Source organism: Amycolatopsis sp. 3B14 (assembly GCF_050958625.1).
In the GTDB taxonomy this organism is placed as follows: domain Bacteria; phylum Actinomycetota; class Actinomycetes; order Mycobacteriales; family Pseudonocardiaceae; genus Amycolatopsis_E; species Amycolatopsis_E thermoflava.
Map to the genome: position 1 here is coordinate 109477 of NZ_JBHZEN010000021.1, position 112042 is coordinate 221518.

Genomic DNA, 112042 nt, shown 5'->3' on the forward strand with positions numbered 1-112042 from the left:
CCACCGACATCGCGAACAACCTGGTCACCGGCTTCCCGAGCCCGAAGCTGAGGGACGCCGTCGAGACCGTGACCCGCGCCGACGGGCTGATCGTGGTGACGCCGATCTTCAACGCCTCCTACAGCGGCCTGTTCAAGTCGTTCTTCGACGTGATCGAGGCCGGCTCGCTGCAGGGCAAGCCGGTTCTCATCGCCGCGACCGCGGGCACCGCGCGGCACTCGCTCGCGCTGGAGTTCGCGCTGCGGCCGCTGTTCGCCTACCTGCGCGCCGACGTCATGCCGACCGCCGTGTTCGCCGCGTCCGAGGACTGGGGCGCCTCCGACGGGCCGGACGGCGACCTGACCGCGCGCATCGAGCGCGCCGCCGGTGAGCTGGCCGCCGCGGTGAGCGGGCGGCCCGCCGCGCCTGCCGTGGCCGAGGAGGACGAGTTCGTCCCCTTCGACCAGCAGCTGGCGCGCCTGGGCATCACGTCATCGCGTTGACGCCGGTCAGGTCCCGCCCGATGATCAGCTTCTGCACCTGGCTGGTGCCTTCGTAGAGGGTGAGCACGCGGGCGTCGCGGACGTACTTGCCGACCGGGTACTCGTCGATGAACCCGTACCCGCCGAACACCTGCAGGCAGTTGTTCGTCACGCGCACCGCGGTCTCGCTCGCGTGGTACTTCGCGGCCGAGGCGTCCGTGGCGTACTCCTTCGGCTTCATCCCGGCGTCGGCCATGCGGGCGACCTGGTGGGTGAGCAGCCGCGAGGCCTGCACGTCCACCGCGGCGTCCGCGAGCAGCTCCTGGACCAGCTGGAACGAGGCGATCGGCTTGCCGAACTGCTCCCGCTCGGTGGCGTAGCGGGTGGCGGCGTCCAGGGCGGCCTGCGCCACGCCGACCGCGCCCGCGGCCACCGAGATCCGGCCGCGGGACAGCGTGCCGAGCGCGATGCCGAGGCCCTTGTCGACCTCGCCCAGCCGCGCCGAATCGGGCACGCGCACGTTGTCGAAGGTCAGCTCGGCGGTCGCCTGGCCGCGCAGGCCGAGCTTGCCCTTGATCTCCGTCGCCGTGAAGCCGGGGGAGTCGGTGGGCACCAGGAACGCGGTGATGCCGCGGTCGCTGGTGCGCGCGAAGGTCAGCGCGACCTTCGCCCACGTGCCGTTGGTGATGAACATCTTGCTGCCGTTGATCACCCAGTCGCCGCCGTCGCGCTTGGCGCGGGTGCTCAGCGACCCGGCGTCGGAGCCGGTGCCAGGTTCGGTGAGGCCGAAGCAGCCCAGCGCCTCACCGCTGATCAGCCGCGGCAGCCACTCCTGCTTCTGCTCGTCGGTGCCGTGCGCGGCGATCGTCTTCGACACCAGGCCGAGCGACACCGACACGATCCCGCGCACCGCGGAGTCGCCGCGGCCCAGCTCCTCGGTGACCAGGACGTAGGACAGCATGTCGGCGTCCACTCCGCCGTACCGCTCGTCCAGCGTCAGGCCGAGGAACCCCAGCTCACCGAGCCGCCGCACCACGGACTGGTCGACGTGCTCGGCGCGGTCCCACTCCCGGGCGTTGGGCGCGATCTCGGCGTCCACGAACTCCGCCGCCATCCGGCGGAAGTCGCGCTGGGTCTCGGTGAGACCGAAATCCCGTGCCAGCATTGGCTTTCTCCTCCTCAGACGTCTTCGGGCGCGGTGCCCGCGGCGGTCAGCGGCAGGCCGAGCTGCGCGCGTTCGGCCAGCCACCGCGTCGGGCGGTAGCGCGGGTCGCCGGTGGCCTCGTGCAGCGCGCGCTGCAGCGTGAGCAGCCGGGCCGGGCCGACCTCGTCGCCCCAGGCCAGCGGGCCGCGCGGGTAGCCGAGCCCGAGCCGCACGCCCAGGTCGATGTCGGCGGGCGCGGCGATGCCCTGCTCGGCGATCGAGGCGGCGACCGAGACGATCGACGACACCAGCCGCTGCGCCACACCGCCTTCGACGTCCCGCACCACCGAGACCGCCTTGTCGCCGCGGGCCAGCACCGCGCGCGCGTCGCGGGCCGCGGCCGGGTCGGCGGCCGGGGTGATCGCCAGGACGCGGCGCGCGGTCCGGATCGACAGCGGGTCGACGCCGAAGGTCCGCTCCGGCGGCAGTCCCTGCGCGGCGATCGCGGTCGCCACCGTGGTGCCCCACGTGGTGACGAGCGCGACCGCGTCGCCGGTGAGCGTGTCGGCGACCTTCGCGCCGGCTTCGGTCAGCGCGGCGCGCAGCTCGTCGTCGTCCGTCCACACCGGACGATCCGCGTCGCCGGTGACGGGCTTCTCGGCGGGCTTTTCCGCGCCCTCGGTGTAGTCGAACCAGCCCTGCTTGGTCTTGCGGCCGTGCAGGCCCGCGGCGACCCGGTTCGGGGTCAGGAAGGACGCGCGCAGGCGGTCGGAGTAGCGGAACCCGGCCCAGATCGACTCGATCACGGTCGCCGTGACGTCCAGCCCGGTGAGGTCCATCAGCTCGAACGGGCCCATCTTCAGGCCCAGCACGTCACGTGCGATCCGGTCCAGCTCGGCAGGCTCGGCGGCCTGGCGCTCCAGCAGCGCGAGCGCCTCGGTGACGAGCCCGCGGCCGGCGTGGTTGATCAGGAAGCCCGGCGTGTCGGAGACGACGACCGCGCTGTGGCCGGTCTCCCGGACCAGCGCGGACACCGTCTCGACGACGTCCGGCCTGGTGCGGGCGCCGGGGATCACCTCGACGATCTTCATCAGCGGCGCCGGGTTGAAGAAGTGCAGCCCGACCAGGCGGGACGGGTCGGACAGCCGCGCCGCGATCTGCGTGACCGGCAGCGACGAGGTGTTCGTCGCGAACACCGTCGTGGCCGGCAGCGCCTGCTCCAGTTCGGTGAACAACGCGGCCTTGGTGTCCAGGTCCTCGCGGATCGCCTCGATCACCAGGTCCGCCTCGCCCGGCTGGGCGGGGGAGTCCAGCGGCACCAGGCGCGCGCCGATCGCGGCGGCCTCCTCGGCGGTGCTGCGGCCCTTCGCCACGGCCCGGTCGAGCATGCCGCGGATGAACTCCACGGCGTCGCCGACCGACTCCGGCCGGGCGTCGGCCAGCTCCACGGTGTGCCCGGCGGTCGCGGCCCACTGGGCGATCCCGCGGCCCATCACCCCGGTCCCGACGATCCTGATGCGCACGGTCCTCTCCTTCATCGCAGATACACCCGCTCCGGGTCGACATCTTCGCGCAGCAACCGTAGTTCGGCCTCGCTCGGCGGTTCGATCACCGTCAGGTCGCCGCCCACCTCCAGCGGCCAGCCGGTGCACTCGCGCGCCTGGTCCACGGTGACGCCCGGGTGCAGCGCGACCAGCTTCAGCTCCTCGCCGGGGCCGCTGCGCGCGAGGATGCCGAGTTCGGTGATCACCCTGGTGACGCCGAGCCCGGCCGGCCGCACACCGTCGGCGAGGGCGCGGTCGGGGCCGGGCGAGGTGCAGAAGTCCAGCTCGTCCACAAAGGACCGGGGGTCGTGGCGGCGCATCACCACGAACACCTCGCGCGAGTTCGCCATGACCTCCATCGCGCCGCCGGAACCGGGCAGCCGCACCTTCGGGGAGTGCCAGTCGCCGATCACCGAGGAGTTCAGGTTGCCCCAGCGGTCGATCTGCGCGGCGCCGAGGAACCCGACGTCGATGTGCCCGCCCTGCAGCACGTAGCCGAACAACGCGGGCATCGACAGCACCGCCTCGGCGCCGGTGATCAGCACCGCGTCGGCGATCGTCTCCGGCAGGTGCGACGGGTGCGCCCCGCACACGCCCGACTCGTAGACGATCTCCAGGTCCGGCGCGACGGTCAGGTGGGCCAGCGACGCGGCCAGCGTGGGCAGGCCGATCCCGGCGAACACCGTGCGCTTGCCGGCCAGTTCGCGGGAAGCGACGACGGACAGGACTTCGCTTGCTGTTGTCATGTCAGAGCCTCCGCCCGTAGTTCACCGGTTCGCTCATCGCCTCGCCGACCGCGAGGCCGGCCCAGAACTCCTCGCCCAGCTTGGCGACGTACTCGGCGTGGTCGGCCGTGCCGTGCACCCACTCCGCCATCCACGCGGCCAGTTTCTCCTTGTCCCTGCTGATGCCCGACCACGCGCGGTAGAAGGCGTTGTCGCGGTCGTAGTAGCCCTGCGCGAACGACGGGTGCGCCCCGCGCGGGACCTCGACCACCGCGTCGACGGCGTGCGCGGGCACCACCGTGCGGTTCGGGTCGGAGCGGACCACCTCGTCGGCCACGATCTCCTCTACCACGACGATCGCCTTGTCCGCGGCGAATACCGCCTCGGCCTGGACGCCGGTCAGGCCCCAGATCTGGGTGTTGCCCGCCCGGTCGGCGCGCTGGGCGTGGATGATCGTGACGTCCGGGTTGACCGGCGGGACGACGTAAATCTGCTCGTCGCCGTAGGGGGAGGCGACCTTGCGGATGGCCGGGTTGACGCCTGGCAGGTCGGAGCCCGCGTAGGAGCGCAGCGGGTAGAACGGCAGGCGCTGCGCCCCGGCGAGGTATCGGCAGATCAGGCCGTAGTGGCTGTACTCCTCGAACTCCAGCGGCTCGGGGTCGGCGTGCTCGATCCGGCGGCGCAGCTCGCCCAGCGACCCGGCGGAGGAGTTGCCGACGAACGACGACACCAGCTTGCGCACGCACCCGCCGGCGAGCATCTGGTCGACGACGATGTCCGCGGTCATCCGGACGACGGTGAGGTCGCGGCGGCCCTGGCGGATGATCTCGTGCCCGGCCGCGGTGGGGATGAGGTGCGTGAACCCCTCCAGCGCGACGGTGTCCCCGTCGTGCACGTAAGCCGCGACGGCGTCGCGCAGGCTCATCGTCTTGTCCGGACCCGGGCGGGGCATCGTCGCGCTCCTGTGCTGCTCGTGGATGGGGCGGTCTTCACCGTGCCACCGAGATTGATTAGTGTCCAATACCGAATCAGAGTCAGATCAAGACGGAGCTGGTAATAATGGAGCTGCGTTACCTCACGTCCTTCCTGGCCGTGGCTGAGGAGCTGCACTTCGGGCGCGCCGCCAAGCGGCTGCAGATGGCGCAGCCGCCGCTGTCGCAGCAGATCCGGCAGCTGGAGAAGGAGCTGGGGGTCCAGCTGTTCGAGCGCAACACCCGCTCGGTGCGGCTGACCAGCGCGGGGGAGTCGTTCCTCGGGCCGGTCCGGCGGGTGATGGAGGACCTGGACATCGCGACGAAGGCGGCGCGAGCGGCGGGCCGGGGCGAGTACGGGCGCGTGACCGTGGGGTTCGCGGGCGCGTCCAGCCACGAGAGCCTGCCGCTGCTGACCCGCGCCGTGCGGGCCGCGCATCCGGGGCTGGAGCTGGTGATGCGCGGCCAGACGTACGCGAACGTGGCACTGGCGCGCGTCGCGGACGGCTCGCTGGACCTGGGGTTCGTGCGGCTGCCGATCACCCAGCCCGGCGTCGAGGCGCGGGTGATCGACGAGGAGGAGATGATCTGCGCGCTGCCGTCGGACCACCCCCTGGCGCGGTTGGATTCCGTTCCGGTCGAGGCGCTGGCGGAGGAGGCGTTCGTCAGCTTCCCGGCCAACGCGGGGTCCAGCGTGCGGGACGCGACGGTGCGGGTGTGCGTGTCGGCCGGGTTCAACCCGCGCGTGGTGCAGGAGGCGCCGGACTCGTACACGATCCTCGCGCTGGTGGCCGCCGGGGTCGGGGTGACGTTGACGGTGTCGTCGTGTCAGCACATCCAGCAGACGGGGCTGGCGTACCGGCCGCTGGCGGGGGAGCCGGTGCGGTTGCAGGCCGCGCTGGCCTGGCGGCCGGACAACCCGTCGGCGGCGTTGCGGACGGTGCTGGCGATCGCGGAGCAGGCCTTGCCTACGCCTGCTTAGCGGTTCTGGCGGATCGGGTGTTCCTCGAACCGGCGCCTTCCCAGCCGGTGTGCAGGCGTCGGAACTGGTGCGGCAGGGCGGTGTTGTGCTCGACCAGCCGGCGGTGGACGCCCAGGCCGGCGAGGCGGGGCGAGCCATCGATCGCGGCCCGGCGCCAGTCGGCCGGCCCTGCCGCGTTCAGCTTGGCGAGCAGCAGCTCGGGCAACTGCTGCCACCCGCGGCCTCGGTCTCCCACGGCAGCGCCCCGTGTGCGGGGGCTCAGCGCTTTGCCCGCGTGCCGTGAGGTGACAGGCCGAGCAGGGGAAGCCATACGGTGTCCACGATCTCGACGATCGCCTCGTCCGGAACCGCGCCCATGCGCATCAGCATGTCGTGGCGCAGCAGGTCGAAGGGCAGGTTCACCAGGCGTGCGGACCGCGGCTCGTCCGCGAGCTCGCCGCGTTCGACGGCGCGCTCGACGAGCGCCGCGAAGGGGGGCGTCTGGTCCGCGGGGCGGAGGCGGCCGCGCAGGTCGTCGAACGTGGTTCCGGTCTCGCGGAAGTAGTCCGCCAGCTGGATGCGCAGGAGCACCACCGCGCGGGACCGCTCGGCGTTGATCGTGCGCAGGAGTGCGAGGGCGTCCTGGCGCAGGCTGCCGGTGTCGGGAGGGACGTCGAGTGGGCGCCAGTGCCGGGCGAGTGTGGCGACGAGGAGATCCTCGCGCTGCGGCCAGCGGCGGTAGAGCACCGGCTTGCTGGTGCCCGCGCGCGTCGCGACGACCTCGTAGGTGAAGCCGTGGTAGCCCTGCTCGACCAGGACCTCCCAGGCGGCATCGGTGATCGCGTTCTCCAGGGTGGCACCCCTGCGTCGCGTGGAAATGCCGTCCGTCCGCTGCCGCTCACCCATCACTGCCCCATGTCCTCAGCCATTCGGTTAGATCCGCTTGCGTATCTTAACCCGCGGACGTAGTCTCGGAGCCATAAGATACTAAGCCGTTTCTAAACGGGGGGAGACCCGCATGTCCACGATCAACGCCGCCCTGGTGGAGTCCTTCGCCGAGCCGCCGCACTTCCGCTCCGTCCCGGCCCCCGAGGCTGGCCCCGGGCAGGAGGTGGTGGACGTCCTCGCCGTCGGCGTGCACCCCGCCACCCGTGGCATCGCCGCCGGCAAGCACTACACGAGTCCCCAGACGCTGCCCGCCCTGGCGGGTGCGGACGCCGTCATCCGCAGGATGGACGGCAGCCTCGGCTACGTCATGCTCATGGGCGCCGGCACCCTGGCCGAGCGCATCGTCGTCGATCCCGCCACCGTCATCCCGGTCCCGGACGGCGCCGACCCCGCACTCGTGGCCGCCACCATGAACCCGGCGCTGTCTTCATGGACCGCGCTGCGCACCCGCGTGCCGTTCCAGGCCGGGCAGTCGGTCCTGGTGCACGGCGCGACCGGCAACGCCGGCTCGATGGCCGTCAAGGTCGCCAAGCACCTCGGCGCGGGGCGGGTGATCGCCGCCGGACGCAACCGCGCCCGCCTCGACGAACTCCTGGACCAGGGCGCGGACGCCGTTGTCCAGCTCGTCCCCGACGAGGACGCCACCGCGGCCGCGTTCGCCGAGGCGGCCGCCGAGGTCGACGTGGTCCTGGACTACGTGTGGGGGCAGCCCACCGAACTCGCCATGCGTGCCGTCCTCGGAGCGCGGACCCAGCACACCCGCCTGCTCGACTGGGTGCAGATCGGCGGCATGGGCGGAGACGCGATCACCCTGTCCGGGCACCTCATGCGCTCCAACGCGGTCCGGATCCTGGGCAGCGGCTTCGGCGCCGTGGACATGCAGGTCATGCAGCGGGAGTTCACCGAGCTCGTGGCCGCGATCGCGGCAGGCGGCATGGCCGTGCGCCCGCATCCGTTCCCGCTCGACCAGGTCGAGGCGGCTTGGGCCCACCAGGACGCACCCGGCGAGCGCACCGTCATCCTCCTGCGCGATTGAGACGACCGCCGTCTTACCGGCCCCGCGATTCGGTATTGGACTCTTCTAGGTCCCGTTTGGCACGGTGTCCGAGCAACACGGGATCTCAAGGGAGAGAAAATCACCATGAGCACGGCCACGGCGGCCAGACGAGCGGGCATCGGGTCGTTCATCGGCTCGACCATCGAATGGTTCGACTTCTACATCTACGGCACCGCGTCGGCGCTGGTCTTCGACGAGGTCTTCTTCCCGGAGCTGGACGGGGCGCTCGGCACGCTGGTGGCCTTTGCGACGTTCTGGGTCGGCTTCCTCGCGCGCCCGCTGGGCGGGATCATCTTCGGCCACTACGGCGACCGCCTCGGCCGCAAGAAGACGCTCGTCATCACGCTGCTGATGATGGGCATCTCGACCACGCTGATCGGCGTCCTGCCCTCCTACGCGCAGATCGGCGTCGCCGCGCCGTTGCTCCTCATCGCGATCCGCATGGTGCAGGGCATCGGCCTCGGCGGGGAGTGGGGCGGCTCCGTCCTCATCGCCTCCGAGCACGCGCCCAAGGGCAAGTCGATCCTCTACGGCGCGTTCGCCCAGCAGGGCTCGCCCGTCGGCAACACGCTGAGCACCGTCTGCTTCCTGGCGATCAGCCAGCTGCCCGACGACGCGTTCACCTCGTGGGGCTGGCGCCTGCCGTTCCTGTTCTCCGCGCTGCTGGTGATCGTCGGCCTGTTCATCCGGCTGCGGGTCGCCGAATCGCCGGCCATGGCGAACCTCATCGAGAAGAAGGCGGTCGCCAAGCTGCCGTTCACCGAGGTGCTCCGCACGCAGCCGCTGCTGATCGTCCTCGGCATCGGCGCCTGCACCATCGGCCTGTCGGCCACCTACTTCAAGTCGACGTTCGCCTTGTCCTGGGCGACTTCGGACCTCAGCTTCGACAAGAGCTCGTTCCTCACGATCATCCTGGTCGCCAACATCACGCAGATCCCGGTGCAGCCCTGGGGCGCGGTGATCGCGACCAAGATGCGCAGCTGGTCCCGCGCGGTGATCGTGATGCTGGTGCCGGAGATCCTGCTGATGCCGCTGATGTTCCTGTTCATCGGCACCGAGAACTACGCGCTCGCGATGGTCGGCACCGCGGTCGCCACCGTGCCGCACTGCCTGTACTACGCGGCGCTGGCCGGGATGCTCGCCAGCCGCTTCCCCGCGAACGTGCGCTACACCGGCATCTCCCTGTGCTACCAGCTGTGCGGCACCCTGCTCGGCGGCACCACGCCGATCGTAGGCCAGTTCCTGCTGAACCAGACCGGATCGATCGTCGCGGTGATCGTGTACGCGGTGTTCCAGGTGGTACTGACGCTGGGCTGCATGCTCGCGTTGCTGCGCAAGCCGAACTACGACGAGCGCGCCGGCGAGGAATCCGGCGCGCAGGCCGTCGCGGCCTGAAGGGAGTGACTTCGATGCCGGTGGTGGCGAACGGGATCCCGGAGATCCTGGCGCTCGCGGGACGCGACCTGGGCCGCTCGTCGTGGCGGGAGGTGACGCAGGAGCTGATCGACACCTACGCCGAGGTGTCCGGGGACCACCAGTGGATCCACACCGACCCCGTCCGCGCGGCGGAGGGCCCGTTCGGCCGCACGATCGCCCACGGCTACATGACGCTGAGCTGGGGCATCCCGATGGTCGCCGAGCTGCTCCAGGTCACCGGCGTCGGCATGGCCCTGAACTACGGGGTCAACAAGGTCCGCTTCCCGGCGCCCGTCCCGGTCGGCAGCCGGGTGCGCCTGCACGCCGAGATCGCCGCGGTCGAGGAGGTCGGCCGCGGCGGGGTGCAGGTGACGCGGAACTTCACCTTCGAGATCGAGGGCTCGGCGAAACCGGCCTGCGTGGCGGAATCCCTGACCCGCTACTACCCGTAAGACATATCGCGGGCGTATCGGAAAGCGCAGACGCCGTGGCAACAGCCTCCCGCCTTCAGTGGAGGTATGAACCACACCCTGCCACTGCCCGCGCCCGCCCGCCGCGTCCGCCGGATCGTGCTCGTCGGCCTCGCGATCGCCGGGGTGGTGATCGCCGCGCCCGGGGTGCGGCGGCTGTTCGTGGCCGCCGCGCCGCCGGTCACCGCGCTGGGGGTGGCCGACGGCGTCGTCCCGGACGGCGCTCCGGTCTCGGTGTGGGACGACGAGGTCCCGGCGGTGGGCAAGCTCGACGCGGACCTCCTCGACGCCCTGTGGCGCGCGGCGAAGGCCGCCGAAGCGGACGGCGTCCCGCTCCGCGTCAACAGCGGCTGGCGCTCGCCCGAGTACCAGGAGGAGTTGCTACGGCGCGCGGTCGACCGGCACGGCTCGCTCGAGAAGGCCGCCCGCTGGGTCGCGACCCCCGAAACGTCACCGCACGTGGCGGGCGAAGCCGTCGACATCGGCCCGACCCGCGCCGCGGCGTGGCTGTCCGCGCACGGCGCCGCGTACGGGCTGTGCCAGATCTACCGCAACGAGCCCTGGCACTACGAACTCCGCCCGGACGCGGTCCGCCGCGGCTGCCCGCCGATGTACCCGGACCCGTCGGAGGACCCGCGGATGCGGCGGTGACCCGCTCCGGATATGCGGGCGATATGCCGCGCTGCCTAGGCTGCCGATATGCGCGTGCTGATCGTGGAGGATGAGCCCTACCTGGCCGAAGCAGTGCGGGACGGCCTGCGGCTGGAAGCGATCGCCGCCGACATCGCCGGTGACGGGGACACGGCGCTGGAGCTGCTCAGCGTCAACTCCTACGACCTCGCGGTCCTCGACCGCGACATCCCCGGCCCCTCCGGCGACGAGATCGCGCGGCACATCATCGCCTCCGGCAGTGGCACCCCGATCCTCATGCTCACCGCCGCCGACCGGATCGACGACAAGGTCTCCGGGTTCGAGCTCGGCGCCGACGACTACCTCACCAAACCGTTCGAGCTGCGGGAACTGGTCCTGCGGCTGCGGGCGCTCGACCGCAGGCGCGCGCACGCCCGGCCGCCCGTCCGCGAGATCGCGGGCCTGCGGGTGGACCCGTTCCGCCGGGAGGTCTACCGCGACGGCCGCTACGTCGCGCTCACCCGCAAGCAGTTCGCCGTGCTCGAAGTCCTCGTCGCCGCCGAAGGCGGGGTGGTGAGCGCCGAGGAGCTGCTGGAGCGGGCCTGGGACGAGAACGCCAACCCGTTCACCAACGCCGTCCGCATCACCGTGTCCGCCCTGCGCAAACGGCTTGGTGAGCCGTGGCTCATCGCCACCGTGCCCGGTGTCGGGTACCGGATCGACACCGGCGAAGACCGTGGATAGGCGTCGCGGGCCGAGCCTGCGGCTGAGGCTCACCCTCAGCTACGCCGGGTTCCTCCTGCTCGCCGGCGCGCTGCTGATGACCTTGCTCTGGTTGCTGCTCGCACGCTCGTTCCCCGACCGGGCGCCCGGCCCGCCCGGGCTGCCCACGCGCCGTCCCGGCCTGCTCGCCGTCGGCGGGCCCGCCGCGGCCACCGCGGTGGCGTTCCTGCTGTTCTTCGGCCTGCTCGGCGGATGGGTCCTCGCCGGGCGGATGCTGGCGCCGCTGACCCGGATCACCGAGTCGGCGCGGCGGGCGTCCGACGGCTCGCTGTCCCACCGCATCCGCATGAACGGCCCGGAGGACGAGTTCCGCGAGCTCGCCGACGTGCTCGACACGATGCTCGAACGGCTCGAATCCCAGGTCGCCGAGCAGCAGCGGTTCGCCGCGAACGCCTCGCACGAGCTGCGCACCCCGCTGGCGATCTCGCAGACGCTGCTCGACGTCGCCCGCAAGGACCCGACGTGGGACCGGGACGAGCTCATCGAACGCCTGCATGTGGTCAACACGCGGGCGATCGACCTGACCGAGGCGCTCCTGCTGCTCAGCCGCAGCGACCGGCGCAGCTTCACCCGCGAGCCCGTCGACCTGTCCCTCGTCGCCGAACAAGCCGCGGAAACGCTGCTGCCCCTCGCCGAACGACGCGGGATCAAGCTCGACGTCGCGGGCGAGGCCGCGCGGGTCACCGGGTCCGCCGAGCTCGTCCTGCGGATGGTGACGAACCTCGTCCAGAACGCGATCGTGCACAACCTCCCCGCCGGCGGCACCGTGACCGTCCACACCGGACCGGACGGCGACGCGAGCGTGGTGCGGGTGGAGAACACCGGCCCGCCGCTGCCGCCGGAACTGGTGCCGACCCTGACCGAACCCTTCCACCGCGGCACGAAACGCACCCGCACCGGCGAGCACGCGGGGGTCGGCCTCGGGCTCGCCATCGTGGCGAGCATCGTCCGCGCCCACGACGGGACGCTCGAACTCGCTGCCCGGCCGGAAGGCGGTCTCGTGGCGGTGGTCCGGTTGCCCGCCCCGCGCGCCCCCTGACCGTTCAGGCGGGATCGCGGGCCAGCGGGCAGGTCATGCAGTGCCCGCCGCCGCGTCCGCGGCCCAGCTCGGCGCCCCGGATGGTGAGGACCTCGATCCCGGCCTCGCGCAGCAGCCGGTTCGTCGTCGTGTTGCGGTCGTAGGTGAACACCACGCCCGGCTCCACCGCGACGGCGTTGTTGCCGCTGTCCCACTGCTGCCGTTCCGACTCGTACACGTCGCCGCCCGTTTCGATCACCCTCAGGTCGGACCCCACCGCCTCGGCGACCACGTCGAGGAACGACCGCTTGCCCTCGTCGGCCACCTCGACGCCGGGCGCCCGGTCGGACGGGCGCAGCGAGAACGGGTGGATCCGGTCCACGATCCGCGGGTAGACGGTGACGACGTCGCGGTCGGCGAAGGTGAACACGGTGTCCAGGTGCATCGCGGCGCGGAGTTTCGGCATGCCCGCGACGATGACGTGCTCGGCGGCCCCTGCGGCGAAGAGCGCGGCGGCGACCTGGGTGATCGCCTGCCGCGAGGTGCGCTCGCTCATTCCGATGAGGACGGTGCCGCCGCCGACGGGCATGACGTCGCCGCCCTCGAAGGTGGACCGGCCCCAGTCCCGCTCCGGATCGCCCCACCACACGGTGGAGGACGCGAAGTCCGGGTGGTGGGTGTAGATCGCTTTCATGATCAGCGTTTCGTCGTGCCGGGCAGGCCAGTACAGCGGGTTCAGCGTGACGCCGCCGTAGATCCAGCACGTGGTGTCGCGCGTGTAGAGGGTGTTGGGCAGCGGCGGCAGCAGGTATTCCCGCGCGTCCGGCGAGTACTCCGCCAGCAGGCGGTACCCGGGCGCGAGCTCCGGCGGCAGCTCCGCCGTGGCCAGGCCGCCGACGAGGTGCTCGGCCAGATCGCCGGGAGACAGCGTCTCCAGGAACTCGCGGGCCGGGCCGACGAGGCCGGGGCCGACGATCTCGGGCACGATCGTGCGGTCCAGGATCCAGTCGCGGGCGCCGGGCGCCGCCATGGTTTCGGCGAGCAGGTCGTGCAGCTCGAGCACCCGGACGTCGCGGCGGCGCAGCTCGTCCACGAACGCGGCGTGGTCCTGCTGTGCCTTCTCGACCCACAGGACGTCGTCGAAGAGGAGGTCGTCGCTGTTGGTCGGGGTGAGTCTGCGGTGCGCCAGGCCGGGCCGGCACACGAGGACCTCGCGTAGCCTGCCCACCTCCGAGAACACACCGCGGCCGGGACGGTCGTCGTCGGTTGTCATGTCGCTCCCTCCGGTCAGATCGTGATGGCTCCGGTCGCCAGCGCGACGACACCGGCGGCGGCGCCGAGCAGCGAAACCGCGAAGATGCCGAGCTCCACGGGCGTGAACACGCGCCGCCCCTGCTCGCGGCGGGCCATCGCGAACAACACCGTCGCGGGCGCGTAGACGATGAACGCGATGAGCAGGAACTTCAGGCCGGCCGCGTAGATGAGGAACGCGGTGTAGACGGTGGCGACGACCGCGACGGCGAGTTCGCGGCCGCGGCCGGTGGGCCGGTCGGCATAGCCCTCCCGCGTGACGCCCAGCTTGACCGCGTAGCCCGCGGCGAGCAGGAACGGCACGAGTGACAGCGCGCTGGTCAGGTCGAGGGCGAACGCGAAGGCGTCCTCGGAGAACACCGTGATCAGCAGGACGACCTGGATGAGCAGCGTGGTCATGAGCAGGGCCGGACCGGGCACGTCCGCGGCGCTGCTGCGGCCGAGGAACCGGGGCATGTCGCGGTCGCGTGCGGCGACGAACAGCACCTCGGCCGCCATCAGCGTCCACGCCAGGTAGGCGCCGAGCACGGACACGATCAGCCCGATGGAGACGAACGTGGCTCCCCACGGCCCCACCGCGGCCTCCAGCACCCCGGCCATCGACGGCTGCCGTAGCTCGGCGATCTCGCTCAACGGCAGGATGCCGTACGACACGATGGTCACCGAGGCGAAGATCGCCAGCACGCTCAGGAAACCCAGGATCGTGGCGCGGCCGACGTCCTGCCGCCGCCGTGCGTGCCGCGAGTAGACGCTCGCGCCCTCGACGCCGAGGAACACGAACACGGTGACGAGCATGGTGCCGCGCACCTGCTCGAACAGCGAACCGACGCCCGGCCCGCCGCGGAAGTTGTCCGCGAACACGCCGGGTTTGAGCAGCACCAGCGCGATCACCACGAACACCAGGATCGGCACCAGCTTGGCCACGGTGACGATCCGGTTGATGGCGGTCGCCTCGCGCACGCCGCGCCGGATCAGCAGGTAGAACGCCCACAGGCAGACGGAGGAGAGCGCGAACGCGATCAACGTGTCGCCCTCGCCGAGCGCGGGCCAGATCTTGCCGACCGTCGACATGATCAGCACCCAGTAGGTCACGTTGCCGACGCACGCGCTGGCCCAGTAGCCGAACGCGGAGAAGAACCCGAGGTACTCGCCGAACCCGGCCTTGGCGTAGGCGTAGACCCCGGCGTCCAGCCCGGGTTTGCGGACCGCCAGGTTCTGGAAGACGAAGGCCAGCGTCAGCATCCCGGCGCCGGCGATCAGCCACGCCACGAGCGCGCCGCTCACGCCGGTCTCGGCGGCGAACCGGCGCGGCAGGGAGAACACGCCCGCGCCGACCATCGAGCCGACGACCATCGCCATCATCGTGGCGATGCCGAACTTCGCGGTCTCGGTCCGTGTCGTTTCGGCCGTGCTCATCTCGTGCTCGCCTCCCGGTCTAGCTGCTGAACGCAGGGCGGTCGGTCAGGGTCAGGGGTGTTCGGACGTCCTGGCCCCCGGCGTGGTGGAACGTGACGGTGACCGTGTCGCCGGGGTCGCGGCGGCGCAGCTGCCCGAGGAACTCCTCCGGCGTGCGGACGGCCGTGCCGTCCAGCGCCGTGACCACGTCGCCGGGCTGGAGACCGGCGGTCGCGGCGGGGCCGCCGTCGGCGATCGCGGCGACGATCACCCCGTCCGCCCTCGGCAGTCGCAGCTGGGCGGCGATCTGCGGGGTGAGCTGGGCGGGTTCGAGCCCGGCGAAGGCGTGCCGCGCCCGGCCGGTGCTCATCAGCTGCTCGGTGACGTCGACGGCGGTCGCGGCGGGGATGGCGAAGCCGAGGGACACGGCGCCGGCCTGGGGCGGGATGTAGGCCTCGCTGATCCCGACGACCTCGCCGGCGGCGTTGAACACGGCGCCGCCGCTGCTGCCCGGGCTGATCGGGGCGTCGGTCTGGATCAGGTCGACGAGCGCCTGCGTTTCGGCGGCGCTGCCCGGGATCTCGCGGTGCAGCCCGGACACCACGCCCGCGGTGACGCTGTTCTCGAAGCCGAGCGGGCTGCCGATGACGACGACCAGCTCACCGACGGCCGGGAGCTGGGGCTGGAACCGCGCGGGCGGCAGGCCGGTGCGGGCGACCTGCACCAGGGCCAGGTCGGTGACGACGTCGACGGCGCGGATCGTCCCGGGCACCCGCTGCCCGTCGGCGAAGGCGACCTGCACCGCCCCCGCGCCGCGCACCACGTGCTCGTTGGTGAGGATGAGACCGTCGGCGCCGTAGACGACGCCGCTGCCGTTGCCGCCCGCGGTCAGGATCTTCACGACGCTGGCCTGGGTGAGCGCCGCGACGGAAGTGACGGCTCCCGTCGCGGGCGGCGCCCCCGTGGTGGGCGGCGCCGCCGGCTGGGCGGCCCCGGTGCACGAGGTCAGGGCGACCACCGCCGCGACGATGATCCACGCCTTGCCCCTGACGGCGGTGATGGTCACGGGGGCGGATGTTAGGGATCTCCGGCAGTTTCGAACCTCACCTGAAACGGATGAGGCTGCGCGGATCCCGGGACGGCCGAACTCGGACACGCGGCGGAGGATCCTGGACGTCGCGGTCGAGGTGATTGGGCACAGTGTCTTGGACGCGCACAACGCCTGGCAGATCCTCGAGTACGGCGAGCGCACAACACCTGGCGACGGGCCGGACGTTCGTCACCGCCCCCGCACTCGCACGGCGGCGTCGCCCAGTCGTGCGCGACCTCGCCCAGACGTGGTCCGGACCGTCGATCACGTTTGTGCTGACCGGAGCTGCCGGTGGGAGCTGGGAGGTTGGTGCGGGTGAACCGGTCGCGGTCGTGCGGACCGAGGCCCCTGATCACCTGTGGCATCTCTCGGGTCGCGCCGATGCTCGACATTGATGGCGACGTGAGGGTCGCCAACGCGGTGCCGGCCGCGCGGGTGGTGCTTTTCCGACCCCGCCGTTGACCGCGAACAAACTTCACGTTATGGTCGATCTCACGTGGTCTAGACCAAAGTCATCCGGGTTCACCGCAAGGAGCCGACATGACCATCAGACGACGCATCGCGACCATCGCCGCCGGGGCGGCTCTCGCTCCCGTCGCCCTCGTGGCCCTCCCGGGCACCGCCAGCGCCCACGGCTACGTCGACTCGCCGCCCAGCAGGCAGGCCCAGTGCGCGCAGGGGATCGTGCCCTGCGGCGACATCAAGTACGAACCGCAGAGCGTGGAAGGCCCGAAGGGGCTGCGCAGCTGCAGCGGCGGCAACACCCGCTTCGCCGAGCTCGACGACGACAGCAAGGGCTGGCGCGCCACCCCGGTCGGCAGCACGGTGACCTTCACCTGGCGGCTCACCGCCCAGCACCGCACCAGCACCTGGGAGTACTACATCGGCGACACCCGCGTCGGGTTCGTCGACGACGGCGGCGCACAGCCCGCGGCGACCGTCTCGCACCCGGTCGACCTCAGCGGCTTCACCGGGCGGCAGAAACTCCTGGCGGTGTGGAACATCGCCGACACCGCCAACGCCTTCTACGCCTGCGTGGACCTGCAGATCGGCTGATCGCCAGGTCTGTCCACCCTGGACGGTTGCCGTGCAGCCGCCCGGGGTGGATCATGGCGCGGGTGAACCGCTGGAACCCCGACACCGTCGCGCCGCCCGCCGGGCGCTACAGCCACCTCGCGTCCGTGCCCGAGGGGCACGAGATCGTCTACCTCGCCGGGCAGCTCGGCGTCCGGCCGGACGGCACCCTCGCGGGGCCGGACGCGCGGGCGCAGGGCGAACAGATCTTCGCCAACCTCGAAGCGCTGCTGTCCGCCGCCGGTGGCGGTCCGGAACACCTCGTGAAGCTGCTGACGCTCGTCGCCGGGGTGGAGCACCTCGACGGCTACCGCGCGGCTCAGGCCGAAGCGTTCAAGCTCTGGTTCCCCGGCGACGACTTCCCGGCGCAGTCGCTGGCCGTGGTCGCGGCACTGGCCGCGCCGCAGTACGTCGTCGAGGTCGAGGCGATCGCCGCGATCCCGCGGACGAGCTGACCCTCAGCCCAGGTCGTGCGCGATCGCCGTCGCCGCCGCCGACAGCGCGCCGACCCACGTGGGCAGCAGGTCGTGGTCGAACCGGGCCGACGGCAGGGCCACCGACAACGCGGCGACGGGCTCGGCCCCGCCGGGCCACGGGATCGCCACCCCGACCGCGGTCAGACCGGTCTCCGTCAGCTGGTCGTTGACCGCGAAGCCGCGCCGCCGCACCAGGCCCAGCTCACGCCGCAGGCGGACCAGGTCCACGTCGGTCCCGGCGTACCGGCGCGTCAGCTCGGCCGGCGGCAGTGCGGCCAGCAACGCCTTGCCTCCGGACACCTGGTGCGCCGGCAGGGCCCGCCCGGCGCGGTCACCCACCCGCAGGATCTGGTCGCACTCCACCGACGCCACGAACCGCGTCTCCGTGCCCGCCAGGACCTGCAGGTTCACCGTTTCCCCCACCCGCGCCACCAGCGCACGCAGGTGGGGCATCGCCGCCTGGCGCAGCAACGCCACCGGCGCGCCGGCCGGATCCGCGGGCCGCAGCACCGGCCCGGCCTGGTAGCGGCGGTCCGGACCCTGCTCGGCGAAGTCCCGGTACACCAGCATCTGCAGCAGCCGGTGCGCCGTCGAGCGGGACACCCCCAGCCGTGCGGCCGCTTCGGACACCCCCATCGGCCCCTCCTGCTGCAGCACCGTGGCCAGGTGGAGCGCGTGGTCGACCGAGTCGATCGCGTACGGCGGCTTGTTCTTCACAGCAGAATTCTAGATCCCTGCTGGCAGAACATCGCCTAGCGTCCTCCTCGACCCGCCGTCCCGAGGAAGGAGTGGCCAGGCGATGACCGCCAACCAGCCCGATCCGTCCCCCGAGCTCGACGAGCTGTACCGGGGGTTCGCGGAGGAACTGCTCGTTCCACTGTGGACCGAGATCGGCGACCTGATGCCGATGAGCCCGTCCCCGGCGATGCGCCCGCACGCCTGGCGCTGGAAGACCCTGCTGCCGTTGGCGGAGAAGGCCGGCGAGCTGGTGCCGGTCGGCCGCGGTGGGGAGCGGCGCGCCATCGCGCTGGCCAACCCGGGCCTCGGCGGCGCGCCGTACGCGACGCCGACGCTGTGGGCCGCGATCCAGTACCTCGGCCCCGGTGAGAACGCGCCCGAGCACCGGCACACGCAGAACGCGTTCCGGTTCGTCGTCGAGGGCGAAGGCGTCTGGACCGTCGTGAACGGCGACCCGGTGGCCATGCGCCGCGGCGACTTCCTGCTCACCCCGGGCTGGCACTTCCACGGCCACCACAACACCTCCAGCGAGCCGATGGCCTGGATCGACGGCCTGGACATCCCGTTCGTGCACTACACCGGCTCGGCGTTCTTCGAGTTCGGCCCCGAGCAGGTGTCCAGCACCGACACCCCGGAGCGCTCCCGCGCCGAGCGGCTGTGGGCCCACCCCGGCCTGCGCCCGGTGTCGCAGACCGCGCCTGCGGTGAACTCGCCGATCGCCGCCTACCGCTGGGAGCACACCGACGCCGCGCTGACCGACCAGCTGGCACTGGAGGACGAGGGCCACCCGGGCGTGGTCGAGCCCGGTCACGCCGCGGTCCGCTTCACCAACCCGACCACCGGCGGCGACGTCATGCCGACCATCCGCGCCGAGTTCCACCGGCTGCGCGCCGGCGCCGAGACCGCGCCGCGGCAGGAGGTCGGCTCGGCCGTGTGGCAGGTCTTCGAGGGCTCCGGCACGGTCCGCGTCGCCGATCAGGAGTGGACCGTCGACCACGGCGACCTGTTCGTCGTGCCGTCCTGGGCCGAGGTGACCCTCGCCGCCGACACGCAGCTGGACCTGTTCCGCTTCAGCGACACCCCGATCTTCGAGCGGCTGCACGCCGACCGCGTGCGGGTGGGAGGGCGGCGGTGAAGCTCGCGACCCTGCGCACGGCCGAAGGCACCCGCGCCATCCGCGTCGAAGGTGAGCGCTACGCCGAGCTCGGCGCGCCCGACGTCGGCGCTTTCCTGGCCCAGGAGGACTGGCGCGCTCAGGCCGGGGCGGTCACGCCGGAGCGCCCGCTCGCCGGCGCCGACCTCGCCCCGGTCGTCCCGCGGCCGGGCAAGATCCTGTGCGTCGGCCTGAACTACCGCAACCACATCCTGGAGATGGGCCGCGAACTGCCGCGGTACCCGACGCTGTTCGCCAAGTACCCGGAGGCGCTCGTCGGCCCGGCCGACCCGATCGCGCTGCCGCCCGAGTCGGACGCGGTCGACTGGGAGGCCGAGCTGGCGCTCGTCGTCGGCGCCACCGTGCGCCGCGCGAGCGAGACGGAGGCGGCCGCGGCGATCGCCGGGTTCAGCGTCCTCAACGACGTCACCACCCGCGACTGGCAGTACCGGTCGCCGATGTGGTTGCAGGGCAAGACGTTCGAGGGCACCACGCCGTTCGGCCCGTACCTGGTGACCCCGGACGAGCTGCCCGGCGGCGCCACACCCGCGCTGGAGCTGAGCTGCGAGGTCGACGGCGAGCAGGTCCAGAAGGCGAACACCGGCGACCTGGTGTTCGACCCGGTCCAGCTGGTCCGCTACGCCTCGACGATCCTGACGCTGCGGCCCGGCGACGTCATCGCCACCGGCACCCCCGGCGGCGTCGGCCACGCGCGGAAACCACCGCGGTACCTGTCCCACGGCGCCCGGCTGGTCACCGAGATCAGCGGTCTGGGCAGGCTGGAGAACGTGGCCCGCGATGAGTGACTGGATGGACGACGGCACCCGGCTCGTCCTCCGGGCGATCGACGAGCTGCCCGACGACGCGTTCGACGCGCCGACGCTGCTGCCCGGCTGGACCCGCCGCCACCTCGTGGCCCACCTGCACTACAACGCCGAAGCGCTGCGGCGACTGCTGAGCTGGGCCCGCACCGGGGTCGAGTCGCGGATGTACGAAAGCGCCGAGCACCGCGCCGCGGAGATCGAGGCGGGCGCGAAGCTGCCCGTGCCCGAACTGCGGCGGCTGGTGCACGACTCGGCCGACGCGCTGGCCGCCGACGTGGCGGCGCTGCCCGCGGACGCCTGGGCCAACGAGGTGGTCACCGCGCAGGGCCGGACCGTGCCCGCCACCGAGATCGTCTGGATGCGCACCCGCGAGGTCGCCGTGCACGCCGTCGACCTCGACTGCGGCGCCGGGTTCGAGGACCTGCCGGCCGACCTGGTCGAGGCGCTGATCACCGACGCGCTGCGGCGGCGGACCGCGCAGGGCCACGGCCCCGCCCTCGCGCGCTGGCTTACCGGACGCGCCGACCAGGCCCCCGAACTCGGCCCCTGGCTGTAGGAGGAAGACATGACCGACACCGATGTGGTGGTGGTCGGCGGCGGGATCGGCGGGCTCGCCAACGCCCTCGCCCTCGCCGCGACCGGGCAGCGGGTCCGCGTGCTGGAGCGGGCCCCCGCGTTCGCCGAGGTGGGCGCGGGACTGCAGCTGGCCCCCAACGCGACCCGGATCCTGCGTGAGTGGGGCCTGCTGGACGAGGTGGTCGCGCGCGGGGTGCTGCCGCGGCGGCTGGTGCTCAAGGACGCGCTCGACGGCGCCGAGCTGACCTCGCTCGACCTCGGGCGGGGGTTCGTCGAGCGCTACGGCGCGCCGTACGTGGTGATCCACCGCAGCGACCTGCTGACGATCCTGCACGACGCCTGCCGGGATGCCGGGGTCGAGTTGCTGGCCGACCACCAGGCCGACGACGTCGAGGTGCGGCCCGACGGCGTGCGGGTGCGGGCGGGGGAACGGGAGTTCGCGGCCGGTGCCGCGCTGGCCGCCGACGGGCTGTGGTCGTCGCTGCGGTCGCGGCTGTCCGACGACCAGCCGGTGTGCTCCGGTTACGTCGCCTACCGCGGCACCCGCCCGGTGTCCGAGGTGACCGGGCTCGACGACGACGTGCTCACCGACGTGGTCGTCCACTTCGGACCGAAGTGCCACCTGGTGCAATACCCGTTGCGGGGTGGGGAGTTGCTCAACACGGTCGCGGTGTTCGCCTCGCCCGCGTACGAGCGCGGCGAGGGCGAGTGGGGCGGCCCGGACGAGCTGGACGCGGCGTTCGACGACACCTGCGACGCGGTGCGGCGCGGTCTGGCGTGGCTGTGGCGCGACCGGCGGTGGCCGATGTACGACCGGCTGCCGGTGCCGCGCTGGGTCGACGGACGGCTGGCGCTGACCGGCGACGCGGCGCACCCGATGCTGCAGTACCTCGCGCAGGGGGCGTGCCAGGCGCTGGAGGACGCGCACAGCCTTGCCGGCGAGGTCGCCAAGCAGCAGGCCGCCGCCGCGCTGGACTGGCCGGCCGCGCTCGCGTCGTACGAGCAGGCCCGCACGGCGCGGACCGCGCGCGTGCAGTCCAGCGCCCGGGTCTGGGGCGAGCTCTGGCACTGCGACGGCCTGGCCCGGCTGCTGCGCAACCAGTACCTGACCGAACGCCGCCTGGACGACTACCGCTGGACCGACTGGCTCTACCAGCCGTGAGGCGGTGACGGGGCACCTCGCCGGGCGGGGTGCCCCGCCGGGGCGGTTGCGCCCGCACGGCCCCTGGGGGACGCTGGTCCCCTGGGAGGAGCGACGATGGGGACGACCTACCTGCACGCGGTGGCTTCGCTGGACGGCTACATCGCCGACGAGAACGACGACGTCGGACCGCTCCACGACTGGTACTTCAACGGCGACCACCCGCTCGTCGGCGAGGACCACCCCGACATCCACGGTTCGCCGTTCCGGGTCTCGGCGGCCTCCGCCGAGTACGTGCGCGGCATGTGGTCGCGCCAGAAGGTCCTGGTCGTCGGGCGGCACCAGTTCGACCTGACCAACGGCTGGGAGGGCCATCCGCCCGCGAGCGAGCACGTCGTGGTCGTGTCGCACCGGCCGCGGCCCGCGGGCTGGCACCCGGAGGCGCCCTATCACTTCGCCGGCTCGGTGGAGGAGGGGATCGCGCGAGCGCAGGAGCTGGCCGGCGACGGCGAAATCGGGGTGGGCGCGGGTGACGTCGGCGGGCAGGCGCTGGCGCTCGGGCTCATCGACCATGTGGCGATCGACGTCGTGCCGGTCGTCTTCGGCCGGGGGAAGCCGTACTTCGGCGCGCTGGCCGACGGCAACCTGATGCTGGGCGACCCCGACGTGGTCATCCAGGGCGACGGCGTGCTGCACCTGCGCCTCCCGGTGCGCCGCCGCGGCTAGCCCGCCGTTGGTCGTCTTCTACAAGGGCGAGTGACCAGGCTCTCACGATCCGCGTGGTCCCGCGTGCGCGCGAGCGGTGGGCATAGTCCCGGGTCAGAGCGGTCCTTTGGAGGGTTCCGACAAAAAACCACCGTCGGCACGGTGCGGGTGCGACGATCACACTACCGGTGGGTACGCGCGATGCTGGACCAGCAGCCAGGGGAGGCCGCGCAGTCCAACCACCACAACTTGTGAGGCTCGATTCGGTGTTCAGTCGTGTCGCGATCGTCAACCGGGGAGAAGCCGCGATGCGGCTCATCCACGCCGTCGGTGAGCTCAACGCGGAGGGCGGGCCGCGCATCGAGACGGTGGCCCTCTACACCGACGTGGACCGCAACGCCACCTTCGTGCGGGAAGCCGACATCGCCTACAACCTGGGCCCCGCGGCGAACCGCCCCTACCTCGACCTCGCCGTGCTGGAACGCGCGCTGACCGAGACGAAGGCCGACGCCGCCTGGGTCGGCTGGGGCTTCGTCGCCGAGGACCCGGCCTTCGCCGAGCTGTGCGAAAAGCTCGGGGTCACCTTCATCGGCCCGAACCCGGAGGCCATGCGCAAACTGGGGGACAAGATCGGCGCCAAGCTGATCGCCGAAGAGGTGGGCGTGCCCGTCGCGCCGTGGAGCCGCGGGCCGGTCGAGGACCTCGACGCCGCGCTGCGCTCCGCCGAGCAGATCGGCTACCCCCTCATGCTCAAGGCCACCGCGGGCGGCGGTGGGCGCGGCATCCGGGTCGTCAACGACGCGGACGAGCTGCGGGACGCCTACGAGCGCACCAGCCAGGAGGCCGCGCGCGCCTTCGGCAGCGGTGTCGTGTTCCTGGAGCGCCTGGTCACCGGCGCCCGGCACGTCGAGGTCCAGGTCATCGCCGACGGCCAGGGCACCGCGTGGGCACTGGGCGTGCGGGACTGCTCCGTGCAGCGCCGCAACCAGAAGATCATCGAGGAGTCCGCCTCGCCGGTGCTCGCGCCGGAGCAGGTGGCCGAGCTGAAGGCCTCCGCCGAGCGGCTCGCCGTCGCGGTCGGCTACCGCGGCGCCGCCACCGTGGAGTTCCTCTACCACCCCGGCGAGAAGCTGTTCGCCTTCCTGGAGGTGAACACCCGCCTGCAGGTCGAGCACCCGATCACGGAGGCCACGACCGGGATGGACCTGGTCAAGGCCCAGCTGCACGTCGCCTCCGGCGGCAAGCTGGAGGGCGCCCCGCCCGCCGAGCTGGGCCACGCCATCGAAGCCCGGCTCAACGCCGAGGACCCCGACCGCGACTTCGCGCCCGCCCCCGGCCGCATCGCGCTGCTCGACCTCCCGGCAGGCCCGGGCATCCGCGTCGACACCGGCGTCAGCGAGGGCGACACGATCCCCGCCGACTTCGACTCGATGATCGCCAAGATCATCGCCTACGGTCGCGACCGCGACGAGGCGCTGTCCCGCCTGCGCCGCGCCATGCGCGAGACCACCGTGCTCATCGAGGGCGGCACCACCAACAAGAGCTTCGTCCTGGACCTGCTGGGCCAGCCCGAGGTGATCGACGCGAGTGCCGACACCGGCTGGATCGACCGGGTCCGCGCGCAGGGCCGCCTGGTCTCGCACGCGCACTCCGGCATCGCGCTGGCCACTGCCGCGATCGAGGCCTACCAGGACGAGAAGCAGGTCGAGCTGCAGCGCCTGCTGTCCACCGCGCACGGTGGGCGCCCGCAGGTGCAGCACGAGGTCGGCCGCCCGATCGACCTGAAGCTGCGCGGCGCGAGCTACCGCCTCACCGTCGCCCAGACCGGGCCGGGCCGCTACCGGATCGGCTTCGTGACTGGCGACGACGTGGAGACCGTCGACGCCGAGCTGGAACGCTACGACTCCCACACCGGCCAGATCCACGTCAACGGCCACCGCTTCCGGCTGGTGACCGGCACGCACGGGCCGATCCACCTGGTCGAGGTCGACGGCGTGACCCACCGGATCAGCCGCGACGAGGGCGGTGTCGTCCGCTCGCCCGCCCCGGCGCTGGTGGTCGCGACGCCGCTCGCCGTCGGCGACGAGGTCGAGGCCGGCGCCCCCGTGCTGGTGCTCGAGTCCATGAAGATGGAGACCGTCCTGCGCGCGCCGTTCCGGGCGCTGCTCAAGGAGTCCCTGGTCTCCGTCGGCAGCCAGGTGGAGACCGGCGCCGCGCTGCTGCGGCTGGAACCGCTCGCCGACGACGACGCCGACGCGGCCCCGGAGACCGCCGGGGTGGACCTGGACCTGCCGTCCGAGCCGGACGGGCTGTCCGCGGCGCACCGCGTCGAGCGCGGCCTGGCCGACCTGCGCAGCATGCTGCTCGGGTTCGACGTCGACCCGCGCGACGGCGGCCGCACCCTGGCAGGGTACCTGGCCGCGCGCGCCGAGCTGCCGCAGCGGCCGCTGGAGGCGGAGACCGCGCTGCTGGAGGTCTTCGCCGACCTGTCGGAGCTGTCCCGCAACAAGCCGGAAGGCGAGGAGACCAAGGCCGAGACGCGGGTGCACAGCCCGCGCGAGCACTTCCACACCTACCTGCAGAGCCTCGACGCGGAGCGAGCGGGGCTGTCCGAGACCTTCCAGGGCCGCCTGACCCGCGTGCTGGGCCACTACGGCGTCGACGGGCTGGACCGCACGCCCGAGCTGGAGGAGGCGGTCTTCCGCATCTTCCTCGCCCAGCAGCGCGCGGCCTCCGACGTCGCCGTGATCACCGCGCTGCTGCAGCAGTGGCTCACCGAGGCCCCGCCGCACAACGGGCTCCGGCAGACCGTCGGCCAGGCGCTGGAGCACCTGATCCGCGCCACCCAGCTGCGGTTCCCGGTGGTCGGCGACCTCGCCCGCAGCCTGGTGTTCCGCTGGTTCGCCCAGCCGCTGCTGCGCCGCACCCGCGCCGAGGTCTACACCAAGGTGCGCCGCCACCTCAGCTACCTCGACGCGAACCCGGAGGCGCCGGACCGCGAGCAGCGCATCGCCGAGATGGTCGCCAGCCCCGAACCGCTGGTGCGGCTGCTCGGCCAGCGCATCGGACGGCCCGGCCTCGACCCCGGCCCGCTGCTGGAGGTGCTCAGCCGCCGCTACTACCGCGAGCACGGCCTGGAGGGCGTGGAGACCGGCACGGCGGGCGGGCACGCGTTCGTCACCGCCGGGTACGACCTGGACGGCCAGCGGCAGCGGCTCATCGCGACCGTCGCCGACTTCGACGGCCTGGCCGACGCGGTGCACAGGGTCGCCGAGGTCGCCGCGAAGACCGAGCCCGGCGCGCTGGTCGCCGACATCTACCTGACCTGGACCGGCCAGCCGGCCGAGGCCGACCTGATGGCCGCCGAGCTGCGCGAGGTGCTGTCCCGCGTCGCGCTGCCGAACAACCTGCGCCGCCTGACCACCACGGTCGCCGGGCGCAGCGGATCGGCGATGCACCACCACTTCACGTTCCGGCCGTCGTCGGCGGGCCTGGCCGAGGAGCGGCTGATCCGCGGCCTGCACCCGCTGATCGGGCAGCGGCTGCAGCTGCGGCGCCTGCAGAACTTCGACCTCACCCGGCTGCCGTCGGCCGACGAGGACGTCTACCTGGTGCGCTGCGTCGCGCCGAAGAACCCGTCCGACGAACGCCTGGTGGCGATGGCGCAGGTCCGCGACCTGACCCCGCTGCGCGACGACGAGGGCCGCATCCTCGCCCTGCCCGCGGTCGAGGGCGCGCTCGGCGCGTGCCTGGACGCGATCCGCAAGGTGCAGGCCCAGCGCCCGGCGAAGAAGCGGCTCGACACCAACCGGATCTTCCTCTACGTGTGGCCGCCCAGTGACCTCACCGCCGACGACCTGAACACGGTCGCGCAGCGGGTGGTGCCGACCACCGCGGGCGCCGGTGTCGAGGAGGTGCTGTTCCTCGGCCGCCAGCGCGACAAGGAGACCGGCGAGCTGCGGCCGATCGCGGTGCGGGTGACCTACGACGTCGCCACCGGTGTCCGGCTGACCATCACCGACCCGCCGACCGAGCTGATCCAGCCGCTGGACGACTACGGCCAGAAGGTGCTGCGCGCGCGGCGCCGCGGCACGGTCTACCCGTATGAGCTGACCGGCATGCTCGCCGGCGAGGGCGGCTCGTTCACCGAGTACGACCTCGACGACGCCGGGGCGCTGGTGCCGGTCGAGCGTGAGCGGGGCCTGAACAAGGCCGGGATCGTCGCGGGGGTGGCGACCACGCCGACCGAGCGGTACCCGGAAGGCGTGACCCGCGTGGTGCTGCTCGGCGACCCGACGAAGGCGCTGGGCGCACTGTCCGAACCGGAGTGTGCACGCGTGATCGCGGCGCTGGACCTCGCGGAGCGGCTGCGAGTCCCGGTCGAGTGGTACGCGTTGTCGGCAGGCGCGCGGATCGCGATGGACTCGGGCACCGAGAACATGGACTGGATCGCCGCGGCCCTGCGCCGCATCGTCCAGTTCACCCAGGACGGCGGCGAGATCAACATCGTGGTCGCCGGCATCAACGTGGGTGCGCAGCCGTACTGGAACGCCGAAGCCACGATGCTCATGCACACCAAGGGCATCCTGGTGATGACGCCGGATTCGGCGATGGTGCTGACGGGCAAGCAGTCGCTGGACTTCTCCGGTGGCGTGTCCGCCGAGGACAACTTCGGCATCGGCGGCTACGACCGCGTGATGGGGCCGAACGGTCAGGCGCAGTACTGGGCGCCGAACCTGGGCGCCGCGCACGGCGTGCTGATGACCCACTACGACCACACGTACGTGCTGCCGGGCGAGACCGGCCCGCGCCGGGCGACGACGACCGACCCGGTCGACCGGGACGTTTGCGACTACCCGCACGCCATCGTCGGGTCCGACTTCACCACGGTGGGCCAGATCTTCTCGCGGGAGACCAACCCGGACCGCAAGAAGCCGTTCGACATCCGCACCGTGATGCGCGCGCTGGCCGACCAGGACCACGCGATCCTGGAACGCTGGGCCGGCATGGCGGACGCGGAGACCGCGGTCGTGCAGGACGTGCACCTCGGCGGGATCCCGGTGTGTCTGCTGGGCATCGAGTCGCGGTCGGTGCCGCGGCGCGGTTTCCCGCCCACCGACGGCCCGGACACCTACACCGCGGGCACGTTGTTCCCGCGCTCGTCGAAGAAGGCGGCGCGCGCGATCAACGCGGCGAGCGGCAATCGGCCCCTGGTGGTGCTGGCGAACCTGTCCGGTTTCGACGGTTCCCCGGAGTCGATGCGCAAGCTCCAGCTGGAGTACGGCGCGGAGATCGGGCGGGCGATCGTGAACTTCCGCGGGCCTATCGTGTTCTGTGTCATCTCGCGCTACCACGGCGGGGCGTTCGTGGTGTTCTCGAAGACGCTGAACCCGAACATGACGGTGCTCGCCGTGGACGGCTCGTACGCGTCCGTGCTGGGCGGCGCCCCCGCGGCGGCCGTGGTGTTCGCGCAGGAGGTCAACTCCCGCACGGCGAACGACCCGCGGGTGTCGGAGCTGGAGGCGCGGATCGCGGCGGCGGACAGCGCTTCGCGGGCCGCGCTGGTGACGCAGCTGGCGGACGTGCGGGCGTCCGTGCGGGCCGAGAAGCTGGGCGAGGTGGCTGCCGAGTTCGACGGGGTGCACTCGATCCAGCGGGCGCAACGGGTCGGCTCGGTGGACGCGATCATCCGCCCGGAGGAGCTGCGGCCGCAGATCATCGCCGCGGTGGAGCGGGGTTTGGCGCGCGCTTGATCCCCTGGGGCGCCCGGCGTTGGCCGGGCGCCCCTTCGGCTTCGGCGTTGGCCGGGCGCCTTGCCGGGCGCCCCTTCGGCTTCGGCGTTGGCCGGGCGCCTTGCCGGGCGCTTCGACGCGCAGTCCCCGGCCGCGATCATGTCCTGGTTGGGAAATTCCGTCGCGGGCGGCTTCCGTGGGGTTGTGCCGCACGAGCGGTATGAGCCGCTGGTGCGGCGTCAGGTTCCCGCGTGGCGGTTGCGGGCCACGGCTCGCAGCACCCGCCTTGCGGCGCGTTCCGGGGAGCCGTTCCCGGCCGCGATCATGTCCTGGTTGGGAAATTCCGTCGCGGGCGGCTTCCGTGGGGTTGTGCCGCACCGGCGGTATGGGCCGCTGGTGCGGCGTCAGGTTCCCGCGTGGCGGTTGCGGGCCATGGCCTGCAGCACCCGCCTTGCGGCGCGTTCCGGGGAGTCGTCCCCGGCCGCGATCATGTCCTGGTTGGGAAATTCCGTCGCGGGCGGCTTCCGTGGGGTTGTGCCGCGCCGGCGGTACGGGCCGCTGGTGCGGCGTCAGGTTCCCGCGTGGCGGTTGCGGGCCACGGCCTGCAGCACCCGCCTTGCCGCGCGTTCCGGGGAGCCGTCCCCGGCCACGATCACGTTCAGGCCGGGGTATTCGCGTCGCAGGCGGGCGGCTTCCGCGGGGTCGTGCAGCACCAGCTGCCCGCCCTCGCCACGGTCGGCCATCCGCGCCGCGAACTCCCGCGCCGTGCCCCGGCTGTCCACCACCACGTCCGGCACGTCCGGCCCGTCGCCGCGCACCTCGGCCCCGGCCCTCGCGAACGCCGCGGCCGCCGCCCGCGCGAACCGGCTCTCCCCGGTGACCACCACCAGGTACCCGTCGAACCGGGCCCCCCGCGCCCGCCGCAGCCCCCGGCTCTCCGGCGCGCCTTCGACGGAATCCACCAGCCCGGCCCCGACGGCCCGCGCCCGCCGCCGCCCCCGCCTTTCCGGCGCCCCCTCGACGGAATCCACCGGCCCGGCCTCGACGGTCCGCGCCTGCCGAAGCGCCACGCTCTCCGACGCCCTCTCCACGGAATCCACGAGCTCGGTCGCGGCCGCCCGCGCCCGCCTTTCCGGCGTGAAATCGACCAGCCCGGCCGCTCGCGCCCGCCTTCCCGTCGTCCCCACCGCGGAATCCACCATCCCTGCCGCCCGCGCCCGCCGCAGTCCCCGGCTCTCCGGCGCACCCTCGGCGAAATCCACCAGCTCGGCCGTGCAGCGGGCGATCACGTCCGGCCGCTCGCGCGGGATCCAGTGCCCGCCCGGCAACCGCCGCACCCACAGCCGCGGCGCCCACCGCGCCACGTCCGTCTGCAGTGCGGGCGTCACGTACGGGTCGTCCAGCGGCGCGAGCACCTGCACCGGCACCTCCGCGGGCCGCGGCCGCGGACGGGACAGCCGGGCGCCGATGTTCGCCCGGTACAGCTCCAGCCCGTGCACGGCGTCCGCCACCGCCGGGCTGCCCGCCGCACTGCCCGACAGCCGCCGCAGCACCCGGCGGCCCACCCCGGACCGCCAGCCCAGCTCGGGAACCAGCGGGATCTGGAAGAACACGATGTAGGTCGAGTGCACCAGCTGCCGCAGCGCCGGCCCCCACCCCGACGGCCGCCGCAACCGGGTGCGGAACCAGTGCCCGGCGTGGTCGAGCGAGGGCCCGGAGATCGAGGTGAACGACGCGATCCGCCCGCGCAGCAGGTCCCCGGTCACCGCGTGCCAGCTCTGGATCGACCCCCAGTCGTGCGCGACGAGGTGCGCCGGCCGGTTCGGGCTGACCTCGTCGAGCACGGCGGCCAGGTCCTCGGCTAGCCGGTCGAGCGCGTAACCGTCGCGCCGCGCGGGCCGATCCGACTCGCCCGCGCCACGGACGTCGTAGGTGACCACGTGGAACCGGTCCGCGAGCCGGGCCGCCACACCGTCCCAAACGGACCGGTCGTCGGGGTAGCCGTGCACGCACACCACGGTCGGCGCGGCCGGATCACCGGCTTCCGCGACCGCGATCCGCGTGCCGTCCCGGGACACCACTCGCCGGACCACGCCGCCTCCTCGCTGAAGCTATTACCCGAAGTAACAGTTACTGCGATGAGCATCGGCGGCGGGGCGATCCTTGTCAAGCGCCGCGGCCTGGTCCAGTCCACACGCGTGAGTGACGCACCAAGGGTGGATGCCCTGCGGGGCAACGGAATTCGCGGCGTCCGCCGTGACGGATCGGTTTCGCGGGGCCGACCAGCGAGAGTTCGCCTGTCGCGTCGCCACGCCGTGATCGCAACGTGTCCTGCGTCACATCTGCGTGCCGGATTTGCCCCAGCCGTCCCGGGCACCCGGTCCGCGGAGCCGCTCAGGTTCCGGCCCGGAATCCGTTGATACGAAGGGAATTCAGAACCATGAACGTTCGTCGCTTCGCGATCGCCAGTCTGCTGGCCATCCCGCTGTCGTTCGGTGCCGCGGGCATCGCGTCGGCTGACAGCTACGGCGACTCCGCCGCGTCCGCCGGCCCGGACGGCGCCGCGATCTCCAGCACCGGCTCGGTCGCGGGCCACGACTACGGCTACGACGACGACGGCTACGGTCACGGCTACGCCGGCTACTACGACGCCAACCTGTCGGCAGGCCCGGAGGGGGCGGGCGGCGACTACACCGTCTCCGGAACCAACGGCCACACCTCCTTCTACGGTGAGGGCTGCCAGTGGGCGGGCCCGGAGGGCGCGCACTCCAGTGACACCTGGTCGGTCGCGGGTCACCACCACCACGACCACGACTGGGACGACGACGGGGACGAGGGCGACGACGACTGACGTCACCCGCTCCGCCTCTCTCCCTGACGGTGACCCCCGGTGACGCCGGGGGTCATCGTTTCCCGTCGTCCGGGGTCAGGTCGTGGCGCACGGCGAGGATCGCCAGGTGCACGCGGCTGGGGCTGCCGGTCTTGTCCATCAGGTTCGCCACGTGCGTCTTGACCGTCGTGACGCCGACGTGCATCCGCGCCGCGATGTCCGCATTGGACAGTCCCATCCCGACCAGTCCGAGCACCTCCCGCTCGCGCGGCGTCAACGGCAGATCCGGCCGCTCCGCCCTGGACCGCACCGCCTGCCCGACCAGCCGCCGCAGGACGTCGTCGCTGAACGGGCTGCCGCCCGCGGCCGCCCGGCGGATCCCGTCGAGCAGCTCGGCGGGCGTGGCGTCCTTGGCCAGGAACCCGCACGCGCCCGCCGCCAGCGCCGGGTACAGGTGCTCGTCGTCGTCGAAGGTCGTCAGCACGACGATCCGCGTCGCGGGCCGCTCGCCGAGGATCGTCTTCGTCGCGGTGATGCCGTCCGTGCCGGGCATCCGCAGGTCCATCAGCACCACGTCGGGCTTGACCCGGCCGGCCAGCCGGATCGCCTCACCGCCGTGCGGCGCCTCGCCGACGACCTCGATGTCCGACGTGGACTCGCACAGCATGCGCAGGCCGGCGCGGACGAGCTGCTGGTCGTCGACGAGCAGGGTGCGGATCACGGGACCTCCGAATCGACCGGGGCGGACGTCTCCGCCGGGATCAGCGCACGCACCCGCCAGCCGTCGCCGTGCGGGCCGGCCTCGAGGGTGCCGCCGACCAGGTCGACGCGTTCCCGCAGGCCCACCAGTCCGTAGCCCGGTTCACCGCCGCCGCCCCGCGCGCCACCCGTGTCGGTGACCTCGACCAGCACCTGCCCGCCGCCGGCGTCCACCCGGACGTGCGCCCGCGCGCCGGGGCCGGCGTGCTTGGCGACGTTCGTCAGGCTCTCCTGCACCAGCCGCAGCACCGCCAGGCCGCGCAGCGAATCGAGCGCCGCGATCGCCGGGTCGACGTGGCAGTCGATCGCCAGCCCGGCCTGCCTGCTGCGCCCGATCACCGACTCCACCGCGGCGGGCAGCGACGCGGTCTCGATGAGCACGCCGTGGTCGCGCACGCTCGCCGGGTCGCGCAGCGCGGACACCAGCTCCCGCAGGTCGGCGAGGGTCCGGGTGGCCGAGGCGTGGACGTCGTCGAGCACCTCGCCGACACGCGGATCCAGGTCCGGCACCACGGCCCGCGCCACGCCGACCCGCAGCGCCATCGACGCGACGTGGTGGGCCACCAGGTCGTGCAGCTCGCGGGCGATCTCGGTGCGCTCGGTCAGGCGGGCGCCACGCGCGGCGAGTTCCCGGCGCGCCTCGGCCTCCTCGGCCCGCGCGCTCGCCTGCGCCACCGCCCGCACCCCGGCCCGCAGGTAGGCGCCGAGCAGCAGCGGGCCGCCCACGACGGTGAGGACCCGGTAGCCGACGGCGAGCACGCCGGTCAGCATGTGGTCGTAGGTGCCGAGCACGAAGTACACCGCGGTGAGCACGGCGGCGCCGAGCAGGGCGGTGCGCATCGGGCGGCGGATGGCCAGCTCGAACACCGCGACGCCGGCCAGCACCTTCACCGCCACCGGGGTGGCGTCGGCCCACTGGTGCGCGGCCAGGATGAGCAGGGACTCCACGCCCGCGACCGCCAGCGGCCACACCCCGCCCGCGAGGAACACCCCGGCCGCGGCGAACACGACCACCCAATCCGCCGGCGTCGGCTCCGGCCGCTGCACCAGCAGCAGATAGCCAGGGCCGATCACGAGCGGCAGCAGACGCGCGGGCCCGAACCGGTCGCCGACCGCCCGCCCAACCCACCCCAGGAGCACAGAACCGACACTAACGGGCGGGCGCGCCGGGCGGTTCCTCCCTGGGAAGGAGGTCCGGCTGGTTCTCGGGGGTTGTTGCGCTGGGGTCGGTGTGCGGTAGTGGATGTCCGGTGGTCGGACCGCGCGGTTCCGCCAGGGAGGGAGGTTCCGCTGGTTCCGGGTGGCTCTTTAGCCGAGGCTGCGTCTCGTCCTCCTCCTCCAGGACGAGCCCCCATCCGCCGCGCGGCCGCCGCGACCGGCGCGCGGGACGAGGCCGCGGCCCGTGCGCGCCCGCAGCCTGGAGAGGTGACCGACGAAACCGTCCTCGTGACCGGCGGCACCGGCTACCTCGCCGGCTGGTGCATCGACCTCCTCCTCGCCCGCGGCTACCACGTGCGGGCCACCGTCCGCGACCGCTCCCGCCGCCCGGTGGTGGCCGCCCAGCTGCCGGCGGGACACCCCACCGCGCGCCTCACCGTCGTCGAGGCCGATCTCGGCTCCGACGCGGGCTGGGCGGAGGCCGCGGCGGGCTGCGACTTCGTCCTGCACGTCGCGTCGCCGTTCCCGGCCGTGCCGCCGCGGGATCCCGCCGCCCTGGTCGGCCCCGCCCGGGACGGCACGCTCCGCGTCCTCGCCGCCGCCCGGGCCGCGGGCGCGCGGCGGATCGTGGTGACCTCGTCGTCGTCCGCGGCCGCCTACCCGGCCGGCCCCCGGCCCGACCCGATCACCGAGGACCACTGGACCGACCCCGGCCACCCGCCGGCCCGCGCCTACGTCCGGTCCAAGACCCTCGCCGAGCGCGCCGCCTGGGCGTACGCCCGCGAGCACGGGATGACGGACCGGCTGACCGTGATCGCGCCCGGCACCCTGCTGGGACCCGTGCGCGGCCGCCCGTCCTACTCGCTGTCGGTGGTCGAGCGGCTCGTGACCGGCCGGATGCCCGGGCTGCCGCGCCTCGGTTTCCCGTTCACCGACGTGCGGGACGTCGCCGCACTGCACGTCGCCGCGATGCTCAGCCCGGAGGCGGCGGGGGAGCGGTTCCTCGCCGCCGGGCCGTTCCACTGGATCGAGGACATCGCGGCCATCCTGCGCGGGCAGCCCGGCGCGCGCGTGCCGTCCCGGCGGCTGCCCGGCCCGCTCGTCCGCGCCGCCGCCCTGTTCGACCCTGCGCTGCGCCAGGTCGTGCCCGAGCTCGGCGAGGAGTTCCGCTTCGCCACCGGCAAGGCGCGCGACGTGCTGGGCTGGAACCCCCGGCCGCTCGCGGACACCGTGCTCGACTGCGCCCGCTCATTCGTCAGGGCCCGCTCGTTCGTCAGGGCCCGCTCGCGAGTCACGGCTTGAGCAGGCCGCGGCGCGGCAGTTTGTGCCACGGCAACCGCGCCCCGGCCAGCGCCGTGCTCAACGACTGCAGCACCACCAGGTACATCAGCTGCCGGTAGACGAACTGCTGCAACGGCAGCGCGAGCAGCGGCCGCAGCGGCTCCCGGTCCAGCCGGAACGCCACCACCGCCGGGATCGCCTGCAGCGCCAGGAACGCCAGCCACGCCCCGAGCACCAGCCACCGCTCGCCGGTGAACAGCCCGAAGACGGCGGCGACGTCGACGAGCGGCGCGACGATCGGCAGCAGCACCTGGAACAGCAACAGGTACGGCAGCCCGCGCCGCCCCAGCCGTCCCGCGCTGCCGCGCTCGGCGACCGCGTGCCGGTGCTTCCACACCGACTGCAGCGTCCCGTAGCACCAGCGGTACCGCTGCTTCCACAGCTCCGCCAGCGTCGCCGGGGCCTCGGTCAGCGCCCGCGCCTCCTCCTCGTACACCACGCGCCAGCCGCCGCGCTCCAGCGCCATCGTCAGGTCCGTGTCCTCGGCGAGCGTGTCCGTGGGCACCCCGCCGACGCGCAGCACCGCCGACCGCCGGAACGCGCCCACCGCGCCCGGCACCGTGGGCATGCACTCGAGCACGTCGTAGAGCCGCCGGTCCAGGTTGAAGCCGCACACGTACTCGATGTGCTGCCACCTCCCGAGCAGCCGGCCGCGGTTGCCGACCTTGGCGTTGCCGGACACCGCCGCCACGGCCGGGTCGGCGAAGTTGCGCACGAGCGCGGGCACCGAACCCGGCTCCAGCACGGTGTCGCCGTCCATCAGCACGACCAGTTCGGTGCGCGCGGCGGCGAGGCCGGTGTTCAGCGCGGCCGCCTTGCCCGCGTTGGCCTGCCGGATCAGGCGCACGCTCGGGCGGCGGCGGGCGATCCGCTCCACCAGTGCGTCGGTGCCGTCGGTGGATCCGTCGTCGACCACGATCACCTGCACGCGCGGGCCCGCGGCGAGCGCCGAGCGGACCGCCCACTCGATGCCTTCGCGCTCGTTGTAGGCGGGGATGATCACGGTCACCGGCTGGTCCGGCGCCTCCCGCGGGCGGCGCCGCCGCACGTGCAGGCTCGTCGTCACGCCGAGCAGAACCGTGCGCAGCAGCGCCAGCACGGTCGCCACCACCGTCAGCACGAACAGCGCCCCGGCCGTGAACTCCGCGGCGCCCACGGCGAACACGAGCAGCCAGCCGCCCACCCGCGCGCGGACCGGCGCCGTCGCCTGGGTTCCGGCCAGCCCGACGGACTCGCTGACCGTGCCGAACGTCCAGCCGCGCGACCGCAGCTCCGGGATCAGCCGGTCGAGGGCCTCGACGGTCTGCGCGCGGTCCCCGCCGCCGTCGTGCATCAGGACCACCGCGCCGGCGTTCCCGGCCGGGGTCGCGTTCGCGACGATCGCGTCCGCGCCCGGGCGGCGCCAGTCCTGGGAGTCCACATCGGACAACACCACCAGCTTGCCGTCCGCGCCCAGCCGCTGCGCCGCGGCCCAGTCCCGGTCGTCCAGGCTGTCCGGAGTGGACGAATAGGGCGGCCGCACCAGCGCCGGGATGACACCCGCGGTGCCGGCGAGGACGAGGTCCGTCGTGCGGATCTCCAGATCGGCCCGGAAGCCGCTCGCCGTGCTCAGGTCGGTGTGGCTCGCCGTGTGGTTGCCGATTTCGTGGCCGCGGGCCAGGATCTCGCGGACCAGGTCCGGGTATTGCGCGGCGCGCGCGCCGGTCACGAAGAACGTCGCCTTCGCGCCGTTGCGGTCCAGCGCGTCGAGGATCCGCGGCGTCCACACCGGATCCGGCCCGTCGTCGAAGGTCAGGGCGATGGCGTGGTCCCGCGCCCGCGCGGTTACCGGGGAAGCCGACCGCGGGTCGATCACCGCGCCGCCCCCGCGCACCTGCGCGGGCACGGTCGTCGCGGGACCCGGCGGCGACGTGTCCTCGCCGCCGTCCGCGCCGGTGACGACGGCGTCGAGTGCGAGCAGGCCTGCGACGACCGCGAGGATCGCCGACAGCAGCAGCCAGTGGGCCTTCGGCGGGCTCGGCCGCCGGTGCCGGGTCACCGGCCGGGTTCCGGCTCGCCGTCCTGCCCGCGCCCGGGTGGATCGGGGCGGGCGCGCGAGTTGCGCGGTTCGCCGGGAGACGACGGTGGTTGTGGTGCGGCCGTGGTGGTCACGGCCGGGGCCTGTGGCACCGGTGCGGTCGTGCCCTGGTCCGTGCCCTCCGTCTGGGTCTGGGCCTGGGACGACGGGTCGGTGCCGCGCGGTGCGGTGGTGTCGTCGGCCACCGACGGGCCGCCCTGCGGCGGCGGTGCCGGGGACGCGGACGGCGCGGCGGGCACCGGCAGGAGCACGGAGGCGGGGATCGGCGCACCCAGCAGCGAAGCCATCAACAGCACGGCGTAACCGCTGACCAGAGCGCACGCCGCAATGCTCACGCGGCGCACGATGCGGCGTCTTCGCCCGGACGGATCGACGAAAACGGGTTTCTCCCGCGGAATTTCGACAGTGTCGTCGCTAATTGTCTTCATCACCAGGGCATCGCGTCGGGGGGACCGGTCGGGGGCCTTCACCCTAAACACATCCGGTGCGCCGACCAAGCGCCGCCCCGTGGTGAATGTTCCGCGATTCCCGGCCGTACCGGGAAAAGATCAACCGCCTGCCATCGCGCCCATCACGAGGAACGGTTCGGCGCCCGCGACCACCGGCGCGGGCAGCGGGGCGTCCGGTTCCTCGTGGGACAGGTCCTCCTCGCAGGCGAAGAACCGGACGAACGCCCGCCGTTTGCCGGTGCCGTGCTCGCGGATCGTGCCGCGCAGCATCGGATAGCGTTCCTCCAGCGCGTCCAGCAGGGCACGCTGGGTGACGGCGCCGTCGAGCTCCAGTTCGACCTCGCCGTCGATGTGGGCGATGGTGCGCAGGTGCGCGGGCAGGTGGACGCGGATCATGGCAGCGTCTGGACCTCCACCGACAGGACCGCGGGCAGGTCGCGCACGATCGGCGCCCAGGTGTCCCCGGAATCGGCCGACGCGTAGACCTGGCCGCCGGTCGTGCCGAAGTAGACGCCGCACGACTCCAGCGAATCCACCGCCATCGCGTCGCGCAGCACGTTGACGTAGCAGTTCTCCTGCGGCAGCCCGGCCGTCAGCGGCTCCCACTCGTGGCCGCCTCCGCGGCTGCGGTACACGCGCAGCCGCCCGTCCGGCGGGAAGTGGTGCTCGTCGCTCTTGATCGGGACCACGTAGACGGTGTCCGGCTCGTGGGCGTGCACGTCGATGACGAACCCGAAGTCGGTCGGCAGGTTCCCGCTGATCTCGTACCAGTTGTCGCCGCCGTCGTCGCTGCGCATCACGTCCCAGTGCTTCTGCATGAACAGCACGTCCGGGCGCTGCGGGTGGCGCGCGATGTGGTGCACGCAGTGGCCCACCTCGGCGTCCGGGTCCGGGATCTGGCCGGACTTCAGGCCGTGGTTGATGGCCTGCCAGGTCTTGCCGCCGTCCTCGGTGCGGAACGCGCCTGCCGCGGAGATGGCGATGATCAGGCGGTTCGCGTCGCGCGGGTCCTGGATGATCGTGTGCAGGCACATCCCGCCCGCGCCGGGCTGCCACTTCGGGCCGGAGCCGTGCCCGCGCAGGCCGGGCAGCTCCTGCCAGGTCGCGCCCGCGTCGTTGGAGCGGAACAGCGCCGCGTCCTCGACCCCGGCGTAGATCAGGTCCGGATCGGTCAACGACGGCTCGAGGTGCCACACGCGGGCGAACTCCCACGGGTGCGGTGTGCCGTCGTACCACTGGTGGGTGCCGGGCACACCCTCGTAGGCGAACTCGTTGCCCACCGGGTGCCACGTCTTCCCGCCGTCGTCCGAACGCTGGATCAGCTGGCCGAACCAGCTGGTCGACTGGGCGGCGAAGATCCGGTCCGGATCGGCGGGGGAGCCCTTGAGGTGGTAGATCTCCCAGCCCGGGAAGTGCGGGCCGGTGAGCTCCCAGTCGGCGCGCCGTTCGTCGGACGTCAGGACGAAGGCCCCCTTGCGTGTGCCGACCAGCACGCGAACCCCGCTCATCGCCGCTCCTTCCTGTGTCAGGTGGTTAAGACCGTAAGGAGCACGGGTGCCGCGCGTCTTCTCCAATCTTGCGCGGTTCGCCCCGCGGGGCCACGGGTACCCGCCCGGGAAACGGAAGGAGGACGTCGTGCCGGAGACGCTGTCGGACACCGAAATCGCCCGGGCGCTGGGCGGGCTGGCGGGGTGGCGCGGGGACGCCGGCCACCTGTCGCGCACCGTGCGCGTGCCGGAGCAGGCGCACGGCGCGCTGATCGGCCGCGTGCAGCGGGACGCGGCGGAACTGAGCGACCACGCGCAGTTCGAACGCCGCCGCGGCGAGCTGACGTTCACCGTCACCACGGGCTTCCCCGGCCGGGTCACCGAGCCGGACCTGTGGCTGGCGTCCCGCATCGAAGCGGTGCTGGCGGAGCTGACCTGACCCCGCGAGTCCCGCTCACGCTCGCGAGTCCCACGTTCGCGGGCGCGAGTTCCGCGTTCGCGGGCGCGAGTCCCGCGTTTCGCCAACTCCCCGTCGTGAGGGGCGAACTCCGCGTCGGGAGCGGCGAACATGGCGCTGGGAGTGGCAAACACCCCGCCGGGGGCGGCCAAACTCGCCGCCCGAGGTAGCCAACTCGCCGCCCGGAGTGGCCAACACGGCGCCCGACGCAGCCAAAACCGGGGCCGCCGTGTGTTTGCCCGTCAGGGCGGCGTGTGTGCCGGATCGGGCGCCGTGGTGGCCGCCGGCCCAGATCCCGCGCCGGTTCAGATCCAGCGCGGGCCCAGATCCAGCGCGGGCCCAGATTCCGCGCGGGTTCAGATCTTGCGCCAGCTGTTGTCACCGAGGCCGGAGGCTCCCTGGGGGCCCATGAGGAGCATCCCGCCGTCCACCACGTACGACGAGCCGGTCACGTAGCCGGCCGCGGGCGTGGTCAGGAACGCCACCACGGCGGCGACCTCCTCCGCGTGCCCGGTCCGGCCCAGCGGCACGCCGGGGCGCTCCTGGTCGCGCGGGTTCACGTCGGTCTGGCCGGTCATCGGCGTGGAGATCTCGCCGGGCGCCACCGAGTTGACCGTGATGCCGTGCTCGGCCAACTCCAGCGCCAGCACCTTGGTGAGCATGCCCATCCCGGCCTTCGCCGCGCAGTAGGGCGCCGCGCCGACCTTCGGCGCGTGCTCGTGCACGCTGGTGATGTTGACGATCCGCCCGCCGCCACCGGCGTCGATCATGTGCCGCGCCGCCCGCTGCGCGCACAGGAACGCGCCGTCCAGGTCGACGCTCAGCACGTGCCGCCAGGTGTCGAAGTCCATGTCCATGACCCGTTGGCCGGTGCCCGTGCCGGCGCAGTTGACCAGCACGTCGACCCCGCCGAGCGCCTCGGCGAGCTCGTCGATCGCGGCCGCCGCCGTGGGCAGGTCGCCCAGGTCGAGCTGCCGCACCTCGGCGCGCGCGCCGGCTTCGCGCACCTGCGCCGCGGTCGCGTTGGCGCCCTCCTCGTCCCGATGCCACGTGATGCCGACGTCCACGCCGCCACCACCGAGCGCGACGGCGATCGCGCGCCCGATGCCGGAGTCGGAACCGGTCACGATCGCGGTCCGCGGCCGTCCGCCCTGCTCCGTGGGCAGGGGAGCTGTGTTCGTCATACCTCCCAGCTACCCCGGCGCCGCGGCGGCTAACCCACCGGCCCCTCGACCAGGGTGGCGGTCGCGCTGCGCTGCTGCCCGGACTGGTCCAGCCAGGTCACCGCGACCTGGTCGCCGGGGTGCAGCGTGTCCATCACCGCGGTCAGGTCGGTGGCCGAGCCGACCGTGCGCCCGTCCAGTGCGACGATGACGTCGCCGGCGACCAGTCCCGCGTCGTCGGCCGGTCCGCCGGGGACCACCTGCTGCACCAGTGCACCCGAGCCGCCCGCGTCACTCACCGACACGCCGACGAACGCCGACGGTCCGATGTGGACAGTGTCGGAGCCCTGGCCCGCCTCGATCTTCCGGGCCAGGTTCAGTGCGTCGTCGATCGGGATGGCGAACCCGCTCACCCCGGCGGCGCGCTCGTTCTGCCCGAACTGGTAACCGGTCGAGGCCGCGGTGTTCATCCCGATCACCCGGCCCTCGGCGTCGGCCAGCGCGCCGCCGGAATCGCCGGACTGGATGTTCGCGTCCACCTGGATGAGCCCGGTCAGCTGCTCGGAACTGCCCGTGGACTCGTCCGTCGCGGTGATGGACTGGTTCAGCGCGGTGACCTTCCCCGGCGAGACGCTGGGTTCGCCGCCGTCGCCGCCCGCGTTGCCGAGCCCCACCACCGGATCGCCCACGGACACCTCCGACGAGTCGCCCGTGGTGACGGTGCCCAGCCCGGAGGCGTTCTGCACCTGCAGCAGCGCCACGTCCCGCGACCGGCTGTACCCGAGGACCTCGGCGCGGTAGGTGCGGCCGGTGTCCACGTCGGTCACCTTGATGCTGGTCGCCCCCGCGACGACGTGGTTGTTCGTCAGGACCTTGCCGTCCTCGGTGAGCACCATGCCGGTGCCCGCGGCCTGCTGCCCGGAGTACCCGAGCGTCGAGTACACGTCGACCAGGCCGGGCTCGACCTTCTCCGCGACCTCGGCCACGTCGAGCGTCGAGTTGCCGGTCTGCTCGTTGCGCAGGCTCCGCTCCAGCGGCGACGAGGTGCTGCCCGGCGACAGCGACCCGCGGCCCAGGTCCCACGCGACGAAACCCAGCACGACCAGCACCACCAGGCCCAGCGCGGCGAGCGCCGTGCCCAGCCCGCGCTTCCGGCGTGGCGGCGGCGGGGGTGGCGGCGCCCAGGGGTCGTACTGCGGTGGGTAATAGCTCATGAGTGCCCCTCCTCCGCCCTCCAGTGAACCCCGCTTCTCTGAGAATCGCCTGCCGCTCGGCCGTGAAACCCCTGAGAACCGGTCGCGTTTGCCAAGTTGACCTAGGGGTACACCAGGCCTGATGCGGAGGAGGACGGCTTTCGCGGGCCTCGCGCTCGCGGTCACGCTCACCGCCTGTTCCGGCAGCTCAGCAGCGAGCTACGAGGACAGTGCGGTCGTCAGCGCGCAGGAGGGCCTCTCCGCCGTCGGCACCCTGCACCAGGTCATCCGCGCCCACACCGAGGGCCGCCTGTTCCCCACGTTCGCCACCGCGGCGACCGACGACGTGCTCGCCACCGCCACCAAGGCGCTCGACGAGCTGGACAGCCGGCCGCCCACCAGCCCGGAGACCCAGCAGCTCTACGACGAGCTGCACCCGCACCTGCAGGACGCGGTCGCGCGCGTCACCGAGGCCCGGGAGGCGCTGGACTCGGGCGACACCGGCCGGATCGCCGCGGCGGACACCCAGCTGGTGCGGGTCGGCGACGAGCTGACCGCGTTCGTGGCGGGCCACCAGTGAAGAAGCTCATCGCCGTCACACTGGGCATCCTCACCGCCATCGGGGGGTTCGTCGACATCGGCGACCTGGTCGCCAACGCCCAGTCCGGCGCCCGCTTCGGCATGCGGCAGGCGTGGGTCGTGGTCGTCGGCGTCGTCGGCATCTGCGTGTTCGCCGAGATGGCGGGCCGCGTCGCCGCGGTCAGCGGCCGCCCGGTGTTCGACCTGGTGCGCGAGCGCCTCGGGCCGCGCATCGCGATGACCAACCTCGTCGGGTCCTACCTGGTCACGTTGCTGACCCTGACCGCGGAGATCGGCGGCATCGCGCTCACCATCCAGCTCGCCAGCGGCCTGCCGCACGTCTTGTGGGTGCCGCTGGCCGGGTTCGCCGTGTGGATCGTGCTGTGGCGCGTGAAGTTCCAGGTGATGGAACAGGTGTTCGGCGTGCTCGGGCTGGCGCTGGTGGTGTTCGTGGTCGCCCTGATCGCGCTCGACCCGCCGTGGGGCACCTTCGCCGAGCAGCTCACGCACGCGGGCCCGCCGCAGGGGGAGAACTGGGGCACCTGGGGCTACCTCGCCGTGTCGCTGTTCGCCTCCGCCCTCACCCCGTACGAGGTGTTCTTCTTCTCCTCCGGCGGGGTCGAGGAGAAGTGGACGACGAAGGACCTGGCGACCGAGCGCAGCAACACCTTCGTCGGCTTCCCCCTCGGCGGGCTGCTCGGACTGGCGATCATGGGCTGCGCCGCGACGGTGTTCTTCCCCGCCGGCATCCAGGTCGACCAGCTCAGCCAGACCGCCCTGCCGGTCGCGCTGGCACTGGGCAAGCTGGGCCTGGTCGTGGTGATGATCGGGTTCTTCGCGGCCACGTTCGGCGCCGCGCTGGAGACCGGGCTGTCCACCGGGTACTCGATCGCGCAGTACTTCGGCTGGCAGTGGGGCAAGCTGGTGAAACCCCGTGAGGCGGCGCGCTTCCACACCGTGGTGCTGGTCAGCGTCCTGCTGGGCACGGCGGCCCTGCTGACGACGATCGACCCGGTGCAGATCACCGAGCTGTCGCTGCTGTTCAGCGCGGTGGTGCTGCCGCTGACCTACCTGCCGATCCTGGTCGTCGCCAACGACCGGGACTACCTCGGCGACCACGCGAACGGGCGGGTGCAGAACTTCCTCGGCGTGACGTTCCTGATCATCGTCGTCGTCGCCGCGGTCGCGGCCGTCCCGCTCATGATCATCACCGGGATGGGGCAGACATGACCCACGGCCGCCCGGACCCGCTGCGGGTCGAATTCCACCTGCTGGACCGCCAGATCGTCGACGTCGACGGGCACCCGGTCGGCAAGGTCGACGACGTCGAACTGGCCCGCGACGCGGACGGCACCTACCACGTCGTCGCGTTGCTGGTCGGGCAGCACGCGCTGGGGCAGCGGATCGGCGGCCTGCTCGGGAAGGTGCTGTGCCGGCTGGCCACGCGACTGGGCGGCGGGCGGCCCGAGCCGCTGCGGATCACCTACGACCACGTGAAGCAGGTGAGCAGCGAGGTGACGCTGTCGCTGCGCGCGGAGGTGCTGGAGGTGCCGTCGCTGGAGAAGTGGTTGCGGGACAAGCTGATCGCGCGGATCCCGGGGAGCGGCCATGCCGGGGGATGAGGTGCGGGCGAGCGACCTGCTGGGACGCCGGGTGTACGACGCGCGCGGCCGTCCGCTGGGGAAGGTGACCGACCTGATCACGCGGCCGGACGAGCTCGGCCGGGAACGGACCGTCGCGGTGCTGGTGACCCCTCGCCGGCGGGGGCGGTTGCTGGGGTACGAGCGGACCAGCCAGCGCGGGCCGATGCTGCTGGCGTGGCTGGCGAAGGTGCTGCACCGGGGGACGCGGGAGGTGCCCTGGGCGGAGGTGCGCTGGGAACGCTAGGCCGGAGGGGCGGTGGTTCCCGCCGGCGGGGCGGAAGGGGAGCGGCCGGGGTGGTGGTTCGCGCATCCAGTGCGGCCGTGGGGCGTCGTCGGTGCCGCCGCCCACGGGCCGCTGGCCCGGCCGGCGGGCGCGCCGGCGCGGTGTCCGTACCGAGACCGAACCCGGACAACCTCCACCCCGCCGGGCACGTCTCTTCAGGCACCAGCGCTGGGAACCCCATCCCCTCCCGGCAGGAGGTCACCGATGACCCTCACCCCACGGCGGCTGTTCGCGGTCTGCGCCGCCGCCTTGCTCGCGCTCTCCGGCGCCGTCGTCGCGGCGGCGCCGGCCGGTGCGCAAGCGGGTGTCGCCACCATGACGAACATCCGCACCGGCCTCAACACCGGCTTCGACCGGATCGTGCTGGACATGACGGGCCCCGCGCCCCAGGCGTCCTACCAGTGGGTCGACGAGCTGATCGCCGACGGCTCCGGCGACGTCGTGTGGCTCACCGGCGAGTACTTCGTCGCCGTCACCACCACACCGGCCCGCGCCCACGACGACAACGGCAACCGCACCTACCCGGGGCCCGACAAGTTCCGCACCCGCAACCTCCGCAACGTCATGGCCGTCGCGGTGACCGGGGACTTCGAAGGCTACGTGTCGATCGGTCTCGGCACCCGGTACAAGTCATGGGTGCGGGTGTTCACGCTCACCGCACCGACCCGCGTCGTCATCGACGTGGGCCACTGAAACGAGCGCCGGGCGGCCGCGGACGGCCGCCCGGTCACACCGAAGCCAGGTACTCCTCCGTCTTGGCGGGGTCCAGCAGCCAGTGCTGGAAGTCCGTGGGGTTGTTGAAGCCGTTCACGAACCGCTTCGCCACGGCCGGGTTCGTCTGCGCCGCGCCGAGGATCTGCTGCACGTGCGGCGGTGGCGGCTGCAGCATCGCGTTGGTGAACATCGTGACCCACTGGGCGTGCTCCCAGTACCGGTCGAACGCCCCCTGCATCCACTCCCGGTCGAACGGCCGGTCCCCGTTCTCCAGGATGCTGCCCAGGTACGACTCGGCGCACTTGGCCGCGTTGTTCGCGCCCTGACCGGTGATCGGGTCGTTCGCCACCACCACGTCCGCCATGCCGAGCACGAACCCGCCGGAGGGCAGCTCGCCCACCGGGCGCCGCACGACCGGCGGGTACCCGCCGACCAGCACCGCCTTGCCGTCGGTCAGCTCGGCGTTCTTCGCCCGCTCGTACTCCCACGGGATGTACTGCCGGAACAGCTCCAGGTGCCGCCGCAACTGCTCCTCCGCCGGCGGCCGGTCGGCGAACGCGTCGAACGGCCCGCCCGGGATGCCGGACACGTAGAAGATGTCGCACGGCCCGGACAACGTGTAGCCCGGGATGTTGATCAGCTCGCCGACGCCCGGGATGATGTTCATCCACACGTCGGTGGTGCCCGGCCGCTCCGGACGCGACTCCTGACCGTGCACATAGGACACCGACAGCCGGCGCTGCGGCTTCGTGTAAGGGGATCGCGACGGGTCGCGGTCGAACAGCTGCACCAGCTCGCCCTTGCCCGCCGCGACGATCACCAGCTCGTAGAGCCGCGCCAGGCCGTTCAGGTCGGCCGTCGTGACCCCGTGGATCACGACGTTGCCGCCGCGCTCCTCGAACAACTCCAGCCACGCCGCCATCTTCACCCGCTGATCGATGGACTGCGCCGGCCCGCCGTCCCACGAGGCGATCCAGTTCAGCGCGCGCTGCCCGTCCGGCCCGGCCATCGAAAACCCTTGCCCCGCGACGCGGGGAGCGACGTCGTCCCACAGGTTCAGCCCGTGCTTGCGCTCGATGGCGAGCGCGTCGGCGAACATGCACTGGGTCGAGGTGACCCACCCGGCGCGGATCTCGTCCGGCGTGCGCGCGGACATCACGGTCACGTCGTAGCCGTGCTCCTGCAGGCTCAGCGCGAGCTGCAGGCCCGACTGGCCCGAACCGACGATCAGGATCTTACGCATGGGCGCGGATCCGGCCCCCCTCCGAGACTTCGGCCAGTGACAGCGTGTAGGACACCAGTTCCTGCAGGGTCTCCAGCACCGACGCCTTGTCCCGGGCGTCGCAGGTGACCAGCGGGACGTCCGGGTTGAGCGCGAGCGCCTCCCGCACCTCGTCGACGTCGTGCGCGAGTTCCCCGTCGAACCGGTTGATCGCCACGATGAACGGCAGGTCCGAGTCGTTCTCGAAGTAGTTGATCGCGGCGAACGACTGGTCCAGGCGGCGCGTGTCGACCAGCACGATCGCGCCGAGTGCGCCACGTGAGAGGTCGTCCCACAGGAACCAGAACCGCGCCTGCCCGGGCGTGCCGAACAGGTACAGCATCAGGTCGTCGTACAGCGAGATCCGGCCGAAGTCCATCGCGACGGTCGTGGTGGTCTTGGCGCCGTCCGGCGGCAGGTCGTCGACACCTTCGCCGGCCTCGGTCATCCACGCCTCGGTGTTCAGCGGCGGCACCTCGGACACGGACCCGACCAGCGTCGTCTTGCCCACCCCGAACCCGCCCGCGATCACGATCTTCGCCGAGATCGTCAGCAGGCCCGGATCAGACGGGGAGCTGCTTGAGTCCATTGAGGATCCTCTCGAGCATGTTCCGGTCGTGGGAGTAGGCGTGGGCGGTCGGGTGGATGAACACCGCCCCCTGCGCGGCCAGGTCGCTGACCAGCACGCGGACCACCCCGAGCGGGATGGTCAGCAGCGAGGACAGCTCGGCGATCGAGACCTGGGAGCGGGCCCGTTCGTAAAGGGCCCGCGACTCCGGCATGAGCTTCTCCGCCAGGGCCGGGTCGTACTGGGGCACCGAGATGAGCGTTTCGACCAGCAGCTGGTGCCGTGCCCTGGTGCGGCCGCCGGTCAGGGTGTACGGCCGGATCCGCTTGCTGCGCGGCTTGACCGCCCGCTCGTCCGGCCCGGTGTCCTGGGACATCGCGAATCACATCCTGTCGGGAGTGCTCAGGCCTGGGGCCGGCGGCCGGTGAGCACGCGGCGCAGGTCCGCGCGCATCTCGGGGGTCAGCGCGTGGCCGGCGCTGGAGACGAACTGCGTCATCTCGTAGGCGACGACCTTCATGTCGCAGTCGGAGGTGGTCAGCACCGCCAGCCCGGCGTGCGCGTCGATGCCCATGAACAGGAAGTACCCGTGGGTGAGCCGGATGATGATCTGCTCGCAGGTGCCCTTGTGGAACAGCGCCGCGCTGTTGCGGGCCAGGCTGAGCAGTCCGCTCGCGATCGCGGCGAGCTGCTCGCGCTCCTCGGTCGACATGTCGTCGGAGGCGGTGAGCGGGAACCCGTCCGAGGACATGATCAGCGCGTGCGACACGCCGTGGACCTTGCGGACGAAGTCGTTGATCAGCCAGGTGAAGTCCTGGCCGGTGTCGGCGGTCACTGCTGCTGCCCCCCGGATTCGTCGGTGCCCTGCTTCTCGCGCGCCGCACGTTCGCCGTCGGTGAAGGCGCCGAGATCGGCGAGCAGTTTCTCGTGCCCGGCGTCGCGGTCCTCGGCGGGGGTCGGCTCCGCCGCGGACTGCGCCGAGGGCGCCTGCCCCTGGGGGTTCTTCAGGCTGTGCGAGACGCGGCGCGGCAGGCCGCTGGCGGTGGTGCCGCCGACCATCGACCCAGGCTGGGGGCGGCGCGCCGGCGCCGGCCTCGGTGGCGCGGGCTCCCGCTTGGGCAGCCCGGCGCGGTGACGGGGCTGCGCGGGCGCCTCGGCCACCGCCGTGCCGCGCGGGGACTGCGGGAACACCACCGTCTGCGTGCCGGACCAGTTGGCCTCCGGAAGATCGGCGACCAGACCCGCGGGCAGCAGCACCGAGGCGGTGGTGCCGTGCGGGACGCGGCGGTCGAGCCGGGTGCGCATGTCGTGCCGGGCGGACAGCCGCCGCACCACCGCCAGGCCCATGTGCCGCACCGAGGAGTCGTCGAGCACCGGCTCGCCGGAGAGCCGGTCGTTGAGTTCCTGCAGCCGGTCCGGCGGCAGGCCGATGCCCTCGTCCTCGATCCGCACCAGCACGCTGCCCGCCTCGGTCAGGTGGGCGCTGACCCGCACCGGGGTGTTCGGCGGCGAGGACTTCGTCGCGTTGTCCAGCAGTTCGGCGATCAGCCGGCTGAGGTCCTCGCTCGCGAAGCCGACCACGCCCAGCGACACGATCCGCCCGATGTTGACGCGGGCGTACTGGTCGATCGACGACATCGCGCCGCGCACCACGTCGACCAGCGAGGTCGTCTCGGTCGCGGTGTCGGTGGCGTCGCGGCCGGCCAGCACGCGCAGGTTCTCCGCGTTGCGGCGCAGCCGGGTCGCGAGGTGGTCCAGCCGGTACAGCTCGCCGAGCCGCTCGGTGTCCTCCTCCCTGGCCTCCATCTCCTCCAGCTGGGAGAGCAGGGAGTCGACCAGGTTGAGGTCGCGCAGCGCCACGTTCGCGCAGAGCGCCGCGAGCGCCTCTTCGTTGGCCCGCTCGCGCTCCGCCTGGGACGGGGACTGCACGATCACCGGCGGCCGCCGCGGTGGCGGCTGCGCGGGTGGGGGGCCGAAGAGCTGCGAGGCCGCTTCCCTCGAGCGGTCCAGCAGCGCGCGTGAGCGGTTGAGCAGTTCTCGAGCCCGCGTCGCCATGTCGTCCTAACTGCCTGGGTTCGTCACGTGCGGCGGCTCAACCGTCGCGGGGACCCCTTCCCCCGCGTGTGGCCGAACCCGCGCCGGTGAACGCTATGCAACCACTCCGACCCCGCCCGTGTCCACCACTCTCCGCGATCTTGACGCACCGTGCCCGGGTGATCGACGGAAGGTGGTTCACCTTGTCCCGTCACGGGAAACGCTCAGGTGAGCCGCACGTCCAGCCGGGTGTCGCCGCCGCCGACGCGGGCCGCTTTCCTTACCGGTGCGTAACTCGTAGCGACGACGGTGTAGGTGCCGGGTTCGAGGTCGTGGAAGGCGTAGTGCCCGTCCTCGCCCGCGTACGTGCGCCGGGCGACGTCGCCCGATTCGTCCAGCAGGCTCACCGTGATCCGCGGCCACGGCCGCGGCAGGTCGCGCACGTTGACCGTGCCGTGGATGACCGCGGCCTCGGCCAGGTCCAGGTCCTGCCGCACGGTCGCGTCGGTCATGTGCACCGCCACCGCGGAGGGTCGATAGCCAGGAGCGTTCACGGCGAGCGTGTACGTCCCGGCGGGCAGGGCGCCGAACGAGTATTCGCCGCACTGGCCGGAGATGTAGGACCCGACGACCTCGCCGCGGGCGTCGGTCAGCGTCACCGTCGCGTTCGCGACCGGCGCCCCGGTGCCCGCGGAGCGGACCACGCCGCCGAGCCCGGTCGCGTTGTCCAGCACGAGGTCCAGGACGGCCGCGGTGTCGCCGACGGTCAGGGTGACCGCTTCCGGCCGGTACGCCGGCGCCGAGGCGATCAGGACGTGGACGCCGCGGCCGGGCGCGGGCAGCCGGTAGCCGCCGTCCGGGCCGGTGGCGCCGCGCGCGATCTGCTGTCCGGCGGAGTCGACGAGCGTGACCGCGGCGCCGGGCACGGGAGCGTCCCGGGTGTCGCGCACCCGTCCGGTCACCTCGGTCATGAGCGGGCCTGCTCGGGACGGCCGGCGTGCAGGTCGACGTCGACGGTGGCCGATTCGCCGCCGCTCAGGTCCACCTGCCGCACCACGGGTTCGAACAGGCTGGTCACCACGGTGTAGTCGCCGGGCGCGAGGTCGTCCACCGCGTAGCCGCCGTGCTCGTCGGTCACCGCGGCCGCGGCGAGTTCGCCCGCGGCGGTGCTGACGGCGACGCGCGCGCCGGGCACCGGGCGGCCGTCCGGCCCGGTGACGGTGCCGCGCAGCGTCCCGGCGGCCTGGACCAGCAGGTCGGCCACGGCCGGTTCGGTGCCGGACACCACGACCGTTGCGGCCTCCGGGCGGTGGCCGTCCAGGTGCGCGGTCACCGTGATCTCCCCGGCGGGCAGTCCGGTGAGCTGGAACGTGCCGTCGTCGAGGGTGCGCGTCTGCCCGACCACCTGGCCGCCACTGTCGGTGGCGACCACCGCGGTGTCGCCGGCTCCGGCGCCGCCGGGGGCGCGGCGCACGATCCCGGTCACGGTCCCGCCGCCGGACACGACGAAGTCGCGCACGGCCCCGGAGCCGTTGAGGGTGACCGCGGCGGCCTCCGGCTGGAACCCGGGCGCGGTGACGATCAGTGTGTAGGTGCCGGGGCGCAGGCCGGAGACCGCGTAGCCGCCGTCCGTGCCGGCCCGGGTGCGGCCGGCCTGCCTGCCGTCCGCGCCGGTCACGGTCACCACGCCGCCGGCGAGCGCGTTGCCGCCCGCGGTGCGCAGGCGGCCGGCGATCCGGCCGGGGCCGGTGGCGACGGTGTCGTGCTCGCTCACGTCGACCAGGTCGCCCACCGCCGCGGCGAGTTCGGAGCCCACGGTCTCGTGCGGCTGCCCCGGCGCGGGCTTGCGGGCGTGGCCGGTGAACCAGGACGCGAGCGCGGCGACCACGGAGGCGATGATCGCGAACCAGAACGCGGCGGTCAGGCCGTCGGCGAACGGTCCGGAGATCAGCTGCGGGAAGAAGCTGCGGCCGGTCAGGTAGGCCGCCTGGTCTGGCGGCAGGGTGTGCAGGACGCCGCCGAGGAGCTGTTCGATCGGGTTGTAGCCGAGGAACGCGGCGAACAGCACGCCGACCGGCGGCAGCGACGCGATCTGGTTCGCGTCGGCGGCGGGCACCCCGTTGGCGGTCAGGCCCTGCGCCATCGCGGACGGCAGGTGGTCGGCGAGGCCGGCGATCATCAGGCTGAAGAAGAAGCCGATGGACAACACCATCGCGGAGTTCTGGAAGGTCGCGGTCATCCCGGCGCCCGCGCCGCGTGCGTTGTTCGGCAGGCTGTTCATCACCTCGGCCCGGTTGGGCGAGGTGAACAGGCCCATGCCGAGCCCGTTGAGGAGCAGGATCGCGGCGAAGGCCCAGTAGTTGAAGTCGACCGGCAGGACTTCCAGCAGGACGAAGCTGACGGCGGTGATCAGCATGCCGCCGGTGGACAGCAGCCGCCCGCCGATGCGGTCGGAGATGATGCCGGACACCGGCGCGGACACGAGGAAGCCGATCGTCAGCGGCAGCATGTAGATCCCCGCCCACAGCGGGGTCTTCTCGAAGCTGTAGCCGTGCTGCGGCAGCCAGATGCCCTGCAGCCAGATGATCAGCACGAACTGCAGGCCGCCGCGGCCCAGCGAGGCGAGCAGGTTCGCCAGGTTGCCGAAGGTGAACGCGCGGATCTTGAACAGCCCGAGGTTGAACAGCGGGTTCGCGACCCTGGTCTCGATGACGCAGAACAGGACCAGGACGACGGCGCCGCCGATGAGGCAGGACAGCACGAACGGGCTGGTCCAGCCCATGGTGTGCCCGCCGTAGGGCTGGATGCCGTAGGTGATGCCGACGAGCACCGCGATGAGGCCGACCGCGAAGGTCAGGTTGCCCCACCAGTCCATCTTCGCCCGGTGGCGTTCGCTGGTGTCCTTCAGCTTGAGGTAGGCCCAGATGGTGCCGAACACGCCGAACGGGACGGAGACGAGGAAGACCAGCCGCCACTCGACCGGGCCGAGCAGCCCGCCGATCACCAGGCCGAGGAAGGAGCCCGCGATCGCGGCGACGCCGTTGATGCCCAGCGCCATGCCGCGCTGGTGCTTGGGGAAGGCGTCGGTGAGGATCGCGCTGGAGTTGGCCATCAGGAACGCGCCGCCGATGCCCTGGACGATGCGCCAGGCGATCATCCAGATCGCCGCCGCGCCGCCGTTCATCCACGTGATCGCCAGGAAGACCGACGACACCGCGAAGACCGCGAAACCCAGGTTGTACATGCGCACGCGGCCGTACATGTCGCCCAGCCGGCCGAAACCGACCACGAGCACCGCGGTGACGACGAGGAAGCCCATCATCATCCACAGCAGGTAGCTGGTGTTCGACGGCTCCAGCGGGTTGATGTCGATGCCGCGGAAGATGTCTGGCAGCGCGATGAGCACGATCGAGGAGTTGATCGTGGCCATGAGCATGCCCAGCGTCGTGTTGGACAGCGCGATCCACTTGTAGCGGGGACCGAGCGCAGGCTGCACTTCCATCACTCCAACCAGCGAAAATTAGTTGACCTATGCTAACTGATTTTCGCCGGATCGGATGACCAAGCTCTCACTGTGTAAGCGGTGATCCGGATCGCATTCTGATGCGCATTTCCGGAGGATCTGCAATGAAGCGGACACTTCCGGCGAGCAGAAGCGGCGTTGACAGCGCCGGATACGTATCAGTACACCTGACAACCATGGATCCCAGCCAGCTCGAGGCGATCGACGTGCACGTCCACGTCGAGACCGACGACCACGGGCACCTGTCCCTGCCCGACGACTTCGTCGAGGCGTCCTCGGCCTACTTCGGCGCCGACGCCCGGCGCCCGACCATCGACGAGATCGCGGCCTACTACCGCGAGCGCCGCATCGGGGCGGTGCTGTTCACCGTCGACATCGAGGCGTTCACCGGGCACCCCGCGCTGTCCAACGAGGAAATCGCGGAGGCGGCGGCCAAGCACCCGGACGTGCTCATCCCGTTCGCCAGCATCGACCCGGCCAAGGGCCGGGCGGGCGCCCGGCAGCTGGAGCGGCTCATCGCCGACCACGGCGTGCGCGGCCTGAAGTTCCACCCGAGCCTGCAGGACTTCGCGCCCAACGACCGCAGCGCGTACCCGCTGCTGGAGATCGCGCAGGAGCACGGCCTGCCCGCGCTGTTCCACACCGGTCAGACCGGCATCGGCGCGAACATGCGCGGCGGTGGGGGAGTGCGGCTCGGCCTGTCCAACCCGATGCTGCTCGACGACGTGGCCATCGACTTCCCGGACCTGACGATCATCATGGCCCACCCGTCGTTCCCGTGGCAGGACGAGGCGCTCGCCGTGGCCACGCACAAGCCGAACGTCTACATCGACCTCTCCGGCTGGTCGCCCAAGTACTTCCCGCCGCAGCTGGTCCGCTACGCCAACAGCCTCCTGCAGGACAAGGTGCTGTTCGGCTCGGACTATCCGCTCATCACGCCGGACCGGTGGATGGCCGACTTCGCGCGGCTCGACATCAAGGACCACGTGCGGCCGAAGATCCTCAAGGACAACGCCGTCCGCGTGCTCGGCCTGGCCCAGGAGCGGGGATGATCCACCGCAGCCCGCTGCCGGACGTCGAGATCCCCGGCGTCACGCTCACCGAGTTCGTGATCGGCGGCGCGGCCCGGTTCGGCGACGCGACCGCGCTCGTCGACGGCCGCACCGGCGAAAGCCTGACCTACGCCGAGCTGCGATCGGCGGTCACGGCCGGGGCGGCCGGCCTCGCGGCGCACGGCGTCGGGCCCGGGGACGTCGTCGCGCTGATGAGCCACAACCAGCCGTCGTTCGTGGTCGCCCTGCACGCCGCGATCGCGGCCGGGGCGGCGGTCACCCCGGTCAACCCGGCGCTGACGCCAGGGGAGATCGCCAAGCAGCTGCGGCTGTCCGGCGCGCGGCTGCTGATCGCCGCGGAACCCGTCGTGGACAAGGCGCTGGAGGTCGCGAGCGAGGTATTCGTGCTGGGCGAGCACCCGCGTGCCCGCTCGTTCACGTCGCTGTTCACCGACGGGCCGGCGCCGCAGCTGGACCTGGACCCGGCCACCACGGTCGCGGTCCTGCCGTTCTCCAGCGGCACCACCGGGATCCCGAAGGGCGTGCGGCTGACGCACCGCAACCTCGTGGCGAACCTGGCGCAGACGCGGGCCGGGTGGCGGATCGGCCCGGACGACGTGCAGGCCGCCGTGCTGCCGTTCTTCCACATCTACGGCTTCACGATCATCCTCAACTCCGGGCTGCTCGGCGGCGCGAAGGTGGTGACGCTGCCGCGGTTCGAGCTGGACGAGTACCTGCGGACGCTGGCCGCGCACCGGGTGACGCGCGCCTACTTCGCCCCGCCCATGGTGCTGGCGCTGGCCACCGCGCCGCACGTCGAGGACCACGACCTGTCCAGCCTGCGGTTCGCGCTGTGCGGGGCCGCGCCGCTGGACGTGGAGGTGACCGAGCGTGCGGAACGGCGGCTGGGCTGCCTGATCCGGCAGGGCTACGGCATGACCGAGGCCAGCCCCGGCACGCACCAGGTGTTCGACGACGACTTCCCGACGACCCCGCCGGGCAGTGTGGGACGGCTGTCACCGAACACCGAGGCGCGGATCGTGGCGCCCGGCACGGATGCGGACGTCGCCCCGGGCGAGACCGGCGAGCTGCTGATCCGCGGCCCGCAGGTGATGGACGGCTACCTGGACGACCCGGCGGCCACCGCCGCGACGATCACCGGCGGCTGGCTGCACACCGGCGACCTGGTGCGCGTCGACGACGACGGCGTGTTCTGGGTCGTCGACCGGCTCAAGGAGCTGATCAAGTACAAGGGCTACCAGGTCGCGCCCGCCGAGCTGGAGGCCGTGCTGCTGACCCACCCGGCCGTGCTGGACGCCGCGGTGGTCGGCGTGCCGCACACGGAGGGCGGCGAGGCGCCGAAGGCGTTCGTGGTTGCCGAGGGCGCCGTCGGCGCGGACGAGCTGATGGCGTTCGTGGCCGAGCGCGTCGCGCCGTACAAGAAGGTGCGCGAGGTCGAGTTCGTGGAGCGGATCCCGAAGTCCCCGACGGGCAAGATCCTCCGGCGGCTGCTCAGGACTTGACGGAGGCCAGCAGGATGTCGCGGGTCAGCTCGAGCTGACCGTGATGCTGGGCCAGCTCCTCGTAGACGTGCACGAGTGCGGCGCCCTGCCGCCGCCCGACCGGCGTGTGCGCGTACTTGTCCGGCACCTCGCCCCGCGGCGGGGCGTCGAAATCGGCGGCCGCGACATCCTCGCGCAGTCGCTCCCGCACCCGCGCGACGCGGTCGAGCAGCGGCGCGATCGGCCCGGCGGCCGCGAACTCGGCCGCGCGGTCGCGGTGCACGCTGCGGCCCGCGACGACCTGCCCGGCCCAGGCGGCGATCACACCGAGGCAGTGGTTCACGATCGCGTAGGGCGTGTTCGCGCCCGGCAGATCCGGCCGGGTGTTGGCCAGCTCGTCACCCAGGCCGGCGAGGATCGCCGTCATCCCGTCGAGCGCGCGATCGGTGAAGAACAGGAAGCTCTCCTCATCCAGCATGATCGGCATTGTCCCCGAAGCGCGCCGCCCAGGGTTCGGGTGGCAGGGCGAGGGCGTTGGCGAGCCCGCTGATCGTCCGGTACCAGCCGGTCAGCACCAGGAACTCCAGCAGCTGGGTGTCGGGCAGGTGCGCGGCCAGCTCGGCCCACCTGGCCTGCGAAACCGTCGCGGTGTCGTGCAGGTCGTCCACCGCGCCCACGAGTGCCCGCTGCCGCGGTGACCAGACCGGGGCGTCGGCGCCGTCGTGCGCCGTCGCGGCCAGCTCGTCCGCCGTGAGCTCGGGAAACACCACCGCGTGCACGCCCCATTCGTACTCGCACCCGGAGCGCGCGCAGGTCCGGGCGATCACCAGCTCGCGGTCCGCGGCGGGAAGTTCTCCGTGGGCGAGCAGGCCGGCGCCGAGCACCCGCATCCGCGACGCGAGCTCCGCGTGCCGGTGCAGCACGCGGAAGAGCACCAGCGGATCGTGCGCGACGTGCGGCGCCATCCAGCGCCGCAGCGCGTCCTCGATGCCGGGCGGATAGGGCGGGGTCAGTGGCGCGATCCGGGTCACGGGACCTCCTGCGGGTAGTGCTTCGATTTTCGAACCACTATGCTGCTTCGAGAATCGAAGCGCAAGGAGTTGAGCCATGGCGGACCAGTCCGTGCCCCGGCCGGGATCCCCCGTTCGCGGTTCGTCCACCGGACGTCCCGTGATGGCGGCGCTGGACCTGCTTGGGCGGCGCTGGACGCTGCGCGTGATCTGGGAGCTCCACCGGGCGCCGGCCGGCTTCCGTGAGCTCCAGCGGCGCTGCGACCGGATGTCCTCGAGCGTCCTGACCACCCGGCTGGCCGAGCTGACCGACGTCGCCCTCGTCGAGGAGGGCGCCGACGGCTACCGGCTCACCCGGCTCGGCCGCGAACTCGTCGAATCGCTCCTGCCGCTGGACACCTGGGCCCGCCGGTGGGAGAAATCGCTCCGCCGGTGAGCTTTCACCTGCTGAAAACACGGCTGGTCCCGGCCCGGTCCCGGCAGCGAAAGTGTGGTCGTCGCATCTACACCGAAGGAGCTGCAGATGACTGCGTTCGTGCGCGACCAGTGGTACGTCGCCGCCTACGGGAGCGAGGTCGGGCGGGAGCTGCTGGCGAGGACGATCCTGGGCGAGCCCATCGTCTTCTACCGCACCGAAGCCGGGGAAGTCGTCGCGCTGGCCGACCGCTGCGTGCACCGCCGCTACCCGCTGTCGGAAAGCCGCCTGGACGGGGACCGCATCGTGTGCGGCTACCACGGCTTCACCTATGAGCCCTCCGGCAGCTGCGTGTTCGTGCCCGGCCAGTCCCGGATCCCGCGCACCGCGCGCGTGCCGTCCTATCCGGTCGTCGAGCAGGATTCGTTCGTGTGGGTGTGGATCGGCGACCCCGCCCGCGCCGACACCACGCTCATCCCGCGCGCGCCGTGGCTCGCCGATCCCGCCTACACCACCGTCTGCGGCATGGAACCGCTGGCCGCGCGCTACGAGCTGCTCGTGGACAACCTGATGGACCTGTCCCACGAGACCTACCTGCACGGCGGCTACATCGGCACGCCGGAGGTCGCCAACACCCCGATCACCACCGAGGTCGACGAGGACCGGCGGATCATCTACGTCAGCCGCCACATGGACGACGCGGCCTGCCCGCCGTTCTACGCGAAGTCGACCGGCATCGAGGGCCGCATCACGCGCTGGCAGGACATCGAGTACCACCCGCCGTGCCTGTACCTGCTGCACAGCCGTATCGCGCCGGTCGGCGTGCTGCCCAACGCCGACGGCACCGACCCGGACGGGTTCCACGTCGAGGTCGTCTACGCGATCACCCCGGAGACCGAGCACTCGACCCACGACTTCTGGGCCGTGGCGCGGGACTTCGCGCTCGACGACCAGGAGGTGTCCGACTTCCTCGCGCAGAGCAACCGCACCGTGGTGCTGCAGGACGTGGAGGCGCTCGACATCCTGGAGCGGGTCATCCAGGCCGAGCCGCAGGGCTACCAGGAGCTGTCGGTCAACATCGACACCGGCGGCCTGGCCGCGCGCCGCATCCTGAAGAAGATGGCGGGCGAACCGGAGAAGGCCGCCACGCGATGACCGAACGGACCGCGATGCTGCACGGCGACACCGTGTACCGCATCCACTGGAAACTGGGCACCGATCTCCTCATCGGCGTCTGCCACTGCGGCGCCGAGCACGAGTCGGAGGACCCGGTCGAGCTGTGGGAGTGGCTGCTGGCCCATCCCGACGGCCACGACGACCCGGCGCCCGCCGGTGACCCGGTGCTCGCCGGAGCGGGGAGTGCGCGATGACGGCGGTGCTGACCGAAGTGGAACTCGACGTTCTCCTGGAGCGCAAGGAAGAACTCGCCGCGGGCGTGGTGCGGCTGACCCTGCGGCACCCCGCCGGCGAGCCGCTGCCGGAGTGGGAGCCGGGGGCGCACCTGGACCTCGTGCTGGGCGAGGGGCTGGTGCGGCAGTACTCGCTGTGCGGCGATCCCGCGGACCGGAGCGTGCTGCAGGTCGCGGTGCTGCGCGAGCCGGACGGGCGCGGCGGATCGGCCTGGGTGCACGACCGTCTGTCCACAGGGGACACCGTGCGGATCTGCGGGCCGCGCAACCACTTCCGGCTCGTGGACTCGCCGCGGTACCTGTTCGTCGCGGGCGGGATCGGGATCACGCCCATCGTGCCGATGATCGCGCGGGCCGAGGCGTCCGGCGCGGATTGGCGGCTGGTGTACGGCGGGCGGTCGCGGGCGTCGATGGCGTTCCGCGAGGAGCTGGTGGCGCGCTACGGCGACCGGGTGGAGATCCGGCCGCAGGACGAGACCGGGCTGCTGGACCTCGACGAGTTGCTGGGCGCACCGCGCGACGGCGTGGCGGTGTACTGCTGCGGGCCGGAGCCGTTGCTGGCGGCGGTCGAGCAACGCTGCGCCGCGTGGCCGCCGGGCTCGCTGCACGTGGAGCGGTTCTCCCCGAAGGCGGGCGCGGACGCGGGGGAGCGGACGACGTTCGAGGTGGAGCTCGCGGCGTCCGGCCGGACCGTGACCGTGCCCCCGGACAAGTCGATCCTGGCCGCGGTCGAGGAAGCCGGGGTGAGCGTGCTGTCGTCGTGCCAGGAGGGCACCTGCGGGACGTGCGAGACGCCGGTGCTCGACGGCGTGCCGGACCACCGGGACTCGCTGCTCACGGACGCCGAGCGCGCGGCGAACGACACGATGATGATCTGCGTGTCGCGCTCGTGCGGGCCGCGGCTCGTGCTGGATCTGTAGGCCGGCGCGGGGCAGGATGATCGGATGGACGGCGAAGTCCGGACGGTGACCGGCAAGGTGCTCGCGCTGCTCGGCGCGTTCACCCCGGAATGCCCCGAGCTGACCCTGTCGGAGCTGGCGCGCCGGGCCGGGCTGTCGCTGGCGACCGCGCACCGGCGGGTCGCGGAACTGGTCGCGTGGGGCGCGCTGGAGCGCGGCGCGGACGGCCGGTACCGCGTCGGGTTGCGGTTGTGGGAGGTCGCTTCGCTGGCGCCGCGCGGGCTGGCCCTGCGTGAGGCGGCGATGCCGTTCCTGGAGGACCTGTACGAGGTCACGCACGAGAACGTGCAGCTCGCCGTGCGGGAGGGCCTGGAACTCGTGTTCGTGGAACGGATTTCCGGCCGCAAGGCGGTTCCGGTGTGGACGCGGGTGGGCGGCCGGTTCGCCCTGCACGCGACGGGTGTCGGGCTGGCACTGCTCGCGCACGCGCCGGTGGAGGTGCAGGAGGAGGTGCTGGCCGCGCCGTTGCAGGCGTACACGCCGAAGACGGTGACGAGCCCGGCCCGGCTGCGCGAGATGCTCGCCGCGGTGCGCCAGACCGGCTACGCCGTCAGCGACGGCCAGGTGACCACGGACGCGGTCTCGGTGGCGGCGCCCGTGCGGGACGGTTCGGGTGCGGTGATCGCGGCCGTGTCGTTGGTGGTGCATGCCGACGGTGCGCAGCCGGCGGCGTTGGCGCCGTTGGTGCAGGCGGCGGCGCGGGGGATTGGCCGGGCGTGTGGTTCCCCTGGTGGGGCGCGGGTGTTTCCGCGGGAGCCGATTGCCCGGTGAGTGCGCGCCGCGCTCGTGTTGCCTGGGTGCTGCCGCGCTTGTGTTGCCTGGCGAGGCGTCACCGCGCGCGTGCGGGGTGGTTCGGGTGCGGTGGTCGCGGCCGTGTCGCTGGTGGTGCACGCCGATGGTGCGCAGCCGGCTGCGTTGGTGCCGTTGGTGCAGGCGGCGGCGCGGGGGATTGGCCGGGCGTGCGGTTCCCCTGGTGGGTGCGGGTGTTCCCCCAGCAGCCGCGTGCCCGGGGAGCCCTCCCCACCCGGCGGACCGAATCTCAGCCTGGAACCGCGATCGTCCCCTGGGCGCCACCATATGTTCCGGCCACCTGGCCGCGAGTGACCTGCTCACGGTCCAATCACCGCGGCAGATGCACCTCAGCTCGTCAGCAGCTTGCGCACCTCCGCGATCTCGTCGTCGTTCACCAGGTGCTCGCGGTCCTCGTACACGCGCAGCGTCACCGCGGCTCCCATCCGCTCCAGCAGCCTCGCCGTGGCCTCCGCTCGCTCCAGCGGCACCCACTCGTCGTAGCGGCTCGTGCCCGCGAACACCGGCGTGCCCGCCAGCGACCCCGACGGCGCGCGCTCGTCCGGCCCCAGGTACCCGCCGGTCAGCAGCGCCGCCCCGGCGTACCGCCGCGGCGAGCGCACCAGCAGTTCCGACAACAGGCACGCCCCCTGCGAGAACCCGACCAGGAACACGTCCTCCGCCCCGATCCCGGCCTCGGCGATGCGCGCCAGGAACGCCGCCATCGCGTCCAGCGCGTGGTCCGCCCACGGCTGGTTCGCCGCGAGCGGCTGCATGAACCCCGCCGGGTACCACGTCTGCCCCGCGGCCCGTGGCAGCACGTACGCGATGTCCGGCACCGCGACCCGGTCGAGGATCGCGAGCATGTAGTCCGGCGTCTGACCTCGCCCGTGCACGACGAGCGCGGCGCGCCGGGCCCGGTCCAGGGGCGCGCCGGCGAAGACCGGGTCCGGTTCCAGGTGCGGGTTGCTCACGGAACGGATCGTATCGGCCACGACCGACAATTCCCGGCGTTAGCGTTCCGGCATGAGCTTCGCCGAGTTGCACCGGACCGGGAAACCCCTGCTGCTGCCCAACGCCTGGGACTACGCGTCCGCGGCCGTCCTCGTCGCCGAAGGCTTCGCGGCCATCGGCACCACCAGCCTGGGCGTCGCCGCCGCGGCCGGCCTGCCCGACGGGACCGGGGCGACCAAGGACGAGACCGTCGCCCTCGCCCGCAGGCTGACCCGGCTGCCCTGCTACGTCACCGTCGACATCGAAGGCGGCTTCTCGGACGACCCCGGCGAGGTCGCCGCCCTGGGCGCGGAACTCGCCGCGCTCGGCGTGGCCGGGGTGAACATCGAGGACGGCCGGGACGGCGGGCGCCTCGCCGAGCCCGCGCACCAGCAGCGACTGATCAGCGCGCTCAAGGACGCCGCGCCCGGCCTGTTCGTCAACGCCCGCACCGACACGCACTGGCTCGGCACCGGCGACGACCCCGTGGCCCGGGTCCGCGCCTACCGCGACGCCGGGGCCGACGGGGTGTTCGTGCCCGGACTGACGGACGAGACGACGATCGCCGCGGTCGTCGCGGCGGTCGACGTCCCGGTGAACGTCCTGGCCGGCCCGCCCCTGCGGCGGCTCGCCGAGCTCGGCGTCCGGCGCGTCAGCTGCGGGTCGCTGCTGTTCCGGGCCGCGCTGGAGGCCGTGGTCCGCACAGTCGACGCGGTCGCGGCGGGCGGCGCCATCCCGCCTGTCCCGTCCTATGCGGACGTGCAGGCGCTCAGCTCGCCCGGAACAGCCGCCGCACCACGGTCGCCAGGATCGCCAGCAGCGCCACGGTGAACCCGGCCAGCGCGATCCGCACGTCCACCGCCTGGGTGGCCACCCCGAGCGCGAGCACCGGCACCGCCAGCCCGGCGTAGGCGGCCAGGAACAGCCCGGACAGCGCCTCGCCACGGCTCTCCGACGGGGCCAGGCCGAGCACGATCCCGACGCTGGCCTTGAACCCGGCGCCCGCTCCGGCGCCCGCGAGCACCGCGCCGAGCAGGAACAACGCGAGGCTCGGCAGCCACACCGCGACCGTCACCAGCACCAGGCCCGCCGTCAGCAGGCCGAGCCCGGTGGCGAGCAACCGACGCAGCGCCGTCCGCGCCAGCACGATCTGCGCCACCGCCGCGGACCCGAACACCGCGAACACGCTCGCCCCAGCCAGCGCGTGCGAGTGCTGGTGCAGGGTGTTCGCCAGGAACCCCGGCGCGAGCGAGGTGAACATGCCGAACACGGCGAACTCGGCGAGCGCGGCCGCCCCCGCGGCCAGGTAGCGGGCGCGGGCGTGCGGCGGCACCGAGACCCGCTGCGGGTGGTAGCGCACGCGCGTGGCGGTCACCGTCTCCGGCGCCAGCGTCACCGCGAGCGCGCCGATCAGCATCAGCACCTGGAACACCAGGTACGGCACGTGCAGCGGGTCGCCGGCGTACTCGGCCAGCAGCCCGGCGACGAGCGGGCCGAGCCCGATGCCGCCGAGGTTCGCCGCGGTTGCTACGACGTCCGCCCGGGTCCGCGAAGCGCCCGGCCGCGCCGCCAGGTGCAGTTCGGTCAGGTGCGCGGTGGCGGTCGCGGTGAGCAGGCCGATGCTGATGCCGGACAGGAACCGTGCGGCGAGCAGCGCGGGCACCGCCGACCAGGCCAGGAACACGATCCCGGCGAGCACGTTGACCAGCACGGCAGGCACCAGCACCCGGCGCCTGCCCACCCAGTCGGACACGTGCCCGGCGACGAACAAGCTGGCGATCACGCCCAGCGCGTACGCGGCGAAGACGAGGGTGACGGTGAACGGGCCGAACCCGTCCTTGGCCTGGTAGAGCACGTAGAGCGGGGCCGGGGCGGCGGAGAACCCCATGGTCACCGCGAAGGTGTAGGCGACGAGCCAGAAGCCCGCGCCGTGACGGCGGGACGTGGTGCGCGGGGGAAGGGCCTCGATGATCACGACCCCAGAGTGCGCCCGTCTGCTCATCTCGTCCAACGAATGTTTTCGCTGGCAGCTATCGCGGTGTTAGATAGGTGGTGTGGAACTGCGTCAGCTGTCGTACTTCGTGGCGGTCGCCGAGGAACTGAGCTTCACGCGCGCGTCGCAGCGGTTGCGGGTCGTGCAGTCGGCGGTGTCGACGGCGATCCGGGCGCTGGAGCGGGAGGTCGGGGCCGAGCTGTTCGACCGGGACAGCCGCCGGGTCGCGCTGACGGCCGCCGGCGCCGCGATGCTGCCCGAGGCGCGAACCGCGCTGGCCGCGGCGCGCGCGGCGGCGCAGGCCGCGGCGGAAGCGAGCGGCGAGGTGCGCGGTGCGGTCACCATGGGCACGCTCCTTTCGACCGGGCGCGTCAACGTGCCCCGGCTGCTGGGCCGGTTCTCGCGACGGTACCCGCACGCGGCCGTGCGGTTGCAGTACTCGCCGTCGGGCTCGGCGGGACACGTGCGGGCGGTGCTCGACGGGCGGATGGACCTGGCGCTGGCGTCCCTGGCGGGCAAGGTGCCGGCGGGGCTGGCGCACGAGATCGTGACGGAGGAGGACCTGAGCCTGCTGGCCGCGCCGGACCACCCGCTGGCGAGCCGCAGCGGGGTGACGCTCGCCGACCTGGCGGAGGAGTCCTTCGTGGACTTCCCGATGGGGTGGGGGAACCGGACGCTGGTGGACCGCGCCTTCGCCGGGGCCGGGCTGAGCAGGCAGGTGCCGCTGGAGGTGTCGGACTACGGCACCGCGCGGGCCCTGATCTGCCAGGGGCTCGGGATCGGTTTCCTGCCCTCCGGCGCGGCGGGGAACATGGCGGGCGTGGTGCCGGTGCCGCTGGCCGAGCCGCTGCGCTGGTCGGTGTCGCTGATCCACGCGACGGCGCGGCCGCTGTCTCCCGCGGCGGCGGCTTTGCTGCGGGAGGTGCACGCGGAGCTGGGGGCCGAGGTGTCGTGACTCCTGGCGGCCGGGTGCTCGGGGGATTCTGCGGCTGCGTGGCCGCCGCGCACGGGCCCGGGGAATCGTCAGGCCGGCGGGTGCGGGGTCTCCAGGCTTTCTGCCGTCCCCGTGGGGGTTTCGACGGTGTCGGTTGCCCTGGCCGAGCGGCTGTCGCTGATCCACGCGACGGCGCGGCCGCTGTCTCCTGCGGGGGAGGCCGAGTTGTCGTGACTGGTGGTGGCCGGGTGCTCGGGAGATTCTGCGGCTGGGTGGCCGTCGCGAACGGGGCCGGCGGAATCTGCACGTCGGCGGGTGCGGGGTCTCGAGGTTTCCTGCTGTCCTCGTGGGGGTTTCGACGGTGTCGGTGCCGCTGGCCGAGCGGCTGTCGCTGATTCACTCGACGGCGCGGCCGTTGTCTCCTGCGGCGAGGGCGGAGTTGTCGTGACTGCTGGTGGCCGGGTGGTCGCGGGTTTCTGCGGCTGGGCGGCCTGCTGTCCCCGTGGGGTTTCGACGGTGTCGGTTGCCCTGGCCGAGCCGCTGTCGCTGATCCACTCGACGTGGCGACTGTCTCCTGCGGCGGCGGCCTGCTGCGGGAGGTGTACCCGGCCTGCATATTCCGCGGGCTCCAGGTTTCGCGCTGCCCGCGCGGTGGTTTCGACCGTGCAGGCCGAGCCGCTGCGCTGGCCGCTGTCGCTGATCCACGCGACATCGCGGCCATTGTCCCCGCTGAGCTGGGGACCTACCGTGCAGCCTCCAGGTTGCCCGCCATCGTCGCCAATGCCCGGACGGCGACGGCGTACTGGTCCTTCGTCAGCCCGGCAACGGACAGTTCGCGGAAGCGCCGCACCCGCTCGGCGATCTCGCCCCTCGCCGCGCGGCCCTCGTCGGTGAGCGCGCCGTCCACGGTGGTCCAGCCGCGGGCCACCAGGTCGGCTCGTGCCTCCGCGGCGCCGTCGAACACCTCGAGCGCGTCCGCACCATGCCGTGAGGTGTTGAGAGCCTGCCAGTGACGGCGCGTCAGGCCGCGGTCGGCGAGCACCCGCGTGAGGCCGTCCTCCAGCAGGTTGTCCACGTGCTTGAGCCAGAAACCGATCGGCTTGTCGAGCGGGTCCACGACAACTCCTATGTAAGATGACATGTAGTTGTCTTCGAGTATGGATGAGGACGGGCATGGACCGCAACGCCGATTCGATCGCCCGCGCGCTGGCCACTCTGCGCCGGGCGCAGTCACGGCGCGCACTGGGCCGCTTGTCGCGTGAACGGGGGAGGACCAGCCCGGTGCCGGACGCCGTGTACGAGCTGCTGGACATCGTCGCGGCGGCCGGGCGCGCGCCGACGGTCACCGAGGCCGCCGCCGCGCTCGGGATCGACCAGCCCCGGGCGAGCCGCTTGACCGCGCAAGCTCTGGAAGCGGGACTGGTGCGCCGGCGCGCCGATCAGGCCGACGGCCGCCGATCACTGCTGGAACCCACGGCCCAGGGCCGTAGGGCGATCGAGGAGATCCAGGCGTTCCGTGCCAGGGTGGTGGCCGAGGTGACGGCCGGGTGGGATCGGGACGACCGGGCGGCGCTCGCGAAGCTGCTGGCCCGGTTCACGGAGGACTTCAGCGCGCTGGTGCGCTGACCGCGATCTTCAGGCGGCGTGCGCCCGCTGCGCGCGCAGCGCGGCGAGCCCGGCCTCGGTGGGCACGACGGGCACATCCTCGACTCCCGAGCCGGACGGCGCGGAGATCAGCTTGCGCCAGCGGAGCCGGTCGAGCGCCTCGCACTCCCACGGCGGGACGCGCCCGGCCGCGGCGCCGTCGGGGCCGGCCCACATGTAGCACGTGGGCGCTCCCCACAAGCCGTTGTGGAACAGGATGAGCCCGGCGGCCGCGTCGGCCAGGGCTTGCATGTCTTGCGCGGTCATACCACAAAGGGTGCCCCTCGGCGAGACGAGCACACATCAGCCGAACCACCGAGTCGGCTACGTATTGTCATCTGTACGTGTGGTCTGGCGCACAAGAGCTTCCAGCACGTCGACCGCGACCGGCAGCGCCGCCTCGTCCACGTCGAAGTACGGGTTGTGGTGCGGCGCGGGGTTGCCGCCACCGATCACCGTGTAGGTGGCGAGACCGCCCGCGCGCTGCACGGCCTCGGCGAAGAGGCTGGCATCGTCGCTGCCGCCCATCTCGTGCGTCCGCAGCGCCCGCTCGCCGTGACCGGTCGCGGCGGCCGCCGCGAGCACCGCGTCCAGCAGCTCGTCGTCGCAGTTCAACGACGTGGAGCCGCCGGTCTCCTCGATCTCCACCGCCACGCCCTGCGCCTGCGCGGCGCCGCACAGGACCTGCTTGATCCGCTCGGTGAGGTCCGCGTTCACCGCGCCGTCCGTCGACCGCGCCTCGCAGGTCAGCTCCGCCGCCGCGGGCACGATGTTGACGTTGCCCCCGGCGTGCAGGGTGCCGACGTTGACCCGCGTGTCGGCGGCGGAAAACCGCGGCAAGCCGTGGATGCCGAGGACGGCCGTCGCGGCGGCGAGCAGCGCGTTGCGGCCGTCCTCGGGCGCCGCCGCCGCGTGCGAGGCGACCCCGGTGAACCGCGCACGCATCTTCGTCGTCGCGAAGATGCCGGTGATCCCAGCCGCGACGGTCGTCGCGGGCAGGTCGAGGCCCAGGTGCACGGCCAGGAAACGGTCGACCCCGGCGACGGCGTCCGCGGCGAGCATCGCGCGGGCGCCCCGGCCGCCCTCCTCGGCGGGCTGGAACAGGAACCGCACCGTGCCGGGGAAGTCGCGGTCGGCCAGCCGCCGCGCCAGCGCCAGTCCGATCGCCACGTGCCCGTCGTGCCCGCAGGCGTGCATGAACCCCTCGTACCGCGAGCGGAACCCGTCGGCCGCGGGGGTGTGCGCGGGGTCGTCGGCCTCGGTGACCGGCAGCGCGTCCATGTCGAACCGCAGCGCCCAGACCGGGCCGGGGCGGCGGCCGGCGAGGTCGGCGATGATCGCCGTGCCCTCGGTGGCGAACCGCCGCACGTCCGCGGCGTCCGCGCCCGTCGCGACCGCCCGGTCGGCGAAGTCCCGGAGCGTGGCCTCGTCCGGGTAGGCGGGCACGCCCTCGCGCCGCATCGCCGCGACGCCGGTGCGCACCTCCACCGGGAGTTCCCGCAGGTGCGCGAGGACCGTCGCCGCCGTCCGCACCTCGCAGAAGGCGGGTTCGGGGTGCGCGTGCACGTCCCGGCGCAGGGCGACCAGATCCATCAGGCTCCTCTCCTCGCCGCGGGTGCACGTGCACCCCCGGCCCGAACGGGACGTCCCCGAAGTAGAACACGGCCGGCAACGCCGCTGACACCGCCCAGAACGGGGACCGGCCCGAGCGGCCCGGAATTGTCGGTGGTGCTCGTTAGCCTCGGCGTGCTGGATGGATCACGACGAGGGGGACCCGATGACCGAGCTGTTCGAGCTCCGGCAGTACACGCTGCACCCGGGACGGCGCGACGAGCTGATCGCGTTGTTCGACAACGAGTTCGTGGAGTCGCAGGCCGAGGCGGGCATGCGGGTGTACGGCCAGTTCCGCGACCTGGACGACCCGGACCGCTTCGTGTGGATCCGGGGATTCCCGGACGCCTCCCGGAGAGCCGAGTCGCTGGCCGCTTTCTACGAGCGACATCCCGCGTGGCTGGCACACCGGGAGGCCGCCAACGCGACGATGATGGATTCGGACGACGTGCTGCTGCTGACCCCGGTGGCCGGCGACCTCGACGCGGCTCGCGCATCGCCGCCGGCTCGCGCGGGTGGGGACGGTGCGGCGGGGTTCGAGATCGTGATCTGCCACCCGGAGGATCCGGATGCGTTCCCGGAGCTTTTCCGCCGCGAGGTGCTGCCCGCGCTCGCCGAAGCGGGTGCGCCACCGCTGGCGTCCTTCCGGACTTCGGCGCACCGCAACGACTATCCGCGCCTGCCGGTCCGCGAGGGCGAACAGGTTTTCGTCTGGCTGAGCAGATCCGCGGCCCCGGCCGGCCTGCTCCCGGCCGGGTCACCGCCACCCCAGCGGCTCCGCCTGGCGCCGACGCCGCGTTCCTGGCTGCGATGAGCCGGCTGTCCACAAGGGAGGTACGGAACCTGGATCCTGACAACTGAAAACGCTCGGAGGCGCACTGGAGTCACGGTTGCGAGCCGCGGCGGAGACCCTGGGTGGCGCGGCACCAAGATGCGAGACGACATCGCGCCCCTCGTGCAGGCCGCGCGGCCGGGCGGCCTGGGGGTGGGCGGTGTGCACCGTCCCGGGAGGGGATCCGCGCGGCCGCTTGATCCCTGGGCGGCCCGCGTGCGGGCCGGGTTCACCGCCGCGGGAGGAAACTTCGCCCGGCGCTTGAGGGTTCGGCGGCTTGCGCGTGGGCTGGGTTCGGCCGTGGGAGGGGAATTCGTTTCGGCGTTTGGTGGTTCGGTGGCCTGCTTGCGGGCCGCGTTCACCGCGGTGCCGGGGAAAATCCGCCCGGCGCCGGCGGCTGTCCGGCCCGCGTGGGCCTGGTTCAGCGTCGTGCGAGGAGGGGGATCCGGCCGCCCTCCAGGACGGCTTCCACCTGCCTCGGGGAGAGCCGGTGCCGCAGCGGGATGTCCACCCCCGCGGTCGTGTCGGTCGCGGTCAGCTCCTCGCCTTCGGTCAACTGCGAGCGCAAATCCCGCAGCGCCAGCACGTGTCCCTGCTCGACGCGGTCGTAGTCGGCCGGATCGGTGAACTCCAGCGCGAGGATCCCGAAGTTGGCGAGGTTCTGCCAGTGGATCCGCGCGAACGACTTCGCGATCACCGCGTGCAGACCGAGGTGCCGCGGCGTGATGGCGGCGTGCTCCCGCGACGAGCCCTGCCCGTAGTTGTCCCCGCCGACGACGAAATGCCCGCCCTCCGCCTCACGTGCCCGTGACGGGTACGTCTCGTCGACGCGGGTGAACGTGAAGTCCGCCAGCTTCGGGATGTTCGAGCGGAACGGCAGGGCCGCCGCGCCAGCCGGGGAGATCTCGTCCGTCGAGATGTTGTCGCCCACCTTCAGCAACACGACGGCCTCGATGTCGTCCGGCAGGGGCGGGAAGTCCGGCAGCGCCGAGATGTTCGGCCCCTTCACCAGTTCCTCGCGCGCGGCCCGCTCCGGCGGCAGCGGCGGCACCAGCATCGCCGTGTTGACCGTCGCCCGCTCGGGCAGCACCACCGACGGGTAACCCATGCTCAGCTCATGCGGATCGGTGATCACCCCGGTCAGTGCGGCCGCCGTCGCGGTCTCCGGCGAGCACAGCCACACCCGGTCCTCTCGCGTCCCGGACCGGCCGGGGAAGTTCCGCGGGAACGTGCGCAGCGAATTGTGCCCGGCCGCCGGCGCCTGCCCCATCCCGATGCACCCCAGGCACCCCGCTTGGTGCAGCCGCGCGCCCGCGGACACCAGGTCGAGCGTCGCACCCATCTTGGTCAGGTCCGCGAGGATCTCCCGCGACGTGGGGTTCACGTCGAAGCTCACCGCGTCGTGCGTCTGCCGCCCGCGCACCATCGCCGCCGCCACCGCGAAGTCCCGCAAACCCGGGTTGGCCGACGAGCCGATCACCACCTGCCGCACCTCGGTACCCGCCACCTCCCGCACCGGCACCACGTTGTCCGGCGACGACGGGCACGCGATCAGCGGCTCCAGCGCGGACAGGTCGATCTCCTCCGCCACGTCGTACACCGCGTCCGGATCGGCGACGAGCTCCTCGAAATCCGAAGCCCGGTCCTGCGCCCGCAAAAACTCGAGCACCGCATCGTCCGCCGGGAAGACCGTCGTCGTCGCGCCGAGTTCCGCGCCCATGTTCGCGATCACGTGCCGGTCCATCGCCGACAACGACGCCAGGCCCGGCCCGTGGTACTCCACGATCCGGTTCAGCCCGCCCTTGACGCCGTGCCGGCGCAGCATCTCCAGGATCACGTCCTTCGCCGACACCCACTCCGGCATCGCGCCGGTCAGCCGCACGCCCCAGAGCTCCGGCATCCGCAGGTACAGCGGTTCCCCGGCGATCGCCATCGCGACCTCCAGCCCGCCGACCCCGATCGCGAGCATGCCGAGCGACCCCGCGGCGCACGTGTGCGAGTCGGACCCGACCATCGTCCGCCCCGGCACGCCGAACCGCGCCATGTGCGTCGGGTGCGAAACCCCGTTGCCCGGCTTGGAAAACCACATCCCGAACCGGCGGCACGCCGACCGCAGGAACGCGTGGTCCTCGGCGTTCTTCTCGTCCGCCTGCAGCAGGTTGTGGTCGACGTACTGGACGCTCACCTCGGTCCGCGCCCGGTCCAGCCCCAGCGCCTCCAGCTCCTGCATCACCAGCGTGCCGGTGGCGTCCTGGGTCAGGGTCTGGTCGACCCGCAGGCCGATCTCGCGACCCGGCACCGGCTCACCCGACACCAGGTGGCTGTCGATCAGCTTGCGGGCGACCGGGAACCCCACAGCTACCTCTGGCTGGCTCGCACGAACTGTTCCCGCGGGTGGTGCTGCTCGCCGGTCGCGACGACCTGGCGCCGGAACGGTAGCGAGATCAGCCAGTCCGCGGCGATCCGCGTCTTGCGGTGCGCGGTCGGCATCGTCATCAGGTGGTACGCGCGGTGCAGCGCCCACGCCGGCCAGCCACGCAGCTTCACGCCGTAGATCTGTGCGACCCCCTGGTACAGGCCAAGGCTCGCGACCGACCCGGCGTAGGAGTGCCGGTAGCCCGCCAGCGGCCCGCCGCGCAGCGTCGCGACGATGTTCTTCGCCAGCACGACCGCCTGCCGCGACGCGTGCTGCGCCGACGGCGCGCACACCGCGCCCGGTTCCTTGCTGGTCACGTCCGGCACCGCGGCGGCGTCGCCGGCCGAGAACACGCCCGGCGCGCCGTCCACCTCCAGCGTCGTCGCGCAGCACACCCGGCCGCGCGGGTTCAGCGGCAGGTCGGTGTCGGCGAGCATCGGGCTCGGCTTGACGCCCGCGGTCCACACGATCGTGTCAGCGTCGAACTCGGTGTCGTCGCCCAGCACGACGTGGCAGTCCTCGCACGACTTGAGCGTCGTGCCCAGGTGTACCTCGAAGCCGCGTTTGGTCAGCACGTCGAGGGTGTAGCTCGCCAGCGACGAGCTGACCTCCGGCATGATCCGGTCGGCCGCCTCGACCAGCACCCACCGCAGCTCGGAGCGGTCGATGCCGTAGTCCTTGAGCGCGTGGCGGGTCATGTCCTCCAGCTCCGCCATCGCCTCGATGCCCGCGTAGCCGCCGCCGACGAACACGAACGTCAGCAGCTTGCGCCGCAGCTCGCGGTCCATCGTGCTGGCCGCCAGGTCGAGCCGGGACAGCACGTGGTTGCGCAGGTAGACGGCCTCCTCCAGGGTCTTGAAGCCGATGCCGTGCTCGGCCAGGCCCGGGATGGGCAGCGTCTTGGACACCGAGCCGGGCGCCACCACGAGGATGTCGTATCCGAGCTGCTCGACGTGCCCGTCGGCGACGCGCAGCGTGACCGACTTGGACGTGGTGTCCACGCCGGTCGCCTCGGCGGCCATCACCTTGCAGCCGGGCAGCACCTCGCGCAGCGGCACGACCACGTGCCGCGGTTCGACGGAACCGGCCGCGGCCTCGGCGAGGAACGGCTGGTAGGTCATGTAGGACCGCGGGTCGATCACGGTCAGCTGGGCTTCCTCGGCGGTGAGCCGCTTGCGCAGCTGCCGGGCCGTGGTGGCGCCGACGTAGCCCCCGCCGATGATCACGATGCGGGCGGGGTCAGCCACGCAGCGCCTCCTCGTCCGTCTCGAACTCCACTTCCTGCTGCTGCTCGGCGACGTCGCCGGGGTCTGCCTCGGGCGGGAGCCCGGGCTCCAGGCCGGTCTGCCGCGGAGCGTGCACGTTCTGCCGTTGCGCCAGCGCGTCGGCCTCCGGCGCCTCGGGGTCGGGCGGTAGCGGCGATTCCCGTTCCAGCGCCTCGCGCACGGACTCCTCGTCGGGCTCGGTCACGCGGGTTCCCTCCTCGTGTCAGTGGGTGTTCTCGAGTTCGGTGATCGCGCGTTCGACACCCGCGACCACGTCCGGGTGGCCCAGCGGCAGTGGCGCGGGGATCCGGTCCTCGGCGCCGCCGGTGCTGTGCGCGACGACCCGCACCGGCACACCGGACTTCGCGAGCGCGTCGATCCGCTCCCGGTGGTCGTCCTCCCAGTGCCGGTCGGCGATCTCGCCGTCACCCGGCGGCACGAACTGGTCCGCGGCCGGGTCGACCAGCAGGAGCGAGCGCAGCGCGCCGCTGTGCTTCTCCGCCAGCCGCAGCGCTCCGTCGGCGAACGGCCCGCTCGCCACCACGTGCACCGCTTCGGCGGGCGGGTCGGACAGAAGGTCGTCCGCCTGGGTCAGCCCGCCGTCGGAGGGCAGGCGGCACCACACGACCTGCCACTGGCTCGTCTTGTCCCGCCAGGTCGCAGGCAGTCCCTCGTGCTTGGCCAGGCCGGTCGGATCGAGCACCAGCACGGTCGGCCCGTCCGGGGTACCTTCGGTAACGGCGGCCGGGCCCTCGGCACGCACCGGGTCCGGGGAGTAGTTCATCAACCGCTCCTTTCTCCGGTCTCTTGGCTACCCGGGGCGCCGCCGCCCTACACGGATCACGTGCGGACAGGGGATGGACATGCGAGAGCACCTGCAGGAGGTCGCCGACTTCAACGTCCCGGTCACGTCGGCCGAGGACACCGAGATGATCGTGGCGCAGCGCCGGCGCGCGGTGCGCGCGGTCGCGTCCGCGGCGGAGAACGCCGAGGACTGCGCGTTGCTGCTGGACGCGCTCGGGTTGAAGCCGGCGGAGGGGATCGCGCCGGTTCCGGCGCAACGGCTCGGCTGATCGGGTGTAACGCTGGTCACGGTCGCCGCCGGATGGGGAACGGCGCGGCCGGGCCGGCGTTGCCACAGGTGGTAGCTGCCGACCACCGCGGAGGATCGTCATGGCCCTGGCTGACATCGAGCTGCGCACGCTCGCCGGTGAGACCGCGACGCTGGGCGGGCTGGGCCGCAAGGCCCTGCTCGTCGTGAACGTCGCGTCGAAGTGCGGCCTGACGCCGCAGTACGCCGCGCTGGAGCGGCTGCAGGAACGCTACGGGGACAAGGGTTTCTCCGTCGTCGGGTTCCCGTGCAACCAGTTCGCGGGCCAGGAGCCGGGCAGCGCCGAGGAGATCGCCACGTTCTGCTCGGCGACCTACGGCGTCACGTTCCCCATGTTCGAAAAGATCGAGGTCAACGGCCCCGGCAGGCACCCGGTCTACGCCGAGCTGGTGGAGACGCCGGACGCCGACGGCGCGAGCGGGGACGTGCAGTGGAACTTCGAGAAGTTCCTCGTCGACCCGGACGGCAAGGTCGTGGCGCGCTTCCGGCCGCGGACCGACCCGGAGGCCCCGGAGGTCGTCGAGGCCATCGAAGCGGTGCTCCCGGCCGCCTGAATCGGTCAAAGCTTTGACAAATCCGGCGGGGTATCTTAGTGACCTGCGCCACGGACGCCAAGGGGCCAGTTCCTAGAACCGCCGCTTGGCGTCCATCGCCGCGGGGCTCGTCGTCAGCTTCTCCAGCAGGCCGATCAGGATCGTCTGCTCCGGCTTGGTCAGCGCGTTGGCCCACGCCTGCTCGCGGGCGTTGTGGGCCTCGTACGCGCTGGTGATCGCCTCGTGGCCGGCCTCGGTGAGGTTCAGCAGCACCGCGCGCCGGTCGTGCTCGGCCTGCTTGCGGGACACGAGCCCGTCCCGCTCCAGCGTGTTGACCAGCGCGGACACCGCCGCGCGGCTCATCCCGGACAGCTGTGCGACCCGCTTCGCCTCCATCGGGCCGGCCAGCCACAGCGCGAACAGGACCCGGAACCCGCCCCAGCTCCACCCGCGCGGCCGGTGCACGGTCGACTCCCAGTCGTACACGAGTGCGCTGGTCAGGCGGTGCAGCGTCAGACCGAGGCGCATCGCGGTGGCGTCGACCGCCGGCAGTTCGGCGGTCGTCCGCGCGATCGCGTAGTCCACGAACGTCAGGTAGTCCAGCTCGTCGGGGGCAGCCGGTTCTGCGGTCATGCGCCCCAGGCTAGGCGCTGCCCGCCCGCTCATCCGAACAGCGTCCTGATTCGGAAGTAGTCTTCCCTTGCGGAGTGGTCCGCGTTACTCTGACGTCCGTCAAATAGTCAAAGCTTTGATCAAAGGAGGTGCGGGGTGGCTCAGAAGTCGTTCGCCTCGTCCGGCGACCTGACGGAGAAGGAGCAGACCCTGGAGGTGCTCGAGGACGGGGTCTACGCGCTCACCGCGGAGGGCGACCCGAACGTCGGCGCCATCGAGGGGGAGGACTTCCTCGTCTGCTTCGAGGCGCTGGCCACCCCGGTCGCGGCCCAGGACTGGCTCGCGAAGCTGCGCGAGCACACCGACAAGCCCGTCCGGTACCTCGTGCTTTCGCACTACCACGCGGTGCGCGTGCTCGGCGCCTCCGCGTTCGACGCCGAGGTGATCGTCGCGCACGAGAACACCCGCGCCCTGGTCGCCGAGCGCGGCAAGGAGGACTGGGAGAGCGAGTTCGGCCGGATGCCGCGGCTGGCCAAGGGCGCCGAGTCGGTGCCCGGCCTGACCTGGCCCACCCTGACCTTCTCCGACCGGCTCACCATCGACCTCGGCGGCGACCGCGGCGACCTCGTGCTGCAGTACTGCGGCCGCGGGCACACCGAGGGCGACATCGTGGCGTGGCTGCCGCGCCAGAAGATCCTGTTCGCGGGCGACCTGGTGGAGGCCGAGGCCGCGCTCTACACCGGCGACGCCTTCCACCGCGACTGGGCCTCGGGCACGCTGGACCGGGTCAAGGCGTTCGGCGCGGAGGCGCTGGTCGGCGGCCGCGGCGCGGTCAGCAGGGGCCGGGACGCCGTCGACGCCGCGATCGAGCAGACCCGCGGCTTCCTGGACGTGATGATCCGCGAGGTCGGCGCCGTGCAGCGCGCGGGCGGCACGCTCAAGGAGGCCTTCGAGCGCACCCACGCCGCGCTGGCCCCGCAGTACGGGCACTGGCCGATCTTCGAGCACTGCCTGCCCTTCGACGTCTCCCGCCTGTGGGACGAGCTGTCCGGCATCGAACGCCCGGTCATCTGGACCGCGCAGCGGGACCGCGAGGTCTGGGACCAGCTGCAGGGCTGAGCGATGACGACGACAGACCCCTCGACCAGACATCACCGTGTGGCGGTGATCGGCAACGGCCCGGTCGGCCAGACGACCGCGCTGCTGCTGGCCAGGTGGGGCGTTCCGGTGCTGCTGCTGGACGGGCGGCCGGAGCGCGACCTGGTCGGCTCCAAGGCGATCTGCCAGCAGCGCGACGTGCTCGACGTGTGGGAGGCCGTGGGCGCCGGACGGCGGATCGCCGCCGAGGGCGTCACCTGGACCACCGCGCGCACCTTCCACCGGGACCGCGAGTTGTTCGCCTACTCGATGGCCGATCCCGGCCGCTCGGCCTTCCCGCCGTTCGTCAACATCTCCCAGGCCCGCACCGAGGAGATCCTGGACGAGCGGATCGCCGCCGAGCCGCTGATCGACGTGCGCTGGGGCCACCGGGTCACCGGCATCGCCCAGGACGACGACGGCGTCACGCTCACCGTCGACGGCCGGGGCGACGTGCGCGCCGACTACGCGGTGGCGTGCGCCGGGGCCCGCGGCGACGACATCCGCCGGATGCTCGGCGTCGGCTTCGGCGGGCACTCCTTCGACGACCGGTTCCTCATCTGCGACATCCGCGCCGACATGCCCGGCTGGGCGCAGGAGCGGCGGTTCTACTTCGATCCGGAGTGGAACCCCGGCCGCCAGGTGCTGATCCACCCGTGCCCCGGCTCGACGTTCCGCATCGACTGGCAGGTCCCCGGCGACTACGACCTCGCCGCCGAGGAGGCCAGCGGCGCGCTGGACGCCCGCATCCGCGCGATCATCGGCGACCAGCCCTACGAAATCGTGTGGAAGTCGGTGTACCGCTTCCACTCGCGGGTGGCCGACCGGATGCGCGTCGGCCGGGTCCTGCTCGCCGGGGACTGCGCGCACCTGGTGTCGCCGTTCGGCGCGCGCGGCCTCAACTCCGGGGTCGGCGACGCCGAGAACGCGGCCTGGAAGCTCGCGTTCGTCCTGCACGGCTGGGCGGACGAGGAGCTGCTGGAGTCCTACCACGACGAGCGGCACGCGGCGGCGCTGGAGAACATCGCCGTCACCACCGCCACGATGGACTTCCTGGTGCCGCAGACCGACGAGCAGCACCACCGGCGCCGCTCGGTGCTGGAGGCGGCGGCGACCGATCCGGCGGTGCGGGCGCAGGTGGACTCGGGGCGGCTGGCCGAGCCGTTCTGGTACGTGGACTCGCCGCTGACCACGCCGGCGGCGACGCGGCCGTTCACCGGGCGCCCGCCGCGCGGCGAGGTGCCGCCTGCCGGTCCGGGGATTCTGGCGCCGGACGTGCCGGTGTCGGTGACCGGTTCCTCGTGCGGCCGGTTCCGCGAACTGGCCCGCGACGGCGTCCTGCTGCTCACCACCGACGGGGTGGACCTGGACCCGTCCGCGGACGCAGTGGACACCGGGGCGCCGGTGCGGATCCTGCGCCTGGCCGAGATCGACGTGACCGGCGTGCTCGCCGAAGCGCTGGACGCGCGGCCCGGCGAGGTGTGGGTGATCCGCCCGGACGCCTACGTGGCGGCCGTCCTCACCGACATGGCGGAGGTGCCCGGGGCGGTGAACCGGGCCCTCGGACAACCCGCCGCCGAACGTATCCTGCCCGGTGCCGGCACATGAGAGGGAGGACCATGGGCAGGATCGCCGTCACCGGGGCCACCGGGCAGCTGGGTTCGCGGGTGGCCGCGCTCCTCGCGGAGCGGGGTGTGCCGCAGCGGTTGTGCGTGCGTGACCCGGCGCGGGCGCCCAAGACCGAGGGCGCCGAGGTCGTCGCGGCGGACTACGCCGACACCGCCGGGTTCCGTGACGCGCTGGCCGGGGTTTCGACGCTGTTCCTGGTGTCCGGCCACGAAGGTCCGGAGCGGATGGAACTGCACCGCAGCGCGGTGCGGGCCGCCGCCGAGGCCGGGGTCGACCGCGTCGTCTACACCTCCTTCCTCGGCGCGGCCCCGCTGGCGACGTTCACCTTCGCCCGCGAGCACGCGGAGACCGAGCGGCTGATCCGGGAGTCCGGGCTGCGGCTGACGGCGCTGCGCAACACGCTCTACGCCGACGTCGCGCCGCACTTCGTCGGGCCTGACGGGGTGCTGCGCGGCCCGTCCGCCGACGGGCGGCTGGCGTGGGTGGCGCGGCAGGACGTGGCGCGGCTGGCCGTGGAATGCCTGCTCGACGACGCGCACGCCAACCAGGTCTACGACGTCACCGGCCCCGAAGCCATCGACCTGCACGAGACCGCGGCCCTGCTGAGCGAGGTCACCGGGCGGAAGATCACCTACCACGCCGAGACACTGGAGGAGGCGCGCGCGTCGCGGGCGGGCGCGCAGGAGTGGGAGATCGACGGCTGGGTCGGCTCGTACGCGGCCATCGCGACGGGCGAGGTGTCGGTCACCAGCCACACCGTCGAGCACGTCACCGGGCGGCGTCCGTGGACCTTCGCCGAGTTCCTCGCCGCCGAGCCGGAGGCGTGGGCGCACCTGAAGTGAGGCGGGCGGCCACCGCCGGGACGTTCAGCGTGCTGACGGTGGCCTTCACGCTCCCTGACCGGGGTGACTATCATCGAGACCCGAGAAGATCACCCCGAGAGGCACCGCGCATGGCGTCGGACAGACCGGCATCCCCCTCGGTCGACCGCACGCTGACCGTGCTGGAGACCCTCGTCGAGGCCGGTGAGGGCCTCACCCTCACCGCGCTCGCGCGGGCGACGGCCATCCCGCTCGCCACGTGCGCCTCGATCGTCTACACACTGGAAAGCCGCGGGTACGCCCGACGCCGGATCGTCGGCCGCAGCCACTTCTGGCGCGCCACCCCCCGCCTCTACGAGGTCGCCGCGCCGCTGGCAGGCGAGGCGACGGCGGCGCGGTCCCGATGATCGTCGCCGTCGAGCTGGCCGTGCTGGTGGCCGTCGTCCTCGTCGTCACCGGCATCGCGCAGCGCCTCAACTGGTCGCCGCCGCTGTGCCTGGTGCTGATCGGCGTCGCGGCGTCCTTCGTCCCCGGCGTGCCGGACTACCACCTCGACCCCGAGGTCGTCCTGATCGGCCTGCTGCCGCCGCTGCTGTACGCCACCGCGATCCGCACGCCGCTGTTCGACTTCCGGGCCAACCGCGTGCCGATCGCGGCCCTGTCCGTCGGCCTGGTCGTGTTCACCACGCTCGTCGTCGGCTGGGTCGTGTGGCTCATCGTGCCCGGCATCCCGCTGGCCGCCGGGTTCGCGCTCGGCGCGGTCGTCGCGCCGCCGGACGCGGTCGCCGCCACCGCGGTCGCCCGCCGGGTCGGCATGCCGCGCCGCATCGTGCGGATCCTGGAGGGCGAAAGCCTGCTCAACGACGCGGCCGCGCTCGTGTCGCTGCGCACGGCCATCGCCGCGATCGCCGGGGCGGTCAGCATCTGGGAGGTCGGCGGCGACTTCCTGCTCGCCGCTGGCGGGGGCGTCGCGGTCGGCGCGCTGATCGGGTGGGCGGCGAGCCTGCTGCGCCGCCGCCTGACCGACCCGGTGATGGACACCGCGTGGTCGCTCGTCATCCCGTTCCTGGCCTACCTGCCCGCCGAAGCCATCCACGGCTCCGGGGTGGTGGCGGTCGTCGTGGCCGGGCTGATCATGGGGCACCAGACGCCGAAGCTGCTGTCCGGGCCGTCCCGCCTGGCCAGCAGGCTGAACTGGCGCACCGTCCAGTTCCTGCTGGAGAACGTCGTCTTCCTGCTGATCGGGCTGCAGGTGCGGCGCATCGTCGAGGAGGTCGGCGACTCCCGGCTCGCGTGGTGGGAGCTGACGCTGATCTGCGCCGGCGTGCTGGCCGCGACCATCCTCGCCCGGATCGTGTGGGTGTTCGGGTACGGGTTCGTGGCGCGGATGCGGCCGGGCGAACGCACCCCGTGGTCGTACTTCGCGGTGATCTCGTGGGCCGGGATGCGTGGCGTGGTCACGCTCGCCGCCGCGTTCGTGCTCCCCGACGACACCCCGCAGCGCGCGGTGCTGGTGCTGGCGGCGTTCGTCGTCGTGGCCGGAACGCTGCTGCTGCACGGCATGACCCTGCCCGGCCTGGTGCGCCGCCTGCGCCTGCCGCCGCCCAACCCGGCGGAGGACGCGCTGCAGGAGGCCGCGCTGCTGCACGACATGACGTCCGCGGGCCTGGCCCGGCTGGAGGAGATCCGCCGCCCGGCCGACCCGCCCGAGGTCATCGACCGGTTGCGGGACAAGCAGTCCTACCGGTCGGACTCGGCGTGGGAGAACCTCGGCAGGCTCAGTTCGCTGGAGGAGACCCCCAGCGACGCGTACCGTCGGCTGCGTGCCGAGATGCTCGCGGCCGAGCGGGACGTCCTGCTCACCGCGCGGGACCGGGGCACCGCCGACGACGAGGTGCTCCGGCGGGTGATGGACGGACTGGACATCGAGGAGTCGCTGCTGGAGCGACCCGAGGAGGAGCCGGGCATGGAACGTGAGCTGGAGACCCCCGAGGCCACGGCGGGCACCTGCGAGCACCTGGAGAAGGCACGCGTGCCGGAGACCGACGCCGAGGGCTGCGTCGACTGCCTGCGCGAGGGCTCGTCGTGGGTGCACCTGCGGCTGTGCCTGGAATGCGGGCACGTCGGCTGCTGCGACTCGTCGCCGCGCAAGCACGCCACGCAGCACTTCCACGACACGCGTCACCCGGTGATCCGCAGCTACGAGCCCGGCGAGAACTGGCGCTGGTGCTTCGTGGACGGGATCGTCGGCTGAGCGGGGGCGCCGCCGGCGCCCCCGCCGCGCGTCAGAACGGGTAGCCGGCGACGTCGCCGCGCATCGTGACCCAGCGGGTCTCGGTGAACGCCTCGATGTTCGCGGCGGGCCCGCCGAAGCGGGAGCCGGTGCCGGAGTCGAACACGCCGCCGAACGGGGCCAGGGCCTCGTCGTTGACCGTCTGGTCGTTGATGTGCGCGATGCCGGTCGGGATCCGGTCGGCCAGCGCGAGTCCCTTCGCCACGTCCGCGGTGATGATGCCCAGCGACAGCCCGTACTCGCTCTCCGACGCGAGCTTCGCGGCCTCGTCCAGGCTGGTGAACTTCGCGACCGGGGCGACCGGGCCGAACACCTCCTGGTCGTAGGCGGGCACCGAGGGGCCGGCGCCGGCGAGCACGGTGGCGCGGTAGAAGAGGTCCTCGTACGTGCCGCCCGCGGCGACCTTCGCCCCGGCGTCCACACTGGACGTCACCAGGCCGTGGATCTTGTCGCGCTGCTTGGCGTCGATGATCGGGCCGAGCGCGACCTGGTCGGTGAACGGGTTGCCCACCGGCAAGTGGTCGGCCTTCTCCGCGAGGCGGTCCACGTACTCGTCGTAGAGCGAGGCGTGCACCAGGTGCCGCCCGGTGGTCATGCAGATCTGGCCCTGGTGGAAGAACGAGCCCCACGCCGCGGCGCTCATCGCCTGCTCCAGATCGGCGTCGTCGAGCACGATCAGCGCCGAGTTGCCGCCCAGCTCCAGGTGGGCGCGCTTGAGGTGGCGGCCGGCGGACTCGCCGACCGCGCGGCCCGCGGCGGTCGAGCCGGTGAACGAGATGACGCGGACGTGCTTGTCCTCGACCAGCGCGGCGCCGACGTCCGGGCCGCCCGGCAGCACGTGCAGCACCCCGGCGGGCAGCCCGGCCTCCTCGAAGACCCGGGCCAGCGCCACGCCACCGCAGACCGCGGTGCGGGGGTCCGGCTTGAGCACGACGCTGTTGCCCAGCGCCAGCGCCGGCGCGACCGAGCGGATCGACAGGATCAGCGGCGCGTTGAACGGCGCGATTACGCCCACCACACCGGCAGGCACGCGGCGGGCCATGCTCAGCCGCGGCGCCTCGCTCGGCAGGACCTCGCCCGTCGGGTGGGAGGGCAGCGCGGCGGCCTCGTAGCACTCCTGCGCGGCGACGTGCAGTTCGAAGTCGGCCTTGCCGGGGATGCTGCCGGACTCGCGGATCAGCCAGTCCTTCAGCTCGGCGGCGTGCTGCTGCCACAGGTCGCCGGCGCGGCGCAGGACCGCGGCGCGTTCTTGGAAGGAGGTCGCCGCCCAGGCGCGCTGCGCCTCGGCCGCCTTGGCCGCCGAGGCCGCCAGGTCCTGGGGCGAGGCGATGCCGACGCGCCCCAGTTCGTCGCCGGTCGCGGGCTCGATGACGGCCGCGTCGCCGCCCGCCGCGCGCTCCCAGCTGCCGGTGAAGACGCGTCCGGTCCACTTCTCGTCGTCGAGAAAGCTCACTGTCACTCCTGATGCGCGAGGTTTTCCGCCATCCTCCTGAGCTGTTCCGGGCACGCCAGTGGGTCTTTCACTGAGTGGAAGCCCGGAAAACTGTCGGTGGTGGCTGGGAAGATCGCGCCCGTGGACGACTCGAAGATCCGGCGGACGCTCGCCTCGCACGGCCCGGTGCGGCGGCGGCCACGGGAGGTGCTCGAACGGATGCTGGCGCGGGCGGGGGAGGACCTGTCGCCCGCGGAGCCCGTGGCGGCTCTGGAGGCGCGGATCGCGTCGCTGCTGGGCAAGCCGGCGGCGTTGTTCTTCCCGAGCGGGACGATGGCGCAGCAGGCGGCGCTGCGGGTGCACGCGGACCGGTCCGGGCGGCGGACCTTCGCCGCGCACCCGCACACGCACCTGGACAACTGGGAGGAGCAGGGTTACGCGGCGGTGCACGGGCTGCGGTTCCGGCCGGTGGGGGACCGCAACGAGCTGATGACGCTCGCGGACCTGGAGGCGGTGGGGGAGCCGCTCGCGGCCATGGTGTGGGAGCTGCCGCAGCGGGACCTCGGCGGGTTGCTGCCGTCGTGGGACGAGCTGGTCGCGCAGGTCGGTCTCGCGCGCTCACGCGGCGCGGCGGCGCACCTCGACGGCGCGCGGCTGTGGGAGTCGCAACCGTTCTACGGCAAGGAGTTCGCCGAGATCGCCGGGCTGTTCGACAGCGTGTACGTGTCGCTCTACAAAGGACTGCAAGGCGTGCGGGGAGCGGTGCTCGCCGGCGACGAGGCGCTGGTGTCGGAGGTGGCGGTCTGGCGCCGCCGACTTGGCGGCGCGATCCCCGACGCGTGGCCGCTGGCGCTCGCGGCCCTGGACGGGCTGGACTCGGTGCTGCCGCGGATGCCGGAGTTCCACGCCCACGCCCGGTCCCTGGCGGCGGCGATCAACCAGGACGGCGTGGCGTACGCGCACCCGGACCCGCCGCAGGCCGGGATGTTCCACGTCCACCTCCCGGCGCCGAAGGCCGCGGTGGAGCGCGCGGCGGAGGAGCTGATCGCCGAGAAGGGCGTGCAGTTGTTCCTGCGGGTGCGCTCGGCCCCGGACCCCCGGCGGTGCTCCTTCGAGGTCAGTGTCGGGGAGACCACAATGGACTTCACGCCGCCGGAGGTGGTCGCCCTGCTGCACGAGCTGCTCGACGGCGCGCGCTGAGCCGCGCCGCGGGCGATCGTCAGGTGCGGGAAGCAGCCGAGAAGTCTCCAATGGCTGCTCGATCGTGCGCACTGAACCGCGCCGCGGGCGGTGTCAGCCGCTCGGGCGCGGGAAGCAGCCGAGGAACCGCTCGGCCACGCCCCGGTCGCCGGTCAGTGCGGCATCGTTCAGGCGGGCGCCGAGGAAGACCAGCGACCGCAACTTGCTCGCGTTGGTCTTCAGCGGCTGGTCGACCGCGCGCCGAGCGGCGCCGGTGACCGTCCCGCGCCCGGGTGCGGGAAGCAGCCGAGGAACCGCTCGGCCGCCACCCGGTCGCCGCGGCGTCGTTCAGGTGCCGCGGAAGAACACCAGTTCCCCCAACGTCTCCAGCGTCGCAAGGCTTCGCGTCCTGGGCCGCGCCGCGGCGATCGTCAGGTGCTCGGGCGCGGGAAGCAGCCGAGGAACCGCTCGACCACGCCCCGGTCGCCGGTCACCGCCGCGTCGTTCAGGCGGGCGCCGAGGAACACCAGCGACCGCAACGTGCTCGCGTCGGTCTCCAGCGTCGCATCGGCCGTGTGCGTTGAGTCGCGCCGCCGGCGGCCGCTCGGTCGCCGGTGACCGCGGTGTCGTTCAGGTGCCGCGGAAGAACACCAGTGCCCCCAACGTCTCCAGCGTCGCATCGGCCCCCGCGTCCTGGGCCGCGCCGCGGCGATCGTCAGCCGCTCGGGCGCGGGAAGCAGCCGAGGAACCGCTCGACCACGCCCCGGTCGCCGGTCACCGCCGCGTCGTTCAGGCGGGCGCCGAGGAACACCAGCGACCGCAACGTGCTCGCGTCGGTCTCCAGCGTCGCATCGGCCGTGTGCGTTGAGTCGCGCCGCCGGCGGCCGCTCGGTCGCCGGTGACTGCGGTGTCGTTCAGGCGGGCGTGGAGGAACACCAGCGACCGCAACGTCTCCGGCGTTGCATCGGCCTCGTGCGCCGAGCGCGTCGCCCGCGACGGTCAGGCGCTCGGGCGTGGGAAGCAGCCGAGGAACCGCTCGACCACGCCCCGGTCGCCGGTCACCGCCGCGTCGTTCAGGCGGGCGCCGAGGAACACCAGCGACCGCAGGGTGCTCGCGTCGGTCTCCAGCGTCGCGTCGGCCTCGCCGGAGCCTCGCTCGATCGAGAACTCGCCGGAATCGACCCTGGCCAGGAACGCGTCGTCCCCCAGCCGCAGCGCCACCCGGGCCGACAGGTCGCCCGCCCGCTCCGCCGAGAAGGTCGTCCGCAGCGCCAGGACCAGTGCGTCCACACTCAGCTCCCCGGCCGGCGGCACCGGGCGGCGGCTGCCCCACCGCGCCAGGGCCAGCACGACCGCCTCCAGCTCGGCGCCGTGCTCGGTGAGCTCGTACACGCTGGTGCTGGCGGGCGGCCCGAGCCGCCGCCGTCGCACCACGCCGGCCGCCTCCAGTTCCCGCAGCCGCTGCGACAGCACGTTCTGGCTCATCCCCGACAACGACCGGCTCAGGTCGCGGAACCGCTTCGGCCCCAGCAGCAGCTCGCGCACCACGAGCAGCGCCCACCGCTCGCCCACCGCGTCCAGCGCCCTGGCCACCCCGCAGGGGTCGTCGTAACTCCGCACGAGAAAAAGAGTAGCTCCTACTTGCGCAGTGACACCAGTCACTCCTAAATTAGGAGCATGACGACAACCCTCCCGCAGGGAGACCTCAGGCTCCTCGACACCGACCTCGCCCAGCGGATGCTCGCCTCGACCGAGCTCGCCCGCCTCGCCTACGTCGCGCCGGACGGCACGCCCCGCGTGCTGCCGATGCTGTTCCACTGGACCGGCGACGAGCTGGTGATGGCGACGTTCGCCGGCACCGCCAAGCTCGCCGCGCTGCGCGCGAATCCCGCGGTCGCGGTCACGATCGACCGGGCAGGCCCGCCGCCGGAGGTACTGCTGCTGCGCGGCAACGCCGTGGTCACCGAGGTCGACGGCGTGCTCCCGGAATACGCCGCCGCCCAGCGCCGGTACTACGGGCCCGAGCACGGCGCCGCCGCCGTCGCCGAGGTGGACCGGCCCGGTCTGCGGATGGCGCGCATCGCCGTCCGGCCGTCGTGGGCGGGCACCTTCGACTTCCAGGAACGGTTCCCCGGCGGCCGGACCGCCGAGGACTTCGCGCGGCGGGGGCGGTGACATGGCGACCTTCGTGCTCGTCCCCGGCGCGGGCGGTGAGGCGTGGTACTGGCACCGGCTCGTGCCGGAGCTGACCCGGCGCGGCCACGAGGCGATCGCCGTCGACCTCCCGGCCGAGGACGACTCCGCCGGACTGGCCGAGTACACCGACCTGGTCGTGCGGGCGATCGGCGACCGCGAGGGCGTCGTGCTGGTCGCCCAGTCGATGGGCGGCTTCACCGCCCCGCTCGCCTGCGCACGCGTGCCGGTGTCGCTCCTGGTGCTGGTCAACGCGATGGTCCCGGCGCCGGGCGAGACCGGCGGCGAGTGGTGGGCCAACACCGGCTACCACGAGGCCCACCCGGAGGGGATGGACACCGAGCGGGACTTCCTGCACGACCTCCCGCCCGACGTGAAGGCCGAAGCCCTCCAGCGCGGCGAGCCGCGGCAGTCGGATACGCCGTTCACCACGCCGTGGCCGCTGGAGAAGTGGCCGGACGTGCCGACCCGGTTCGTCCAGGGCCGCGACGACCGGTTCTTCCCGCTGGAGTTCCAGCGCCGCGTGGTGCGCGAGCGGCTGGGCCTGGAGCTGGACGAGGTCCCCGGCGGGCACCTGAACGCGCTGAGCCGCCCGCGTGAGCTGGCCGACCTCCTGACCTCGTGGTGTTGACAGCGCTTCGAACGCGTGTTCGACTGAGTGGGTGAGGTGGGAGAACCAACGCGCCGGCCGTGACCCGCAGCCGGCTCTGCTCGGCCTGGACGGCCTGGTCCGGACGGTCGCGCCGCCGGAGTTCCAGGGCGTCACGTTCCACGAGGTCCGCGCCCGCTCGGTGCTCAACAAGGTGCCGGGCGAGTCGATGGTCCCGTTCGGCTGGACCGTCAACCCCTACCGCGGCTGCAGCCACGCCTGCACCTACTGCCTCGCCGGGGACACCCCGATCCGGATGGCCGACGGGAGCGCGAAGCCGATGGCCGATCTCCGTGTCGGCGACCGGATCCTGGGCACGGCGGTCCGCGGCACGGCCCGGCGCCTCGTGCCCACCACGGTGCTCGCGCACTGGACCACCGTGAAGCCGGCCCACCGGCTGACGCTGCGGAACGGGACGATCCTGGTCGCCAGCGGCGACCACCGCTTCCTCACCGAGAAGGGCTGGCAGCACGTCACCGGCGACGACCGGCCGCACCTCTCGCCCGGGGACACCCTGCTGGGCCCCGCGGGCGACCGCGTCGAACCGGACGCGGCGCTGGACGTCGTCGCCATCGAACCGCTCGGCCGCGACGAGACCCTGTTCGACATCACCACGGGCACCGGCGACTTCGTCGCGGCCGGGGTCGTCAGCCACAACTGCTTCGCCCGCAACACGCACACCTACCTCGACTTCGACGCGGGCCGCGACTTCGACACCCAGGTCGTGGTGAAGGTGAACGCCCCCGAGGTCCTCGCCGCCCAGCTGCGCCGCCCGAGCTGGCAGCGCGAGCACGTCGCCATGGGCACCAACACCGACCCCTACCAGCGGGCCGAGGGCCGCTACCGGCTGATGCCCGGCATCATTCGCGCGCTCACCGGGTCCGGCACGCCGTTCTCGATCCTCACCAAGGGCACCGTCCTCACCCGGGACCTGCCCCTGCTCACCGCCGCGTCACGGGAGGTCGACGTGGGCATGGCGGTGTCGATCGCGCTGCTCGACCGCGACCTGCAACGCAGCCTCGAACCCGGCACCCCCAGCCCGCGCGCCCGGCTGGACCTGGTCCGCCGCATCACCGACGCCGGCCTGCCCTGCCAGGTGCTGGTCGCCCCGGTGCTGCCCGGCCTCACCGACAGCGAGGAGGCTCTGGACCCGCTGTTCGCCGAGATCGCGGCCGCCGGCGCCACCCGCGCCACCGTCCTCGCGCTGCACGTGCGGCCCGGCGCGCGGGAGTGGTTCGCCCGCTGGCTCGGCGCCCACCGGCCGGACCTGATCGAGCGCTACCGCGAGATCTACGGCCGCGGCAGCTACGCCATGCCCGCGTACCGGCGGGCGCTGTCCGCGCGGGTCGCGCCGTTGCTGCGGCGCCACGGCCTGAACCGCCGCGCCGAGTCGCACCGCCTGCCCGCGCAGCGCGAGCCGGAGCGCCCGGAGCGGGGCGAACAGCTGAGCCTGCTGTAAGGAAAGCCTGGTGGACTCCTCCGCCGGGGCGTTCGTTAGCCTCATACGGGCAGCAAAACCCCTGCTGACGCACGAGCCGAACGCCTCGCAAGGAGAACAACCGCAGTGCTTCGCACCCACGACGCCGGCACCCTGCGTGCCGAGCACGCCGGCCAGATCGTCACGCTCACCGGGTGGGTCGCCCGGCGGCGCGATCACGGCGGGGTGATCTTCATCGATCTGCGGGACGCCAGCGGGGTCGCCCAGGTGGTGTTCCGCGAGGGCGAGATGGCCGAGCGCGCCCACCAGCTGCGCTCCGAGTTCTGCGTCAAGGTCACCGGCGAGGTCTCGCAGCGTCCGGCGGGCAACGAAAACCCGGAGATCCCGACCGGCGCCATCGAGGTGCTGGCCACGGAGCTGGAGGTGTTGTCCGAGGCCGCCGTGCTGCCGTTCCCGATCGACGACCGCGTCGACGTCGGCGAGGAGGTGCGGCTCAAGTACCGCTACCTCGACCTGCGCCGCAACGGCCCGGCCCGCGCCATCCGCCTGCGCAGCGAGGTCAGCCGCGCCGCGCGCGAGGTGCTGCACAACCAGGGCTTCGTCGAGGTCGAGACCCCGACGATGACCCGCTCCACCCCGGAGGGCGCCCGCGACTTCCTGGTGCCCGCCCGCCTGCGCCCCGGCTCCTGGTACGCGCTGCCGCAGTCGCCGCAGCTGTTCAAGCAGCTGCTCATGGTCGGCGGCCTGGAGCGGTACTACCAGATCGCCCGCTGCTACCGGGACGAGGACTTCCGCGCCGACCGGCAGCCGGAGTTCACCCAGCTCGACATCGAGATGAGCTTCGTCGACCAGGACGACGTGATCGCGGTCGGCGAGGCCGTCGTGTCGGCGCTGTGGAAGCTGATCGGCCACGAGATCCCGCGCCCGATCGCCCGGATGACCTACGCCGACGCCATGGCGAAGTACGGCACCGACAAGCCGGACCTGCGCTTCGGGCTCGAGCTGACCGACCTGACCGAGTACTTCGCCGACACCCCGTTCCGCGTCTTCCAGGCGCCCTACGTCGGCGCGGTCGTCATGCCCGGCGGCGGCGACCAGCCCCGCCGCCAGCTCGACGCGTGGCAGGAGTGGGCCAAGCAGCGCGGCGCGAAGGGCCTGGCCTACGTGCTCATCGGCGAGGACGGCACGCTGTCCGGCCCGGTCGCGAAGAACATCTCCGAAAAGGAGCGCGAGGGTCTGGCCGAGGCCGTCGGCGCCAAGCCCGGCGACTGCGTCTTCTTCGCCGCGAACAAGCCCCGCGAGGCCCGCGCCCTGCTCGGCGCGGCTCGTGTGGAGATCGGGCACCGGCTCGGCCTGATCGACGAGGACGAGTGGTCCTTCGTGTGGGTGGTCGACGCCCCGCTGTTCGAGGCGGCCGACGAGACCGACGACGTGGCCGTCGGCTCGGGCAAGTGGACCGCGGTGCACCACGCCTTCACCTCGCCGACCCCGGAGTGGATCGACAAGTTCGAGTCCGACCCGGGCAACGCCCTGGCCTACGCCTACGACCTGGTCTGCAACGGCAACGAGATCGGCGGCGGCTCGATCCGTATCCACCGCGCCGACGTGCAGAAGCGCGTCTTCGAGGTGATGGGCCTGTCCGAGGCCGAGGCGCAGGAGAAGTTCGGCTTCCTGCTCGACGCGTTCTCCTTCGGCGCCCCGCCGCACGGCGGCATCGCGTTCGGCTGGGACCGCATCGTGATGCTGCTGGCCAAGGCCGAGTCGCTGCGCGACGTCATCGCGTTCCCGAAGACCGGCGGCGGCTACGACCCGCTGACCGGCGCCCCGGCCCCGATCACGGCCCAGCAGCGCCGCGAGGCGGGCGTGGACGCGAAGCCCCCGGCGCCCAAGGGCTGACCGCGGTGCTGCACCTGCGGGTCGTCAGTCCGCCGGAGGACACTGAGCGGGCGCTGGCGGTGCTGCGGGACCAGCCCGGCACGGCGCACCTGATCGTGCACACGGGTGCCGCCGTGTCCCCGGCGGGCGACCTCATCGAGGCCGACGTCGCCCGCGAGGCCGCCGACGAGGTGCTCGAAGCGCTGTGCGAACTGGGGCTGGACCACAGCGGCGCGATCACGCTGGAATCCCTTGACACCGCGCTGTCCGATTCGGCCGACCGCGCCGAGGAAAGCGCGCCGGGCGAGGGTGCGGACGCGGTCGTCTGGCAGGAGCTGCTGAACCGCACCGGCGAGGAGTCGCGGCTCAACTTCACGTTCCTGACGTTCCTGACGATCGCGTGCCTGCTGGCGTCGGTCGGCATCGTGACCGATTCCCCGGTGACCATCGTCGGCGCGATGGTGGTGGGTCCGGAGTTCGGTCCGCTCGCCGCGATCGCGGTCGGGCTGGTGCTGCGGCGCTGGGACCTGGTCCGCCGCGCGGCGATTGCGCTGGCGCTCGGGTTCCCGGTCGCGATGCTGGTGACCGCCGGGGTCACGGTGCTGACCTGGTTCGTGGGGCTGCTCGACGTCAGCGCGTTCCGCGAGTCCCACGAGGTGGACTTCGTGTACGAGGTCGGGTGGTACTCGCTGATCGTCGCTCTGCTCGCCGGTGCGGCCGGGATGCTGTCGATGACGTCGGCGAAATCGGCCGCGCTGGTCGGGGTGTTCATCTCGGTGACGACCGTTCCCGCCGCCGGATACGCGGTGGTCGCGGCGGTCGTGGGGGAGTGGTCGAAGGCGGCGCAGTCGTTCGGCCAGCTGGCCGTGAACCTCGTCGGGATCGTGGCGGCGGCGGCCGTCGTTTTGTTGCTGCGGCGGCGCCGGGGCGCTTCCGTCACCGTGCGGCCGTTGCCGGAAGTGGAAAAATCGTTGTGGTGAGCGACGTTCGCCCGCTAGTAGGGTCGAAGGCGATGACGGTGGACACTTCCCCAGGCACGGAGGACGACCAGGACCCGGCAGTCGCGGCCGTTCCGGCGAGCGGAACGCAGGCCGTGGACGCCGCCGTCCAGGCGGCCGAAACCGTGCTGACCCGGCGCTTCGGCAGCGCCATCGGGCTCGTGGAGCCGGAAGCCCTGCCCGGCAGCGGACCGGCGACGGTGGTTCGCGCCCGCATCGCCGCGTCCCCGTTCGGGCTGCCCCGCACGCTCGTGATCAAGCACTACCCGGACGCGCCGCCACGCGGCGTCGCCGATCCCTTCGCGCAGGAGGCGGTCAGCTACCAGCTGTTCACCGCGTTGCCCGCGGAGGACCGGATGTGCCCGGAGCTGCTCGCCCACGACGGCCCGCTGCGCGTCATCGTGATCGACGACCTCGGCCGCGCGCCCACCCTGTGGGACAAGCTGCGCGGGCAGGACGCGCGGCTGGCTGAGCGCGCGTTGCTGTCCTGGGCGCGTTCGCTGGGCCGCCTGCACGCGACCACCGCCGGACGCGAAGCCGACTTCGAGGCGCTGCTGCGCCGGCTGGGCGGGTTCGTGCCCGACGAAGACACCACGCCCGCGGTGGCGTGCGCGCGCCTGCCGACGCTGCTGGCGGAAGCGGTCGGCGTCACGACGCCCGACGAGGTGCGGGCCTACGCCGAGAACGTGTGTGAGGCGTCGGCGTCGTCGCCGTACCGGGCGTTCAGCCCGGTGGACCTGAGCCCGGACAACAACCTGGTGACCAGCGGCGGCGTGCACTTCCTGGATTTCGAGCGCGGCCTGGTCCGCAACGCGCTGGTGGACGCCGCGCACCTCCGCGTCCCGTTCGCCACCTGTGAGGACGCGCGGGCCCTGCCGAGCGGCATGAGCGAGGCGATGATCGCCGCCTGGAAGGCCGAGGTCTCCGGGGTGTGGCCGGCCCTCGGCGACAACGAAGTGCTCTCGGCGCACCTGCTGGACCACCAGATGCTGCTGGTGTGGGTCACCACGTGGGCCGACCTGGGCGGCGCGGGCGCCGAAGTACGCCCGAACCGCGTCGCGGCGCTGGTGAGCTGGTGGAAGGACCTGGGAACCTACGCCGAGCGCGGGGACAGGCCCGAGGTCGCCGCGCACGCGCGCGAGGTCGCGAAGGCGCTCGATGCCCGCTTCGGGCCCGGGCTGGAACTGCCGCTGTACCCGGCTTTCCGCTGAGCTTTCCGGGCTTCCGGGCAACTGCTGGGCGGTTGGGGTCCGGGGCGGCTGTCGGGCGTTCGGGGTCCCGGGCGGCTGCTGCTGGGCGGTGGAGGGGCTTTGTGGCCGGCCGCCGCGTGTGTCGCGCGCGAGTGGCGCCTTCGTGCGGGCGTGACTGGCACTGTCGTGCGGTCGTGCGCCGCGACTGGTCCTCTCCTGAGGCGTGATTGGCGTCTTCGTGCGGTCGCGACTGGTCCTCTCGTGCGGCCGCGACTGGCGTTTTCGTGCGGTCGCGACTGGTCCTCTCATGCGCACGCAACTGGCTCGCGCGCCACGACTGGTCCTCTCTTGCGGTCGCGGCTGGGTCTCTCGTGCGGTGGCGGCTGGCGCTGTCGTGCGCCGCGACTGGTCCCCTCATGCGGTGTGATTGGCGTTTTCGTGCGGTCGCGGCTGGTCCTCTCTTGCGGTCGCGGCTGGCTCTCTCGTGCGGTGGCGGCTGGCGCTGTCGTGCGCCGCGACTGGTCCTCTCGTGCGCCGTGATTGCCGATTCCGTGTGGCCGCTGCTGGTCCACTCGTGTGGTCGCGGTTGGTCCTCTCGTGCGGGCGTGACTGGCCGTTCCGGCTGGGCGCGAGTGGCCTTCTGGTACGACCGCGACTGGCCCTTTCGTGCGGGCGCGAGTTGCCATCCGGTGCGGTGGTGAGTGGTGTGCCAGCGCGAGTGGCCTTCTGGTGCGGCGGCGACTGGTCCTTTCGTGGTGGTGGGGCGGGACTGGTCCTCGCTTGCGGGGGTGATTGGTCCTTTCGCGCGGGGGCGACTGGCCGTTTCGTGTGGTCGCGGCTGGTCCTCTCGTGTCGCCGCGGCTGGTGCTCTCGTGCCAGCGCGGCTGGTCCTCTCGTGCGGTGGCGGCTGGCGCTCTCGTGCCAGCACGACTCGACCTCTCGTGCCAGCACGACTGGCCCTCTCGCGCCACCGCGGCTGGCCCTTTCGTGCCGGCACGAAACGCCCGCAGCGCCCGAGCGACCGGCCCACCCGCGCCCGCGCGAGCCCCCCACGAACCCCTCTCAACCCGCCCGCAACCCACCCCAGCACCCACCCCACCCCGGAAAACCCAGACGTTCGCTGAGCCGTCCGGACCGTGTTACCCGGCGCTCACGTGGTGGGCGGGTCCGTGCCTGATGGTCTTCAGACGTGACTGCGGTGCGTGAAGGATTCACCCAGACCCCCGATCCGCTTCCCCGCCGTGCCGTCCGCCTGGCCGTGCTCGGCGACTCGACCGCCGTTGGGCTCGGCGACCCCGTTCCCGGCGGCTCCTGGCGCGGCGTCGGCCCGTTCGTCGCCGAGGCGCTGGGCGTTCCGCCCGCCGGGTACCTGAACACCGCGTTCACCGGAGCCCGGATGCGCTGCGTGCGCACCGACCAGCTGCCGGCGGCGCTGCGTCACCGGCCGGACGTCGCGGTCGTGATCGTCGGCATGAACGACACCCTCCGCTCGGACTTCGACTCCCTCGGCATGGCCCGCGACCTCGAACACGTCGTCACCGCACTCCAAGCCGTCGGCGCCACGGTCGTCACCATGCGCTTCCACGACCACAGCCGCGTCTTCCGGCTGCCCGGCCCGCTCCGCCGCGCCCTCACCGCGCGCATTGCCGAGCTGAACGACGTCATCGAAACCATCGCCCGCCGGCACGGGGTCGCCTGCCTCGACCTCGGCTCGCTGCCCGGCGCCTACGACCTGGCCGCCTGGAGCGTGGACCGCCTGCACCCCTCCGAGCTGGGCCACCGCCTCCTCGCCCGCGGCGTGACCGAACTGGTCGCCGACGCCGGGATCGCCGTCCCCGCACCGGTGAGCCTCGTCTGCTCCGGCGGCGTCACACCACGCACCGTCGACCACGTCGGCTGGCTCGTCGTGAAGGGCATCCCCTGGCTGTGGCGCCGCGGCCGGGACCTGCTGCCCTACGCGGCCGCCATCGTCGCCCGGTCGGCGCTCGAATCGTGGCGCGCCCGCCGCGCCGAGCCGCTGGAGCCGGAGCTGGCGCCGCGGCCCGTGGAGCGCTGACAGTTCTGTCGGAGCCCCGCATTACGGTGGAGGCGTGCAGGACGAACTCTTCACGGTGAACCCGGACCTGGAGCCGCCGCCGGAGCGCGTGACGCAGCCCCAGACGGCCCCGGTGCCGCCGGGTTCGCCCCTCGCGGTCCGGATGCGGCCGCGCTCGCTCGACGAGGTGGTCGGCCAGCAGCACCTGCTCGGCGAGGGCGCCCCGCTGCGCCGCCTCGTCGAGGGCGCCGCCCCGGCCTCGGTGCTCCTCTACGGCCCACCCGGCACCGGCAAGACCACGCTCGCCAACCTCGTCTCCACCGCCACCGGCCGCCGCTTCGTCGCCCTGTCCGCGCTCTCCGCCGGCGTCAAGGAGGTCCGCGGCGTCATCGAGGAAGCCCGTCGCCGCCGCCAGTACAACGCGGAGAACACGGTCCTGTTCATCGACGAGGTCCACCGCTTCTCCAAAACCCAGCAGGACGCGCTGCTCGGCGCGGTCGAGGACCGCACCGTCCTCCTCGTCGCCGCCACCACCGAGAACCCGTCCTTCTCCGTCGTCTCCCCGCTGCTGTCCCGCTCGCTCGTGCTGCAGCTCAAGCCCCTCACCGACGACGACGTGCGGCTGCTCATCCGCCGCGCGCTGGCCGACGAGCGCGGCCTGGGCGGCGAACTGGAACTCACGCCCGAAGCCGAGGACCACTTGGTCCGCCTGGCCTCCGGCGACGCCCGCCGCGCGCTCACCGCGCTCGAAGCCGCCGCGGACGCCGCGTCGGCCACCGAGCACAAGACCATCGACCTGCCGATCGTCGAGTCCACGGTGGACAAGGCGGCGGTGCGCTACGACCGCGACGGCGACCAGCACTACGACGTCATCAGCGCGTTCATCAAGTCCATCCGCGGCTCCGACGTGGACGCCGCGCTGCACTACCTGGCCCGCATGATCGAGGCGGGGGAGGACCCGCGGTTCCTCGCCCGCCGCCTGGTCGTGCACGCCAGCGAGGACATCGGCATGGCCGACCCGACGGCGCTGCAGACCGCCGTCGCCGCCGCGCACGCCGTCCAGTTCATCGGCATGCCCGAGGGCAGGCTCGCCCTGGCCCAGGCCACCATCCACCTCGCCACCGCGCCCAAGTCCAACGCGGTCGTCACGGGCATCGACGCGGCGCTGGCCGACGTCCGCGCCGGTCGCCTGGGCACCGTGCCGCCGCACCTGCGCGACGGCCACTACGCGGGCGCGGCCAAGCTCGGCAACGCCCAGGGCTACCGCTACCCGCACGACGTGCCCGAAGGCGTGGTCGCGCAGCAGTACCCGCCGGACGAGGTGGTGGGCGTGGACTACTACCACCCGACCCAGCGCGGCGCCGAGCGCACGCTGTCCGAGCGCGTCCCCCGGCTGCGGCGGTCGGTGCGCGGCGGCTGACCGCCCGCGGTGCCATGATCGGTGCCATGCCCGAAACGACTGTCGCCGTGCTCGGCACCGGGATCATGGGCCTGCCGATGGCCGCCAACCTCGCCGCCGCGGGCTTCGGCGTCCGCGCCTGGAACCGCACCCGCGCCAAGGCCGCGCCGCTGGCCGACCGCGGCTGCACCGTCACGGACACGCCCCAGGAGGCAGTGGACGGCGCGGACTTCGTCGTCACCATGCTCAGCGACGGCGCCACCGTGCACGAGGTCGTCGAGGCCGCCGACCCGGGCGGCGCGGTGTGGCTGCAGATGAGCACCGTCGGCCTCGACTGGACCGAGCGGCTCGCCGCGCTCGCGCACGAGAAGGACGTCCCGTTCGTCGACGCGCCCGTGCTCGGCACCCGCAAACCCGCCGAAGACGGCAAACTCGTCGTGCTCGCCTCCGGCCCCGGCGAACTCCGCGACCGGTGCGCGCCGGTGTTCGACGCCGTCGGCGGCCGCACCCTGTGGGTCGGCGAGACCGGCGCGGGCAGCAGGCTCAAGCTCGCCGCGAACGCGTGGGTGCTGGCGCTGACCAACGGCACCGCCGAGAGCATCCGGCTCGCCCAGGCCCTCGGCGTCGACCCGCGGCTGTTCCTGGAGGCCATCACCGGCGGCGCGCTGGACGTCCCCTACGCCCACCTCAAGGGCGGCGCGATGATCGACGGCGAGTACCCGCTGGCGTTCGCCGCCCGGCACGCGGCCAAGGACGCGCGCCTGGTCCTGGAGGCCGCGGGCGGCGAAGTCGATCTCGCCGGAACCCGCGCCGCGCTGGCGCATCTGGACGCCGCGATCGAGGCCGGGCACGGCGACGAGGACATGGCGACGCTCTATTTCGGCCTGGAGGGGCCGTCCGGCCACTGACGGCGACGCACGGTAACCTGACCGGCAATTCACGCCGCTAGAACCCGAGGAGGGCCCGTGTCGGCAGGGCAGATCGCCGCGTTGATCGCCGCAGGAGCGTTCGTCCTGCTGGTGCTGCTGCTGGCGATCCCGTTGATCAAGCTCGGTCGCACGCTCGACGAGGCGACGATCGCCATCCGCAAGGCGCACGAGAACTCGGACCCGATCCTGCTCGGCGCCAACGAGACGATCACGCACGTCAACACCCAGCTCGAGCGCGTCGACGGGATCACCGCGAACGCCCAGGCCGTGAGCGGCAACGTGTCCGCGCTGTCGTCGGTGTTCACCGCGACCCTCGGCGGCCCGCTGGTGAAGACCGCCGCGCTGTCCTACGGCCTGAGCAAGGCGATCCGGTCCCGGCGCAAGGGCAAGGAGCTCGCCGAGGGCAGGCACAGCCGGAAGCGGGGCCGCAAGTGAAGCGCCTGTTCTGGCTCGGCGTCGGTGTGGTGACCGGCGTCGCACTGACCCGCAAGGCAGGTCAAACCGCTCGTCAAGCGTCGCCGGCGGGGTTAGCCTCGAACCTGGGTGACGCCGTGTCCGAGCTGGCCGGCGCCATCGGATCGTTCGGCGCGGACGTGCGCGCCGGGATGAGCGAGCGGGAACAGGAGCTGCGTCACATGGTGGAGGACCGGTCCGGGGTGAGCACCCCGCGCGCCTCCGAAGGACGGCACGCGGCCCGGCGCCCGGCGCGAGCTCGCCGGGCGGAGAGCTGACGCGGCCCTGCCGCGCGCCCTCCGCCGACGCCGCAGCCCCCGACACCCGCGGCGCCCGCCGCTTTCCCACGAGGACTGACCAGTGGAAACACACGAGATCAACAAGCGGTTCCTTGCGCACTTCCAGGCCAAGGACCACACCCCGGTGCCGAGCGCGTCGCTGATCCTGGACGACCCGACGCTGCTGTTCGTCAACGCGGGCATGGTCCAGTTCAAGCCGTACTTCCTGGGCGAGGTGCCGCCGCCGTACCCGCGCGCGACCAGCATCCAGAAGTGCGTGCGCACCGGCGACATCGACGAGGTCGGCAAGACCACGCGGCACAACACGTTCTTCCAGATGGCCGGGAACTTCTCCTTCGGCGACTACTTCAAGGAAGGCGCCATCGCCAACGCCTGGGAGCTGATCACCAAGTCCCAGGACGACGGCGGCTTCGGCTTCGACCCGGACCGCATCTGGGTCACCGTCTACGAGAACGACTCGGAGGCGGCCGGCCTGTGGCAGAAGGTCGCCGGCATCCCGTCCGACCGCATCCAGGCGCGCGACGGCCGCGACAACTACTGGGACATGGGCGTGCCCGGCCCCGGCGGCCCGTGCTCGGAGATCTACTACGACCGCGGCCCGGAGTTCGGCCGCGACGGCGGCCCCGTCGTCGACGAGGACCGGTACCTGGAGATCTGGAACCTCGTGTTCATGCAGGACATCCGGGGTGAGCAGAGCCCGAAGTACGGCCACCCGCCGATCGGCGAGCTGCCGAAGAAGAACATCGACACCGGCATGGGCGTCGAGCGCGTCGCCTACCTGCTGCAGGGCGTGGAGAACGTCTACGAGACCGACCTCGTGCGCCCGGTGATCGCGCGCGCCGAGGAGTTCTCCGGCCGCCGCTACGGCGCCGACCATGCCGACGACGTCCGCTTCCGCGTCATCGCCGACCACGCCCGCTCCGGCGTGATGCTGATCGGCGACGGCGTGACCCCGGGCAACGAGGCGCGCGGCTACGTGCTGCGCCGCCTGCTGCGCCGCATCGTGCGCTCGGTGCGCCTGCTCGGCGTGCACGAGCCGGTGCTGCCCGAGTTCGCCGCGGTGGTGCGCGACGCGATGGCGCCGTCCTACCCGGAGATCGCGCGCGACTTCGACCGGATCAGCGAGGTCATGCGGGTCGAGGAGGAGGCGTTCCTGCAGACCCTCACCAGCGGGTCGCGGATCTTCGACCTCGCCGCTGAGGAGACGAAGAAGGCCGGCGGCAACGTGCTGGCCGGCGACCGTGCCTTCCAGCTGCACGACACCTACGGCTTCCCGATCGACCTCACCCTCGAAATGGCCTCCGAGCAGGGGCTGTCGGTGGACGAGGACGGCTTCCGGACGCTGATGGAGGAGCAGCGCCAGCGCGCGAAGGCCGACGCGGCGGCCCGCAAGAAGGGCCACGGCGACCTGTCGGTCTACCGCGAGCTGCTGGAGCGGCACGGCGAGACCGACTTCCTCGGCTACACCGACCTGCAGGCCACGGCCAAGGTCATCGGCCTGCTCAAGGACGGCCAGGGCGTGCCGGTCGTGCGCGAGGGCGACAAGGCCGAGCTGATCCTCGACCGCACCCCGTTCTACGCCGAGAGCGGTGGCCAGGTCGCCGACACGGGCGTCCTGCTGGGCTCCGGCGGCGAGGCCAAGGTCGTCGACGTGCAGAAGATCGTGCCCGGCCTGTGGGTGCACCGCGTCGAGGTGATCGCGGGCGAGATCGGCCTGGACACCGAGGTGACCGGTTCGGTCGACCAGACGCGCCGCGGCTCGATCGCGCGCTCGCACTCGGCCACCCACCTGGTGCACGCGGCGGTCCGCGGCGCCTACGGCCGCCGCGCCGCGCAGGCCGGTTCGCTGAACTCGCCCGGCCGGATGCGCTTCGACTTCACCACCCCCGGCCCGGTCTCCACCGACGTGCTGACCGAGGTCGAGGAGGAGGTCAACGACTACCTCCAGAACGACGTCGAGGTGCAGGCCTACACCACGACCAAGGACAAGGCGCTGGAGCTGGGCGCGGTCGCGTTGTTCGGCGAGAAGTACGGCGACAACGTCCGCGTCGTGGACATGGGCGAGTACTCGCGTGAGCTGTGCGGTGGCACGCACGTCGGCCGCATCGGCGAGCTGGGCCTGGTCAAGCTGGTCTCGGACTCCTCCATCGGGTCCGGCGTGCACCGCGTCGAGGCGCTGGTCGGCACCGACGCGCTCAAGCACGTGCGCAAGGAGCAGCTGCTGGTCTCGCAGCTGGCGAACACCTTCAAGGTGCCCAGCGAGCAGCTGCCCTCCCGCATCGAGGACGTGCTGTCCCGCCTGCGCAACGCGGAGAAGGAGATCGCCCAGCTGCGCACCCAGCAGGTGCTCGGCTCGGCAGGCTCGCTCGCGGACAAGGCCACCGACGTCCAGGGCGTGTCCGTCGTCGCGGAGAAGGTCGACGGCGACATCGACGCGGGCGCGCTGCGTTCGCTGGCCCAGGAGGTCCGCAACCGGCTCGGCTCGCGGCCCGGCGTGGTCGCGTTGTTCGCGCCGCAGGGCGAGAAGCTCAGCTTCGTGGTCGCGACCACGGCCGCGGCCCGCGACAAGGGCTTCGCGGCGGGCAAGCTGGTGCCCTCGTTCGCCGAGGCCGTCGGCGGCCGCGGTGGCGGCAAGCCGGACCTCGCGCAGGGCGGCGGCAGCAACCCGGCGGGCATCGAGCAGGCCATCACGGCGCTGCGTGGCGCGGTCGCGGCAGGGTGACGGCGCGGAAACCGGACCGCCCCGGGGAGCACGATCCCGGGGCAGGCCGGCGTCTGGCGGTCGATGTCGGATCGGTCCGGGTCGGTGTGGCGCTGAGCGATCCGGCCCCCATCCTCGCCAGCCCTCTGGTTACCCTGTCGCGTGATGCGAACAGCGACAGCGATCTCGAACAGCTTGCCGCGCTGGTGGCCGAACACGAGGTGGTGGAGGTGATCGTGGGTTTGCCGCGCACGCTCGCCGACCGGCACGGACCGGCCGCGGAGATCGCCGCCGGCTACGCCGACGCCCTCGCCGGCCGGATCGCGCCGGTCCCGGTGCGGCTCGCCGACGAGCGCCTCACCACGGTCACCGCGTCCCGCATGCTGTCCCAGCGCGGCGTGAAGGGCCGCAAGCAGCGGGCGGTGGTCGACCAGGCCGCCGCCGTGGAGATCCTGCAGGCCTGGCTCGACGCCAGGGCCGCCCACCGCGCGCGGGCAGGTGAGGCATGACCAGCGAGCAGCCACCGCGCCCCGGCCCGCCGCACCCCGGCTCGCCGCGCCGCCGTCCGCCCGTGCCCCCGCCGCCGCAGGTCCCGCCGCGCGGCGCCGACCGGCCGATGCCGGCCCGCCGTCCCGGCGTGCCGCGTCACGCCCGGCCCGAGCCGCAGGCGCCTGCCACTCCGCCGACGCCTGCCGCGCCCCCGGCGCAGCCGCCGATGCCGCCGCGTCGTCCCCCGGCGCGCCGCCCGGCGCCGCCCGACCACGGCCTCGACCTGTTCGACGAGCGGCCCCCGCCGCCGCGTCCCCGCCGGCCGCGGCAGCCGCCGCCGGACGAGTCGCCCACCGAGATCATCCACCTCGAGGACGACTACGAGTACGACGACTACGACGACTACCCGGAGAACGCCGACGAGGAGCGCGCCGAGCCCGAATACATCGAGCCGCCCGACGACGGCGAACCGGTCGAGACGCGGCGCAAGCGCAAGCCGCTGCGCTGGCTGGTCGCGCTCGTCGTGCTCGCCCTGATCGGCGGCGGCGCCTGGTACGGCATCGACGCCGTCTTCGGCTACGACGACTTCGAGGGCAGCGGCGAGTCCGACGTCCTGATCGAGATCAGCGCGGGCGACTCGACCGGCGCCATCGGCCAGGAACTGGCCGGGGCCGGAGTGGTGGCCAGCGCGAAGGCGTTCGTCAAGGCCAGCGAGGACAACTCGAAGGTGCTGAGCCTGCAGCCGGGCTACTACGTCGTGAAGACGAAGATGTCCGGCGCCGCGGCGGTGGCGAAGCTGACCCAGGACGGGTCGCGCGTTGGCGTGCTGCAGGTGCGGGCGGGCACCCAGCTGGACGACATCACTCAGCCCGACGGCACGGTCACGCCCGGCGTGTTCACGCTGCTGTCGAAAGCCTCGTGCGCCCAGCTGAACGGGCAGAGCACCTGCATCCCGGTGGAGCAGCTGCGCGACACCGCGGCCAAGGCCGACCTGGCGGCGCTCGGCGCGCCGGACTGGGCGGTGCCGGTGGTCTCCGGGTCGACCGACGCCCGCCGCATCGAGGGCCTGGTCGCGCCCGGCGTCTACGACGTCAAGCCCGGCTGGTCCGCCGAAGAGCTGCTCGGCTACGTGCTGAAGACGTCGGCCACCCGGATCCAGACCGCCGGGCTGACCGCGACGTCGAAGTTCCAGGGCCGCACGCCGTACGAGACGCTGATCGTCGCCTCGCTCATCGAGCGCGAGGGCGTGAAGCAGGACTTCGAGAACATCGGGCAGGTCATCTACAACCGGCTCGCGCAGAACATGCGGCTGCAGCTGGACTCGACGGTGAACTACCTGCTGGACAAGCCGGTCGTGACCACCACCGACGACGACCGGAACCGGCCTGGCCCCTACAACACGTACAAGATCCCGGGGCTGCCGCCGACGCCGATCTCCTCACCGAGCCCGGAGGCGATCCAGGCGGCCGAGGAACCGACGCAGGGCACGTACGTGTACTTCGTGAAGTGCGAGAAGAACGGCCTGTCCTGCTTCGCGTCGGACCTGCCGGAGCACGAGCAGAACAAGACGCTGGCGAGGCAGCGCGGTGCCTACTGAGCGCAGGGCGGCGGTGCTGGGCAAGCCGGTGGGGCACTCGCTGTCGCCGGTGCTGCACACCGCCGCGTACACCGCGCTCGGCCTGGACGGCTGGACCTACGAGCGCGTCGAGATGGACGCCGAGGGGCTGCCCGGGTTCGTGCGCGGGCTCGGCCCGGAGTGGGCCGGCCTGTCGGTGACCATGCCGGGCAAGCGGGCCGCGCTGGACTTCGCGAGCGCGGCCACGCCGCGGGCGGTGGCGGCGGGCGCGGCCAACACGCTGGTGCCGACCGCGGACGGGTGGCTGGCCGACTGCACGGACGTCGACGGCGTCGCCGGGGCGCTGCGGTGCGCCGGCGGGTTCACCGGCGGGGAGACCGGCCTGGTCCTCGGCGCGGGCGGCACGGCGGCCGCGACGGTCGTGGCGTTCGCGGAGCTGGGCATCCGGCGCGCGGTGCTGGTGGTCCGCGACCCGGCCAGGGCGCGGGAGACCGTCGAGGCGGCCGGCCGGGCCGGCGTCGAGGCGGACGTGCGCGTGTGGGCCTCGGCGGACTTCGGCAAGCTCGCCGCCGACTGCGCGGTGCTGGTGAGCACGGTGCCGCCCGCGGCGGTCGCGGAGCACGCGGCCGAGCTGGCCGCCGCCCCGTGCGTGCTGGACGTGATCTACCACCCGTGGCCGACGCCGCTGGCCGAGGCGGCCGCCGGACGGGTCGCCACCGGCTTGGACATGCTGCTGCACCAGGCGTTCGGCCAGGTCGAGCACTTCACCGGCAGGCCCGCGCCGCGCGAGGCGATGCGCGACGCCCTGCGGGAGGCGACGGGCGGCATCCTGCCGCTGCCCCTGGACTAGCGTGAGCACCATGAAGATCGTGGTGCTGGACGACTATCAGGACGTCGCGCGGAGCCTCGCGGACTGGGACTCGCTGGGAGCCGAGGTCGAGGTGATCACCTCGTACGTGGGCGACCACGACGAGCTGGTCCGGCGGCTGGCAGGCGCGGAGGTCGTCGTCGCGATGCGGGAGCGCACCCGGTTCACCGCCGAGGTGCTGGAGCGGCTGCCCGACCTGAAGCTCCTGGTGAGCACCGGGCGCCGGAACGCGGCCATCGACCTCAAGGCCACCGAGCGGCTGGGCATCACGGTCTGCGGCACCGGCTACCTGCCCCACCCGACGGCCGAGCACACCTGGGCGCTCGTCCTCGCCGCGCAGCGGCACCTGGAGACCGAGCTGGCCGCCATGCGGGACGGCGCGTGGCAGTCCACCGTGGGTATCGGGCTGCACGGCAAGACGCTCGGCCTGCTCGGGCTCGGCAACCTCGGCCAACAGGTGGCGCGCATCGGTCAGGCGTTCGGCATGGAAACCATTGCCTGGAGCCAGAACCTGACCGCCGAGCGGGCCGCCGGGCACGGCGTCACCGCGGTGTCCAAAGAGGACCTGTTCGCCCGCGCGGACGTCCTGTCGGTGCACCTGGTGCTGTCCAAGCGCACCCGCGGTCTGGTCGGCGCGGCCGAGCTGGCCGCGATGAAGCCGGGCGCGCTGCTGGTGAACACCTCGCGCGGGCCGATCATCGACGAGCAGGCGCTGCTCGACGCGCTGCGGGAGCGCCGCATCCGCGCCGCGCTGGACGTCTACGACATCGAGCCGCTGCCTGCCGACCACCCGCTGCGCGCGATGCCCAACGCCACGCTGACCCCGCACCTCGGCTACGTCACGCGCGAGGTGTACGAGATCTTCTACCGCGACGCGGTCGAGGACATCGCCGCGTGGCGGGACGGGAACCCGGTCCGGGTCATGACGCTGTGACCGGGGGCGCCTCCCCGGCCGGGAGGCGCCCCCGGCGGCTCAGCGGACGATCGTGCCGCTGGAGCTGATCCGGTTGCTGATGTTGGCGGAGAAGGACTGCACCTCGGCGTAGACGCCGGGGTAGTCCGGCCGGGCGCAGCCTTCGCCCCAGCTGACGATGCCGACCTCGACCCACTCGCCTGCGGCGTTCTGCTTGACCATGGGGCCGCCCGAGTCGCCCTGGCAGGTGTCGGTGCCGCCCTCCGGGTAGCCGGCGCACAGTTCGTAGGCAGGTTGGAGGTCGCTGCCGTAGGACCGCTGGCAGGTGGAGTCGCTGACGTAGGGCACGGTCGCGTACTTGAGGTAACGGGACTGGCCGCCGCCCTCGACGGTGGCGCCCCAGCCCATGATCGTGAACGTGCCGCTGTTGAGCGAGGTGTCGCCCGGCGCGGCGAACTTCAGCGTCGGCGCCGAGGCCGCGGACGCCAGTTCGATCAGCGCCCAGTCCTGCGCGCCGGTGCTGGCGTACTGCGGGCTGCGGTAGACGTAGGTCGACTTGATCGACTGGCCCCCGCTCGCCTGCAGGTCCACCTTGCCGAGGGTGGCGGTGATGCTGGAGTTGGTGCCGGTCCGGCTGACGCAGTGCGCCGCGGTCAGGACGACGCGCGGTGCGACGAGCGCGCCGCCGCAGCCCATGGACAGCCGCACCATCCACGGGAACTGGCCCTGGGTGGCGTTGGTGCCGCCGACGACGAACGGGGTGACGGTGTCACCGGACGGCTGCGCGGCCTGCGCCGGGGTCAGCGCGGCGGTGAGCGCGGTGGCGAACGCGGCAGTCGCGAGAATGGCGCGCCGGAGCGTTTTCCCGATTGATTTCCGCAATTTCAGACTCCCGCCGTCTGACTGATCCAGGACCGGTTCGCGGCGACGCTGCCGTAGATCTGCGAAGAACTGCCGTCCGCCATGGACGCCACACCCACCTGAACGCCGTTGGCCATTTGGGGGCCGCCGGAATCGCCCTTCCAGGCCACGCCGCTCACGCCGGTGGAGCAGATCGCGCGGCCGCCGTAGGCGTCGGTGCAGCTGCCGCCGATGCGGGTGTTGCGCACCGTCGCGGTCTTCAGCTGCTCGGATGCCGAGCCGTTGTAGCTGGTGCGGCCCCAGCCGTAGATGGAGTTGGTGCTGCTGACCGTCGGGTCCGCGCTGGCCAGCCTGGCGTAGGTGGTGCTGACCGAGGTGCCGAGCTGGAGCAGGGCGAAGTCGGTGCTGGGGTTGGCGACCTGCCTGGTGACGGTCGCGGTGACGCCGCCGGAGGAGCGGTACACGCTGCCCACGCGCACGGTCATGCTCGAGCCGAGGCAATGCTTCGCGGTGAGCACCCACCGCGACGCGATGATGGTGCCCGAGCAGTTGAACTGACCGTTCACGAACACGGCCGCCGCCCACGGCGCGCTCGAGACGGTGCTGCCGCCGATGATGAACGGTTCGACGGCCGGTCCCGCGGCGACCGCGGGAGCGGCGCCGCCAACGGCTATCCCGGCCGCGGCGGTGATTGCGGATATCCACCGGAAAATGCGCATGACGAATAAACCTCCGCAGGGGTGAGGTATTCGCGCCCGACGATGTGCGCGACAGGCAGAAGTTAGCGCGCGGAGAACCCGACGAAAGTCGCCAATCCGGTGGCATCGGCGGAAAAACACCCCAGATGGCCTACGACGATCAGCCGCCCGCCCACGGCGGCAAACATCAACCGCAGCGCCAAACACGCCACCCGCAGCGGCAAAGTCGCCGCCCGCGGCGGCGAACTCGCCGTCCGCAGGGGCGAACTCGCGCCCCCAGCGGCCAACACATCACCCGCGTCGGCAACTCGCGCCCGGCAGCAGATACGCCGCGCCTGGCGGCAAACACGCCGCCCCGCCGCCAAACACACCACCCGCGGGGGCAAACACACCGCCTCCGGCGGGCAAACTCGCCGTCCCCAGCGGCCCACACATCACCCGCGGCAGCCAACTTGCCGCCCGCGGCGGCCAACACGCCGCCCGCAGCGGCGAACTCGCCGCCCGCAGCGGCAAACTCGCCGCCCGCAGGGGCGAACTCGCCGCCCCACCGGTGTGTTGGCCCTTCCGGGCAAGGTGTTTGCCCTTCCGGGCACCGAATCCGCTGTGGGCCGTGCGGGAGCGGGGTCAGGCGCGCAGTTCAGCCAGCACGGCGTCGGTGAACGGGGGCCACGCCTCGATCGCCCACGGGCCGAAGTCCAGGTCCGTCAGCACGACACACGCGGCGCCCGCGTCCGGGTCCACCCACAGGAACGTGCCGGACTGCCCGAAGTGCCCGAAGGTCCGCGGCGAGCTGTCCGCTCCCGTCCAGTGTGGACTCTTCGAGTCGCGGATTTCGAAGCCCAGCCCCCAGTCGTTGGGCTTCTGGTGCCCGAGCCCGGGCAGCACGCCGTTCAGCCCGGGGAACGCGACCGACGTGGCCGCGCGCAGGGTCGCCGGGTCGAGCAGCTTCGGCGCCTGCACCTCGGCCGCGAAGCGCACCAGGTCGTCGACCGACGACACCCCGCCGGCGCCGGGGGAGCCCTCCAGCCGGGTCGACGTCATGCCCAGCGGGGCCAGCACCGCCTCGGACAGGTACCCGGCGAACGGGATGCCCGAGTGCTCGGCCAGCGCGTCGCCGAGGACCTGGAAACCGGCGTTGGAGTACATGCGCCGCGTGCCCGGCTGGGCCATCACCCGGTCGGAGTCGAAGCCTAGGCCCGCGGTGTGCGCGAGCAGGTGCCGGATCGTCGAACCCTCCGGCCCGGCCGGCGTGTCCAGCTCGACCACGCCCTCCTCGACCGCGATCAGCGCCGCGTACGCGGTGAGCAGCTTGGTCACCGAGGCCAGCCGGAACGTGCGCCCGGTGTCGCCGTGGCTGCCCGCCACCGTTCCGTCCGCCCGCACCACGGCCGCCGCCGCGTGCGGGGCCGGCCACTGATCGATCCGCTCCAGGCTCCGCATACCGCAAAGCCTAAACGGCGGCTGTCCCGCGCCGGGGACAGCCGCCGTCGGATCAGGCGTCGAGGTCGCTGGCGACCAGTTCGGCGACCGCGTCGACCGCGGCCTCCGCGCCGTCGCCCTCGGCGGCGATGACCACCTCGTCACCGTGGCCGGCCGCCAGGGTCATCAGGCTGAGCAGGCTCCCGGCGGGCACCGGGTCGCCGCCGTCCTTGGCGATCGTCACCGGCACCGCCTGCGCGGCCGCGGTCTTCGCGACCAGTGCGGCGGGCCGGGCGTGCAGGCCCACCTTGCTGGCGACCGTCACACGTCGTTGCGGCATGTTCGACCTTCCCTCACTTGCTGGGCGTGGCGGCGTCGGCGGCCGGCTGCTCGGCGTCGTCCTCCCGGCCCGGCGTGCGCAGGTTCCACTTCGCGATCACCCACCGGAACAGGAAGTAGTAGATCACCGCGTACACCAGGCCGATCGGGATCAGCAGCCACGCCCGGTTCGCCGCGGGCGCCGACGAGTTGAGCGCGAAGTCGATGAACCCGGCCGAGAACGAGAACCCGAGGTGGATGTCCAGCGCGTTGCAGATGGCCAGGGACAGGCCGGTCAGCACCGCGTGGATCAGGTACAGCGGCCACGCGACGAACATGAACGCGAATTCGATCGGCTCGGTCACGCCGGTCAGGAACGAGGTGACCGCACCGGCGATCATGATGCCGCCGACGACCTTGCGCTGACCCGGCCGCGCCGTCTGCCAGATCGCCAGCGCGGCGGCGGGCAGCGCGAACATGAAGATCGGGAAGAAGCCGGTGGTGAACGCGCCGGCGTTGGGGTCGCCGTTGAAGAAGTTGGTGATGTCGCCGCCGTCGAAGATGAACCACACCGGCACGTTGATCAGCTGGTGCAGGCCGATCGGCAGCAGCAGGCGGTTGAGCAGGCCGTAGATCCCGCCGCCGGCGACGTCGTTGCCGGTCACCGCGTCACCGAGCCACTGCATCGCGTTGTCCACGGCCGGGAAGATCAGGCCGAACACGACACCGATCAGCAGCAGCACCACGGAGTTGATGATCGGCACGAACCGGCGGCCACCGAAGAACGCCAGGTACGGCGGCAGCTTCACGCGGTGGAAACGCTGCCACAGCACGGCGGTGACCAGGCCGACCACGATGCCGCCCAGCACGCTGTAGGGCCACTTGATGGGCTGCAGGTACCAGCCCTCCTTGAAGCCCTCCAGGTCGCTGATCGGCGCGAACACCTGCACGACCTTGTTGAACACCACGAACCCGACGGCGGCGGCGACACCGGTGGAGCCGTCGCCCTTGCGCGCGAAGCCGACGGCGATGCCGACCGCGAACAGCAGCGGCAGCCAGTCGAACAGGCCACCGCCCGCCGCGGCGAGCACGGCGGCGACCTTGTCCCAGCCGAGGCCGTCCTTGCCGAGCAGGTCGTCCTGCCCGAGACGGCTCAGCAGGCCTGCGGCGGGCAGGGTGGCGATGGGGAGCATGAGGCTGCGGCCGAAGCGCTGCAGCCCCGCCATCCCCCTCCCTTTGCCCTTGGTTCCATCTGCGACGGTGGCGCTCACGGGTTACCTCCGTGTTCGGCGGGGACTGTGCGATCGAGTTGCATGGACACCTCGTACCGGTCGCCCCGGTACCACGAGGTCATGTCCTCCACGGGGACTCCGGACGCGCTGGAGACCCGGCGGAAGACCAGGAGCGGGTCGCCGGCGCGGATGCCGAGCAGCCGCGCCGTCTCCCGGTCCGCCGCTTCCGACCACACCGTCTGGCGGGCGTGGTCCAAGCGGAGGTCGTAGCGCTGCGCGAGTTGCTCGTACAGCGAGGAGGTCAGGTCCAGATCCGGCAGCCCGGGCACGCGGCCGGGGTGGTACCAGCCGCGCTCGACGGCCAGCGGGGTGCCGTCCGCGCGGCGGCGGCGCACCAGACGGTACGCCTGCTCGCGCATGCCCAGCCCGAGCGCGCCCGCGGTCTCCGCGGGCGGGGTCTCCAGCGCGCAGTGCAGCAGCTCGGTGGCCGGCGTCAGGCCGCGGCGCCGCATGTCGTCGGTGAACGACATCAGGTACAGCTGCAGCTCCATGCGCCGGGTCGCGGTGAAGGTGCCCTTCCCGCGGGCCCTGGTGAGCAGGCCTTCCTCGACGAGCTTGCCGATCGCGGAGCGGACCGTCAGCCGGGACACCCGGTAGCGCTCGGCCAGCTCGCGCTCCGACGGGATCGGCGACCCCGGCGGCAGCTCGCGCTCGATCGAGCGCCGCAGGATCTCGCGCAGCTGCGCGTGTTTCGGCGTCGGCCCGTCCACCACGCGGTCGGCGGTGGTCGCGGTCTGCGCCATGCCACCTCCAGGTTTCGGGTTGGTTTCCGGGGTCGCACCGGCGGCCTGGAATTGGTACGTTCCGGTCTAGACCATTTCTTGATGGGGCAGAATGCTCCGCTACCCGGGCAGGTGTCAACCACCGTTACGGGTTCGTGTTCGGCAAGCAGAGAAGGAGGCCGCCGTGGCGGACGACAGGCCGGAAAAGATCCTCGCGGCACTGGGCGGCGCGGACAACGTCGTCGAGATCGAAGGCTGCATCACGCGGCTGCGGTGCGAGCTCGAGGACGGGTCGCTGGTGGACGAGGCCGCGCTGAAGGCGGCAGGCGCGCACGGCGTGATGAAGATGGGGTCGGTGGTGCAGGTCGTCGTCGGCCCGGAGGCGGACACGATCGCGAGCGACATCCAGGACCTGATGTGAGCGTGACCGTGCTGAGCCCGGTGCCGGGCCGGGTCACGCCCATGTCCGAGGTGCCGGACCCGGTGTTCGCGCAGTCGATGGTCGGCCCCGGGGTCGCGGTGCTGCCCGCGGGCGGGCGGCAGAACGCGCTCAGCCCGGTCGACGGGACGGTGGTGACGCTGCACCCGCACGCGTTCGTCGTCGCCACCGCTGGTGGTCAGGGCGTGCTGGTGCACCTGGGCATCGACACGGTGCAGCAGAAGGGCGAGGGCTTCACGCTGCACGTCGTCAAGGGCGAATCGGTGCGCGCCGGGCAGCCGCTGATCAGCTGGGACCCGGACGCGGTCGCCGCGGCGGGGTACTCACCGGTGGTGCCGGTGGTGGCGCTCGACGCGGACGCCGAGGCACTGTCCGGAGTGCTCACCGGCGGCCCCATCGACGCCGGCGAGCAGCTCTTCACCTGGGATTAGCGCCGCTCGCGCGCGGTCGGCGCTCTGCCGCCCGCGGGGTGGGCGGCGGCTGCCCCTCAGGCGGTCACGACGTTCTGGCCCTCGACCTTGACCGGGATGGGGGTGAGGCCGGTGTCCGCGGGGCCCTTCTCCAGCGCGCCGGTGAGGGTGTCGAACTGCGAGCCGTGCAGCGGGCACTTGATGGCGTCGCCCTCGGGAGCCACCGTCGCGCCCTGGTGCGGGCACACGGCGCTGAAGCAGGCGGCGGTGGTCTCGGTGGGCCGGGCCAGGATCGCGGGCTTGCCGTCGACCGTGACGGACTTCGCCTGGCCGACCGGGACGTCGTTCAGCGCCGCGACGGTGGTGCCGGACGGGGCGGCCGTGGCCGAGCCGGTGTTCTGGCTGCTTCCGGACGTGCCGCTGTCGCTGCCGCAGGCGGCCAGGACCACGGTGCCCGCGGCGGCGCCTGCCACGGCGACCCCGGTCGTCAGGACGGTGCGGCGGGTGGGTGAGTGAGCAGTCATGCCCCGTGACACGGTCGCGGCCCCCGCTCGGTTCAATCCGGCGGCCGATTGAACCCGATGGCGTTCCGCCCCGTGGTGAACGGGTGCAAGGATCGCCGGTGGAGGAGGTCGGGTCATGGTCGCGTGGCTGTTGCGGATCCTGGTGGTCCTCGGACTGCTCGGGTCGGCGTGGGTGCACTGGGACCTGTGGGCCAACGAGGGCTTCGACGAGATCGAGACGATCGGGCCGTTGTTCCTGGTCAACGTGGTCGCCGGGGTGGTCATCGCGGTGGCCGTGCTGTTCTGGCGCCACTGGCTGCCGGTGCTGGCCGCGATCGGGTTCGGCGCGGTCACCCTGGGCGCGTACCTGATTTCGCTGACACCCGGCGGGTTGTTCGGGGTGCGGGAGCAGTTCGCCACGTCCGCCGAGACGTGGGGGGTCGTCACGGAGGCCGGGTGCGTCGTGTTCGGGGTGGCGTTGCTGTTCGCGCAGCGGGTGCGGCGGAAGCAGGGCGTGCTCGCGTGACCGACGGCGCGGAAGACCAGTTGATGCGGGCGCTGCACGACGACCACGCGGCCGCGCTCTGGTCCCACGCGCTGCGGCTGACCGGCGGTGACCGGGCCCGCGCCGAGGACGTGGTGCAGGAGACGCTGCTGCGGGCGTGGAAGCACCCGCGGGTGCTGGACCAGACACAGGGCTCGGCACGGGCGTGGCTGTTCACGGTGGCGCGGCGGATCGCGATCGACGACTGGCGCTCGGCCGCGCACCGCTCCGAGGTGACCACCGATTCGCCGCCCGAGCTGGTCACGCCGGACGACACCGACCGGGCGTTGCAGGGCTGGCTGGTGGCGGAGGCGTTGAAGGAGTTGTCCGCGGCGCACCGCGAGGTGCTGCTGCTGTGTTACTTCCAGGGTTTCTCGGTCGCCGACGCGGCCGCGCGGCTGGGGATTTCCGCCGGGACCGTGAAGTCCCGGACGCACTACGCGCTGCGGGCGTTGAAGCTCGCGCTGGAGGAGAAGGGGGTGACCCGGTGACCGAGCCCGACGAGTTCGTGACCTACGACGCGGCGTACGTGCTGGGCGCCCTGTCCCCGGAGGACCGTGCGGCATACGAGGAGCACCTGCGCGGCTGTGCGCAGTGTTCCGCGGCGGTGGCCGAACTGGCCGGCCTGCCCGGGCTGTTGTCGCAGGTGACGCCGGACATGGTCGAGGGGGAGCCGCCACCGGACCGGTTGTTGCCGGCGTTGCTGCGCGGAGTGCGCCGCGCCCGGCGGCGGCGGGTGCTGACGACGTTCGGGGTGGCGGTGGCCGCGGCGGCGGCGGTGCTGGCGGCGATGTTCGTGCCCCAGTCCGACGGCGGTGGCGGGACCGCCATGACCCCGCTGGGCGCGTACCCGGTCCAGGCGACGGCCGCGGTGGCGTCGGTGTCCGGCGGTGGCAGCCGGGTCGACATGTCGTGCAGCTACCGGGGCGCCTACGAGGGCGCGGGGTACCTGCTGGTGGCCATCCGGGCGGACGGAACGGAGGCCCCACTGGCGACGTGGAACGCCACCCCCGACCGGGACGCCCGCATCTCGGTCGGCACGGACCTGCCGCCGGAGGAGATCAAGGCGCTGGAGATCCGGACGACGAGCGGGGTGCCGCTGCTGCGGTGGCACCCGTGAGGGGAGTCAGGCGGTGCGCCACGCTCGCGGATCTCCGTGCCTGTGCCTGAATCTCCCGTTGCGCGTCGATTCCTACCGTGTCTCGTAGCTCTCTGCCGCGCTTGAGGGTTCCGCCCCCTGAAGGTTCCGTCGCGCTTGAATTCCACCCTGCCCCATTTTTTTCCGCACCTCAGTTTACCGACACTCCTTGAATGTCCTGCTGCGCCTCCTTTCTTGCCGCGGCTCGGCTTCCTGTCGCACTTCAATCTCCCACGTCACGTTCCCAAATTCCAGCCGCAGCCTCAAATCCCTCACGTCAGGACATGTCGCCCCTGGGCGAGTGGGAACCTCGCGCGACGATGACTTGCCTTCTCACGCGGGCAAACATCGGCACGAGAGGGCCACTCGTGTCAGCGCGCCTTATCCGGCCAGGCGAGTGGGATTCTCGTGCGTTCGCGAGCGGGACGTCTCGTGTGCCACGAAATTCCCACTCGCACAAAGGAAGCCGTGCGAGTGGGAATTTCGTGCGCGCCGTGATTTGGCATTTCGCCGCTTGCGGCGCAGTCTGGGTTCGTGAACTGGGGAATCGTGGCGGTCAGCGCCGCCGGAACGACAGTGGGCGCCGGGACGGCGGGCCTGCTACGGAGCGCGGATGCTCCGGTGCCGGCCGTCGTGGTGGCGCTCGGCACCGGCGCGGCCTGGGCGGGGCTCGCCGTCCTGGCGCCCGCGTGGACGGCGTTCGTGCTGGCCGCGCTCGCCGTGCCGTTGATCGCGGCGGATCTGCGCCACCGGCGGCTGCCGGACGTGCTCACGCTGCCCGCGTACCCGCTCCTCGTCGCGGTGGCGCCGGATCCGGCGAAGGCCCTCGGAGCTGCCGCGGTCTTCGGGGGCGCGCACCTGGTGATCCACCTCGTGGCGCCGCACGCCATGGGCGCCGGTGACGTCAAGCTGGCAGGCGCCCTCGGCGCGGCGCTCGGCTCCGTGGGCTGGGCCGCGTTGCCGGTGGCAACCGTGCTGGCCGCGTTCGTCACAGCCGTCCTGGCCGCGACCCGCCGCTGGCGGAACGGGGTGCCGCACGGACCCGGCCTGCTGGCGGCGGCCACCGCGCTGGTCCTGATCCGCCCGGGATGAGCACGGGGAGGCCGGTGCCACCGGCAGCGGGCATGTCGTGCTCCTCGGAGAAGGTGCGGGAGTCAGGCGCGCCTGCCGCTCACGCGGGCAGCCGCCGGGTGGAGCGGGGCGAGCGCGAGGGCCGGCAGCTGCTGGCTGGCGCGTTAGCTTGGGCGCGCCGGCGTGACCGGCGGGTGGGCCCTGTCAGCCCCGCCCCCTGCGGGCGCCGTTCGTGGGTCGGCCGCTGGGTGGAGCGGGGCGAGCGCGAGGGCGGGCGGCTGCCGGCTGGCGCGCTAGCTTGGGCACGCTGGCGTGACCGGCGGGTGGGCCATGTCAGCCCCGCCTCTGCGGGCGCCGTTCGCGGACCAGCCGCCGGGTGGAGCGGGGCGAGCGCGAGGGCGGGCGGCTGCCGGTCGGCGCGCCTGCTTGGGCACGCTGGCGTGACCGGCGGGTGGCCGGTAGCTGCCGGTCGGCGCGCTAGCTTGGGCGCGCCGGCGTGACCGGCGGGTGGGCCATGTCAGCCCCGCCCCCCTGCGGGCGCCGTTCGTGGGTCAGCCGCCGGGTGGGGCGGGGCGCGCGAAGGCCGACAGCTGCCAGCCGGCGCGCCATGCCGGACACACGCCGCGCCACCCTGGGCCCACCGCCGCGCCACCCTGGACACACCGTCGTGACCAGCGGGCGGACCACATCAACCCCGCCCCCGCGGGCGCCGCTCGCGGGTGAGTCCCCGTCCGCCGGAGCCGCCTGAACCGGGCGACGACCGCCATGACAGGATCGTCTGGTGGTACTGCGCTGGATAACCGCTGGTGAATCGCACGGTCCGGCCCTCGCGGCCGTGCTCGAAGGGATGGTGGCCGGGGTCGAGGTCACCACCGCCGACGTGAGCGAGCAGCTCGCCCGCAGGCGGCTCGGGTTCGGCCGCAGCCCCCGCATGGGCTTCGAGACCGACCACATCGAGTTCCTCGGCGGCGTCCGGCACGGCGTCACCCAGGGCGGACCGGTCGCGGTGCACATCGAGAACGCCGAGTGGCCCAAGTGGGAGAAGGTCATGTCGGCCGACCCGGTGGACCCGGCCGAGCTCGAGGGCCTCGCCCGCAACGAGCCGCTCACCCGCCCCCGCCCGGGCCACGCCGACCTGCCCGGCATGCAGAAGTACGGCTTCGACGAGGCCCGCCCGGTGCTGGAGCGCG

113 protein-coding genes (2 of these 113 running past the window's edge) are annotated in these 112042 nt (G+C 72.8%); 66 read left to right on the forward strand and 47 right to left on the reverse strand.

Annotated features, from left to right (window positions below):
* Nucleotides 1–482, forward strand: partial view of an FMN reductase gene (locus ACCP09_RS11800; protein WP_433745761.1) — the 3' portion only. 136 nt of this gene lie to the left of the window's left edge; the window shows 482 of its 618 coding nt (coding positions 137–618); its start codon lies off the left edge, out of view; its stop codon occupies nt 480–482.
* On the opposite strand, the gene ACCP09_RS11805 is transcribed toward ACCP09_RS11800, so the two are convergent.
* The 4 genes from ACCP09_RS11805 to ACCP09_RS11820 are packed head-to-tail and all read right to left on the reverse strand — an operon-like array spanning nt 466 to nt 4826.
* Nucleotides 466–1626 carry an acyl-CoA dehydrogenase family protein gene (locus tag ACCP09_RS11805; RefSeq protein ID WP_027928587.1) on the reverse strand — a complete coding sequence of 387 codons (1161 nt, stop codon included), beginning with the start codon at nt 1624–1626 and terminating at the stop codon, nt 466–468. The genes ACCP09_RS11800 and ACCP09_RS11805 overlap by 17 nt on opposite strands.
* Before the next feature lie 14 nt (nt 1627–1640).
* A complete protein-coding gene (locus ACCP09_RS11810; protein ID WP_123685848.1) occupies nt 1641–3143 on the reverse strand; it encodes a 3-hydroxyacyl-CoA dehydrogenase in 1503 nt (500 codons plus the stop codon).
* Nucleotides 3140–3895 (reverse strand): CoA-transferase subunit beta, encoded by a 756-nt coding sequence (locus ACCP09_RS11815; RefSeq protein ID WP_123685849.1) that lies wholly within the window; start codon nt 3893–3895, stop codon nt 3140–3142. Before ACCP09_RS11815 ends, ACCP09_RS11810 begins: the two co-directional genes overlap by 4 nt.
* Nucleotide 3896: 1 nt before the next feature.
* Nucleotides 3897–4826, reverse strand: a complete 930-nt coding sequence (locus ACCP09_RS11820) for a CoA transferase subunit A (protein WP_378362433.1) — start codon at nt 4824–4826, stop codon at nt 3897–3899.
* 107 nt (nt 4827–4933) lie between these two features.
* Between ACCP09_RS11820 and ACCP09_RS11825 the strand changes: the two genes are divergently transcribed.
* The gene (locus tag ACCP09_RS11825) at nt 4934–5827 is read left to right on the forward strand and encodes a LysR family transcriptional regulator (protein ID WP_123685851.1); all 894 of its coding nucleotides are present in this window, start codon (nt 4934–4936) and stop codon (nt 5825–5827) included.
* Here the strand turns inward: ACCP09_RS11825 and ACCP09_RS11830 are convergent.
* Together ACCP09_RS11830 and ACCP09_RS11835 are read right to left on the reverse strand one after the other, a co-directional pair.
* Nucleotides 5814–6032, reverse strand: a complete 219-nt coding sequence (locus ACCP09_RS11830) for a hypothetical protein (protein ID WP_123685852.1) — start codon at nt 6030–6032, stop codon at nt 5814–5816. The genes ACCP09_RS11825 and ACCP09_RS11830 overlap by 14 nt on opposite strands.
* 53 nt (nt 6033–6085) lie before the next feature.
* Nucleotides 6086–6712 (reverse strand): TetR/AcrR family transcriptional regulator, encoded by a 627-nt coding sequence (locus ACCP09_RS11835; protein WP_123685853.1) that lies wholly within the window; start codon nt 6710–6712, stop codon nt 6086–6088.
* A 112-nt stretch (nt 6713–6824) separates the two neighbouring features.
* Between ACCP09_RS11835 and ACCP09_RS11840 the strand changes: the two genes are divergently transcribed.
* The 6 genes from ACCP09_RS11840 to ACCP09_RS11865 all read left to right on the forward strand — a co-directional run bounded on the left by ACCP09_RS11840 (nt 6825) and on the right by ACCP09_RS11865 (nt 12149).
* Entirely contained in the window at nt 6825–7790 is a 966-nt protein-coding gene (locus tag ACCP09_RS11840; protein WP_433745768.1) for a quinone oxidoreductase family protein, read from the forward strand.
* A gap of 105 nt (nt 7791–7895) precedes the next feature.
* Nucleotides 7896–9206 (forward strand): MFS transporter, encoded by a 1311-nt coding sequence (locus tag ACCP09_RS11845; RefSeq protein ID WP_433745771.1) that lies wholly within the window; start codon nt 7896–7898, stop codon nt 9204–9206.
* A gap of 14 nt (nt 9207–9220) precedes the next feature.
* Nucleotides 9221–9679, forward strand: a complete 459-nt coding sequence (locus ACCP09_RS11850; protein ID WP_431906013.1) for a MaoC family dehydratase — start codon at nt 9221–9223, stop codon at nt 9677–9679.
* A gap of 66 nt (nt 9680–9745) precedes the next feature.
* Complete coding sequence (locus tag ACCP09_RS11855) at nt 9746–10348, forward strand: M15 family metallopeptidase (protein ID WP_433745775.1); 603 nt, start codon at nt 9746–9748, stop codon at nt 10346–10348.
* Between the two features lie 48 nt (nt 10349–10396).
* Entirely contained in the window at nt 10397–11071 is a 675-nt protein-coding gene (locus ACCP09_RS11860) for a response regulator transcription factor (RefSeq protein WP_123685857.1), read from the forward strand.
* Nucleotides 11064–12149 carry a sensor histidine kinase gene (locus ACCP09_RS11865; protein ID WP_433745779.1) on the forward strand — a complete coding sequence of 362 codons (1086 nt, stop codon included), beginning with the start codon at nt 11064–11066 and terminating at the stop codon, nt 12147–12149. The genes ACCP09_RS11860 and ACCP09_RS11865 overlap by 8 nt, the downstream gene beginning before the upstream one ends.
* Nucleotides 12150–12153: 4 nt before the next feature.
* Here the strand turns inward: ACCP09_RS11865 and ACCP09_RS11870 are convergent, their stop codons facing one another.
* The 3 genes from ACCP09_RS11870 to ACCP09_RS11880 are packed head-to-tail and all read right to left on the reverse strand — an operon-like array spanning nt 12154 to nt 15900.
* Complete coding sequence (locus ACCP09_RS11870) at nt 12154–13401, reverse strand: arginine deiminase (RefSeq protein WP_027928599.1); 1248 nt, start codon at nt 13399–13401, stop codon at nt 12154–12156.
* Nucleotides 13402–13415: 14 nt separating this feature from the next.
* Nucleotides 13416–14855: a basic amino acid/polyamine antiporter gene (locus ACCP09_RS11875; protein WP_433745782.1), complete on the reverse strand. Its 1440-nt coding sequence runs from the start codon at nt 14853–14855 to the stop codon at nt 13416–13418.
* Between the two features lie 19 nt (nt 14856–14874).
* Nucleotides 14875–15900 (reverse strand): S1C family serine protease, encoded by a 1026-nt coding sequence (locus ACCP09_RS11880; RefSeq protein ID WP_433745785.1) that lies wholly within the window; start codon nt 15898–15900, stop codon nt 14875–14877.
* Between the two features lie 564 nt (nt 15901–16464).
* Between ACCP09_RS11880 and ACCP09_RS11885 the strand changes: the two genes are divergently transcribed.
* Both ACCP09_RS11885 and ACCP09_RS11890 read left to right on the forward strand, forming a co-directional pair.
* Nucleotides 16465–16980: a lytic polysaccharide monooxygenase auxiliary activity family 9 protein gene (locus tag ACCP09_RS11885; RefSeq protein WP_400985040.1), complete on the forward strand. Its 516-nt coding sequence runs from the start codon at nt 16465–16467 to the stop codon at nt 16978–16980.
* Nucleotides 16981–17042: 62 nt separating this feature from the next.
* Nucleotides 17043–17453, forward strand: coding sequence for a RidA family protein (locus ACCP09_RS11890; RefSeq protein WP_027928603.1), 411 nt, complete (start codon nt 17043–17045; stop codon nt 17451–17453).
* A 3-nt stretch (nt 17454–17456) separates the two neighbouring features.
* On the opposite strand, the gene ACCP09_RS11895 is transcribed toward ACCP09_RS11890, so the two are convergent.
* On the reverse strand, nt 17457–18191 hold the full coding sequence (locus ACCP09_RS11895; RefSeq protein ID WP_123685864.1) for an IclR family transcriptional regulator: 735 nt from the start codon (nt 18189–18191) through the stop codon (nt 17457–17459).
* A gap of 82 nt (nt 18192–18273) precedes the next feature.
* On the opposite strand from ACCP09_RS11895, the gene ACCP09_RS11900 reads away from it, so the two are divergent.
* From ACCP09_RS11900 to ACCP09_RS11925, 6 genes are all read left to right on the forward strand, one after another.
* The gene (locus ACCP09_RS11900) at nt 18274–19347 is read left to right on the forward strand and encodes a cupin domain-containing protein (protein WP_433745790.1); all 1074 of its coding nucleotides are present in this window, start codon (nt 18274–18276) and stop codon (nt 19345–19347) included.
* On the forward strand, nt 19344–20171 hold the full coding sequence (locus tag ACCP09_RS11905) for a fumarylacetoacetate hydrolase family protein (RefSeq protein WP_378362441.1): 828 nt from the start codon (nt 19344–19346) through the stop codon (nt 20169–20171). Before ACCP09_RS11900 ends, ACCP09_RS11905 begins: the two co-directional genes overlap by 4 nt.
* Entirely contained in the window at nt 20164–20745 is a 582-nt protein-coding gene (locus ACCP09_RS11910; RefSeq protein ID WP_433745793.1) for a maleylpyruvate isomerase family mycothiol-dependent enzyme, read from the forward strand. The genes ACCP09_RS11905 and ACCP09_RS11910 overlap by 8 nt, the downstream gene beginning before the upstream one ends.
* A gap of 9 nt (nt 20746–20754) precedes the next feature.
* On the forward strand, nt 20755–21927 hold the full coding sequence (locus ACCP09_RS11915) for an FAD-dependent monooxygenase (RefSeq protein WP_433745796.1): 1173 nt from the start codon (nt 20755–20757) through the stop codon (nt 21925–21927).
* Nucleotides 21928–22023: 96 nt separating this feature from the next.
* Nucleotides 22024–22632: a dihydrofolate reductase family protein gene (locus tag ACCP09_RS11920; protein ID WP_123685868.1), complete on the forward strand. Its 609-nt coding sequence runs from the start codon at nt 22024–22026 to the stop codon at nt 22630–22632.
* Between the two features lie 245 nt (nt 22633–22877).
* Nucleotides 22878–28364: a carboxyl transferase domain-containing protein gene (locus ACCP09_RS11925; protein WP_123687279.1), complete on the forward strand. Its 5487-nt coding sequence runs from the start codon at nt 22878–22880 to the stop codon at nt 28362–28364.
* Between the two features lie 548 nt (nt 28365–28912).
* Here the strand turns inward: ACCP09_RS11925 and ACCP09_RS11930 are convergent.
* Entirely contained in the window at nt 28913–30424 is a 1512-nt protein-coding gene (locus ACCP09_RS11930; protein ID WP_433745986.1) for an alpha/beta fold hydrolase, read from the reverse strand.
* A gap of 359 nt (nt 30425–30783) precedes the next feature.
* Between ACCP09_RS11930 and ACCP09_RS11935 the strand changes: the two genes are divergently transcribed.
* Complete coding sequence (locus ACCP09_RS11935) at nt 30784–31194, forward strand: hypothetical protein (RefSeq protein ID WP_027928612.1); 411 nt, start codon at nt 30784–30786, stop codon at nt 31192–31194.
* 52 nt (nt 31195–31246) lie between these two features.
* Here the strand turns inward: ACCP09_RS11935 and ACCP09_RS11940 are convergent, their stop codons facing one another.
* Nucleotides 31247–31894: a response regulator transcription factor gene (locus ACCP09_RS11940; RefSeq protein ID WP_027928613.1), complete on the reverse strand. Its 648-nt coding sequence runs from the start codon at nt 31892–31894 to the stop codon at nt 31247–31249.
* Entirely contained in the window at nt 31891–33072 is a 1182-nt protein-coding gene (locus tag ACCP09_RS11945; protein ID WP_433745802.1) for a sensor histidine kinase, read from the reverse strand. Before ACCP09_RS11945 ends, ACCP09_RS11940 begins: the two co-directional genes overlap by 4 nt.
* Nucleotides 33073–33357: 285 nt before the next feature.
* On the opposite strand from ACCP09_RS11945, the gene ACCP09_RS11950 reads away from it, so the two are divergent.
* Nucleotides 33358–34392 (forward strand): NAD-dependent epimerase/dehydratase family protein, encoded by a 1035-nt coding sequence (locus ACCP09_RS11950; RefSeq protein WP_433745805.1) that lies wholly within the window; start codon nt 33358–33360, stop codon nt 34390–34392.
* Here ACCP09_RS11950 and ACCP09_RS11955 read toward each other — a convergent pair.
* The 4 genes from ACCP09_RS11955 to ACCP09_RS11970 all read right to left on the reverse strand — a co-directional run bounded on the left by ACCP09_RS11955 (nt 34382) and on the right by ACCP09_RS11970 (nt 38465).
* Nucleotides 34382–36469, reverse strand: a complete 2088-nt coding sequence (locus tag ACCP09_RS11955) for a bifunctional polysaccharide deacetylase/glycosyltransferase family 2 protein (RefSeq protein ID WP_433745808.1) — start codon at nt 36467–36469, stop codon at nt 34382–34384. The genes ACCP09_RS11950 and ACCP09_RS11955 overlap by 11 nt on opposite strands.
* Nucleotides 36466–36843 carry a hypothetical protein gene (locus tag ACCP09_RS11960; protein WP_231960815.1) on the reverse strand — a complete coding sequence of 126 codons (378 nt, stop codon included), beginning with the start codon at nt 36841–36843 and terminating at the stop codon, nt 36466–36468. The genes ACCP09_RS11955 and ACCP09_RS11960 overlap by 4 nt, the downstream gene beginning before the upstream one ends.
* A 213-nt stretch (nt 36844–37056) precedes the next feature.
* Entirely contained in the window at nt 37057–37353 is a 297-nt protein-coding gene (locus tag ACCP09_RS11965) for a MoaD/ThiS family protein (protein ID WP_027928619.1), read from the reverse strand.
* On the reverse strand, nt 37350–38465 hold the full coding sequence (locus ACCP09_RS11970) for a WD40/YVTN/BNR-like repeat-containing protein (protein WP_433745813.1): 1116 nt from the start codon (nt 38463–38465) through the stop codon (nt 37350–37352). The genes ACCP09_RS11965 and ACCP09_RS11970 overlap by 4 nt, the downstream gene beginning before the upstream one ends.
* Nucleotides 38466–38511: 46 nt before the next feature.
* On the opposite strand from ACCP09_RS11970, the gene ACCP09_RS11975 reads away from it, so the two are divergent.
* Nucleotides 38512–38883, forward strand: coding sequence for a 4a-hydroxytetrahydrobiopterin dehydratase (locus ACCP09_RS11975; RefSeq protein WP_378362448.1), 372 nt, complete (start codon nt 38512–38514; stop codon nt 38881–38883).
* Nucleotides 38884–39257: 374 nt separating this feature from the next.
* On the opposite strand, the gene ACCP09_RS11980 is transcribed toward ACCP09_RS11975, so the two are convergent.
* A complete protein-coding gene (locus ACCP09_RS11980) occupies nt 39258–40085 on the reverse strand; it encodes an SDR family oxidoreductase (RefSeq protein WP_123685875.1) in 828 nt (275 codons plus the stop codon).
* A 29-nt stretch (nt 40086–40114) separates the two neighbouring features.
* Nucleotides 40115–41278, reverse strand: a complete 1164-nt coding sequence (locus ACCP09_RS11985; protein WP_433745818.1) for a S1C family serine protease — start codon at nt 41276–41278, stop codon at nt 40115–40117.
* A 121-nt stretch (nt 41279–41399) separates the two neighbouring features.
* Here ACCP09_RS11985 and ACCP09_RS11990 point away from each other — a divergent pair, with 121 nt between their 5' ends.
* The 5 genes from ACCP09_RS11990 to ACCP09_RS12010 all read left to right on the forward strand — a co-directional run bounded on the left by ACCP09_RS11990 (nt 41400) and on the right by ACCP09_RS12010 (nt 44455).
* The gene (locus ACCP09_RS11990; RefSeq protein WP_027928623.1) at nt 41400–41837 is read left to right on the forward strand and encodes a hypothetical protein; all 438 of its coding nucleotides are present in this window, start codon (nt 41400–41402) and stop codon (nt 41835–41837) included.
* Entirely contained in the window at nt 41834–43066 is a 1233-nt protein-coding gene (locus ACCP09_RS11995; RefSeq protein WP_433745821.1) for an NRAMP family divalent metal transporter, read from the forward strand. The genes ACCP09_RS11990 and ACCP09_RS11995 overlap by 4 nt, the downstream gene beginning before the upstream one ends.
* Complete coding sequence (locus ACCP09_RS12000; RefSeq protein ID WP_037322073.1) at nt 43063–43458, forward strand: hypothetical protein; 396 nt, start codon at nt 43063–43065, stop codon at nt 43456–43458. The genes ACCP09_RS11995 and ACCP09_RS12000 overlap by 4 nt, the downstream gene beginning before the upstream one ends.
* The gene (locus tag ACCP09_RS12005) at nt 43445–43723 is read left to right on the forward strand and encodes a PRC-barrel domain-containing protein (protein ID WP_027928626.1); all 279 of its coding nucleotides are present in this window, start codon (nt 43445–43447) and stop codon (nt 43721–43723) included. The genes ACCP09_RS12000 and ACCP09_RS12005 overlap by 14 nt, the downstream gene beginning before the upstream one ends.
* 243 nt (nt 43724–43966) lie before the next feature.
* Nucleotides 43967–44455, forward strand: coding sequence for an AMIN-like domain-containing (lipo)protein (locus ACCP09_RS12010; protein WP_123685878.1), 489 nt, complete (start codon nt 43967–43969; stop codon nt 44453–44455).
* Nucleotides 44456–44489: 34 nt separating this feature from the next.
* On the opposite strand, the gene ACCP09_RS12015 is transcribed toward ACCP09_RS12010, so the two are convergent.
* The 7 genes from ACCP09_RS12015 to ACCP09_RS12045 all read right to left on the reverse strand — a co-directional run bounded on the left by ACCP09_RS12015 (nt 44490) and on the right by ACCP09_RS12045 (nt 51840).
* Nucleotides 44490–45719 (reverse strand): styrene monooxygenase/indole monooxygenase family protein, encoded by a 1230-nt coding sequence (locus tag ACCP09_RS12015; RefSeq protein WP_027928628.1) that lies wholly within the window; start codon nt 45717–45719, stop codon nt 44490–44492.
* Nucleotides 45712–46326 (reverse strand): GTP-binding protein, encoded by a 615-nt coding sequence (locus ACCP09_RS12020; protein ID WP_123685879.1) that lies wholly within the window; start codon nt 46324–46326, stop codon nt 45712–45714. The genes ACCP09_RS12015 and ACCP09_RS12020 overlap by 8 nt, the downstream gene beginning before the upstream one ends.
* Nucleotides 46301–46681 (reverse strand): DUF742 domain-containing protein, encoded by a 381-nt coding sequence (locus ACCP09_RS12025; protein WP_020422162.1) that lies wholly within the window; start codon nt 46679–46681, stop codon nt 46301–46303. Before ACCP09_RS12025 ends, ACCP09_RS12020 begins: the two co-directional genes overlap by 26 nt.
* 26 nt (nt 46682–46707) lie before the next feature.
* Complete coding sequence (locus tag ACCP09_RS12030; RefSeq protein WP_020422161.1) at nt 46708–47139, reverse strand: roadblock/LC7 domain-containing protein; 432 nt, start codon at nt 47137–47139, stop codon at nt 46708–46710.
* Nucleotides 47136–48359, reverse strand: coding sequence for a sensor histidine kinase (locus ACCP09_RS12035; protein ID WP_433745830.1), 1224 nt, complete (start codon nt 48357–48359; stop codon nt 47136–47138). The genes ACCP09_RS12030 and ACCP09_RS12035 overlap by 4 nt, the downstream gene beginning before the upstream one ends.
* A 203-nt stretch (nt 48360–48562) precedes the next feature.
* Nucleotides 48563–49309, reverse strand: coding sequence for an MSCRAMM family protein (locus ACCP09_RS12040; RefSeq protein WP_431905274.1), 747 nt, complete (start codon nt 49307–49309; stop codon nt 48563–48565).
* On the reverse strand, nt 49306–51840 hold the full coding sequence (locus ACCP09_RS12045) for an MFS transporter (protein WP_433745834.1): 2535 nt from the start codon (nt 51838–51840) through the stop codon (nt 49306–49308). The genes ACCP09_RS12040 and ACCP09_RS12045 overlap by 4 nt, the downstream gene beginning before the upstream one ends.
* 197 nt (nt 51841–52037) lie before the next feature.
* Between ACCP09_RS12045 and ACCP09_RS12050 the strand changes: the two genes are divergently transcribed.
* Both ACCP09_RS12050 and ACCP09_RS12055 read left to right on the forward strand, forming a co-directional pair.
* Nucleotides 52038–52913 carry an amidohydrolase family protein gene (locus tag ACCP09_RS12050; protein ID WP_027928631.1) on the forward strand — a complete coding sequence of 292 codons (876 nt, stop codon included), beginning with the start codon at nt 52038–52040 and terminating at the stop codon, nt 52911–52913.
* Nucleotides 52910–54436 carry an AMP-binding protein gene (locus ACCP09_RS12055; RefSeq protein ID WP_433745838.1) on the forward strand — a complete coding sequence of 509 codons (1527 nt, stop codon included), beginning with the start codon at nt 52910–52912 and terminating at the stop codon, nt 54434–54436. Before ACCP09_RS12050 ends, ACCP09_RS12055 begins: the two co-directional genes overlap by 4 nt.
* On the opposite strand, the gene ACCP09_RS12060 is transcribed toward ACCP09_RS12055, so the two are convergent.
* Complete coding sequence (locus ACCP09_RS12060) at nt 54426–54893, reverse strand: DUF664 domain-containing protein (RefSeq protein WP_123687282.1); 468 nt, start codon at nt 54891–54893, stop codon at nt 54426–54428. The genes ACCP09_RS12055 and ACCP09_RS12060 overlap by 11 nt on opposite strands.
* Complete coding sequence (locus tag ACCP09_RS12065) at nt 54883–55446, reverse strand: carboxymuconolactone decarboxylase family protein (RefSeq protein ID WP_433745841.1); 564 nt, start codon at nt 55444–55446, stop codon at nt 54883–54885. Before ACCP09_RS12065 ends, ACCP09_RS12060 begins: the two co-directional genes overlap by 11 nt.
* 76 nt (nt 55447–55522) lie before the next feature.
* Here ACCP09_RS12065 and ACCP09_RS12070 point away from each other — a divergent pair, with 76 nt between their 5' ends.
* The 5 genes from ACCP09_RS12070 (at nt 55523) to ACCP09_RS12090 (ending at nt 58979) form a co-directional block, all read left to right on the forward strand.
* Nucleotides 55523–55861, forward strand: a complete 339-nt coding sequence (locus tag ACCP09_RS12070; RefSeq protein ID WP_027928635.1) for a winged helix-turn-helix transcriptional regulator — start codon at nt 55523–55525, stop codon at nt 55859–55861.
* An 87-nt stretch (nt 55862–55948) separates the two neighbouring features.
* Complete coding sequence (locus tag ACCP09_RS12075) at nt 55949–56995, forward strand: aromatic ring-hydroxylating dioxygenase subunit alpha (RefSeq protein WP_027928636.1); 1047 nt, start codon at nt 55949–55951, stop codon at nt 56993–56995.
* A complete protein-coding gene (locus ACCP09_RS12080) occupies nt 56992–57210 on the forward strand; it encodes a hypothetical protein (protein ID WP_123685887.1) in 219 nt (72 codons plus the stop codon). Before ACCP09_RS12075 ends, ACCP09_RS12080 begins: the two co-directional genes overlap by 4 nt.
* On the forward strand, nt 57207–58169 hold the full coding sequence (locus ACCP09_RS12085) for a PDR/VanB family oxidoreductase (RefSeq protein WP_433745846.1): 963 nt from the start codon (nt 57207–57209) through the stop codon (nt 58167–58169). Before ACCP09_RS12080 ends, ACCP09_RS12085 begins: the two co-directional genes overlap by 4 nt.
* Before the next feature lie 24 nt (nt 58170–58193).
* Entirely contained in the window at nt 58194–58979 is a 786-nt protein-coding gene (locus ACCP09_RS12090) for an IclR family transcriptional regulator (protein ID WP_431905259.1), read from the forward strand.
* Nucleotides 58980–59347: 368 nt separating this feature from the next.
* Here ACCP09_RS12090 and ACCP09_RS12095 read toward each other — a convergent pair whose 3' ends face one another.
* Entirely contained in the window at nt 59348–59971 is a 624-nt protein-coding gene (locus tag ACCP09_RS12095) for an alpha/beta hydrolase (RefSeq protein ID WP_433745850.1), read from the reverse strand.
* Between the two features lie 52 nt (nt 59972–60023).
* Between ACCP09_RS12095 and ACCP09_RS12100 the strand changes: the two genes are divergently transcribed.
* Nucleotides 60024–60821, forward strand: a complete 798-nt coding sequence (locus ACCP09_RS12100) for an isocitrate lyase/PEP mutase family protein (RefSeq protein ID WP_378362465.1) — start codon at nt 60024–60026, stop codon at nt 60819–60821.
* On the opposite strand, the gene ACCP09_RS12105 is transcribed toward ACCP09_RS12100, so the two are convergent.
* The gene (locus tag ACCP09_RS12105) at nt 60760–61965 is read right to left on the reverse strand and encodes an MFS transporter (RefSeq protein WP_433745854.1); all 1206 of its coding nucleotides are present in this window, start codon (nt 61963–61965) and stop codon (nt 60760–60762) included. The two genes, ACCP09_RS12100 and ACCP09_RS12105, sit on opposite strands and share 62 nt — an antisense overlap.
* Nucleotides 61966–62044: 79 nt before the next feature.
* On the opposite strand from ACCP09_RS12105, the gene ACCP09_RS12110 reads away from it, so the two are divergent.
* Nucleotides 62045–62938 carry a LysR family transcriptional regulator gene (locus tag ACCP09_RS12110; protein WP_433745857.1) on the forward strand — a complete coding sequence of 298 codons (894 nt, stop codon included), beginning with the start codon at nt 62045–62047 and terminating at the stop codon, nt 62936–62938.
* Between the two features lie 721 nt (nt 62939–63659).
* Here ACCP09_RS12110 and ACCP09_RS12115 read toward each other — a convergent pair.
* Nucleotides 63660–64034, reverse strand: a complete 375-nt coding sequence (locus ACCP09_RS12115) for a hypothetical protein (protein ID WP_433745860.1) — start codon at nt 64032–64034, stop codon at nt 63660–63662.
* A 44-nt stretch (nt 64035–64078) separates the two neighbouring features.
* Between ACCP09_RS12115 and ACCP09_RS12120 the strand changes: the two genes are divergently transcribed.
* Complete coding sequence (locus tag ACCP09_RS12120; protein WP_433745863.1) at nt 64079–64543, forward strand: MarR family winged helix-turn-helix transcriptional regulator; 465 nt, start codon at nt 64079–64081, stop codon at nt 64541–64543.
* A 9-nt stretch (nt 64544–64552) separates the two neighbouring features.
* On the opposite strand, the gene ACCP09_RS12125 is transcribed toward ACCP09_RS12120, so the two are convergent.
* Both ACCP09_RS12125 and ACCP09_RS12130 read right to left on the reverse strand, forming a co-directional pair.
* On the reverse strand, nt 64553–64828 hold the full coding sequence (locus ACCP09_RS12125; RefSeq protein ID WP_433745866.1) for a hypothetical protein: 276 nt from the start codon (nt 64826–64828) through the stop codon (nt 64553–64555).
* A gap of 57 nt (nt 64829–64885) precedes the next feature.
* Complete coding sequence (locus ACCP09_RS12130) at nt 64886–66154, reverse strand: amidohydrolase (RefSeq protein ID WP_027928646.1); 1269 nt, start codon at nt 66152–66154, stop codon at nt 64886–64888.
* Between the two features lie 160 nt (nt 66155–66314).
* Between ACCP09_RS12130 and ACCP09_RS12135 the strand changes: the two genes are divergently transcribed.
* The gene (locus tag ACCP09_RS12135) at nt 66315–66986 is read left to right on the forward strand and encodes a putative quinol monooxygenase (RefSeq protein WP_433745869.1); all 672 of its coding nucleotides are present in this window, start codon (nt 66315–66317) and stop codon (nt 66984–66986) included.
* Between the two features lie 439 nt (nt 66987–67425).
* Here ACCP09_RS12135 and ACCP09_RS12140 read toward each other — a convergent pair whose 3' ends face one another.
* The 4 genes from ACCP09_RS12140 to ACCP09_RS12155 are packed head-to-tail and all read right to left on the reverse strand — an operon-like array spanning nt 67426 to nt 71469.
* Nucleotides 67426–69360, reverse strand: a complete 1935-nt coding sequence (locus ACCP09_RS12140; protein WP_433745872.1) for an aconitate hydratase — start codon at nt 69358–69360, stop codon at nt 67426–67428.
* 2 nt (nt 69361–69362) lie between these two features.
* The gene (locus ACCP09_RS12145; protein WP_433745875.1) at nt 69363–70667 is read right to left on the reverse strand and encodes an NAD(P)/FAD-dependent oxidoreductase; all 1305 of its coding nucleotides are present in this window, start codon (nt 70665–70667) and stop codon (nt 69363–69365) included.
* Nucleotides 70660–70890 carry a hypothetical protein gene (locus ACCP09_RS12150; RefSeq protein WP_017983132.1) on the reverse strand — a complete coding sequence of 77 codons (231 nt, stop codon included), beginning with the start codon at nt 70888–70890 and terminating at the stop codon, nt 70660–70662. Before ACCP09_RS12150 ends, ACCP09_RS12145 begins: the two co-directional genes overlap by 8 nt.
* 18 nt (nt 70891–70908) lie before the next feature.
* Nucleotides 70909–71469, reverse strand: a complete 561-nt coding sequence (locus tag ACCP09_RS12155; RefSeq protein ID WP_433745878.1) for a hypothetical protein — start codon at nt 71467–71469, stop codon at nt 70909–70911.
* Nucleotides 71470–71542: 73 nt separating this feature from the next.
* On the opposite strand from ACCP09_RS12155, the gene ACCP09_RS12160 reads away from it, so the two are divergent.
* The gene (locus ACCP09_RS12160; protein WP_027928651.1) at nt 71543–71758 is read left to right on the forward strand and encodes a hypothetical protein; all 216 of its coding nucleotides are present in this window, start codon (nt 71543–71545) and stop codon (nt 71756–71758) included.
* A 100-nt stretch (nt 71759–71858) separates the two neighbouring features.
* Nucleotides 71859–72350 (forward strand): glutathione peroxidase, encoded by a 492-nt coding sequence (locus ACCP09_RS12165; RefSeq protein WP_027928652.1) that lies wholly within the window; start codon nt 71859–71861, stop codon nt 72348–72350.
* Between the two features lie 72 nt (nt 72351–72422).
* Here ACCP09_RS12165 and ACCP09_RS12170 read toward each other — a convergent pair whose 3' ends face one another.
* Nucleotides 72423–72962: a MarR family winged helix-turn-helix transcriptional regulator gene (locus ACCP09_RS12170; protein ID WP_020422132.1), complete on the reverse strand. Its 540-nt coding sequence runs from the start codon at nt 72960–72962 to the stop codon at nt 72423–72425.
* Nucleotides 72963–73097: 135 nt separating this feature from the next.
* On the opposite strand from ACCP09_RS12170, the gene ACCP09_RS12175 reads away from it, so the two are divergent.
* The 5 genes from ACCP09_RS12175 (at nt 73098) to ACCP09_RS12195 (ending at nt 78782) form a co-directional block, all read left to right on the forward strand.
* Nucleotides 73098–74060 carry an MBL fold metallo-hydrolase gene (locus tag ACCP09_RS12175; protein WP_017983127.1) on the forward strand — a complete coding sequence of 321 codons (963 nt, stop codon included), beginning with the start codon at nt 73098–73100 and terminating at the stop codon, nt 74058–74060.
* A 3-nt stretch (nt 74061–74063) separates the two neighbouring features.
* Nucleotides 74064–75686 (forward strand): FAD-dependent monooxygenase, encoded by a 1623-nt coding sequence (locus tag ACCP09_RS12180; protein ID WP_433745885.1) that lies wholly within the window; start codon nt 74064–74066, stop codon nt 75684–75686.
* Nucleotides 75687–75697: 11 nt separating this feature from the next.
* Nucleotides 75698–76549 (forward strand): SDR family oxidoreductase, encoded by an 852-nt coding sequence (locus tag ACCP09_RS12185; RefSeq protein ID WP_433745888.1) that lies wholly within the window; start codon nt 75698–75700, stop codon nt 76547–76549.
* Nucleotides 76550–76659: 110 nt separating this feature from the next.
* On the forward strand, nt 76660–76935 hold the full coding sequence (locus tag ACCP09_RS12190) for a helix-turn-helix domain-containing protein (protein WP_027928655.1): 276 nt from the start codon (nt 76660–76662) through the stop codon (nt 76933–76935).
* On the forward strand, nt 76932–78782 hold the full coding sequence (locus ACCP09_RS12195) for a Na+/H+ antiporter (protein ID WP_027928656.1): 1851 nt from the start codon (nt 76932–76934) through the stop codon (nt 78780–78782). Before ACCP09_RS12190 ends, ACCP09_RS12195 begins: the two co-directional genes overlap by 4 nt.
* Before the next feature lie 31 nt (nt 78783–78813).
* Here the strand turns inward: ACCP09_RS12195 and ACCP09_RS12200 are convergent, their stop codons facing one another.
* Nucleotides 78814–80274 carry a benzaldehyde dehydrogenase gene (locus ACCP09_RS12200; protein WP_027928657.1) on the reverse strand — a complete coding sequence of 487 codons (1461 nt, stop codon included), beginning with the start codon at nt 80272–80274 and terminating at the stop codon, nt 78814–78816.
* A 99-nt stretch (nt 80275–80373) separates the two neighbouring features.
* On the opposite strand from ACCP09_RS12200, the gene ACCP09_RS12205 reads away from it, so the two are divergent.
* Nucleotides 80374–81453, forward strand: a complete 1080-nt coding sequence (locus ACCP09_RS12205) for a threonine aldolase family protein (protein WP_433745893.1) — start codon at nt 80374–80376, stop codon at nt 81451–81453.
* Between the two features lie 978 nt (nt 81454–82431).
* On the opposite strand, the gene ACCP09_RS12210 is transcribed toward ACCP09_RS12205, so the two are convergent.
* Nucleotides 82432–83025, reverse strand: coding sequence for a winged helix-turn-helix transcriptional regulator (locus ACCP09_RS12210; protein WP_433745989.1), 594 nt, complete (start codon nt 83023–83025; stop codon nt 82432–82434).
* Nucleotides 83026–83109: 84 nt separating this feature from the next.
* Here ACCP09_RS12210 and ACCP09_RS12215 point away from each other — a divergent pair, with 84 nt between their 5' ends.
* The 16 genes from ACCP09_RS12215 to ACCP09_RS12290 all read left to right on the forward strand — a co-directional run bounded on the left by ACCP09_RS12215 (nt 83110) and on the right by ACCP09_RS12290 (nt 101458).
* Nucleotides 83110–83607, forward strand: coding sequence for a pyridoxamine 5'-phosphate oxidase family protein (locus ACCP09_RS12215; protein WP_027928660.1), 498 nt, complete (start codon nt 83110–83112; stop codon nt 83605–83607).
* Nucleotide 83608: 1 nt separating this feature from the next.
* Nucleotides 83609–84256 (forward strand): alpha/beta fold hydrolase, encoded by a 648-nt coding sequence (locus ACCP09_RS12220; RefSeq protein ID WP_378336671.1) that lies wholly within the window; start codon nt 83609–83611, stop codon nt 84254–84256.
* A 31-nt stretch (nt 84257–84287) separates the two neighbouring features.
* Nucleotides 84288–85733 (forward strand): Rv2578c family radical SAM protein, encoded by a 1446-nt coding sequence (locus ACCP09_RS12225; protein ID WP_433745898.1) that lies wholly within the window; start codon nt 84288–84290, stop codon nt 85731–85733.
* 105 nt (nt 85734–85838) lie between these two features.
* Entirely contained in the window at nt 85839–87608 is a 1770-nt protein-coding gene (gene aspS / locus ACCP09_RS12230; RefSeq protein ID WP_027928663.1) for an aspartate--tRNA ligase, read from the forward strand.
* A gap of 5 nt (nt 87609–87613) precedes the next feature.
* On the forward strand, nt 87614–88567 hold the full coding sequence (locus ACCP09_RS12235; RefSeq protein WP_027928664.1) for a DUF389 domain-containing protein: 954 nt from the start codon (nt 87614–87616) through the stop codon (nt 88565–88567).
* Nucleotides 88568–88599: 32 nt separating this feature from the next.
* A complete protein-coding gene (locus ACCP09_RS12240; RefSeq protein WP_027928665.1) occupies nt 88600–89796 on the forward strand; it encodes a hypothetical protein in 1197 nt (398 codons plus the stop codon).
* 1168 nt (nt 89797–90964) lie between these two features.
* Nucleotides 90965–91831: an SGNH/GDSL hydrolase family protein gene (locus ACCP09_RS12245; RefSeq protein ID WP_431905232.1), complete on the forward strand. Its 867-nt coding sequence runs from the start codon at nt 90965–90967 to the stop codon at nt 91829–91831.
* A gap of 34 nt (nt 91832–91865) precedes the next feature.
* Nucleotides 91866–93230, forward strand: coding sequence for a replication-associated recombination protein A (locus ACCP09_RS12250; protein ID WP_433745903.1), 1365 nt, complete (start codon nt 91866–91868; stop codon nt 93228–93230).
* A 26-nt stretch (nt 93231–93256) separates the two neighbouring features.
* Nucleotides 93257–94117, forward strand: coding sequence for an NAD(P)-dependent oxidoreductase (locus ACCP09_RS12255; protein ID WP_433745906.1), 861 nt, complete (start codon nt 93257–93259; stop codon nt 94115–94117).
* Nucleotides 94118–94174: 57 nt separating this feature from the next.
* Nucleotides 94175–94573, forward strand: coding sequence for a DUF948 domain-containing protein (locus ACCP09_RS12260; RefSeq protein ID WP_017983109.1), 399 nt, complete (start codon nt 94175–94177; stop codon nt 94571–94573).
* A complete protein-coding gene (locus tag ACCP09_RS12265) occupies nt 94570–94869 on the forward strand; it encodes a hypothetical protein (protein ID WP_017983108.1) in 300 nt (99 codons plus the stop codon). Before ACCP09_RS12260 ends, ACCP09_RS12265 begins: the two co-directional genes overlap by 4 nt.
* Nucleotides 94870–94951: 82 nt before the next feature.
* Entirely contained in the window at nt 94952–97612 is a 2661-nt protein-coding gene (gene alaS, locus ACCP09_RS12270; protein ID WP_378337313.1) for an alanine--tRNA ligase, read from the forward strand.
* Entirely contained in the window at nt 97609–98100 is a 492-nt protein-coding gene (gene ruvX, locus ACCP09_RS12275; RefSeq protein WP_017983106.1) for a Holliday junction resolvase RuvX, read from the forward strand. Before alaS ends, ruvX begins: the two co-directional genes overlap by 4 nt.
* Nucleotides 98097–99677 (forward strand): endolytic transglycosylase MltG, encoded by a 1581-nt coding sequence (gene mltG, locus ACCP09_RS12280; RefSeq protein ID WP_433745912.1) that lies wholly within the window; start codon nt 98097–98099, stop codon nt 99675–99677. The genes ruvX and mltG overlap by 4 nt, the downstream gene beginning before the upstream one ends.
* Before the next feature lie 13 nt (nt 99678–99690).
* A complete protein-coding gene (locus ACCP09_RS12285; protein WP_231960978.1) occupies nt 99691–100506 on the forward strand; it encodes a shikimate dehydrogenase in 816 nt (271 codons plus the stop codon).
* Nucleotides 100507–100516: 10 nt separating this feature from the next.
* Nucleotides 100517–101458 carry a D-2-hydroxyacid dehydrogenase family protein gene (locus ACCP09_RS12290; protein WP_433745915.1) on the forward strand — a complete coding sequence of 314 codons (942 nt, stop codon included), beginning with the start codon at nt 100517–100519 and terminating at the stop codon, nt 101456–101458.
* Between the two features lie 39 nt (nt 101459–101497).
* Here the strand turns inward: ACCP09_RS12290 and ACCP09_RS12295 are convergent, their stop codons facing one another.
* From ACCP09_RS12295 to ACCP09_RS12320, 6 genes are all read right to left on the reverse strand, one after another.
* Nucleotides 101498–102319, reverse strand: coding sequence for a S1 family peptidase (locus tag ACCP09_RS12295; protein WP_354950544.1), 822 nt, complete (start codon nt 102317–102319; stop codon nt 101498–101500).
* A 2-nt stretch (nt 102320–102321) separates the two neighbouring features.
* Nucleotides 102322–103017: a S1 family peptidase gene (locus ACCP09_RS12300; RefSeq protein ID WP_433745920.1), complete on the reverse strand. Its 696-nt coding sequence runs from the start codon at nt 103015–103017 to the stop codon at nt 102322–102324.
* A gap of 603 nt (nt 103018–103620) precedes the next feature.
* A complete protein-coding gene (locus ACCP09_RS12305) occupies nt 103621–104436 on the reverse strand; it encodes a serine hydrolase domain-containing protein (RefSeq protein ID WP_433745923.1) in 816 nt (271 codons plus the stop codon).
* Between the two features lie 52 nt (nt 104437–104488).
* Nucleotides 104489–104755, reverse strand: a complete 267-nt coding sequence (locus tag ACCP09_RS12310) for an HPr family phosphocarrier protein (RefSeq protein WP_027928678.1) — start codon at nt 104753–104755, stop codon at nt 104489–104491.
* A gap of 13 nt (nt 104756–104768) precedes the next feature.
* Entirely contained in the window at nt 104769–105959 is a 1191-nt protein-coding gene (locus ACCP09_RS12315; protein WP_433745926.1) for a PTS transporter subunit EIIC, read from the reverse strand.
* A 41-nt stretch (nt 105960–106000) separates the two neighbouring features.
* Nucleotides 106001–106768, reverse strand: coding sequence for a GntR family transcriptional regulator (locus tag ACCP09_RS12320; protein WP_433745929.1), 768 nt, complete (start codon nt 106766–106768; stop codon nt 106001–106003).
* 91 nt (nt 106769–106859) lie between these two features.
* Here ACCP09_RS12320 and ACCP09_RS12325 point away from each other — a divergent pair, with 91 nt between their 5' ends.
* Entirely contained in the window at nt 106860–107168 is a 309-nt protein-coding gene (locus ACCP09_RS12325) for a glucose PTS transporter subunit EIIB (RefSeq protein WP_081617564.1), read from the forward strand.
* Nucleotides 107165–107617: a PTS sugar transporter subunit IIA gene (locus ACCP09_RS12330; protein ID WP_433745933.1), complete on the forward strand. Its 453-nt coding sequence runs from the start codon at nt 107165–107167 to the stop codon at nt 107615–107617. Before ACCP09_RS12325 ends, ACCP09_RS12330 begins: the two co-directional genes overlap by 4 nt.
* 56 nt (nt 107618–107673) lie before the next feature.
* On the opposite strand, the gene ACCP09_RS12335 is transcribed toward ACCP09_RS12330, so the two are convergent.
* Nucleotides 107674–108120, reverse strand: a complete 447-nt coding sequence (locus tag ACCP09_RS12335; RefSeq protein WP_027928681.1) for a Rieske (2Fe-2S) protein — start codon at nt 108118–108120, stop codon at nt 107674–107676.
* A 115-nt stretch (nt 108121–108235) separates the two neighbouring features.
* On the opposite strand from ACCP09_RS12335, the gene ACCP09_RS12340 reads away from it, so the two are divergent.
* The 5 genes from ACCP09_RS12340 to aroC all read left to right on the forward strand — a co-directional run.
* Nucleotides 108236–108625 carry a hypothetical protein gene (locus ACCP09_RS12340; protein WP_027928682.1) on the forward strand — a complete coding sequence of 130 codons (390 nt, stop codon included), beginning with the start codon at nt 108236–108238 and terminating at the stop codon, nt 108623–108625.
* Nucleotides 108622–109134 carry a sigma-70 family RNA polymerase sigma factor gene (locus tag ACCP09_RS12345; protein ID WP_433745937.1) on the forward strand — a complete coding sequence of 171 codons (513 nt, stop codon included), beginning with the start codon at nt 108622–108624 and terminating at the stop codon, nt 109132–109134. Before ACCP09_RS12340 ends, ACCP09_RS12345 begins: the two co-directional genes overlap by 4 nt.
* The gene (locus ACCP09_RS12350; protein ID WP_378332301.1) at nt 109131–109763 is read left to right on the forward strand and encodes an anti-sigma factor family protein; all 633 of its coding nucleotides are present in this window, start codon (nt 109131–109133) and stop codon (nt 109761–109763) included. The genes ACCP09_RS12345 and ACCP09_RS12350 overlap by 4 nt, the downstream gene beginning before the upstream one ends.
* A 639-nt stretch (nt 109764–110402) precedes the next feature.
* Nucleotides 110403–110873 (forward strand): prepilin peptidase, encoded by a 471-nt coding sequence (locus tag ACCP09_RS12355; RefSeq protein WP_027928685.1) that lies wholly within the window; start codon nt 110403–110405, stop codon nt 110871–110873.
* 757 nt (nt 110874–111630) lie between these two features.
* Nucleotides 111631–112042 carry the start of a chorismate synthase gene (gene aroC / locus ACCP09_RS12360; protein ID WP_026153215.1) on the forward strand. It continues 800 nt past the right edge of the window, so the window shows 412 of its 1212 coding nt (coding positions 1–412); its start codon is at nt 111631–111633; its stop codon lies off the right edge, out of view.

Bases quoted from the DNA above. Each gene is read 5' to 3' on its own strand.
- ACCP09_RS11810 (WP_123685848.1), bottom strand. From the start codon at position 3,143: ATGAAGGAGAGGACCGTGCGCATCAGGATCGTCGGGACCGGGGTGATG.
- ACCP09_RS12340 (WP_027928682.1), top strand. From the start codon at position 108,236: ATGGTCGCGTGGCTGTTGCGGATCCTGGTGGTCCTCGGACTGCTCGGG.
- ACCP09_RS12040 (WP_431905274.1), bottom strand. From the start codon at position 49,309: ATGACCGAGGTGACCGGACGGGTGCGCGACACCCGGGACGCTCCCGTG.
- ACCP09_RS12130 (WP_027928646.1), bottom strand. From the start codon at position 66,154: ATGGATCTGGTCGCCCTGCGCCGGGACGTGCACGCGCACCCCGAACCC.
- ACCP09_RS11860 (WP_123685857.1), top strand. From the start codon at position 10,397: ATGCGCGTGCTGATCGTGGAGGATGAGCCCTACCTGGCCGAAGCAGTG.
- ACCP09_RS11875 (WP_433745782.1), bottom strand. From the start codon at position 14,855: ATGAGCACGGCCGAAACGACACGGACCGAGACCGCGAAGTTCGGCATC.
- ACCP09_RS12035 (WP_433745830.1), bottom strand. From the start codon at position 48,359: ATGGCGACGCGGGCTCGAGAACTGCTCAACCGCTCACGCGCGCTGCTG.
- ACCP09_RS12020 (WP_123685879.1), bottom strand. From the start codon at position 46,326: ATGGACTCAAGCAGCTCCCCGTCTGATCCGGGCCTGCTGACGATCTCG.
- ACCP09_RS12190 (WP_027928655.1), top strand. From the start codon at position 76,660: ATGGCGTCGGACAGACCGGCATCCCCCTCGGTCGACCGCACGCTGACC.
- ACCP09_RS12025 (WP_020422162.1), bottom strand. From the start codon at position 46,681: ATGTCCCAGGACACCGGGCCGGACGAGCGGGCGGTCAAGCCGCGCAGC.
- ACCP09_RS12125 (WP_433745866.1), bottom strand. From the start codon at position 64,828: ATGACCGCGCAAGACATGCAAGCCCTGGCCGACGCGGCCGCCGGGCTC.
- ACCP09_RS12240 (WP_027928665.1), top strand. From the start codon at position 88,600: ATGACGGTGGACACTTCCCCAGGCACGGAGGACGACCAGGACCCGGCA.
- ACCP09_RS11990 (WP_027928623.1), top strand. From the start codon at position 41,400: ATGCGGAGGAGGACGGCTTTCGCGGGCCTCGCGCTCGCGGTCACGCTC.
- ACCP09_RS11900 (WP_433745790.1), top strand. From the start codon at position 18,274: ATGACCGCCAACCAGCCCGATCCGTCCCCCGAGCTCGACGAGCTGTAC.
- ACCP09_RS11825 (WP_123685851.1), top strand. From the start codon at position 4,934: ATGGAGCTGCGTTACCTCACGTCCTTCCTGGCCGTGGCTGAGGAGCTG.
- ACCP09_RS12220 (WP_378336671.1), top strand. From the start codon at position 83,609: ATGGCGACCTTCGTGCTCGTCCCCGGCGCGGGCGGTGAGGCGTGGTAC.
- ACCP09_RS11920 (WP_123685868.1), top strand. From the start codon at position 22,024: ATGGGGACGACCTACCTGCACGCGGTGGCTTCGCTGGACGGCTACATC.
- ACCP09_RS11850 (WP_431906013.1), top strand. From the start codon at position 9,221: ATGCCGGTGGTGGCGAACGGGATCCCGGAGATCCTGGCGCTCGCGGGA.
- ACCP09_RS12045 (WP_433745834.1), bottom strand. From the start codon at position 51,840: ATGGAAGTGCAGCCTGCGCTCGGTCCCCGCTACAAGTGGATCGCGCTG.
- ACCP09_RS12180 (WP_433745885.1), top strand. From the start codon at position 74,064: ATGACGACGACAGACCCCTCGACCAGACATCACCGTGTGGCGGTGATC.
- ACCP09_RS12090 (WP_431905259.1), top strand. From the start codon at position 58,194: ATGGACGGCGAAGTCCGGACGGTGACCGGCAAGGTGCTCGCGCTGCTC.
- ACCP09_RS12315 (WP_433745926.1), bottom strand. From the start codon at position 105,959: ATGGCGGGGCTGCAGCGCTTCGGCCGCAGCCTCATGCTCCCCATCGCC.
- ACCP09_RS12335 (WP_027928681.1), bottom strand. From the start codon at position 108,120: ATGACTGCTCACTCACCCACCCGCCGCACCGTCCTGACGACCGGGGTC.
- ACCP09_RS12255 (WP_433745906.1), top strand. From the start codon at position 93,257: ATGCCCGAAACGACTGTCGCCGTGCTCGGCACCGGGATCATGGGCCTG.
- ACCP09_RS12325 (WP_081617564.1), top strand. From the start codon at position 106,860: ATGCTCCGCTACCCGGGCAGGTGTCAACCACCGTTACGGGTTCGTGTT.
- ACCP09_RS11885 (WP_400985040.1), top strand. From the start codon at position 16,465: ATGACCATCAGACGACGCATCGCGACCATCGCCGCCGGGGCGGCTCTC.
- ACCP09_RS11980 (WP_123685875.1), bottom strand. From the start codon at position 40,085: ATGACGAACACAGCTCCCCTGCCCACGGAGCAGGGCGGACGGCCGCGG.
- ACCP09_RS12055 (WP_433745838.1), top strand. From the start codon at position 52,910: ATGATCCACCGCAGCCCGCTGCCGGACGTCGAGATCCCCGGCGTCACG.
- mltG (WP_433745912.1), top strand. From the start codon at position 98,097: ATGACCAGCGAGCAGCCACCGCGCCCCGGCCCGCCGCACCCCGGCTCG.
- ACCP09_RS11815 (WP_123685849.1), bottom strand. From the start codon at position 3,895: ATGACAACAGCAAGCGAAGTCCTGTCCGTCGTCGCTTCCCGCGAACTG.
- ACCP09_RS12075 (WP_027928636.1), top strand. From the start codon at position 55,949: ATGACTGCGTTCGTGCGCGACCAGTGGTACGTCGCCGCCTACGGGAGC.
- ACCP09_RS11820 (WP_378362433.1), bottom strand. From the start codon at position 4,826: ATGCCCCGCCCGGGTCCGGACAAGACGATGAGCCTGCGCGACGCCGTC.
- ACCP09_RS11970 (WP_433745813.1), bottom strand. From the start codon at position 38,465: ATGAGCGGGGTTCGCGTGCTGGTCGGCACACGCAAGGGGGCCTTCGTC.
- ACCP09_RS12185 (WP_433745888.1), top strand. From the start codon at position 75,698: ATGGGCAGGATCGCCGTCACCGGGGCCACCGGGCAGCTGGGTTCGCGG.
- ACCP09_RS12195 (WP_027928656.1), top strand. From the start codon at position 76,932: ATGATCGTCGCCGTCGAGCTGGCCGTGCTGGTGGCCGTCGTCCTCGTC.
- ACCP09_RS12070 (WP_027928635.1), top strand. From the start codon at position 55,523: ATGGCGGACCAGTCCGTGCCCCGGCCGGGATCCCCCGTTCGCGGTTCG.
- ACCP09_RS11835 (WP_123685853.1), bottom strand. From the start codon at position 6,712: ATGGGTGAGCGGCAGCGGACGGACGGCATTTCCACGCGACGCAGGGGT.
- ACCP09_RS12120 (WP_433745863.1), top strand. From the start codon at position 64,079: ATGAGGACGGGCATGGACCGCAACGCCGATTCGATCGCCCGCGCGCTG.
- ACCP09_RS11935 (WP_027928612.1), top strand. From the start codon at position 30,784: ATGAACGTTCGTCGCTTCGCGATCGCCAGTCTGCTGGCCATCCCGCTG.
- ACCP09_RS11845 (WP_433745771.1), top strand. From the start codon at position 7,896: ATGAGCACGGCCACGGCGGCCAGACGAGCGGGCATCGGGTCGTTCATC.
- ACCP09_RS12010 (WP_123685878.1), top strand. From the start codon at position 43,967: ATGACCCTCACCCCACGGCGGCTGTTCGCGGTCTGCGCCGCCGCCTTG.
- ACCP09_RS12160 (WP_027928651.1), top strand. From the start codon at position 71,543: ATGGACATGCGAGAGCACCTGCAGGAGGTCGCCGACTTCAACGTCCCG.
- ACCP09_RS11840 (WP_433745768.1), top strand. From the start codon at position 6,825: ATGTCCACGATCAACGCCGCCCTGGTGGAGTCCTTCGCCGAGCCGCCG.
- ACCP09_RS12165 (WP_027928652.1), top strand. From the start codon at position 71,859: ATGGCCCTGGCTGACATCGAGCTGCGCACGCTCGCCGGTGAGACCGCG.
- ACCP09_RS11910 (WP_433745793.1), top strand. From the start codon at position 20,164: ATGAGTGACTGGATGGACGACGGCACCCGGCTCGTCCTCCGGGCGATC.
- ACCP09_RS12005 (WP_027928626.1), top strand. From the start codon at position 43,445: ATGCCGGGGGATGAGGTGCGGGCGAGCGACCTGCTGGGACGCCGGGTG.
- ACCP09_RS12100 (WP_378362465.1), top strand. From the start codon at position 60,024: ATGAGCTTCGCCGAGTTGCACCGGACCGGGAAACCCCTGCTGCTGCCC.
- ACCP09_RS12135 (WP_433745869.1), top strand. From the start codon at position 66,315: ATGGATCACGACGAGGGGGACCCGATGACCGAGCTGTTCGAGCTCCGG.
- ACCP09_RS12060 (WP_123687282.1), bottom strand. From the start codon at position 54,893: ATGCTGGATGAGGAGAGCTTCCTGTTCTTCACCGATCGCGCGCTCGAC.
- ACCP09_RS12015 (WP_027928628.1), bottom strand. From the start codon at position 45,719: ATGCGTAAGATCCTGATCGTCGGTTCGGGCCAGTCGGGCCTGCAGCTC.
- ACCP09_RS12300 (WP_433745920.1), bottom strand. From the start codon at position 103,017: ATGCGCATTTTCCGGTGGATATCCGCAATCACCGCCGCGGCCGGGATA.
- ACCP09_RS12305 (WP_433745923.1), bottom strand. From the start codon at position 104,436: ATGCGGAGCCTGGAGCGGATCGATCAGTGGCCGGCCCCGCACGCGGCG.
- ACCP09_RS12170 (WP_020422132.1), bottom strand. From the start codon at position 72,962: ATGACCGCAGAACCGGCTGCCCCCGACGAGCTGGACTACCTGACGTTC.
- ACCP09_RS12155 (WP_433745878.1), bottom strand. From the start codon at position 71,469: ATGAACTACTCCCCGGACCCGGTGCGTGCCGAGGGCCCGGCCGCCGTT.
- ACCP09_RS12215 (WP_027928660.1), top strand. From the start codon at position 83,110: ATGACGACAACCCTCCCGCAGGGAGACCTCAGGCTCCTCGACACCGAC.
- ACCP09_RS12320 (WP_433745929.1), bottom strand. From the start codon at position 106,768: ATGGCGCAGACCGCGACCACCGCCGACCGCGTGGTGGACGGGCCGACG.
- ACCP09_RS11855 (WP_433745775.1), top strand. From the start codon at position 9,746: ATGAACCACACCCTGCCACTGCCCGCGCCCGCCCGCCGCGTCCGCCGG.
- ACCP09_RS12290 (WP_433745915.1), top strand. From the start codon at position 100,517: ATGAAGATCGTGGTGCTGGACGACTATCAGGACGTCGCGCGGAGCCTC.
- ACCP09_RS11985 (WP_433745818.1), bottom strand. From the start codon at position 41,278: ATGAGCTATTACCCACCGCAGTACGACCCCTGGGCGCCGCCACCCCCG.
- ACCP09_RS12080 (WP_123685887.1), top strand. From the start codon at position 56,992: ATGACCGAACGGACCGCGATGCTGCACGGCGACACCGTGTACCGCATC.
- ACCP09_RS12085 (WP_433745846.1), top strand. From the start codon at position 57,207: ATGACGGCGGTGCTGACCGAAGTGGAACTCGACGTTCTCCTGGAGCGC.
- ACCP09_RS11965 (WP_027928619.1), bottom strand. From the start codon at position 37,353: ATGATCCGCGTCCACCTGCCCGCGCACCTGCGCACCATCGCCCACATC.
- ACCP09_RS11870 (WP_027928599.1), bottom strand. From the start codon at position 13,401: ATGACAACCGACGACGACCGTCCCGGCCGCGGTGTGTTCTCGGAGGTG.
- ACCP09_RS12000 (WP_037322073.1), top strand. From the start codon at position 43,063: ATGACCCACGGCCGCCCGGACCCGCTGCGGGTCGAATTCCACCTGCTG.
- ACCP09_RS11915 (WP_433745796.1), top strand. From the start codon at position 20,755: ATGACCGACACCGATGTGGTGGTGGTCGGCGGCGGGATCGGCGGGCTC.
- ACCP09_RS12310 (WP_027928678.1), bottom strand. From the start codon at position 104,755: ATGCCGCAACGACGTGTGACGGTCGCCAGCAAGGTGGGCCTGCACGCC.
- ACCP09_RS11805 (WP_027928587.1), bottom strand. From the start codon at position 1,626: ATGCTGGCACGGGATTTCGGTCTCACCGAGACCCAGCGCGACTTCCGC.
- ACCP09_RS12050 (WP_027928631.1), top strand. From the start codon at position 52,038: ATGGATCCCAGCCAGCTCGAGGCGATCGACGTGCACGTCCACGTCGAG.